This is a genomic window from Acinetobacter proteolyticus, from assembly GCF_000367945.1.
GTDB lineage: Bacteria > Pseudomonadota > Gammaproteobacteria > Pseudomonadales > Moraxellaceae > Acinetobacter > Acinetobacter proteolyticus.
This window is the reverse complement of the sequence record NZ_KB849179.1, coordinates 1,885,380-2,000,722: the sequence shown is the minus strand read 5'-3', so window position 1 is coordinate 2,000,722 and position 115,343 is coordinate 1,885,380. Positions and strand designations below refer to the sequence as shown.

At 38.8% G+C, this 115,343-nt stretch carries 58 protein-coding genes, 1 other RNA gene and 2 pseudogenes; 41 read left to right on the top strand and 20 right to left on the bottom strand.

What is annotated here, in order from left to right; all coding sequences use genetic code 11:
- Positions 1-114 precede the first annotated feature (114 nt).
- The 5 genes from F993_RS07770 to F993_RS07790 all read left to right on the top strand — a co-directional run bounded on the left by F993_RS07770 (position 115) and on the right by F993_RS07790 (position 5,357).
- Positions 115-612 (top strand): thioesterase family protein, encoded by a 498-nt coding sequence (locus tag F993_RS07770; RefSeq protein ID WP_004655119.1) that lies wholly within the window; start codon positions 115-117, stop codon positions 610-612.
- Positions 613-874: 262 nt separating this feature from the next.
- On the top strand, positions 875-2,290 hold the full coding sequence (antA, locus tag F993_RS07775) for an anthranilate 1,2-dioxygenase large subunit (protein WP_004655117.1): 1,416 nt from the start codon (positions 875-877) through the stop codon (positions 2,288-2,290).
- 3 nt (positions 2,291-2,293) lie between these two features.
- A complete protein-coding gene (antB, locus tag F993_RS07780; RefSeq protein WP_004655115.1) occupies positions 2,294-2,785 on the top strand; it encodes an anthranilate 1,2-dioxygenase small subunit in 492 nt (163 codons plus the stop codon).
- Positions 2,786-2,791: 6 nt separating this feature from the next.
- A complete protein-coding gene (gene antC, locus F993_RS07785; RefSeq protein ID WP_085942730.1) occupies positions 2,792-3,841 on the top strand; it encodes an anthranilate 1,2-dioxygenase electron transfer component AntC in 1,050 nt (349 codons plus the stop codon).
- 181 nt (positions 3,842-4,022) lie between these two features.
- Positions 4,023-5,357, top strand: coding sequence for an MFS transporter (locus F993_RS07790; RefSeq protein ID WP_004655111.1), 1,335 nt, complete (start codon positions 4,023-4,025; stop codon positions 5,355-5,357).
- Between the two features lie 51 nt (positions 5,358-5,408).
- Here F993_RS07790 and F993_RS07795 read toward each other — a convergent pair whose 3' ends face one another.
- Positions 5,409-6,395 carry an AraC family transcriptional regulator gene (locus F993_RS07795; protein ID WP_004655109.1) on the bottom strand — a complete coding sequence of 329 codons (987 nt, stop codon included), beginning with the start codon at positions 6,393-6,395 and terminating at the stop codon, positions 5,409-5,411.
- A 474-nt stretch (positions 6,396-6,869) separates the two neighbouring features.
- Here F993_RS07795 and F993_RS07800 point away from each other — a divergent pair, with 474 nt between their 5' ends.
- The 12 genes and pseudogenes from F993_RS07800 (at position 6,870) to F993_RS07840 (ending at position 21,709) form a co-directional block, all read left to right on the top strand.
- A complete protein-coding gene (locus tag F993_RS07800) occupies positions 6,870-8,018 on the top strand; it encodes an HlyD family efflux transporter periplasmic adaptor subunit (protein WP_004655107.1) in 1,149 nt (382 codons plus the stop codon).
- Positions 8,019-8,024: 6 nt separating this feature from the next.
- Positions 8,025-9,551 carry a DHA2 family efflux MFS transporter permease subunit gene (locus F993_RS07805; RefSeq protein WP_004655105.1) on the top strand — a complete coding sequence of 509 codons (1,527 nt, stop codon included), beginning with the start codon at positions 8,025-8,027 and terminating at the stop codon, positions 9,549-9,551.
- Between the two features lie 124 nt (positions 9,552-9,675).
- Positions 9,676-10,034, top strand: a transfer-messenger RNA (tmRNA) gene (gene ssrA / locus F993_RS20190).
- A gap of 493 nt (positions 10,035-10,527) precedes the next feature.
- On the top strand, positions 10,528-11,397 hold the full coding sequence (locus tag F993_RS07810) for a hypothetical protein (RefSeq protein WP_004655103.1): 870 nt from the start codon (positions 10,528-10,530) through the stop codon (positions 11,395-11,397).
- 32 nt (positions 11,398-11,429) lie between these two features.
- Complete coding sequence (locus F993_RS07815; protein WP_004655102.1) at positions 11,430-12,314, top strand: SDR family oxidoreductase; 885 nt, start codon at positions 11,430-11,432, stop codon at positions 12,312-12,314.
- A gap of 221 nt (positions 12,315-12,535) precedes the next feature.
- Positions 12,536-13,573: a fatty acid desaturase family protein gene (locus F993_RS07820; protein WP_004655100.1), complete on the top strand. Its 1,038-nt coding sequence runs from the start codon at positions 12,536-12,538 to the stop codon at positions 13,571-13,573.
- A gap of 35 nt (positions 13,574-13,608) precedes the next feature.
- Entirely contained in the window at positions 13,609-14,613 is a 1,005-nt protein-coding gene (locus F993_RS07825; protein ID WP_004655098.1) for a fatty acid desaturase family protein, read from the top strand.
- A 26-nt stretch (positions 14,614-14,639) separates the two neighbouring features.
- A complete protein-coding gene (locus F993_RS07830; protein WP_004655097.1) occupies positions 14,640-15,512 on the top strand; it encodes a metal-dependent hydrolase in 873 nt (290 codons plus the stop codon).
- A 29-nt stretch (positions 15,513-15,541) separates the two neighbouring features.
- Positions 15,542-15,946, top strand: coding sequence for a hotdog family protein (locus F993_RS07835; protein ID WP_004655095.1), 405 nt, complete (start codon positions 15,542-15,544; stop codon positions 15,944-15,946).
- A 201-nt stretch (positions 15,947-16,147) separates the two neighbouring features.
- Positions 16,148-19,669: a hypothetical protein gene (locus F993_RS20865; protein WP_004655094.1), complete on the top strand. Its 3,522-nt coding sequence runs from the start codon at positions 16,148-16,150 to the stop codon at positions 19,667-19,669.
- Between the two features lie 175 nt (positions 19,670-19,844).
- Positions 19,845-20,152, top strand: a pseudogene (locus F993_RS20775) (glycosyltransferase); the annotation flags it as partial.
- Positions 20,153-20,518: 366 nt separating this feature from the next.
- Positions 20,519-21,709 carry an MFS transporter gene (locus F993_RS07840; RefSeq protein ID WP_004655090.1) on the top strand — a complete coding sequence of 397 codons (1,191 nt, stop codon included), beginning with the start codon at positions 20,519-20,521 and terminating at the stop codon, positions 21,707-21,709.
- A 60-nt stretch (positions 21,710-21,769) separates the two neighbouring features.
- On the opposite strand, the gene F993_RS07845 is transcribed toward F993_RS07840, so the two are convergent.
- Positions 21,770-23,206 carry a trehalose-6-phosphate synthase gene (locus F993_RS07845; RefSeq protein WP_004655088.1) on the bottom strand — a complete coding sequence of 479 codons (1,437 nt, stop codon included), beginning with the start codon at positions 23,204-23,206 and terminating at the stop codon, positions 21,770-21,772.
- Positions 23,194-24,045, bottom strand: coding sequence for a trehalose-phosphatase (gene otsB, locus F993_RS07850; RefSeq protein ID WP_004655086.1), 852 nt, complete (start codon positions 24,043-24,045; stop codon positions 23,194-23,196). The genes F993_RS07845 and otsB overlap by 13 nt, the downstream gene beginning before the upstream one ends.
- Before the next feature lie 574 nt (positions 24,046-24,619).
- Between otsB and F993_RS07855 the strand changes: the two genes are divergently transcribed.
- Complete coding sequence (locus F993_RS07855) at positions 24,620-24,853, top strand: hypothetical protein (RefSeq protein WP_004655084.1); 234 nt, start codon at positions 24,620-24,622, stop codon at positions 24,851-24,853.
- Between the two features lie 217 nt (positions 24,854-25,070).
- Here F993_RS07855 and F993_RS07860 read toward each other — a convergent pair whose 3' ends face one another.
- Both F993_RS07860 and F993_RS20770 read right to left on the bottom strand, forming a co-directional pair.
- Entirely contained in the window at positions 25,071-25,538 is a 468-nt protein-coding gene (locus tag F993_RS07860; protein WP_004655082.1) for a hypothetical protein, read from the bottom strand.
- A gap of 418 nt (positions 25,539-25,956) precedes the next feature.
- Positions 25,957-26,205: pseudogene (locus F993_RS20770) on the bottom strand (tyrosine-type recombinase/integrase); the annotation flags it as partial.
- Between the two features lie 685 nt (positions 26,206-26,890).
- On the opposite strand from F993_RS20770, the gene F993_RS20410 reads away from it, so the two are divergent.
- The gene (locus F993_RS20410; RefSeq protein ID WP_004655081.1) at positions 26,891-65,446 is read left to right on the top strand and encodes a tandem-95 repeat protein; all 38,556 of its coding nucleotides are present in this window, start codon (positions 26,891-26,893) and stop codon (positions 65,444-65,446) included.
- An 81-nt stretch (positions 65,447-65,527) separates the two neighbouring features.
- The gene (locus F993_RS07870) at positions 65,528-66,784 is read left to right on the top strand and encodes a hypothetical protein (RefSeq protein WP_004655080.1); all 1,257 of its coding nucleotides are present in this window, start codon (positions 65,528-65,530) and stop codon (positions 66,782-66,784) included.
- 40 nt (positions 66,785-66,824) lie between these two features.
- Here the strand turns inward: F993_RS07870 and F993_RS07875 are convergent, their stop codons facing one another.
- Genes F993_RS07875 through F993_RS07895 form a run of 5 tightly spaced genes read right to left on the bottom strand, consistent with a single transcriptional unit; the run spans position 66,825 to position 74,884 of the window.
- Positions 66,825-67,631, bottom strand: a complete 807-nt coding sequence (locus tag F993_RS07875) for an efflux RND transporter periplasmic adaptor subunit (RefSeq protein WP_004655078.1) — start codon at positions 67,629-67,631, stop codon at positions 66,825-66,827.
- Positions 67,632-69,632 carry a preprotein translocase subunit SecA gene (locus F993_RS07880; RefSeq protein WP_004655076.1) on the bottom strand — a complete coding sequence of 667 codons (2,001 nt, stop codon included), beginning with the start codon at positions 69,630-69,632 and terminating at the stop codon, positions 67,632-67,634.
- On the bottom strand, positions 69,625-71,793 hold the full coding sequence (locus tag F993_RS07885; RefSeq protein ID WP_004655074.1) for a site-2 protease family protein: 2,169 nt from the start codon (positions 71,791-71,793) through the stop codon (positions 69,625-69,627). Before F993_RS07885 ends, F993_RS07880 begins: the two co-directional genes overlap by 8 nt.
- Before the next feature lie 4 nt (positions 71,794-71,797).
- Positions 71,798-73,492 carry an efflux RND transporter periplasmic adaptor subunit gene (locus F993_RS07890; protein ID WP_004655073.1) on the bottom strand — a complete coding sequence of 565 codons (1,695 nt, stop codon included), beginning with the start codon at positions 73,490-73,492 and terminating at the stop codon, positions 71,798-71,800.
- Between the two features lie 9 nt (positions 73,493-73,501).
- Positions 73,502-74,884, bottom strand: a complete 1,383-nt coding sequence (locus F993_RS07895; protein WP_004655070.1) for a TolC family protein — start codon at positions 74,882-74,884, stop codon at positions 73,502-73,504.
- Positions 74,885-75,865: 981 nt separating this feature from the next.
- On the opposite strand from F993_RS07895, the gene F993_RS07900 reads away from it, so the two are divergent.
- Genes F993_RS07900 through F993_RS07935 form a run of 8 tightly spaced genes read left to right on the top strand, consistent with a single transcriptional unit; the run spans position 75,866 to position 85,580 of the window.
- Entirely contained in the window at positions 75,866-76,927 is a 1,062-nt protein-coding gene (locus tag F993_RS07900; protein ID WP_004655068.1) for an ABC transporter substrate-binding protein, read from the top strand.
- Between the two features lie 13 nt (positions 76,928-76,940).
- Entirely contained in the window at positions 76,941-77,651 is a 711-nt protein-coding gene (locus tag F993_RS07905; RefSeq protein WP_004655066.1) for a class II aldolase/adducin family protein, read from the top strand.
- A 33-nt stretch (positions 77,652-77,684) separates the two neighbouring features.
- On the top strand, positions 77,685-78,878 hold the full coding sequence (locus tag F993_RS07910) for an LLM class flavin-dependent oxidoreductase (RefSeq protein ID WP_004655064.1): 1,194 nt from the start codon (positions 77,685-77,687) through the stop codon (positions 78,876-78,878).
- Positions 78,879-78,888: 10 nt separating this feature from the next.
- Positions 78,889-80,463, top strand: a complete 1,575-nt coding sequence (locus F993_RS07915) for an ABC transporter substrate-binding protein (RefSeq protein ID WP_004655062.1) — start codon at positions 78,889-78,891, stop codon at positions 80,461-80,463.
- Between the two features lie 5 nt (positions 80,464-80,468).
- Positions 80,469-81,620: an ABC transporter permease gene (locus tag F993_RS07920; protein ID WP_004655060.1), complete on the top strand. Its 1,152-nt coding sequence runs from the start codon at positions 80,469-80,471 to the stop codon at positions 81,618-81,620.
- On the top strand, positions 81,617-82,465 hold the full coding sequence (locus F993_RS07925; RefSeq protein WP_004655057.1) for an ABC transporter permease: 849 nt from the start codon (positions 81,617-81,619) through the stop codon (positions 82,463-82,465). The genes F993_RS07920 and F993_RS07925 overlap by 4 nt, the downstream gene beginning before the upstream one ends.
- 2 nt (positions 82,466-82,467) lie before the next feature.
- Positions 82,468-84,285, top strand: a complete 1,818-nt coding sequence (locus F993_RS07930; RefSeq protein ID WP_004655055.1) for an ABC transporter ATP-binding protein — start codon at positions 82,468-82,470, stop codon at positions 84,283-84,285.
- Between the two features lie 26 nt (positions 84,286-84,311).
- Positions 84,312-85,580, top strand: coding sequence for an acyl-CoA dehydrogenase family protein (locus F993_RS07935; protein ID WP_004655054.1), 1,269 nt, complete (start codon positions 84,312-84,314; stop codon positions 85,578-85,580).
- A 54-nt stretch (positions 85,581-85,634) separates the two neighbouring features.
- Here the strand turns inward: F993_RS07935 and F993_RS07940 are convergent, their stop codons facing one another.
- The gene (locus tag F993_RS07940; RefSeq protein ID WP_004655052.1) at positions 85,635-86,687 is read right to left on the bottom strand and encodes an ABC transporter substrate-binding protein; all 1,053 of its coding nucleotides are present in this window, start codon (positions 86,685-86,687) and stop codon (positions 85,635-85,637) included.
- 283 nt (positions 86,688-86,970) lie between these two features.
- On the opposite strand from F993_RS07940, the gene F993_RS07945 reads away from it, so the two are divergent.
- The 4 genes from F993_RS07945 (at position 86,971) to F993_RS07960 (ending at position 94,568) form a co-directional block, all read left to right on the top strand.
- Positions 86,971-88,782 (top strand): ABC transporter ATP-binding protein, encoded by a 1,812-nt coding sequence (locus tag F993_RS07945; RefSeq protein ID WP_085942740.1) that lies wholly within the window; start codon positions 86,971-86,973, stop codon positions 88,780-88,782.
- The gene (locus F993_RS07950) at positions 88,779-90,611 is read left to right on the top strand and encodes an ABC transporter ATP-binding protein (protein ID WP_004655049.1); all 1,833 of its coding nucleotides are present in this window, start codon (positions 88,779-88,781) and stop codon (positions 90,609-90,611) included. Before F993_RS07945 ends, F993_RS07950 begins: the two co-directional genes overlap by 4 nt.
- Before the next feature lie 164 nt (positions 90,612-90,775).
- Positions 90,776-93,268 carry a TonB-dependent receptor plug domain-containing protein gene (locus tag F993_RS07955; protein WP_004655047.1) on the top strand — a complete coding sequence of 831 codons (2,493 nt, stop codon included), beginning with the start codon at positions 90,776-90,778 and terminating at the stop codon, positions 93,266-93,268.
- 37 nt (positions 93,269-93,305) lie between these two features.
- The gene (locus tag F993_RS07960) at positions 93,306-94,568 is read left to right on the top strand and encodes a lipase family protein (RefSeq protein WP_004655046.1); all 1,263 of its coding nucleotides are present in this window, start codon (positions 93,306-93,308) and stop codon (positions 94,566-94,568) included.
- A gap of 93 nt (positions 94,569-94,661) precedes the next feature.
- Here the strand turns inward: F993_RS07960 and F993_RS07965 are convergent, their stop codons facing one another.
- Positions 94,662-95,750 (bottom strand): LLM class flavin-dependent oxidoreductase, encoded by a 1,089-nt coding sequence (locus F993_RS07965; RefSeq protein ID WP_004655045.1) that lies wholly within the window; start codon positions 95,748-95,750, stop codon positions 94,662-94,664.
- A 310-nt stretch (positions 95,751-96,060) separates the two neighbouring features.
- Between F993_RS07965 and F993_RS07970 the strand changes: the two genes are divergently transcribed.
- Entirely contained in the window at positions 96,061-97,137 is a 1,077-nt protein-coding gene (locus tag F993_RS07970; RefSeq protein ID WP_004655042.1) for a sigma-54 interaction domain-containing protein, read from the top strand.
- A 36-nt stretch (positions 97,138-97,173) separates the two neighbouring features.
- On the opposite strand, the gene tatC is transcribed toward F993_RS07970, so the two are convergent.
- The 7 genes from tatC to F993_RS08005 form a co-directional block, all read right to left on the bottom strand.
- On the bottom strand, positions 97,174-97,923 hold the full coding sequence (gene tatC, locus F993_RS07975) for a twin-arginine translocase subunit TatC (RefSeq protein WP_004655041.1): 750 nt from the start codon (positions 97,921-97,923) through the stop codon (positions 97,174-97,176).
- The gene (gene tatB, locus F993_RS07980; protein WP_004655038.1) at positions 97,920-98,336 is read right to left on the bottom strand and encodes a Sec-independent protein translocase protein TatB; all 417 of its coding nucleotides are present in this window, start codon (positions 98,334-98,336) and stop codon (positions 97,920-97,922) included. The genes tatC and tatB overlap by 4 nt, the downstream gene beginning before the upstream one ends.
- 13 nt (positions 98,337-98,349) lie before the next feature.
- On the bottom strand, positions 98,350-98,565 hold the full coding sequence (locus F993_RS07985) for a Sec-independent protein translocase subunit TatA (protein ID WP_004655037.1): 216 nt from the start codon (positions 98,563-98,565) through the stop codon (positions 98,350-98,352).
- A 95-nt stretch (positions 98,566-98,660) separates the two neighbouring features.
- Complete coding sequence (locus tag F993_RS07990) at positions 98,661-99,416, bottom strand: ABC transporter ATP-binding protein (protein ID WP_004655034.1); 756 nt, start codon at positions 99,414-99,416, stop codon at positions 98,661-98,663.
- 36 nt (positions 99,417-99,452) lie between these two features.
- On the bottom strand, positions 99,453-100,241 hold the full coding sequence (locus tag F993_RS07995) for an ABC transporter permease (protein ID WP_004655033.1): 789 nt from the start codon (positions 100,239-100,241) through the stop codon (positions 99,453-99,455).
- Positions 100,241-101,080 (bottom strand): ABC transporter permease, encoded by an 840-nt coding sequence (locus tag F993_RS08000; RefSeq protein ID WP_004655031.1) that lies wholly within the window; start codon positions 101,078-101,080, stop codon positions 100,241-100,243. Before F993_RS08000 ends, F993_RS07995 begins: the two co-directional genes overlap by 1 nt.
- A 3-nt stretch (positions 101,081-101,083) precedes the next feature.
- Positions 101,084-102,163 carry an ABC transporter substrate-binding protein gene (locus F993_RS08005; RefSeq protein ID WP_004655030.1) on the bottom strand — a complete coding sequence of 360 codons (1,080 nt, stop codon included), beginning with the start codon at positions 102,161-102,163 and terminating at the stop codon, positions 101,084-101,086.
- 313 nt (positions 102,164-102,476) lie between these two features.
- Here F993_RS08005 and F993_RS08010 point away from each other — a divergent pair, with 313 nt between their 5' ends.
- From F993_RS08010 to F993_RS08025, 4 genes are all read left to right on the top strand, one after another.
- Entirely contained in the window at positions 102,477-103,610 is a 1,134-nt protein-coding gene (locus F993_RS08010; protein ID WP_004655027.1) for an LLM class flavin-dependent oxidoreductase, read from the top strand.
- A 191-nt stretch (positions 103,611-103,801) separates the two neighbouring features.
- Entirely contained in the window at positions 103,802-104,617 is an 816-nt protein-coding gene (locus F993_RS08015; protein WP_004655025.1) for an energy transducer TonB, read from the top strand.
- 31 nt (positions 104,618-104,648) lie between these two features.
- On the top strand, positions 104,649-105,386 hold the full coding sequence (locus tag F993_RS08020; protein ID WP_004655023.1) for a MotA/TolQ/ExbB proton channel family protein: 738 nt from the start codon (positions 104,649-104,651) through the stop codon (positions 105,384-105,386).
- A complete protein-coding gene (locus F993_RS08025; protein ID WP_004655022.1) occupies positions 105,386-105,790 on the top strand; it encodes an ExbD/TolR family protein in 405 nt (134 codons plus the stop codon). The genes F993_RS08020 and F993_RS08025 overlap by 1 nt, the downstream gene beginning before the upstream one ends.
- A 106-nt stretch (positions 105,791-105,896) precedes the next feature.
- On the opposite strand, the gene F993_RS08030 is transcribed toward F993_RS08025, so the two are convergent.
- Positions 105,897-107,480 carry an ABC transporter substrate-binding protein gene (locus F993_RS08030; protein WP_004655020.1) on the bottom strand — a complete coding sequence of 528 codons (1,584 nt, stop codon included), beginning with the start codon at positions 107,478-107,480 and terminating at the stop codon, positions 105,897-105,899.
- A gap of 275 nt (positions 107,481-107,755) precedes the next feature.
- Between F993_RS08030 and F993_RS08035 the strand changes: the two genes are divergently transcribed.
- The 4 genes from F993_RS08035 to msuE all read left to right on the top strand — a co-directional run bounded on the left by F993_RS08035 (position 107,756) and on the right by msuE (position 114,983).
- Positions 107,756-110,368, top strand: coding sequence for a TonB-dependent receptor (locus F993_RS08035; protein WP_004655017.1), 2,613 nt, complete (start codon positions 107,756-107,758; stop codon positions 110,366-110,368).
- 252 nt (positions 110,369-110,620) lie between these two features.
- The gene (locus tag F993_RS08040; protein ID WP_004655016.1) at positions 110,621-112,954 is read left to right on the top strand and encodes a TonB-dependent receptor; all 2,334 of its coding nucleotides are present in this window, start codon (positions 110,621-110,623) and stop codon (positions 112,952-112,954) included.
- A gap of 19 nt (positions 112,955-112,973) precedes the next feature.
- Positions 112,974-114,167: an LLM class flavin-dependent oxidoreductase gene (locus F993_RS08045; RefSeq protein ID WP_004655015.1), complete on the top strand. Its 1,194-nt coding sequence runs from the start codon at positions 112,974-112,976 to the stop codon at positions 114,165-114,167.
- A gap of 93 nt (positions 114,168-114,260) precedes the next feature.
- Positions 114,261-114,983 carry an FMN reductase gene (gene msuE / locus F993_RS08050; protein WP_004655013.1) on the top strand — a complete coding sequence of 241 codons (723 nt, stop codon included), beginning with the start codon at positions 114,261-114,263 and terminating at the stop codon, positions 114,981-114,983.
- The last annotated feature ends 360 nt before the right edge of the window (positions 114,984-115,343 follow it).

Sequence of the window (115,343 nt, the reverse complement as noted above, 5' to 3'; positions counted from 1 at the left end):
TAGGGAGAGCTTAGCGTTGTTACCCAATTACAGAACCCCGCTATTGTAGCCCCATATTTTTAGATTTGTGCAAAATAATGGAAAGTTATTCTTTCCATTGAGTGTAGGCCGCGTATGAATGATGTAAAGAGAAACTGGACTGGGAATATTCAGCTAGGTGCCAAGGCAGACCACCAAGTGGTGTTAAAACAGCTGTGCAAGGCTTTCAATGCCTGTCCATTTTTTAAATACAGTGGCATGGTCATGCGAGTGGTCGATGATCAAATTGAAGCCTATGTTGAGATGCAGCCAGAACTGGTGGGGAATGTGGCATTTCAGATTTTACATGGAGGCGTCGCTGCCACGATTCTGGACAGTATTGGTGGTGTCGTTGCGATGGAACAGCTTTATCGCCGTGCCACACCCGAAGATTTACCCGATACCATCAAAAAAGTATCCCGTTTAGCCACCGTAGATATGCGGGTGGATTATCTGGCTCCAGGCCGTGGTAAATATTTTATTGCCCGTGCGGAAACCTTACGCCTAGGTCGTAAAGGTTGCACCATGCGTATGACCATGGTTAATGATGAAGAGAAAGCGATTGCAACCGCAATCGCATCTTATGCTTATTAACTGTTGCTGCTTAAAATAGAAAAATGTGAAAGCCTCTTCTGCCTAGCTTGAGAGGCTGATTTTATTTCGGAACCATTTATTCTCCATTCCCATTGTTTCATAGCAGGCCTAAATCCTGCTTTTTTTGTGCCTGAATATTCGCAGCGCGAGCTTATTTAAAATAATTCATACACTGGATAGAGATCTGGAAAAAGTGGATAGAGTCCAGCCATAAATCAGGCTTCAATCATGAAAAGGTTTTTATGGATTGGAGGAGATAAAAATGGCTCCACGTAATATTGCAGAATGGCAAGATTTCATTACAGGATGTTTGGATTTTCGCCCGAACGATGGCGTATTCCGTATCGCACGCGAGATGTTCACAGAGGCTGAACTTTTCGACTTGGAAATGGAATTGATCTTTGAAAAAGTATGGATTTATGCCTGTCACGAAAGTGAAATTCCCAACAATCATGACTTTTTAACGGTTCAGATTGGACGTCAACCGTTAATCATTAGCCGTGATGGTCAAGGCCAACTGCATGCCATGGTCAACGCCTGTGAACATCGTGGTGCGACCTTAACCCGTGTGGCCAAAGGTAATCAATCCACCTTTACCTGTCCGTTCCATGCGTGGTGTTATAAATCAGATGGCCGTCTGGTCAAGGTCAAAGCACCTGCTGAATATTGTGAAGATTTTGACAAGTCGAGCCGTGGACTAAAACAGGGGCGCATTGCCAGTTATCGTGGCTTTGTCTTTGTCAGTCTAGACACACAAGCCACCGATTGCCTTGAAGACTTTTTGGGCGATGCCAAAGTCTTTCTGGATTTAATGGTAGAGCAGTCACCTACAGGCGAGTTAGAAGTCCTGCAAGGCAAGTCGGCCTATACTTTTGCAGGAAACTGGAAGCTGCAAAATGAAAATGGTCTAGATGGCTATCACGTCAGTACCGTGCACTATAACTATGTTTCAACCGTACAACATCGCCAACAGGTCAATGCGGTCAAAGGTGATGATCTGGATACCTTGGATTACAGCAAATTAGGTGCCGGCGATAACCAAACCGATGATGGCTGGTTCAGTTTTAAAAACGGTCACAGTGTCCTATTCAGTGACATGCCAAATCCAGCCGTGCGTCCTGGCTATGACACGGTGATGCCTTACCTAGTGGAAAAATATGGTGCTAAGCGTGCGGAATGGGCGATGCATCGTTTAAGAAACCTAAACCTCTATCCAAGCTTATTTTTTATGGATCAGATCAGTTCTCAACTGCGGATTGTCCGTCCTGTGGCATGGAATAAAACCGAAGTGATTAGCCAATGTCTGGCAGTAAAAGGCGAGTCGACTGAGGCACGTCGTAACCGTATTCGCCAGTTTGAAGACTTTTTCAATGTCTCTGGCTTAGGTACGCCTGATGATCTGGTGGAGTTCCGTGAACAGCAAAAAGGCTTCCAAGCACGTCTAGAGCGTTGGAGTGATATTTCCCGTGGACAGCATAAATGGTGTTATGAGCTGACGCAGAATGCACAGGATCTGGGGATTCAACCTGTGATCACGGGCCGTGAACTGACGCATGAAGGCCTATATGTCAATCAACATGGTCAATGGCAGCGCTTAATGCTAGATGGCTTAAATCGCAAGGCCTTAAAAATGCAGGATATCACCTACCAGTTAGATACTGTGACAGAGGAGGTCTAAGCCATGACTGCTGAATTACATTTTGCTGTTTCACAATTTTTATATCAGAAGTCTGAACTCTGTGATCGTTATGATTGGGATGCCTATCTGGAATTGTATGATGAAGATAGTGAATACCATATCCCGCAATGGATTGATGATCATCGTTATGTCGAAGATCCGAATCAGGGCTTGTCATATATTTATTATGCAGATCGCTCAGGTCTTGAGGATCGCGTATTTCGTATCCGTACAGGCAAAGCGGCATCAGCCACGCCATTACCCCGCACGCAGCACAGTATTCAAAATGTACAGGTCAAAACCCTGCAAGATGGCTTGGTTGAAGCTAAAGTCGGATGGAGCACTTTATATAACCGTCAAGGTCTGGAAGGTTGTTTCTATGGACATGCGACTTATCTGTTAAGACCCACAGCGGAAGGATTCCGTATTCGCCGTCAGCACACGATTTTGCTGAATGACAAAATTGATTCGGTCTTAGATTTTTATCATGTTTAAGGGAGCATCATGATGGGACATTCAGTTGCGCTTAATTTTGCCGATGGAAAAACCTTTTTTATTTCAGTCCAAGAGGATGAGTTACTGTTGAATGCCGCCATTCGTCAGGGCATCAGTTTACCCTTGGATTGTCGTGAAGGTGTGTGCGGGACCTGTCAGGGCCAATGCGAAACTGGTATCTATGAACAGGAATATGTCGATGAAGATGCCTTGAGCGAGCGTGATTTGGCTGAGCGTAAAATGCTGGCTTGCCAAACACGGGTCAAATCCAATGCTGCCTTTTATTTTGACCATAGCTCCGAGATGTGCCATGCAGGTGAAACCTTAAAAATTGCCAGTAAAGTGACTAAGCTTGAACTGGTGTCCGAGACCACCGCCATCCTGTATGTCGATGCCAGTGCCCATACCAAGCAACTTGAGTTTTTGCCAGGTCAATACGCCCGTTTGCAGATTCCTGAGACAGAGGATTGGCGTTCTTATTCTTTTGCCAATCGTCCCAATCCTGACAATCAACTGCAATTTTTAATTCGGTTATTGCCCGATGGAGGGATGAGCAATTATTTGCGCGAACGTTGCCAAGTGGGGCAAACCATTATGATGGAAGCACCTTTGGGCAGTTTTTATTTACGTGAAGTGCAACGACCGTTGGTCTTTATTGCAGGCGGCACAGGTTTATCCGCGTTTTTAGGCATGCTGGACAATATTGCCGAGCAAGCCGATGCGCCTGCGATTCAGTTGTATTACGGTGTCAATCAGGAAACCGACTTATGTGAGCAGTCACGTTTACAGGCTTATGCCGAACGGATGCCGCATTTTAACTATCAACCCATCGTCACCCAGTCTTCAGAGACTTGGACAGGCAAAACAGGTTATATCCATCAGCACCTGAATCGGGATCAATTGGCGGAACAGGCTTTTGATATGTATTTATGCGGGCCACCGCCGATGATCGAAGCGGTCAAAAATTGGCTGGATGAGCAAGCATTAAGTAATTACCGTCTCTATAGCGAGAAGTTTTTACAAAGCAACAGTGCACGTATTGCACTCGATGCTTAATAGAGAAAGGGATGGAACATCGTGATGACCATCCCTTTTTTATTCATCAAAAATATCATCTGCAAAATTAAAAATATCGGATGTATGCAATCAGACGACTCTGAAGGAGAGATTGACGACACATATTGAATTGACCCAACCAACAGAAGTTTTAACAGAATTTGCTTTTAAAGGAATAAAGATGAAGACAGTTGATGTTAATACAGTAATCAATCGTGACAGTTTATCGCCGCTGCAATGGCTGGTATTTACACTGGGTTTCTTGGTGTTTTTTTGTGATGGTTTAGATACTGGAATTATTGGTTTTATTGCGCCCGCCTTATTGGATGATTGGGGCATTAGTAAACCTGAATTGGCACCCGTACTCAGTGCAGCACTGGTGGGGATGTCAATCGGTGCAATTATTTCAGGGCCATTGGCAGATCGGTTTGGGCGCAAAGGGGTGATTGTATTCACGACCTTATTATTTTCCGTATTCACTATCTTATGTGGTTTTGCTTCATCCACACAGGACTTGATGATTTACCGCTTTATTACTGGTGTGGGTTTGGGGGCGGCGATGCCAAACATCAGTACCATTGTTTCTGAATATATGCCTGCGAAACGCAAAGCTTTCCTGACTGGTTTGGCGGGTTGTGGATTTATGTTGGGGATTTCCTGTGGTGGTCTGTTGTCTGCCTATTTACTGGAAAATCTCGGTTGGGCCAAAGTGGTGATTTTAGGTGGCGTTATTCCACTATTTTTGGTGGTGGTATTATTACTGAAATTGCCAGAATCAGTGCCTTATCTGATCAAACGAGAGCAGCAGGCCAAAGCGCAACAGATTCTGGCAAAGATTCAAGGCCATGTATTTACCGACACCGTTAAAATCGAGTTGCCACACCTTGATGTAGATCGCAGTGAAAGCCCTGTTAAAACAGTTCTGGGCAAATATCTGTGGGGTTCAGTGATGTTATGGCTGTGCTGTTTTATGAGCCTATTGGTGTTTTATTTGCTAACTAGCTGGATGCCAACCATTTTAAAAACTGCAGGCTTTAGCACACAACAGTTTAGTTTAATTGCCGCGATTTTCCCTTTTGGTGGGGTGATTGGTGCCATCATCATGGGCTGGTATATGGATAAACTGAATCCAACTCAGGTGATTAAATATGCGTATTTGACTGCATTTATCATGTTTATCGTTGCAGGCTTCGTCAGTTCAAGCATCCTATTGCTTGGCATCAGTATTTTCCTGATAGGGGCATTGCTGACAGGGGCGCAATCGTCTCTATTACCTTTGGCGGCATTATTTTATCCATCGCAATGTCGTGCGGTTGGGGTGTCTTGGATGCATGGTATTGGTCGCGTCGGCGCCATCTTCGGGGCATTCTTCGGTTCTTATATCTTTACTTATGAGATTAGCCTTGGCGGAATTTTCTATTTGCTGGCTTTGCCGACCTTTATTGCTTTCATTGCCCTAAGCTTAAAAGCCATGCGTCAGAACAATAAAGCCAATCCAGTGTTAAGCACCAGTTAAGTGATAAAAAAGCCCAGTCTGTTGACTGGGCTTTTTTATATTTAAGAGTGTTCACTCATGTTTATTTCGGGTTTCGCTCGGTTTTTCTCCAAATTCATCTTTATATTCCTGCGCAAAGCGGCTGAGATGATTAAAGCCCCAGTCATAGGCCAGTTTGGAGATTGAAATTTTTTGATGCTTGGCGGCATTGCTTAATATTTTATAAATTTGTTGTAGGCGATATTTACGCAGATAGGCCATCGGACTCAGACCATAATGCTGCTGAAACTCGGCATAGAGTTTGGATTTAGATACACCTGCCAACGTGTGTAAGTTTTCGGCATTGAGAGCTTCATGGGCATGCTGAATGATAAAGTTTTTTACTTTGCGCAGATAGGCTGGCTCAGCTCGGTTGCAGCGTTCATGCAGCGCCGCAGAATAATTATTTTCCTGTGACAGCAGCAGGGCTTTAATCACAAAATTTTCGTAGTCCTCAGAAAACATGGATAGACCTGAAAAGTCGGCATAATGCGATTTCAACTGCAAGAAATTTTCGATATTGTGCCACCATGCCTGCATCAAGCCAGTCATCGACAGGGAAATTTCAGGGTTAAAGACGATGGCTTCTTCAATCGGTTGATTCAGGAGTTCAGACAGCACCAATTGCAGGCTGTTTTCAGGAATCACCACCTGAAATTTTTGACAGTCCTGATTGATGACTAAATCCTGTAAGTCCTGATTGGAGACAATCAAACCCGTTTGTGCATCGGATTGGTATTTTGCGCCACGGATACTCAGTGTTTGTTTGCCGTGAAAGGGCAGGCTAATGCTATAGGCTTTCAGGTTGGCAATATTGATGGCGACATTGGCGCCATAACTGATGGTTCCGATCGCCATTTTTTTATGCGGTAAACGAATCCCGTCATAATGAAAATCGAGTGTTTCTCGACACAGGGTATCCAAGCGGTGTTCACCACAGATCATTGACATCAGATCTTGAGCAAAGTCGGCCTGATGCGAATGATGGATAAGATCCATATTTTGGCTGAGTGATGTCATCGTCCTTTCACCTAGCGAAGTGTTTGTTGTTTTAGTAGCAAGAAAAATGCCATTCTGATCCATAAATGACCGTGCTTTTCTCGCGTGGAAGAATGGGTTGCTGCGTAAAAATCATTGTTCCACCTGAGCTCATTAGAACAAATTCAGCCAAATACACAAGCCTATTCCACATATATCTTCATGCTTTATAGGTATGTTAAGCATTGTTGTGTCTGAGGAGATTACGAAAATCTCTCGCTTCGAACCTAAACTTTAAGTTTCTTATCATCATTAAAATATCAATTTATAAGAATTGAACGCATCAGTTATTTTTTTTAATCTCGTCATATGATTTTTTATCGTTAAAATGCGAAATGGTTTTTGTTCTTATTTTTCATTTTTGGTTTTTTTAACATTCAGTTAAGTTTTCAAAATTAAACTGATCGGCTGATTAAACCAAAAGTTAAAAATCTCTTTAATTTTCAGGAATAACTTATGACTGACGCTCAAGCCAACCAACAGGATGCTGCTTCAGATTCGGCATCAGATGATGCAATGAAAGCAAAACGTAAAAAATTCCTTGGATTTTTCGCACTCATTCTCATTCTCGCTGCAATTCTGTATGGCATTTGGGCGTTATTCTTTAATCATTCGGTCAGTACCGACAATGCTTATGTCGGTGCAGAAACTGCACAAATCACCTCAATGGTCAGTGGGCAAGTGGCCGAGGTCTTGGTCAAAGAGACCCAGCAGGTCAAACAAGGTGATGTATTGGTACGTATTGATGAACGTGATGCCAAGATTCAATTGGCACAGGCGCAGGCAGAACTTGCTAAAGCGCAACGTCAATACAAACAAAGCCAAGCCAATAGCAGTTCTTTAAATTCTCAAGTGGTGGTTCGTAATGATGAAATCACCAGTGCACAGGCACAAGTGACCAAAGCACAAGCCGATTATGATCGTGCTGCATTGGAATTGAATCGTCGTAATGAACTGGCTGCATCGGGTGCAATCTCTAAAGAAGAATTAAGCAAGGCACAAAGTGCGGTTTCGACGGCAAAAGCCAGTCTGGATTTGGCGCAAGCAGGTTTGGCACAAGCGACGTCAAGCCGTAAAGCGGCTGAAAGTACCTATGCTGCCAATGAAGCCTTGATTCAAGGCGTCAATGAGGCATCGACTCCTGATGTTTTAGTTGCAAAAGCGCATGTGGAACAAGCGGCATTGGATTTAGAACGTACGGTGATTCGTGCGCCTGTTGATGGTGTCATTGCACGCCGTAATATTCAGATTGGACAACGTGTCGCACCCGGCACCGTGATGATGTCGGTGGTGCCTGTTTCTGCACTGTATGTCGATGCTAACTACAAAGAAAGTCAATTGGCGAAAGTCAAAGCAGGGCAGAAAGTGACTTTACGTTCTGACCTATATGGTGATGACGTGGTTTATCACGGCGTGGTACAAGGCTTCTCAGGCGGTACAGGCGCAGCATTTGCCTTGATTCCTGCACAAAATGCCACAGGCAACTGGATTAAAGTGGTCCAGCGTTTACCTGTGCGTATCAGTCTCGACCCGAAAGAACTTGCACAACATCCATTGCGCGTCGGTTTGTCGATGCAAGCAGATATTGATCTTGCATCGAAGTAATCAGCCATGAAAACGCAAAATCCATTTGCAGAACTCAGTGGCGGGCGCTTACTGCTAGCAGCATTTGTCATCGCCCTTTCAAATTTTATGGTGGTCCTAGATACCACCATTGCCAACGTGTCTGTCCCTCATATCACGGGGAATCTTGCGGTTTCCAGTTCTCAAGGCACATGGGTTATTACCTCTTATGCCGTTGCGGAAGCGATTTGTGTGCCTTTAACAGGGTGGCTGGCAGGACGCTTTGGTACGGTTCGCGTGTTTGTCTTTGGTCTGATTGGATTCACTATCTTTTCATTCCTGTGTGGTTTGGCAACATCTTTAGAAATGCTGGTATTTTTCCGTATCGGACAAGGTCTCTGTGGCGGGCCATTGATGCCACTCAGCCAAACACTATTGATGCGGATTTTCCCACCTGAAAAACATGCGCAGGCAATGGGGTTGTGGGCAATGACCACGGTGATTGGCCCGATTCTCGGCCCGATCCTTGGCGGCCTCATCAGTGACAATCTGTCTTGGCATTGGATTTTCTTTATCAATATTCCTGTAGGGATTTTCTGTGCTTTAGCCGCAATACGTTTATTGTCTGTGGCTGAAACCAAAACTGAAAAACTGCGGATTGATGCGATTGGTTTGGGGTTATTGGTACTGTGGATTGGCGCATTGCAATTGATGCTCGATCTGGGACACGAACGCGACTGGTTTAATAGTAGCAGTATTATCATGCTGGCCTTGATTGCCGTGGTTGGTTTTATCGTGTTTATGATTTGGGAATTGACCGAAAAGCATCCTGTAGTCAATTTGTATGTGTTCCGACATCGGGGCTTCGCCGTGTCGGTACTGGCGCTAGCCTTTGGTTTCGGTTCCTTCTTTGGCAGTATTGTGCTGATACCGCAGTGGCTACAGATTAACTTGGGTTATACCGCCACATGGGCCGGTTATCTCACAGCGACGATGGGCTTTGGTAGTCTGACCATGTCGCCGATTGTGGCCAAGCTGTCGACCAAATATGATCCGCGTGCCTTGGCTAGTTTTGGTTTGGCGTTGTTGGGTGTTGTGACCTTAATGCGAGCTTTTTGGGTGACTGATGCTGACTTTATGTCTTTGGCTTGGCCACAAATCTTGCAGGGCTTTGCGGTGCCATTCTTCTTTATTCCACTGTCTAATATTGCCATGGGTTCAGTTTTACCGCAGGAAATGGCATCGGCTGCAGGCTTGATGAACTTCTTGAGAACCATGGCTGGGGCGATTGGTGCTTCAATTGCCGTGACGATCTGGGATGATCATGCCAAAGTGGCACGTAGTGAAATGGTGAATAACTTAAATCCACAAGAAGTACAAAATACCTTATTGCAGAATGGATTCTCCTCTGATGCGACACTCGCCACGATTGCCAATCTGGTGGATAAAGAGGCGATAACGATGTCTGCCAATCATGTATTTATGTTGTTGGCGATTGTGTTTGTGTTTGCCAGTGCTCTGATCTGGATGAGTCCAAAACCGAAACCCGTCACTGGGGGGCCTGCCCCACATTAACCTGAATGGGGACTTGAAAACGCAAGTTTCGCAACAATATAGGTTTATAAGCGCATATTTTGCTCGATGCTTAGAAATTAACATTTAAATTCTAGCCATCTATGCTATGATTGCGCTGTACTTTGGGGATGTTTCTGGCTTCGACGCTGGTAATGAAACTCATAGATGCATGCCGAGAGCGCATTTCCTCTCGTAAATCAAATTTGCATTTTTTAGTCGCAAACGACGAATCATACGCTCTAGCTGCCTAAGGGCAGCTTGTCCGCTTCACTGAATACTTGTGGTTAGTGAACCCGACTGAAGCGCACGCACACAAGTCCGTATAAAGCCAAGCCTCGGGGCTTTGTACTAAACTTAGAGGATCGCGATTTGTACCCTGTTCGTCGGGTCACAAAGAGTTAAAATAGTAGACGATATCTAAGCATGTAGTATTCTCGGGCGTAGTGCTGGCGGACGCGGGTTCAACTCCCGCCATCTCCACCAAAATTTGTTATATAAATCAGCCACTTTTTTAAGTGGCTTTTTTATTGGACAGGTTTTTGACAGGATCAGTCAGTCAGTCTGTAATTTTCCCATCTCTATTTTATTTTTATCGCCATACATCCAATTTGTATAGCTTCTCATCATCTACATCTACCAAAGAATGGGCATAGCAAGGTTACTAGGTTTTATAAGAAGCTTTAGATCATGCAGTTCGACTACTACCAGCCTTGAGGTGAATGGTGATCAATATGAGAGATTTTTGCACTAATGAATCCAGACAAAAATCCACAGTAAAAACATAACCAGACTAATATTCAGGAAATAAAAAGATAACAGAAGTAGGTTTAAGCCTTGTGTTGGGGGATAGGGGGAATTTCTATCCCATTTATTCAAAATTATATTTTTATTTCTTAGTTTTATTAAAATTTAAAATTTGTAATATTTATGCTAACCTCTGTTGAATGTTAAAAGTTCTTTTATTCATTGGATAAGTATGACAACACAAAAAATTAACGCGCGTACTCTAATTACTGATCTTCTACTTGCTTCAGAAGGTAAAGTCATTTCAATCAAAGAATTGATTCTAGCAGCCAAATTATTTGGCCTAAGTGAAAATGGTATTCGGGTTGCTGTAACAAGATTAGCGAGCGAAGGTGTAATTGTCGCAGCTGAGAGAGGGGTTTATCAATTAAGTGATCAATCCCATGAATGGGCAAATGTGATGTTAAATCGAAGTGCCAAGGGGTTAAAGGAAACAAAGGAATGGAATCAGCATTATCTCTGTGTTTTTACGGGAATGTTAGGACGTGTAGATCGTACAGCATTAAAAAGAAGAGAACGTGCGCTTAAACATTTTGGATTTCGCGAATTAGAGCAGGGCGTTTTTATTCGTCCCGATAATTTGGTTCTAACACTTGAAGAAATTCTCACACAGATGAAATCCGTGGGATTAGAACCAGAAGCCAAAATGTGTTACATCAGCTCATTTGATCAAGTCACAGAAACAAAGATCAAAGCTCTATGGTCAACTGAAACACTCAATAAAAATTACGAGAAATATAGTCACATCATTCAACATTGGTTGACGAGACTACCCGCACTTGGACTTGAAGATGCCGCACGCGAATCTTTGTTATTGGGGCGTCAAACGATTTCTCTATTGATGAATGACCCGTTATTACCAGAAACGTTTGTCAATGTAGAAGCAAGAAACCAGTTTGCCCATGATGTAAAAAAACTGGATGAAGTCGGGCAATTATTATGGCAGCAACTTCATGAATTAACCTTTGGTACTACTGCATCGAATTTATCAAGTATAGATTTCCCAACTGTAAAGAACATCACTTCAACTATTCATAGTTAATAGATTCATCTAAATAAGATGGGAGCTTGGATATGCCACTCTATAAATCTGTTTTATCAAATGACATTTTTAAAAATCAGACTGTAATTATTACCGGAGGTGGCTCAGGAATAGGGCGATGTACAGCGCATGAGCTGGCATCTCTAGGAGCTCAAGTTATTATTACAGGACGTACTGAAGAAAAACTTCAAAGAGTGCAACAAGAGATTATTGAAGATGGAGGAAAAGCTGCCTATCGCGTGTGTGATAATCGTGATGAGCAGGTCGTTAAAGATACTGTAGCATCGATTGTAAAGGAGTTCGGTAAAATTGATGGTTTAGTCAATAACGCTGGTGGGCAATTTCCCGCTTTTTTAGAAACCATGTCTGCGAATGCATTTGATAGTGTTGTTCGGAATAATCTTTTAGGCACCTTTCTGATGATGAAAGAGGTTTTTAATCAAAGCATGTCAAAAACAGGCGGTAGTATTGTCAATATGACAATTGATATGTGGAGTGGTTTACCTACTATGGGGCACTCGGGAGCTGCTCGAGCAGGTATCGATAATTTGACCAAAACTTCAGCCTTAGAGTGGGCTAGAGCAGGTGTCCGAGTCAATGCTGTTGCACCTGGTTGGGTAATTGCTTCAGGATTAGATTCATATAAAGATGGAATGAAAGCCATGATCCCCATGGTGGCTTCAAAAATTCCGTTAAAGCGGATGGCTTCAGAGTCAGAAGTATCTGCCTTAATGTGCTTTTTACTCTCACCTGCTGCTTCATTCATTACAGGAGTGAATGTAAGAATCGATGGAGGTGCTTCTTTGGTCTCACCATTTTTCCCACTGATCGATCATGACAATTCAAAACCTTTTGAAGCATTCCATCGTGATGGTGTACCCAATGTGATTAAAGAAATGAATCAAGAAAAATTATAATTCCTGCTTATTGTCACTTTTACAATTCACATTCATTTTTCAAAATCTATAGTTCAGTTCAAACGCCTTTTAGCATCTGCATACCAGATGCTAAAAGGCGTCTTTTTTTTATTCAATGTTACATAAAAAAATTTTTATAAAAATAATAGAAATATTTCATAAAATATAATAAAGTTAAAATTATGTAATTAATTCTTCAAAATCTCGCTAGGAGAACAAAGATGAATACACGTGTGAGCGTGACTGAGCTATTTAGTCGGGATGAGATAAGAGAACTGACTCAACCATCAGATATACATGGGATCTGGGCGGTGGGTTCTACTTGGGCAGTGATAGGAGCCACCTTTGCTGGGTTAGCGCTATCTTGGAGCTACTTACCATGGTGGGGAAAATTACTAATTTGCATAGTCGCGATTGCGATACTCGCAGGCCGTCAACTGGCATTAGCGATTCTGATGCATGATGCATCACATAACAGCTTGTTTAAAACTAAATGGTTGAATGACAATCTGGTGGATTGGTTATGCGCACGGCCAATTTGGAACGATGTACATAAATATCGCGCTCATCACATGCGCCATCACGCCAAAACATCTACTCCCGAAGATCCTGATATGTCATTGGTTGCAGGTTTTCCAACGACTAAAAAATCTATAGCTCGTAAGTTTATTCGTGATTTGACAGGGATTACAGGTTTGAAATTCACGATTGGCCGAATTTTGATGGATGCTGAGGTGATGAAATGGACAGTAGCAAATGATGTGACTTGGTTACCGAGAGAAGATCGTAAATGGTATGACTATCCTGCTAAGTTCTTTAAAAACTCTAGTAAGGCAATAGCTGTTAATGTTGCGATGTTTGGTGTGCTATCGGCGGCTGGTCATCCCAAGTTATATTTACTTTGGCCGTTAGCCTACATGACCGCATTTCCTCTTTTTATTCGTATCCGTTCTATGGCCGAGCACGCGGGTATGCAAACCAGTAACTCAGCACTCACGAATACGCGAACCACCAAGGCAGGTTGGATTGCACGGACCTTTGTTGCACCGATTCGTGTGAACTATCACATGGAACATCATTTAATGGCAGCAGTCCCATATTTCAGGTTGCCCCAAATGCATCAAATGTTGCGGGAACGAGGGTTTGTGCCTGAACCACCTACTTATTTTCAAGTCATTGATCTTTTATCACAAGGTCAGATTCCAAATGAGAATGTTGAATATCTTGACGATCGCAAAGTAACTACTCAAGAGCAATAATTTTTGAATGACGTCTGAAAAAAAAGGATTAAAAAATGACTCGTATTCAGCAGAAAAACACACGCATCAGTGACTTTTTAAACCGTGAAGAAATAGCATTTTTTGCTCAACGTTCCAACTGGTGGGGGCTGTGGTGTATCTTTTCAGTATGGTTGGTTATTGCTTTAGCTTTTATGGCTATGGCTCTCGCCGTGGAGTATTTACCTTGGTATTGGACTATACCTGTGGTGCTAGCTGGCATGGTAGTGCTGGGTGGACGTCATTTAGCTTTGGCGATCGTTATGCATGAGGCAGCGCATAATACCTTGTTCAAAGATCGTTGGATGAATGATGTATTTGCCAATTGGACATCGGCGAAATTTATCTGGAATGATGTCCATAAATTTCGTGCTCATCACATGGTCCATCATGCCAATACAACGGCTAGTTTTGACCCTGACCGTCCTATATATGAAGCTTTACCTATCACGAGAAAATCACTCATTCGAAAATTTACTCGAGATTTGATTGGTTTAACAGGACTAAAATTCTTCATTGGGCGAATCTTGATGAGCGCTGGCTTCTTGAAATGGTCGGATGCAATTGGTGAACGAGCTGATACTCAAGATTGGCCTGGGCATCGTTATCTTACTCATTTTGCCAAAGACTTCTGGCCGACATTTTTAGTAAATCTAATGCTGTATTTGGTATTGGCGACTACGGGGCACGGTTGGTTATTCCTGATTTGGGTTCTTGCATACGCTATTCCTTTTACAATTTTTGTAAGAATTCGCGCTATGGCAGAACATGCCTGTCTAGAGCTGGTTCCTGACACCTTACGTAATACTCGTACGACATCGGCGGGGTGGTTGGCGCGTATGACCGTAGCACCAGTGCGAGTCAATTATCATATGGAACATCATTTGATGGCTTCTGCTCCATATTACCGATTACCTAAATTACATCATTTACTGTTGCAGCGTGGGCATGTACCTCAACCACCTACTTACCTCGATGTTGTACGCACCTGTAGTTCATTATCGTCACAAAATAAATTTTAATTTAATGAAACAGTTAAGGAGTAAAAATGGGAATTCTAGCTAAAGTATTTGATCGGGGCGCCAACTTTCCAGTGCGCCACATGAATTTTAATTTCAAACAAGCACAACAGCCTTTATTTAGAGACAATCCTTGGGGAGAATATTGGTTGGCAACGCTGTCTGCCATGTTTCCCGCAGGTGAACGTTTTTTTGTACATAGCGTTAGAGGTTTACAACATCAAACAAAAAATGAAGATTTGCAAAAAGATATTGCTGCGTTTATTGGTCAGGAAGCCATGCATGCTAAAGAGCATGAATTACTAAATCAGCTCATCCAGTCTTCAGGCTTAGATACACAGACTGTTTCGGCCAATGTTGAGTGGTTGATGGCTGTTCTCAAAAAGTACTTCACTCCCATACAGCAACTGGCAATTACTTCTGCTGCTGAACACTTCACCGCAATTATTGCCCGTCAGATTATGCAAAGGACGGATTTGCAAGAACGTTTATCTGTGAACGAATCACTCAAAAATATCTGGCTATGGCATGCGGTTGAAGAAAGTGAACACAAAAATGTGGCCTTTGACTTATATCAGGAAGTATCAGGCAATCCACTGGTACGACTGCTTGTAATGCCATTTGTCACCCTTTATATGGCGTCAGTTATGACCATGGGTACTTTTTATTTAGGGGCTAAACATATGCCTGACTGGAGATTATTTCAACTAAAGGAGTTTGTTCATTTGATTTTAGGTAAAAATGGTTTCTTAAGCAGCTTATGGAAAGACTATCTGGATTATTACAAACTGGACTTCCATCCTGTACAACATGATTCTAAAGCTCTAGAAGAGCAGACCAAGTTGCAGTTAGGTTTCCTAGGGCAAACAGATGAGATTAAGTTAAAAGATCCAGAAAATTAATTTTTAAATTGGAACCTACCTGAAGTTTTATGAGTGCCTCAAAAAATACGATCTCTAGATTCTTAACCAAAGAATTTAATTTGTCATATCAGAAATATCTCGTTGGGGAGATTTCCAAGCACGGCGCTACGATTACTTGTGAATATGAAGAGGATGTTCACTTTTCTCAACAACAATTATTCATTGCGGCAGATTTTGCTATGCAAGCTGCGATATTGGGAAAATTAGGGAAAACAAAATCCCTGACTGCGATGAGTATGAATCTACATTTCTTCTATCAACTCAGTAAAACCTCTGAAATTATTGGAGAAGGCAGATTGATTGAAAGTAATCAAACTTATTTTTTGGCAGAAGTCTTAATGTATACATCTGGGGTAAAAAAACCTGTAGCCCAAATAATGGGGACATATACAGCTGCTGCCAAGTATGAATAGCGTTATCAATTGATTCGCTTTGGAATTTGTCACTTTGTTGTATAAGCAGAGATATTGATAAATTGCTCACAAAATTAAAATTAAATTTTTATCTTTGGCGTAAAAAGGTAATTTTTGGCGTGTTCAGAAGTTTTCCTGATGAAAGATTCAAATTATGATTTTTTGCATTTAATAAAAATACCATACAAGGAAATAATGAAAATGGTGACTTACGGGAATAATCAAAATGGCCTCTGGATCAAATTTGATGATATTTCATCTACTTCAGTCGGCTTAATTGAATATAAAGATAATACTTTATATTTTTGGAATACCTCTGGCTATTACTACCGTTTGAACTTGCCTTCACTTACGAAGGCCCAAGTTACATTTAGTGATCAGGTTGAGCAACAGTTACTATTCGTCAATAACAACAATGGGGCCAATGTGGGCACAGCGAACAGTGAGTGGATTGTTGGCACGACGAGCGGTGAACAGATAAATGGTTCAACTGGAAATGATCGCTTATTTGGGGGCGCAGGCGATGACATTTATCTTCTGAGTCGTGGAGACGGAATCGATACGATAACGGACTCAAGCGGTAATAATACAATTTCTTTTAATAATAGCAATCAGTCCGATCTGACTTTATCAGGAAATGGCAATAGGTTGGAAATCAAATATTCGAATAATGATTCAGTATTAATTGATGGCAATATCAGTACGTTTAAATTTGCTGACGGTAGTTTACTTACACAAGAACAACTGTTAACAGGTAAAGCGATTACCCTCACTGGTACGGCTGCGAACGAAAACATAAATGGTTTTGCATCTAACGATACCATTGATGCAGGCGATGGTAATGATACATTGAATGGAAATGCAGGTAACGATAGCTTAAATGGTGGTAATGGTGATGACCGCTTAAATGGAGGTGACGGAAATGACCAATTAGATGGTGGTCAGGGTAATGATGTACTGAATGGCAATGCAGGCAGTGATAGCTTAAATGGTGGTGGTGGGAATGACACGCTATATGGCGGAGACGGTGATGACCTAAACAATGGCGGCCAAGGTAATGATTGGCTCCAAAGTGGCAGTGGTAATGATACTTATCGGTTTAGCAAAGGCGATGGTTTAGATACAATTAATGATTATAGTGGTGCAAATACAATTCATATAACGGATGCTTCCGCTAGCGATATTACCTTAACTATAAATAGCAATATAAGTAGCGATCTTGTGATCGGCTACTCGGAAACAGACAATATAACATTAAAGGCTTATATCAATAATTATGTTTTATCTGATGGTATTAACCAAACTGCTAATGAATTCTTGACAGGTAAAACAGTCACATGGGTGGGTACAGATTTAGACAATACTTTCTCAGGTTATGTAGCCAATGATTTGATGAATGGTGGTAATGGTAATGATACCCTGAATGGAAATAATGGACAGGATACCTTAAATGGTGACGGTGGCAACGATACGCTCAACGGCGGTAATGGGAATGACATCCTTACTGGAGGGATAGGCAATGACTTACTCAATGGTAACGCAGGGGACGATATTTATCGCTTTGCCAAAGGTGATGGTATAGATACCATTAACAATGATTTTTCAGGAAATAACACCATCGTATTTACGGATGCCAAATCTACTGATGTACGCTATAGCATAGAAAAAGGCACGCTTAATATTCAATATACTGATGTAGATAGTGTTAAGTTGACCGGTTTTTTAGCTGGTAATAATAAAAATTTCAATCTCCAGTTCGCTGATGGCGTAACTATTGATCGTGCGACGTTGGATACTACCGTAGGGATAAATTACTGGGTTAAAGCTTTAGTTGCTTCCACCAATAGTAATCCTGATTTTAAATATATTTTTCCTTCTGAGTCACCTGCCTACCTACTGGATGCGAATGGGCAAGCACCGACATGGTTTAGTCCATTTAGTCAGGCGCAGCAAGATTTTATGACCCAAGTGTTCCAGAAAGCTTCACAATTTTCAGCATTGAGTTTTACGCTAACAGATAATGCATCGCAAGTGAATACCGTAGCCTCTTATCGAAATAGTACAGCTGATACGGCTTATGCCCAATTCCCTAGTGGTGCTTTTGTAGGTTCAGATGTAGCTTTTGGCCCTGGATTTTGGTTTGACCCGGCAGGTTCTTGGGTTACTGCTAGCTATCCACATGAATTGGGGCATGCATTGGGATTAAGGCATACTTTTGAAGGAAGTACGATTGACAGTTTTGGCACAGGAGAAGATAACCGAAAATGGTCGGTTATGTCCTATGATCGGACTGGAATGTCTTTTGATGGCTCTTTTGCACCTTTTGATGTGGCAGCATTGCAAGCCATGTATGGCATAAATACTACAGCACGTTCTGGCAATGATACTTATATATTTAATAGCACGGAAGGAACTTTTGTTTGGGATGGAGCGGGGATAGATACAATAGACGCTACAACGGCTGCTCAAGCGACGACGATTAATTTGACTGAAGGTGGTTGGAGCTATATTGGAGATAAATCTGCTTGGATATCTAAGGCAAATCAGCTCACCATTAATATTGGCACACAGATTGAAAATGCGTTAGGAAGTGCATTCAATGATACTTTAATTGGTAATGATCTGATCAATCGGTTAGAAGGTGGTGCTGGCAATGATACGCTCATGGGTGCTTGGGGGAATGATACCTTAATCGGTGGTCTGGGCAATGATATCTTGGACGGAGGAAAGGGCAGTGACAGTATGGCTGGCGGTGCTGGTGATGATCTCTATTATGTGAACGAGAGTGACGATATCGTTGTAGAGAATCAGTCAGAAGGTAATGATAAGGTAATCTCAGTTATGAGTTATACCTTAGGAGAAAATCTTGAAGCCTTGACTTTAGCAGGCAATGAAAATCTAAACGGAATTGGTAATATCCTTAATAACATTTTAACTGGGAATGATGGGAATAATACCTTAACTGGACTGGCTGGTAATGACAGCATAAATGGTGGGGCGGGCAATGACATACTCGATGGTGGAATCGGTACAGATACTCTAGATGGTGGAACTGGTGCCGATACCTTAATTGGTGGATTGGGCGATGATGTTTACTATATTGATAATGTGAATGACATCATTGTTGAGAAAATTAATGAAGGTTTTGAAACTGTTAACTCGACTATCAGTTATACATTAGACAGTGGAAATGCACTAAATAACTTAAATTTGTTAGGTGTTAATAATATCAACGGTACAGGGAATGTAAACGATAACTTGATAACAGGTAATAGCGGTAACAATACCCTGGAAGGTCGTAATGGGTATGATACATTACGAGGAGGTGCTGGTGATGACCTACTCAATGGCGGTGCGGGTAATGACACGTTGACTGGTGGTTCAGGTGCAGACACCGCTGTTTACAACCTGTTAATGATGAATGACAAGACTGGCGGTAATGGTGTAGACAACTGGACAGACTTCAAAATAGGTAACACTGTGACTGATGTCAACGCAGATAAAATTGATGTTAGTGACTTACTGATTGATTATACGGCGGGTGAAACAGTAACCTCAATTTTAGATTATTTGTCATTAACTGTGAGTGGTAATAATAGTATTCTCAGTATTGACCGTGATGGTAGTCAAAACGTATATAGCAGTTCGACACTACTAACTCTCAATAATATTAATACTAATTTGAATACTTTATGGGATAACCATCAGCTAATTGTTACCTAAATATTATTTCAGGCGATGTGATAAAAGAGAGGAAGCAGTTCAATAATTTCCTCTCTTTTCAATTCTCATGCTTGCATCTCTAACTGTAACTAAAAATTAAAAAATCATCTTAAGTTATCGTGTAATTTTGCTACATTGATTTATCCTAATGCGATGGTATTAATTCTCAAGACACGTTTTACTGGATGATCTTAGTGATTTATTAATACAACAACCGCAAAAATATCTGGCGCATTATCAGGACAGTATGGATCATCAACATATACATGGGGTACATGGGGCGAATTTAAGCTTTAGTGCCGAAGCCTATATTCAGGCAGAAGGCTTTGAACCTATTCCTTGTCATGAGGCTGTCTCATTAATTGAAAAATTTATTAAGCAAAGCTGCACAAGCATCTGAAGTAATCTGGTTTGGGTCACCACTAGTAGTTGATTAAATGGATGTGCACCGAAGACTTATTGAACTTTTTAAGAAATCTATAACACAAGTTTGTTTCGATTTAGAAAGCTGAGTTAATTCTATAATGGATTTAAATACATTATTCATCTTTAAAATTCAGTAATAAAAATCAAATATTAAGTGAGTTATTATCTTTGCCAATAAACTTTAAAAACTAGAAAAGTGTTAAAAATAAATGGTTTAATTTTATTTGAATAATTTATTTTAAGTTATTGATATATATGGTTTTTATTTTTGTAAAAAATACTGTTTTTAGTTTGGTTTTGTGTATAATTTCGCCATAAAAGCCTCTGTGAATTTATAGAAATGCTCTATAGATCCACAGGGGTTTTTCTATGGAGATTTATCTGAGATGGAAGATCTGAGTTAATTTGTGTGGATGGTATTAAATGATCCTTTTTTCCAGAACGGCCCTTATTGATCCTGAAATTCAATTAAGTGCTCAACGTCTTTCAACTCGTTTCAGCTTTTTCGGCTTGGGTTTTGCCACAGCTGCCTGGGCACCGTTGATCCCTTTTGCACAGCAGCGTCTGCATTTTAATCATGCCGATTTCGGCTTATTGCTATTATGTGGTGGTTTGGGGGCGATGCTGGCAATGCCGGCGACGGGAAAAATTGTCCAGCGTATTGGCTGCCGTGTACCGATAGGCTTCGCTTTATTACTGCTTGCCATTTTGTTGCCAAGTTTGAGTCTATGCAGTACCCCTTTAATGATGGCCATTTCCTTATTCTTATTTGGTACGGCATCAGGGAGCTTGGGCGTTGCGCTTAATATCCAGGCTGTGGTGGTTGAGAAGAATAGCCTGAAATCGTTGATGTCTGGCTTTCATGGTATGGCCAGTCTGGGCGGTTTGGCTGGTGTACTGACCATTACCGCACTGCTTGCCTTAAGTGTTTCGCCACTCGTGAGTGCACTGGCGGTGAGCCTGCTTTTGGTGCTTATTGCTGTTCTTTTAGCACCGCTGAGCATAAAAGCCGTGGAAAATACGGCTCCAGAAGCTTCATCCAGTGTTAAAAAGTCTCTGCGTCAGCGTTTACCGCAACCTTTGATTGTGTTGATCGGGTTAGCTTGCTTTATCATTTTTATTATGGAAGGCGCGGCGATGGACTGGAGCGGGATCTATTTAACCCATGAATATGGAGTTAATGCCGCTTTTGCCGGATTGGCCTATACCTTCTTTGCGATTGCCATGACCACAGGACGTTTTACAGGGCATTACCTGATCCGTTATTTTGGTGAAAAAAAGCTTTTAACTTATAGCGCGATTTGTGCAACTTTAGGTTTGGCTTTGGTCAGTATCGCACCGCATTGGTGGCTGGTCTTAGCAGGGTATACACTGGTTGGTGCAGGTTGTTCCAATATCGTTCCGATCATGTTTTCACGTGCCGGACGTCAGACGGTGATGGCAAGCGCAGTCGCTTTGTCTTGTGTGTCGACATTGGCCTATACAGGCATTCTGGTGGGGCCTGCTATGATTGGAATGATTGCTGAGCTGATTGGTCTAAGTACAGTGTTTATGGCGTTATCAGTTCTATTATTATTGATTGTTGCTTTAAATCGTTTTACTTACGTGAAATAAGATACGGGTGGAGTTGAACTGGCAATATCTGGATATTGCCAGTTATTTGCAAATTGGCTGTTATAAATTCTGATAAATGGAATTAACGTTACGCATTCCCATAAACCTGAAATCCTGTAAAGCGGTTTTGTACTGTAAGTCGTTGAGAAATGCATTGCGCCAGTCATTAATATCAAAATCTTTTAAACCTTTCATCAGTTGTTTGTAGCGGGAAATACGTTCTTGTTTTGGCATTTCCAGTGCTGTTTTTAAGGCATTGATCATTGCCGTTTTGTTATTAGGATCAACCAGCAACGCTTCTGACATGTACTCCGCTGCACCTGCATATTTGGATAGGATCAGTACGCCAGGGTTAGAGGGGTTTTGGGCAGCAATATATTCTTTTGCAACCAGATTCATGCCATCACGTATTGAACTGACCCAGCAGACATCAGCCTGACGATAGATTTGCATCAAGTGATGATGCTTCATTGCTTCATAGATACATTCCACAGGTTGCCAACCTTCCTGTGCAAATTCCTGATTAATCATCTCGATCTTGATTTTAAAACGCTCAAATAAACGTTGATAAGCAGGGACTTCCAGACGGCACGGGCAAGCAATCTGTAAATGTTGAATATGCTGTTGATATTCAGGATATTGCTCTAAAAACTCTGCATAGGACAAGAAACGTTCCAGCAAACCTTTTGAATAGTCAATTCTGTCGACGCCAATAATAGTTTTTGCTGCATTCAGTTCCACAGGACGGGTGATGAAATCCTGAACATCGATAAACTGTTGGGCTGCTTTTTGAATTGCTGTGGGATTGACCCCGATCGGATAGCACTTGATCAGAGTAGTACGCTGGTGGTAACTCAATAAAGTCTGCTGAATCTTTTGTGCTTTTAATAAGGATGCGCAGACTTGCATACACACTTTTTGGTCTTTATCTGTTTGTAGACCCACCACATCGTATTGGCATAAATCCTCAATCAATTGTTGAGCACACGGGATTCTTTGCCAGATAAATAAAGGTGCAAAGGGAATATGCAAGAAAAATCCAATCTTGTTTTGCATACCTAATTCACGACAATATTTTGCCACACTCAGAAAATGATAGTCATGTACCCAAATGGTATCGTCTGGTTCCGAAATTTCAGCAAGTTTTTGAGCGAATAAATAATTAACTTGCTGATATCCTTCATATTCAGATGATTTGTATTCAATCAGGTCAGAACGATAATGCATGGCAGGCCAAAGTGTATTATTGGCAAATCCGGCATAATAATCTGAATATTGAGACTCGGTTAAAGGGCAGGTGATATATTCAACGTCATCTTTACGAAGTAAATTAAATTGCACTTCATCTTGTGTATCGACTCGTTCTCCGTTCCATCCGAGCCATACACCGCCAATATCATCTAATGCATCTTGAATTGCCACGGCAAGCCCACCTGCGGAAGGTTGTTTTCCGTTTGGAATACTGACACGATTGGATAAAATAATTAATTTAGACATATTTTCTCTCCACCAAAGTTGTTGTTACCCTTAATGTTGTTGTCATGGTTCTGAATGTGTTTTAAAAATAATTCTAAAAATTCATACACTTGTTTTGTGTCTTGAAGCAGATATCTGGCATGCGTTAGTCCTTGACCGACCTTGATTGAGATGCCGTGTGTCATCTGATTCACAAAATAGAAACCATCTTCATCGGTGACGTCGTCACCAATAAAAACTGGAATATAAAGATCATGCTGGTTGTAATGTGCTAACACCCGCTTGATTGCCAAACCCTTATTCGCTTGAGTTGGCACTAATTCATAGACGAATTTCCCTTGGATAAGTTTGAGGTCAGGGAATATCAGCTGACTTTCCAATATTATTTTTTTTGCGATACATTCCAACTCTGGTGCTTTTCTATAATGTAGGGCAATTGAAGATTTCTTATTTTCAATCAGTAAATCAGGATATGTCCTACACGCCTTCGTTAACATATTGTAAATATGAGATATTTCTAAAAAATTCTTGGCAGTATGTAATTCTGTTTCTTTTCCCAAATATATTTCTAATCCATGTAATGCAGCAATTGGAAGATCAATTGATTCAAATAATTTACGCGCAGAATCAATATCCCGTCCCGTGACTGCAACGACAGGAATTTTTTCTGATATTATTTTATTTATAATATTTAATGTTTTAGAGGGAATATAGCAGTCGTTAGGATCCAGTTGAAAATCAGATAAAGTCCCATCTATATCCAGAAACAAACATGGCTTATTATCATTTGAGCTAAGCTTTTCTCTCAAATTCTGTAAATAATCTAACTTCGAACTTGTTTTATCTATTCTATTGTTCAATTTTAATATCTCTTATTACCATTTTATTTTATTGTAGAGAAATAAAATTTTTATAATAGTTGATTTGTCAATAATTAAACACAAGCAGAACATAATTTACATTAGTAATGCTTGTTATACATCGTAAATTTTTCTTACATATCTCCTATGAAATCTTATAGGGTTTAATATTTATATAGTGAAACACATCTGTGGTGATGCGCTATTTAATATAATATATTTTTATAATATATATTGGGTGTTGGAAATTATGGTGTAGAATGTATCTGGCTATTTTGTTGATTTACATTAATTTAATCCTGCTAATTATGATCACGAATGTGATTGTAAACCTAAACTTAGAATTAAAAGAAAAAATGTATCCACTTGGAAGAAGTACCAATAAAAATATTTATGCAGATGTAAAGCAATTTTTAAATCCTTAGGCTTAATATGCTGGTATACATTTGATAAAATAGATAATGGTTTTTATCATAATTTACAAGAAACATTAATTGGATATAATTAGAATCAAAGGTTTACTTGATTTAATAAATTTTCATGGTTAGATAAGAACTTAATGAAGGAGATAATAATGACAATTATTACTTTAAAAAACATAGTGACTGGAACAAAGACGCGTGTTCAATCTATTATGGATCCAGAGATACATATAGACTCAGATTGGAACTCAACTGTTACTTCTAAAACTAAGTGGATTTATGAAACAACTGGAGATGAAGTTCCTGCTACAATTCAAGAGCTACTAAAAAGACCTAAACTTTATCAAATAGTAAGTAAGGATGAACTTATTTATAAAATTGAATAAAATTTTAATTAAAAAGAATTCCGTAAAGTTTTTTGATGGCTTAGCAGGTGATTTGTGTTTATTAACAATGAGTTAATTTTTATAAAAATACTTTTCTATCTTTTATTACAAATTTTATTGTGCGAACAAAAGAATACCGCCTCATACAGGCGGCTGCTGGATCGTTCAAAAATAATAGAAGTGTGAACAGTCATGAGCCCACTTCTATTTTCTTGAACTAATGGCTTTTATTTGAATTTTTTATAAATTCATCCGACTTAAAATATGAGTTGATTAATTCAGCGCATTTAGAATAATCTGATCGTTCAGGAATTATGTTTTTAGTCTCTTTGGCAGGATTGAATGTGAATTCTAGCGGAATGTTTTTATGGATTGGAGGAAGCTTTTTCTTTCCATCAGTGGTAACTTTTTGAATAAAACTAGCTAACCATAAGATGAATTCACCTTCATTCTTAAAAGGAGGTATGATACTAATATCGATTGGTACAGTACACTCTGCATTAGGTTTATTTTGACATTCTTCAAAATCTATAAAATTATAAAGTAATTTTAATTTTGTTCCTTTTATTTCCTTACGGATCAAAAGCATTAAATTATTAAGATTTTCTAAATTATCAGTAGTGAGCATTTTATTGTCTTTTAATGTTTTATAGACTCTCTCAGCTATTTGTAAAAATAGTGCCATAGCATGCTCTCCCTAAGCTAATGTCTTTAAGGGATTATGATGAGTTTTTGGTAATTTAATGTATTTGTTGTTGGTGACATTGTGAGTATTGAGATGTTTTTGAAACAATTAAAAATTTACAGAATTAAATGAAGTGTATCTAAATACTTTTCTAAAAATTAATTAAGTTATTGCTTTTCTTTAATTGAAAATAATATATTGGTTAGAATTATTTTTTATTGATTACAATACTGCTTCTATATTGGTGCCTTTACCTATGGCGAATTCATTTGCTTTTCAAAATTTTCTTAAGGAATGTAAAAATTTTAGATTTAAATTAATAAAAAAAAGAGATTCAAAAGCTCTCTTTTTTGATTAATTTATTTTTTAGTATGTATTCATACTAAATGTCATGTTGCACGCCAGAGTGGATATGAGGAAGAGTTGCTTGCTTCCTATAGCATAGCATCTCACCACTACGTGGAGCTGGGAATATAAAACCTTGTAGCTGAGTATGATCTTGAATAGATTCAAGTAAACTAATTGCTTGTTGAGATAATGGAATACAATGTTACTTTACTGTTTTCATGCGTTCTTTAGGAATGATCCAAACGTTATTCTTAAAACAATTTATTGACATGTTGTGCTCTAGCTTTTCTCCAGAATGACAAGTTGTAAAAATTTGAAACGAATCCTTTTTCTCTTAAATTTTATGGGACAAAAATTTTTAACCCATTTAAAAAGATGAAGGGTCAAGATTGGGTAAATTAAAGTTGTATGAAAATAAAAATAAAATAAAACAGTTGGTTATCCATTTAGTTCAACTGACGCCATCTCCACCAAAATTCGTTATATAAATCAGCCTCTTTTTTAAGTGGCTTTTTTATTGGACAGGCTTTTGACAGGTCCAGCCTGTCTGTAATTTTCTCATCTCAATCTTGTTCTTGTCGCCATGCATCCACTTCGCATAGCGTTTTATCATCATCTGCAAGCTAGCTATGTTAAGTAGAGATTCTCTGGCCAGACCTGGTCTAAAATAAGAAGTATCGTTTTAGTTATTGGGAGAGATAAGTTGAATTTACGAAAATTAAAAAACTAAATTGAAATTTTGGATTAAATAAAATTCTATACAGGCTTTGAAAAGGAATTAAGTGAATATATTTATAAAGAGTTAATTCTATTAAAGAATACATCTAAAAAGTTAAGTTGATCTAAATAAAATAAATATCTTTTAATTCAACGAATTAATAATCGAAATTATGAATAATAAATAGAAAAAATAAATTGCTACGACACTCGACAAGCACTAATATCGAAGAAATTTTATCTATTTAACAAAAACACACAAATTAACAACAATCTGGGGTAGTGTCATGAGCAATAAAGAGTTCAATGCAAATATGCAAGAGCAAATGTGGACAGTTGAGCAACTTGAACCAAAGCTTTTACTGTCAGCGGATTTAATGCCTGGCGTGCATGAAATATCTGGAAATATTGAAAAACCTGGTGAACAAAAGCAATATGAATTTGTCGTCACAGAGAAAACTAAATTTTTCTTTGACGGCGTTAATGGGGAAAAATTTAATTGGTCGTTAAAAGGTAAAGAGAAAGGGTTAAATTTCTCACCAATTTCTTTAGAAGCTGATGCACATAAATTTCTTGAGCTTTTACCAGATACATATCAATTAACAGTCGATGGTGAAGATGACAAGACTGGTAATTATTCATTTAGGATTTTGGGTGAGAGCGCTGCAGTTAACTTGAACTTAAATGAAACAACTGAGCTCAAACTTACACCATCGACTCAAGCGCAATTGTATAAGGTACAACTTGATCAGGGGGATCGACTTTATTTTGATAGTCAAACTACTGCAGTAACTTGGAGTATGTTTGATTCAAATGCCAATTTAATTATTGATAAATCTAATCAATCCAAAGGGTTTCAGGCAACCAAGACTGGTACTTACTGGTTATCGATAGAAGGAAGCAGTCATCAAAATAGTGTAAATAGTTCTTTTATCTTGTATTCAACGAAAGACTCAATAGATGTTTTAAAGCTAAATGAAAAGCAAAAGGTTATATTTAATAAACCATACGAGTCTAAAAAATATACATTTGATTTAAATCAAGATCAATGGATTGCTTATGATCAGCTTACACAAGGAGTTTCAGATACAGAATGGTTGATTGAAGATAATACTGGAAAGCTGATTTTTTTGAATAAACAAACTGAAAATGCAGAAGCAGCCCCTAAATTTTTGAAAGCAGGAAGCTATAATTTAGTATTTAATAGTCTAGCTAATATTCAGGGTGAGATTACTTTTGAGCTGAAAGGTAGCTCAGTTTTAGAAGGGAATATAGATGAAAATAATCCTAATCTAACCGTAGATGTAGACAGTTCGAAATTTATCAAGATAGAAAATAAGGACAATGATAGCTTAGCCTTAATATTTGATAATTTAGTTGAAAGCGTTGAACTAAAAAGAGAAGGAGTAATATCAAAGGAGGTGTTTTTTTCAAACACTGGGGTAGAGTATTATAAAGTATATCTAACGAAAGATGATTTTGTTAATATTGAGAAAAAAAGTAATTTATCCTTGTTAAGGATGTTTGATGAAAATGGTATTGAAGTAGCCAAATCAAATGAAAATAGTCTTCAGTATTATTCAGAAAAATCTGGATATTACTATTTAGGTGTAAGCTATTCTGAAAATAATAATTATTTATATTTTGAAGAGGCTAAAAATTTAAAAGATAAAAAAGACAATATTATTTTTTCATATGTACCATATTTAAATAAGATTAAAGAAGTTGGGGATGCGGGCGGATCGATAGCAACTGCAAAAGAAATAAAACTTCAAGCCTATAATAGTTTAAAAGTAGAAGTTGGAAATAACAATACAAGTTATGCAGATGTTGATTTCTTTAAAATAGAAGTAAATGTAGGTGATCAAATTAGTATTTCGACACCAAATGGATCTGGTATAGATGGTTATTTAAAGATATTTGATAAAAATGGAAATTTATTAACTTTAACAGATGACTCCCCATTAACATATGCTTTTAACACGAAAGGAAATTATTACTTAGCTTTTGGTTCATATAGTAATCGTAATTATAATCCATTGGTGGAAAATAGTGCTGGGACAGGGGGGGGTAAAGGAATAATAGATGTATATATTGATTTTAAAAAAGCAACGCCTTTACCAAAAGTATATTTAGTTGATAATCAAGGTAATTTAATATTAGAAGAAAATTTCACTCAGTCAGGAGTTCTAAAACAGAGAATAAATAAGGAGCAAGAATATTTTCTCTGGATAAGCACACCAGAAACTAAAAAAAATATGCTTTCATATAGTGTTGGACTTACTAAAATAGTGAAACAAGAAGTTGATGTTTTAGGAACAGTTGAGCAAGAATACAATTTTAACAGTATCTTACAAACATATGATATCAATTTGAATGTCAAAAAAGCTGGTACATATTTTATAAAAGCAGGTGTGAATTCTGGAGATTTTTCTTGGACGCTTAAGGGTCTCGGAATTGAAGCGATAGAATCTAATATTAATGGTGCTGAAAATATAGGAGCTTTAAAACCAATCTATTTGGCAGAAGGTTTATATCAACTTACGGTTGAAAATTATGATGCTATTGGTAAATTTAATTTAGATTTTATTTCAACAGATACAATCTTAAATCTAGATTCGGGCTCGGAAATATTAATAAATGAACTAGAACCAAATGAAGCGGTTCTCTATAAGATCGAATCAAAATATTTAGATGAGTATCTATTTAATGTAGATAAAAATAATTCGAATCTAAAAATTTCTATTTGGGATCAATATGGGGGAGTTGTTGTCAGTGATGTAAGTAATGATCTAAGTGCATATCAGGATTACAAGCAAAGTAGTCTTTATATATCAATAGTAAATAATGGTATAAGCAATACAATTCATGATATAAAATTTAAATATGTAAGAACAGAACATAATCAACCAACTGTTGTTGTTAAACCAATTTATTTAAATCAAGGGATCTTAGAGGCTGCTGAGCAACTTCCACGAGATATCAAATATAGCTTTAATGCTGAACATGATGGTCTAGTTACTTTTGAATTTATTAACAATATCTATGAAACAGTAAGAATAGTTGGACCAGAAGGCGAAATTTTCTCTGGATTTTCTGGTGATGCTGACAAAATACAAGCTAAATGGCTTGTTTCAGGTCAATACTTTATAGAATTTAATAATAAGCTTGAAAATACACCATTTAATTTTAAAATTAATGATATAAGTCAATATCCAATTTTAGATCAAAATGTATTAAAAAATCTAAGTTTAAATATGGATAATTTTTTTCAAGTTTATCATTTTAATATGAGTGATGTTTATGATTATTCATTGAAGTTTGATGGTGGTGCTCAGGATTTTAATTTTAAAATATTAAGTTTAGATGGGATTGAAATTGTTCGTGGTGGTGGGGAGATAAATAAAGTTAATCTTTTTGGAAAAGAGTTGATTGATGATTATCTTTTAATAATTGAATCTAAAAATGAAGTGGATTTTAATTTAAATTTTATTTTAAATTCAAGTAAGAAAACATTGAATCTAAGTGAGGATAATAGTTTTAATTACAACTTTGATCATTCTTATCAATACAAAGAAGTTGAAGTGGTTGTCGATGAGGCCGGTTTATATTTCTTTAATGCCTCGATTTTTAATGGTGGACATTGGACGCTTGTTGATAGTAATGGTGGAAACGAGTTTGTGCCTAATCCTTCTATGCCAAGCCGTTTGTCTGAATTGGAAGGGAGAGCATTTAATGAAACTAGATCATTTTATTTGGCGAAAGGGATTTATAGATTAATTCTTAACGGATCATCTAATAGTGATGCAAGAATTAAAATTGAAATAAAACAGAAAAAAGAAATTTTAGAAATTGGTGGGTCTAATGGTGAGCTAATTATACCTAGTATCAAAGCCAATGGGAGTGAATGGTTTAAAGTTTCAGGAAATCTTTATAAAGACTTTCTTTTTAAGTTAAAAGAAGAAACACCTGATTTGAATTTGACACTCTTTGGTGAAGATGGAGATTTGATAAATAGTGGGTTAAATCCGAATGAAATATTTAGTTTAGATTCGGATTTTAATTATGTTTATGTGGTTGTTAATAATGGTGCTACAGAAGAGAAGTCAAATTTAGTTTTTCAAACAAAAAATAAAAATAGAACTGTAAATTTGAATGAGGACTTGCAGTTTGAATATGATCATGTTTTAGAGAAATCTAATTTTGTATTTCAAGTGGTTGAATCTGGTTGGGTTACTTTTAAATTTGATTCGAGTGATTTTGAGGGTTTTAGTCTAAGTAAAGGATCTAGCTCTATATTTGATGGTAATGCTGAATACTTTAATCATAATGATGGATTTGGTTTAAAAACATTATGGTTGGAGCAAGGAGCTTATGTTCTTAACTTCAAGAAACCTGAATCTAGATTTTTAAATAATATTGAATTTGAAGGTGACGTAAATTGGTTTAAATTTTCTATTGTTACCAATGATAATATTGAAAAAATAGAATTAAACAGTAATGTTGAGCTTGATTTTTTAAATGCAGATGCATATAAAATTTATACTTTTAGTGTTGATAGTTTTAAGGATTATAACTTAAGTCTGATAGCGGGAAGGAATATTCAATATACATTGTATACAAGCAATGGAATTCAAGTGTTTGGTGGTCAGCTCGGTCTTGGTGAAAAAATAGAGAATATTGCTGAATTCAATCGGTATTATGATTATAAAAATTATGTTTTAGTCCTTTGGGGAGAACAACAAAAAAACTCTATTCTCCTTGAGGAGGTTGATAGTACTTTACCAGAAATCCCAGTGGTTTCTTCGACTTCAGTTGGAGAATCAGAACTGGTTATTTCAGGTGTGAGTAGTACTACTGAGAATTTTGAAAAAATATCCTTAAATGTTGAACAGGATGGAATGTATTTTATTACCAATCTTAAGGATGACGGAAGATTATATTGGGGGATAGTCGGTGCATCTTTTATTACAAATAATGATTTAGTGAACCAAGTTTACCTTAAGAAAGGTATATATAATCTTATTATTGTAAATCCGGAATTGGTTGAAATTGGCTATGAATTTAAGATATTACCAGTTTTAAAAATTGAAAGTGAAATTAATAAACAAGAAGAAACAGTTGTTGATTCATTGGCTGCGGGTGGAACAATATTCTATAAACTTACACTAGATCAAACAGATGAATTGTTTTTTAGAAATTTGAGTCAATATAATGACTTAAAAGTAAGTTTGTGGATGGAAGATGGTTCATTTATTGATTACTTTGGTGATTCTGTAAAGCTTTTTGAAATTTATGGAGATGCTAAAAAACAAAAAACGATTATATATTTAACAATTACAAATATTTCAACTGAAAGTATCACAAATTTTAACTTTATTGTTGAAGATAATATCAAGAAAATCAGTCTAAATGTTGATAATGTTTTTAATATGCATGATAGTCAACAATTTTTTACTTTTAAGTTTAATGTCGAAAATGATGGTTGGTACAGCCTGAATTACAATGGTTTAAATAATTATGCTGCTAATATTTATCAAGTTGTAAATGGAAGTTGGTTGCCTGTAAGCCGCTCTTTATATACTGATATGGATTTTTATAAATTAGAAAGTGGTAATTATGTTATTCAGTTTTATTACAATTATGTGCCAAATTTTGCTATGGAAAGTAGTCCGACTGATTTAGGAGGTGGTCGTAATTTAACAGTTAATATTTCGGATGTTGAAGCGCCGAAAAAAATATCTATAGAAAACCAAAATATAGCAGTAAGCGAACATACACAAGTTTATGAGTTTCTTGTTGATCCAGATTTTAATTATTTTATTGATATTCCAGAGCTAAATGGTAGCGAAGTTAGTAATTTTACTTTTAAATTATTCGATGAATATGGTAGAGAGCTTGTCTATGAAAATTACTATGCTATGTGGAGGCTTCCATTAAATGAATTTGGTAAAAATTATTGGCTAGTTATTGAAAATAATAATCAGACAGAAATTTTATTCAATATTTTAAAGCAACCAAAGCAGATTCATTTGTCAGTCAATGCAAATGAAAATACTGCTTATGAACTTGATTTGTTAAATGATTATCAAGGGCAAAATATTATTTTAAATATAGAAAAGTCAGGCACGTATTTCTTTGAATTGCCAATCGATGAAAATTTGCAATGGGATTTAATCGGTCTTGGCCAACAAAATGGTTTCCCTAATAGAGAGTCTGTACTTTCACGTAGTGAGGAGTTTAACAGTAATAATGCTGTGCTAGCTTTCCATTTATCAGCGGGAACCTATAAACTCGTATTACGACCATCACAAGCGATGCATGTTGCATTTAATATTATTCCGGCAGCACAAGCTGTGAATGTATTAACCAATACGCATACTGTCATTGACCAATTAGCTGCTGGTGAGGTTAGGTTATTCCGTGTATATCAGGACTACTTTGCAGTTTATACTGAAAGCTATAATCAATTCTGGTTAAGCTTAATTTCTGAGAATCTTGGTCTTGAGTTTAATTTCTGGACGCAAAATGGTGAACGACTTTTCCTAGATTATGTTAATGAAAACGAAATTATTAAATTATTAAATACGCAACCTTACTTTTATATTTCAGTAAAAAATATTGGTTCTGAAGTTCAAGAGAATATTGAATTTGTAGTTACCAAAGAAGAGCATATAGAACAAGTTGCTGAAGTCGAAACGATTCATTTAGACCAATTTGTTTCAATTGCTGGGAATGCGCTAAGTGACCAGTTAACATATGAATTTTCAACTACAGAAGATGGTTTTATCCGTTTTGATTTCAAACAGTTGGCGTATCAATATATAAAAATAACAGGTTCGGATGGTTTTATTTTTGAGGGAAGTCCTAGAACACTAAATAGTTTAACAGGGCAGTCTTTAGAAGCATTCTGGTTGAGAGCAGGCCAGTATAAGCTTGAGTTCAAAAATAAAATATTTGGAAAAAATTTAGAGTTTGTCGTTCAAAATCAGTCAAAGCTTGCCAGTATTATCGCTGATGAAACTGCCCTTGTAACTTTAGCGGCTAAAGGGGGGTATCAATTCTTTAACTTAACGTTAAACAATCAGAATGATACTGAATATTGGTTACATCATGTCATTACTAGTGGACAAAATTTATCTGCTTTACGATACACACTCTATAGTCAGGACGGAAAGAAACTTTCAAATGGTACTCTTTCGACGCTGTATCAAGCTTTAACTACACAGGGTCCCAATAGCCAATATATTTTATTGATTGAAAATTCTAGTAACTCTCAAATTGAATATCAACTTAATTTACTCAAGAAGCAAAACCCGCAACCACTAGTAATTGAGCTTAATAAAACTGTAAATGATCAGTTTTTGGGACTTGAGCAGCAGAAAAGCTATACTTTTACAATCAATGAGATGACTACACTGAAGTTGGAGCAGCTCTCATTAAATAGTTCAATTAATAATTATAAGCTAGTAAATAGTAAGGGCTTAGAAGTCATTCTTAATAATAATAATTACCTTCTCATTGCAGATACATACTATTTAACTGTAGTCAATGATAGTCAACCAAATGATCGTGCCAACCCATTTAGCTTTAAGACGGTTGCCGTGAACAAATCGATTGACTTGAATTTAAATATATTGACACAGATTTCATATAATCAAGGAATACCAGACAAGTTTTTGAAAATTTATTTGAGTGAAGATCGACTTTATGATTTGAGTAGAAATAATTATCAGCATGGTGGATTTGTTATATATGATTTACAAGGTAATTATATAAAAACAATTGAGCCAAGTTATTATAATTATGGTGTTGGTTTTGAAGTTAACCAAACAGGTAATTATTTGATTCGACCTACTTCTTATTCAGATTATGGTGGAAGTATAAGTTTTACTTTGACAGATAAAGCTAAATATCTAAATCTTGCTGAAAGTGATTTTGTTAGTGGGATTTTAAATACTTATAATAGTCAGCAAAAGTATAAGATAAAAATTGAAAATCAATCTTTGTACAAAGTTAATGGGAATAATTCGAATATTTTTTTTTCAATTAAGAAAAAAGATGGGGCTGGGAATGTTTATGAAACTCCATTAAATGGAGGAGGCTATTTTTCTTTAGAGTCTGGTGAATATGAAATTACACTCACTAATACTTCATCAAGTAGCAGTGGATACTATTTACAGATTCTTGATTTACTAAAACCAAATAACAATGAACTTCAACTGAATCAAAAAATAACGTTGAATTCTGAGTATGGCCAAAAAGCAAATCTACAAAATTTGAATGGACAGGCAGGCGAAACTTGGCTCATTGATATAAGAAATACTGGCGCTAATTACCATGAGGTTCTTTGGGAGCTATATGATCCATCTGGAAAAAGAGTAATTTCCTCTTCTCAATCTGGAAGTCAGGATAACGCTTTTAAATATACTTTAACACAATCAGGTCAATACACCTTGTTGATTTGGAGTTATTCATCCAATTTAGCTAGAACAACTTCTGTCTTAGTCACTCAACCTGTTGACGTTAAACAAACCCTTAATATTGGTGATCAGGTTTCTAGTCAAATTGTCAAAGCTGGAGATGTGCATACATACACACTGAGATTGGATAAACCAACTGCTTTTATTCTAGATGCTGTATTAGGAAATACTAATTTTAGTATTATCCGTGAAGATGGGACAATAATTGATACAAATAGCTATTCAGTACAATATTTAACAGCAGGAAATTATCGTTTTATATTTAGTGGTAATAGATCTGATACACCTACTTATTCATTTAAGTTAGTTGACTATATTGCAAAGTCATCAGTCGTGAATCATGTTGAAAATATTAGCTCTGAATTAAAAGTTGGTGAGAATTTGGCCTTTATTGAATTGAATACAGAGCCAAACCAAAAATATAGTTTAGATTTTACAACCAGTACAGGGCTTTGGTATCAGATTGTAGATGCGTATGGGCGGATTTTAATTTCAGGCAATGATTATAATAACAGTAATACATTTATAGCACCTAACGATCAAGCTTATTTGATCATTAGAAGAGCAAGTGGAAGTGCGGTTAATGCTTTCAACGTACAAGTTGTACCTGTGTTAAATACTGTATCTGTATTACCATTGGGTCAAACGGCAAATGTATCTATGTCAAAACTTGCTGATCGGGCTGAATATACTTTCAGTATGGCAAGCGAGGGGTGGTTGGTTCTAGAGAACATTGCTTCTAGCGACATGGGTATTACACTGGCTTTACGGAATCAAAATAATAGTCAGATTTTTAGTCATAACAACTTAACATTTGCGAATGGGCTTGCCAGAATTTATCTTGCAGCTGGACATTACACACTCAGTGTAAACTCCAACAGTGATCAGGCAGCGACATTACAATTTGATGCTCGTATTGATCACATAGGTGCATATAGCAATGTAGGCCAAACCCTCAATACTGCTCAAGAATTGTTCCTGAAAAATGGTCAAACTGAAATAAACCTGCTCCAACCAGTGACCAATCAGCCTTATCTCTACAGATTTATACTAAATCAGGGAGATAGCTTTAATGCCATACTTTCTGAGGCTCAAGCAGGACAAATCCGTCTGCTAGATTCATCAGGAAACGAAGTCGTTAAAGGAGCAGCAGGTTCCATACAGCATAATGCAACTTTAACAGGTATTTATTATCTTGAACTTAAAAATAGCACCGCTGGTACTCAGCATATTACACTGAACCGCAGCAAAGGAAATCTGACTGAAAGCACGGATGTTGGCAATACGTTTGCTACAGCTAAAGAGTTGAGTTTTAAAACGGATACGCAGTTTAAAATTACGACTACTATTGGCGATGGTCCTAATGCCACTAAAGACGTTGACTTATATCAAATTATGTTGGTTGCTGGAGAATATTTGAATATCTCCTCATACACCAATAGTAACTTCCTAACACGAATTTTCGACTCTGCTGGTAATGCAGTTTATTCTACTTCGTATGGCGGAGATGGTTATTATTATAAAGCGATTACAACAGGTGTTTATTATATTGGATTAAGTGGTAATCTAAATAATAGCTATAACCCGTTAACGGGTGAGAATGTTAAGGATGCCTATACAGGAAATAATACTGTTGTTTTAAGTCGTCAGTCCGGATTGATTCGTCCAATCACACAATTCTCTGAAGAAATTAATATACCAGAAAGTATGACTTCTACAGAAAATTGGTCTGGAATTATCAATACAGGTTCATCTCAGGAATTTTATTTTGAAGTAAAGTCTGATGGTTTATATTATTTAGATCGTATCCAGTCGACTTATAATTCTTCTTATAATTACAACGTTTCTGTTTTGGATACGCAATCAAGAGTTGTTGGGACTGGTTTTAACGTTGCTTATTATTTAAAAGCTGGTGTATATAAATACATCGTCAATAATGCATCGTATGCAGAAAATTTCCAATTTAAATGGATGAACTTGTTTGCTCAGGCGACAGTAATTCAGCAAGGTCAATCTGTAACTTTAAACTATTCAAAAAATGCAACAGCCAATCGTGTATACAAGTTCTATGCAGAAACTGGCCAAACCATACAGTTCAATAGTTTAGGACAAGTATCAGGTACTGTTCCTCCTTATAGGATTGTGAATGAATTTGGTCAAGCTGTTACTGAAAATAATTTGAGTTCATCACAAGATGGTTTATTGATTAGTCTGAAACATAGTGGATATTATTATATTGTTTTTGATGATACATCGAATGGATATAATTCAGAATATTATCAATACTCTGGTTCGGTTTCGTTCCAAGTTGATAGTATTGATTTAAGAAATATTCCTCAGCTTCATTTAAATGACAAAAAATCTGGAATTTTAAATGCAGCCAGCCAAGAAGTTACCTATGATCTAAAAATAGATAAAAAATCGACAATACTCTTTGACCTCTTAACTGCGACAGATTCAAACCTTTTATTTACGATTATTGATCGTTCGGGGAATACAGTTTTTTCTGATTATTCAAATAATCTGATCAATAGCAGATTGTTATCATTAAATGCAGGTACTTATAGAGTTAAGGTTCAAACAGCTTCTTTTAGTCAGCAGGTCTATGGCTTTAAACTTCTAGATTTAACTCAGGCACAGCAACTCAGCAGTGGGCAAATTGTTGAAGATCGTCTTAAACCCGAAGGGGAGCTATCTGCATATCAGATTACAGCAAATGCTGGAGATCGTATATTTATCGATTTTGATGAGTTAATTGCACAAAGTTATAACTATTACAATGGACAATGGAAACAAAACTATACCACTCAATTGATCGTGATAGATCCATATGGTCGTCAGCAAGTCATTTCAAGAAATGATATCAATAATCTGGGCTCAGAGTTTGTTGTCACCGTTTCAGGTGTGTATACGATTCTATTTGATGAACTCAATCGTGATGATATTGAACTACCATTCCGTATGGCGGTATATGTTCATGCAGCCTCTAATCCAGTCGTCATTGATTTAGAAAACAATGCTTCACGAGTTGATCTATCGATAAACGAGCTAAAAGTACGTAGCACGGATGGTGATATGATCAAATCAGGCAGTCAGTTGGAGATAAGCTGGACTGCAACAAATATCGGAAACAGTAATTCTTTTGGAGATTTTACGGATCGAGTTTTGATAAAAAATAAAAGTACAGGGGAAATTATCGCTGAGAGCTTAGTTTTATATTCTGAACAGAGTTCTGGTGCCCTTTTAGTTAATCAATCTATTAACCGTACTGTACTTATTAAGTTACCAGAGGGCCGCCTTGGTGTTGGTGATTTTGAAATCATTGTTGAAGCTGACTTCTATAATCAGCAAAAGGAAACATCTGAATCGCGGAAAAACAATCAAGCTGTCATATCGTTTAGTAGTGAGTTTAGAAATTATCCTAACTTATCGGTAGATCACATCACATTGACACCTGCACATAATTGGCAGTCTGGTGATTCCGTTACTTTAAATTGGGATGTTAAAAACTCTGGCCAAGCGCCTGCATCTGGTTCATGGATAGAAAGAGTTGAAATAATTAATATTACGACAGGGTCGATTGTTGTTGCTCAAGATATTTTAATGTCTGCGCAAAGTTTAGCTCAGAATAGTGAAATCAAACGTCAATTCAATTTTGTTTGGCCATCGGATATTTATGCGATTGGACAGTTTTTGATAAAAGTTAAAGTCGACGCTTTAAATTCGATTCCTGAATTCAGTCAAGACGGTTCATTAGAGAATGATAACGAAGCTCGGATTGAGGTGATTGCTGGACCAGATTTAGTGGTTAAAAATTTACAATTTTTGCAATCAAAAATTCAGGCTGGAGATCTTGTCACCGCTGTATGGCAAGATGTTAACCAAGGAAGTGTGGCAACGCCTACAAATTATCAAGATCGACTGACTGTCCGTACAAAAAATCCAGATGGTAGCGCTGGTAAAGTGATATTAAATTTTGCCGTTGCATTTAATGGGCAGGATGCTTTGCCGATTTTGGCAGGTGAGATACGTAATCGTAGTTTCAGCTTCACGATGCCTGAAGGTGTAGATGGTATTGGCCAATTTATTATTGAAGTTACTGCAGATAGTAATATTGCTGGGCAGGGTATTGTCTACGAAGTCAATTCTGTAGGTAATGCTGAAGCAAATAATAGCTTAGCCGCAACATTTAGTTCTACAGCGCAAACTTATGCAGATCTTAGTGTCTCTCAAGTTATTGTTCCAACAAATGTGGGTGCAGGAAATACAGCCAAAATTCAATGGACTGTAACAAACAGCGGTGATGAAGCAGCAGAAGGTCAATGGGTTGATCGTATTATTTTAAGTCGGGATGCGATTATTGGGAATGCCGATGATATTATTTTAGCAAACTATAATCGCGTCAAAAATCTAGCGGTTGGCGAAAGCTATCAACAAGATATCTCGCTCACAATCCCACCACGTCTACAAGGCAGTTACTATATTGCTGTAGTGACTGATGTTAATCAAAACATCAAAGAACCAGATACTAGAGCAAATAATCAGGTCATTTCTGCCCAGTTTAATATTATAAAAACATATGCTGATCTGAGTCCTGAAATTGTTCAACTCCCGACTGTATTAGGTCGTAATGAATTAGGGCGTGTGAGTTGGAAAGTCTCCAATAACGGTAATTTGACAACAGATATTAATCGTTGGGTCGATACGGTTTATATTTCAACCAAGTCAACATTTGATTCAAGTGCAACGGTATTAGGTTCTGTGACGCGTACGGGTGCTTTGACAGTTGGAGAGTCTTATCAAGCCTATCTTGACTTTTCATTAAATGGAAACCTCGGACAGTATTATTTATTTGTTAAAACAGATAGTTATGGTGCTGCTTATGAGCCGGAGCACACGCAAAATAATATTGTTGTTTCTCAGCCGATTGTTTTAGAGGGGGAAAAATTACCCGATCTTCAAATTTCTGATGTTCAGGTTCAAACGCAATGGCAATCAGGTAACCAAGTAAAGCTCACATATACCTTAAATAATACGGGAACAGCAGATTTTACCGGTTTGGTCTATGACCGTGTTCGATTGATTAATAGCAATAACCCTAGCCAGATATATAATTTATCAATCTCTCCTACCTCTTTTAATCGTGCTATTGCAAAAGGGGAAAAATTTGTTCAGGAAGTGTGGGTTAACGTACCAAATATTGCATTAGGACAATGGAAGTTAGAGGTGACTTCTGATGTTCATAATTACGTGCGTGAGTTAGATGTGGTTAGCCATACAGCAAATACTGTAATTGAAATGGTGAGCCCTGATCTTGTTGTTGGTAATTTAAAAACGACGGGAGTTCTACAAGGTGGTCAGAATATTGATATCTCATGGACAACCTACAATCAAGGGAGTGCAAAAGCTGCTCAGGTTAAGGATATTGTTTACCTATCACTTGATGATGCAATTGATGGTAGTGACATTAAAATTGGTGAAGTACTCCATACCGAAATCGGCAGTTCATCATCTATTTCATCTGTACTGAATTATAAAATTCCACAGCATTTATCTGGGCATTGGCGTCTTATTATTGTTACTGATGCAAGTAATAAAAATGCTGAATATAATGCGGAAGATAATAATCAATATTCACAAAGCCTTGAAATTGCGAAGGCAGAATATGCTGATTTAGTTGTTAAAAATATCAGTGTACCAACTCAAACAATTGCTGATCCTGCAACATTAAAAGTGGAATGGACCGTATCAAATATCGGCACTGGCGTTGGGCTCAATACAACGTGGACAGATACGGTGATTTATTCTAGTGATGATATCCTAGGTAATTCAGATGATATTGTTTTAGCTAAAGTTATCCATGATGGAGCACTTGAAAAAGACGCAAGTTATACTTCATCTGTTCAATATCGATTTGGTCCAAACTTTACTAAACATGGTTATATCTTTGTTCAAACAGATAGTTTAAAACAAGTTTGGGAAAATGATTTAGAGGCGAACAACACCGCAAAATCCGATCATATCGTTGACGTAATGCCAAAGGCTTACGCAGATTTACAGGTCAATAGTTTATCAATTGACAATACTCAGCAATTAATCAGTGGTTCAACAACCACGGTAAAATGGTCTGTTTCCAACCAAGGGATTGGTATTACAGATAAAGATACTTGGGTTGACCGTATTTGGTTAAGTAGTCAGGCTGATGGCAAAGGGCAAATCTGGGAATTGGGATCCATTCAACATTTGGGCTATTTAGCTGCAAACCAAGGTTATGAACATTCTTTGGCAATTACCCTACCAAATGGATTGTCTGGTACTTACTATATAAATATGAGTACAAATACAGGGAATAGTGTATTTGAGTTTATATATGGGGACAATAATCAGAAGTTAGGCTTAACGACCCAAGTCCAACTGGCAGAATATCCTGATCTTATTGTAGAAAATATTACACTTCCAGAAACTGCATATGAGGGGACGGAAGTTGAGTTTAGTTGGAGTGTCCGTAACCAATCGGGTAAAAATGCGACAGGCAGCTGGATTGATAGTGTTCGGTTAATTTCTTTAGATGGTAGTAAATCTCCAATCTATTTAGGAAATTATAGTTATACACAAGGCTTGGAAATCGGTAAAACCTATACTCGAACAGAAAAAGTAGGACTACCTTCGCGTTTAGAGGGGGCATGGCGTTTAGAGGTTGTGACCAATGCTGATTTAGGTAAAAACACGAACAGTCAAATTTATGAACATGCTGCTGCACGTTTAAATAATCGTTTAATTTCTGATGATATCTTACGGGTGGATTTAAATCCTCGTCCAGATCTACGAGTTACGAAGATAGAGGCACCAGAAAAAATCATTGCTGGTGGCAAAGGCAGTGTCAAATTTACAGTCAGCAATATGGGACCATTGGTCACCAGTAGTCAATGGAAGGACTCTGTTTACTTATCTCTTGATGGTAAGTTGAGTTCTGATGATATGTTGATTGGGCGTTATGATAGCGGATCAGCATTAGCCCCAACTCAAAGCTATACCACCATTACAGATGAATTTACCGTACCATTACGTTATCGCGGAGATGTTTATATTATCGTCGTATCTGATGCTGGCAACAGCATCGATGAATATCCGAATGAAAATAATAATATTCGGGTAGAAAAGCTTTATGTTGAGCCGACACCTTTTGCCGATATTGTGACCAGTGATGTGATTGCACCTGATCAAGCGAGTCATGGTAGTAAAATTACGGTTGATTATAAGGTAAGCAATAAAGGTTCTGCCAAGACGCAGGGTGATCAAAGTAGTATAAATAGCTGGATCGATAGCGTTTGGTTGACGGTTGATAAGCGCCAACCAGATCCTTCTAAAGGGGATAAAAAATTAGGTGATATCCGTCATACCGGGTTGCTTGAGGTTGGAGAGGACTATTTAGGGCAAATAACGGTCACAATACCTGAAGGGACATATTCTGGTCGGTATTATATTACGGTCTGGAGTGATACCTATGATGCTATTTTAGAAGATACCCTTGCAACCAATATTAATTTGGATGATCCAACACAGGTCGATAATAATAACTATAAAGCAAGAGCGATTGATATTTTAGGTTTCTCACCACCAGACTTTACTGTAGTTGATATTCAAGCGCCAGTTCAGGCTGTTGCTGGGGGAAGTTATCAATTTAGCTATACGGTGAAGAACCGTGCCGATGAGTTTGAAGGCACTTGGACCGATGAAGTTTGGTTAGCTGATAATACAGATCTCTCTAAAGCCACTATTCGTTGGAAACTCGGTGAATTTATTCAAACTAGAAAGTTGGGTTACAACGAAACTTACACTGTAGAGCAGGTTATTCCTTTATTGGCTCCATCAGTGACAGGTTTACAGTTAGTTGTTCAGACCAATAGTAAGCAACTGAAAGACACAAACGATAAGGTTAAGCAAGAGAAAGTTAAAGAAAACAATACTGCTGCGGTGGCTTCTAGCGTGACTGCATCGGCATCAGATTTAGTTGCGACAAAAGTTATTGTTGATCCACAAGTATTTTCTGGTGAGACGGTCAATGTTTCTTGGACTATCGAAAATAAAGGGGCAGATGTTTGGACTGGTACACGCTCATGGATGGATTATATTGTTATTAGTGCATATCCAGAATATCGTCCAGAGTATTCGACACTGATTGGTTCGGTGGAGCATTCCAATGCACAAGGATTAAAATCAGGGGCAAGCTACACCACGACAGGCCAATTCAGCATTCCTGCTGGCTATGATGGACAATACTATATTTATGTGTTCAGTGATGCAGCTTTAAGTCTTGGTGGTAAGCCATTTATTCCTTTGGATGCCCTCAATGGTACAGATAATAAATTTATTTTGGAATCTTATCAAAAAGCAGTATTTGAAAATAACCTCATACAAAATAATGTTATTTCGACCTCATTTAATGTGGTGTATCGAGAGCCTGATTTAGTCATTCAAGATGTCCAAATTTCCAACTCCAATCCGAATTCAGGTGAAACAGTTACGGTGACGTGGACTGTTAAAAATACAGGGACTCGCGATACACGAGTGAAGAGTTGGTATGATGGGGTTTATTTATCGATCGACAATACTCTGGATGCTTCTGACTATCCGGTCATAGATCGTGGTGAATATACCGAAATAGCAGGTAAAGTGAAGTTAGTGGTTTTAGAAGATGTTCTGAAGGTTGGGGAAACCTATACACGATCAGCAACATTTACCGTACCCGCTGCAATTGGTGGTCATTTTAATCTGATTATTAAAGCAGATACCAATTATTTCAATGCCGGTAAAACTTCAAATGATCGTCCATCTAGTATCCGTAAAAATCTAGATACCATCAAAAAACCAAATGGGTTAGATCAAGGAACGGTTTTAGAATTTAAAGATGAAGGTAATAACGAAAAATCAATTGCTCTAACAATCAACTTTGTTAGCCCACCAGATTTACAAGTAAGCGCTGTAACTAGCCCAACTAGTGTGATTTCAGGTCAAAAAATCGATATCTCATATATCGTAAAAAATCTTGGTGGAAAAACGCCATCAGATCAAGGTTCGTGGACAGACTTGATTTATTTGTCTACTGACCGAGTACTTGATTTAAATAAAGATAAACTTTTAGGCTTTGTGAATCATAGTGGCGGCTTAGCGGCAAATGCTGAGTACTCTGCCTCAATTCAAGCCCAGATTTCAACCGAGATGAGCGGGACATATTATGTCTTTGTAGTGACAGATCCTGCTTATTATCGTGATGGAGCAACAGGTAGTGTTTTAGAGTTTGAAAATGATCTGAATAACACCCTTGCTGCTGAACAGCCATTACTTATTATTCAACCTGACCCTGTTGATTTACAAGTCAGCGATATTGTATTGCCAGCGCAAACGAAAACGGGTGAGAAGATTCGCGTTGAGTACATCGTTAAAAATGTCGCGGACTATCAAGCGCATGGTCAGTGGTCTGATGCCGTTTATCTATCTCGAAATAATACTTGGGATAATCAGGATATTTTATTGGGGCGTTTCACTCATCAAGGTGGATTAGCAGCGCAGCAACAGTATACAGGTTTCATTGAAGCGCTCTTACCGACGGTTCAAGATGGTCAATGGTATATTGTTGTCCGTCCAGATATTTATAATGAAGTGTATGAGGGGAGCATTGTTTATACTGAAACAGGTTTAAATATTGCACCAGCAGAAGCAAATAATGAAGCTGCTTCAGCCTCAACATTTACGGTGACAGTACCTAAACTATTACTCAATACCAATACAGATTTGACACTCAGCAGTGGTGATCAGTATCTCTATAAACTTGAGGTTGGTTTAGGTGAAACTTTACGTGTACGTTTAGATTCGAGTGCGCTTAGTGGCTCGAATGAAATATACATTCGTTATGAAGGCGTACCGAGTACGGGGCAATATGATTATGCCTATACTTTAGCAAATTCACCTGACCAAGAATTATTGGTACCAACGACGAAAGCGGGTACTTATTATATTCTAGTGAAATCAAGCAATTCTGCTAAAAATACACTAGCAAAAATTATTGCAGAAACCCTACCTTTATCGATTACGAAAGTCACACCCGATCAAGGTGGAACAGGGACGAATGATTATCGCTGGGTCACTATGGATATTTATGGGGCGCAGTTCTCGGCTGGTGCTTTAGTTAAACTGAGCCGTCCTGGTGTATTTGAAATAGAACCAGAGCGTTGGCAAGTACTTGATGCTACACATATCCGAGCTGTATTTGATCTTCGTCAAGTTCCACATGGCTTGTATGATATTGTAGTGACGAATCCGAATGGTGATCGAATTGTAGAGCCATATCGTTACTTGGTCGAGCGTGCCATCGAGCCTGATGTGACCATTGGCTTAGGTGGCGCGAGTCAAATTGCTCCAGGTGAGACGGGTAATTATAGTGTTTCTCTGCAAAGTCTCACCAACGTCGATACACCATATGTTCGTTTGGATATTGGTGCGGTGGAGATGGGCTATAATGAATCATTAATTGAGGGTTTAAATCTGCCTTTCATTATTTTTGGTTCAAATGTTGGTGGTCAACCTTCGGGTGTGATCCTTGGTGATCAGGCGAATACCCAACAATATGGCACCACACCAACCGATAAAAATAAACTGAATCAAATTGCTTGGGCGAATTTAGATGGCACATTAAATACCTCAGGTATTAACCTAGCACCAGGCTATGCCTTTGATGTCAATGCCTCTGGGTTTACTGGTTTTACTTTTAATATCAAAACCTACCCAGGTTTAAAAGAATGGATCAATATGGATTTTGAAGGGTTGCGTGAACAACTCTATATGATCCATCCTGATTGGAAAGCACAAGGTTTGCTGAACAATGGGGTCTATGATCTCAATAAAATTGCAGCTGGTTTAGCGACTCGCTTCTTGGATCCAGAAGAGCGTTTAACCAAAAACGAGCTTTTAGCCCTAGATTTCCGCTTTAATATTGCCGCTGCCGCCACACCAATTACACGTGCTGAATTTATTCAGGATCAAATCAAACATGCATTAAAAATGCGTGATGCGATTTTAAAAGACACGTCTGCCAATGTGAGTTTGAAAGCCTTGGCTGCGGATGAAACACAATGGGTGCAAGGTTGGCTTGCCGCCTTAGAAGAAGGCGGATTATTACGTCCTGAAAATCAGGCACCCGCAATTCGAGAGAGCGTTCAGGTTCTGAGCCTCACCGCAAACTTAGCAACAGGGATTCTGTTGGCCAAAGCGGGCGAAAATTATCAAACTAAAGCAAGTGTCTTGTCATTCTTTGAGCAAATGCAAAAATGGTATGGTGATACCTCGAAATGGGCGGGTAATCCGGAGGCGCTTAAAGCACAAATTGAGTATTATGAAGTACGCACAGGTGAAGATGGTGGTTTTGCATTAAGTCCAGTGCCTAAGAATATTAAGCCAGAAGATCTGATTTTAAATAGTGAAAACAATAAACACTTCATTAATTTTAATATTTTTGCAGGTGGTAAATCACAACTCGAATATTTACGTCATTTGGGCTTATTGGATGAAGACTTTAATCCTATTGGGGCACAGGCACTTGCCTTAACGCAATATCTAGAGCAAATTGCGGCTGTAAATACGGATGCTGTACATGTACAAGGTCCAACCGTGATGCCGCATACCGATGGTAAAAGCTATGTTCCGAGTGAAACTGCATTACCATTTAAGATCAGCTTCCAAAATACTGCTGAACAATCATTGCATCAAATTCGTCTAGTGACGGCAATTGATGAACAACTGGACCCATATACACTCCGTTTAACGGATATGAAGATTGGGGATATCAATATTCATGTTCCAGAAAATCGAAGCAGTTTTAGCAGTGATTTTGATTTCACTGGCAGTCTTGGTTTTATCTTGCGTGTAAGTGCAGGTATTGATGCAGAAAATCGCGTTGTTACTTGGTTGATTCAAGCCATTGATCCAAATACGGGCGAGCTTTCAACTCAAAACTTACACCGTTTATTAAAATTGGATGGAAATAGTAAAGGTTTTGTTGGGTATACCATTCAGTCGATTGAAACCGCGAAGTCGAATGAAGATATTGAGACAAAGGCGCGTATTTACCTCAATAATACCCCACCTGTAGATAGCCAAACCTCATTATATGTTTTAGATAATCAACGTCCAGTAACAACGCTACAAGTTGTTTCACAGCAAAGTACAGATGCGAGCCAAGTTCATTACCAAGTACAGTGGTCTGCACAAGACGATAGCAGTGGTATCAAACATGTCACCCTTTATGTTGCTGAAAATGGCGGTGATTTCAAAATCTGGCAAAAGCAACTGGTGCAAGCGAAAGGTGAGTTGCTGTTTATTGGAAAGCCGGGTGTTCAATATGAGTTCTTGGCAGTGGCAACGGATATTGCAGGAAATCAAGAGGTCGCTAAAGTAACCAATTCAGTTTTACCTGACGATGGTTCTAGACAGCAATTATTGACCGAAATAGGTAGCAATGAATCTCTACAGCAAACAACACAAATACCTCAAGCAACACCAGATCGAAGTTATTTAAATAACGCTATTTTTGTCGAAGCGCAAAAAGGTTTAACGGGTCAAATTGATAAAAATCAAAGTACAGACTTAAACTCAATTTTATCGCCGTTTAGTCTCAATGCTTTTGCAAGTGGTTTTAATGCGAGTCAAGGTGAAGTCGGCGCAATGGCCATGGTCGAGTTGCCAGACCAGCGCATTCTGGTGAGTGCTGGTCAGTATCGTAATCAACTGTTTATTTATGCAACAGACGGCGGTACACAACAAAAACCACTTTATACCTTTGATCAGCCGATTATGGATATGGCGATCGATTCAAAAGGACAATTATGGGTGTTGACGGGTCAAGAGCTTTGGTTACTGGATTACTCGACTGGTCAGATTATTGAGCGTATTAAAGGTCCTGCGAATGAGCCATTAACCCATGCTTTAGCTGTTGAGCCAGAAACAGATCGACTCTATGTTTCATCTGGAAATGGGATTGAGATTTTTGATCTTCATGCGCCAGTAGGACAGCAATGGACGCACTTCTCTAATGCCTTGGTCTCTGATTTAAGTTTTGCACCAGATGGCCGCTTATGGGCTGTACGTTGGACAAGTTCGAATATTCTTTCTCATATTGGTAAGACCGATATCATTAGTCTACCGCTGACAGGTAAAACTAAAGGGCGGGCTGAGATTGAATACACGCTCAATGGTTTAATTGATAGTTTGGTGTTTGGACAAAAGGGCACCGCATTTGAAGGCTTATTATTTGCTTCGGCCAATAACAGTCAACAATTCACCAGTAGTAGCAAATCACTGCTCAAGCAAGACAATGCTGCTGTTTGGATGATCAGCTTAGCCAAACGTCAGGCTATTCAACTGGCGCAAGGTGGTTCACGCGGCGAGTCCATTATTATCACTCATGATCAGCGAATTTTGGTGGCACAAACCAATCGTATTGACGAGATTGCACTGATTAAAGCACCAACGGTGATTGCTAGCTCAATTCAGGATGGAGCATATTTACCTCTTCCGTTGAGTCATGCAACTTTAAGCTTTGATCAGGCGATGTGGTTGGGCAACAATGGAAATGATAGTACAGACGTTGCAAGTGTATTGAATCCAGCGAACTATCGTATTGTTGGAATGGGTAAAAATATAAATCAAGTTCTGCTGCCTGAATCTGTGCAATGGGATAAAGCAACCAACAGCGTGACTTTGACTTTACCAAATATTGCAGCAGGTCAATGGCGACTTGAGGTCTCATCGAACCTACAAAGTGCGAAACAGACTCGTCTTGAGGGTGTCTATACCGCAGCATTTACGACAGTCACCGATTACAGCGCATTTGTTCACATTGAATTTGAAAAAACGCGTGCCGATCGTCTCAATGGTACGGTCAGTTATGATGTGAAACTGACCAATATTGGTCAGGATAGTATCCAAGGCCCATTATTATTGTTGCTTGATCCGGGTCACTACTTTAATGGTGGCATTGTTTCGGCAACACAAGGTCAAGGACTACAGAGTGAATTGTGGTTATTGGATATTAGTGGTTATTTACAAGCACATGGCGGCAGTTTAAAAGCTGGTGAAAGTTTAACGGGTATCACGGTCTCTGTGGTGAAAGCAGAAGACTTAACCGTGTCTAAAGATGCTGCACGTTTATTAAAATTTGATTTAGCACATCAGATTTATGCACTTCCTTATGATAATCAACCGCCAGTGATTCACTTTGATGAGACGAAGCTTAAGGCTAAAGTGAATGAAAGCTGGACTTTAGATTTAACTGCGATTGATCAAGATGGTAATCAGTTCTATTGGAGCATTGTTGAGGCACCTCAAGGTGTCAGTATTGATGCAACCACAACGGGACAACCTTCTGATCAAGGTTATCAAGCACATGCGCAACTTCGTTGGACAGCAACAACTCAAGATCGAGTAGATAGTGAGATCTTGTTGAAAGTTGTCGACAGTCGAGGGGGCGTTGCGCTTAAACGTCTCAAGCTTCAGGTTGATGGGGCAAATCATGTCCCTGTTATTGCTGCAATCAGAGATATTGTTTTAACAGAAGGTCAAAGCCTGAGCCAACAATTGTTAGCTACGGATGAAGACAGCGATCGTTTGAGCATGACGGTACGTAATTTACCAGCGGGTGCTGAATTCGACGTTGCAACTGGGAAGTTGACATGGACACCTGCGTTTGACCAAGCGGGTTATTATGAAAATATTGAGTTGGTCGTTTCAGATGCCAAACATGAAAGTCGTTACCAGTTTAATATTACGGTCAAGCAAGGATATGAAAAACCAGTGCTCTTGCCTGTGGCAGCACAGCAATTACGGGAAGGTGAACGTTTTAGTTTACAACTGGCAGGTAATCTACCTCATGGACTGATGCAGTATTCTGGACAGGAAATCAAACTAAGCTATAGTGCAGAGTGGTTACCAAGTGGCGCTATCCTGAATAAAGAAACCGGATGGTTAGAATGGACCCCAGGTTATGCTCAGGCGGGTAACTATGAGATCCCAATTCGTTTAGTGGCAACTTATACCCCAACTAATGGGGGCATTCCTGTACGGACTGTTGCAACTCAAACACTTACATTGGTGGTAAACAATGCCAATGCTGCGCCACAGTTCGAATCTAGCTCGACATGGACGGTATTGGAGGGGGCAAGTCTCCGTTTAAGTGTTTTTGCATTTGACCCGGATAACCCAGGCTTTGAACCCGCGTTTAAATCACACCCTCAAAGCCAGGCTGTTCAGATGTCTGATGTGCCTGCCTCGGTCACATATCAAGTGACAGGTTTACCTGAAGGTGCGACATTTGATCCTGAAACCTTGGAAATTTACTGGAATCCGACCTATCAACAGGCGGGTATTTATAAGGTGAAGGTCATTGCAACAGATGATGGCAATGGAACAGGTCAAGTACTGTCGACAGAGCGTACCTTTAGCATTAATGTGCTCAATGCAAACCGTACTCCAGAGATCGGTGCACTTGAAAGTGTGATTGTGGATAAAGGTGCTGTCATTGAGATTCCTGTCTCTGCAACGGATAAAGACGGTAATCCAATTGAATTACAAATTGAAGGCTTACCAAACTTTGCAACCTATACCCAAGTCCAGTCTGGTAGTCATGTTAAAGGGGTGATTCGTTTTGCACCTCAAGCTGGACATCGTGGTGATTACACCATTACCGTAACCGCAAAAGACAATGGCGATGGTGATATTAATCAAGTTCAGATTGAGCGTAAGAGTTTTGTTGTGACGGTAAGAAGTTATAGCGAAGCACCTAGCCTCAGTGTGCCGACACGAAATGTCGCCGTGGTTGGGCAACAAATTCGTATTCCAGTCGCAGTAATTGATTTAGATCAAGATACCCTGAACTATATCGTGCAGGGTCTACCTGCAGGTGCTCAACTTCTGCAAAGTACCACTTATGGTTATGCTGAAATTGTTTGGACTCCTACTGCGAGCCAAATTGGCCAATATGATTTAAGTGTTCAAGTCTCTGATCTGGGCTTACCACCTAAAGATTTAGGCTATGCCGTGCCTGAAGGCTTTGTTGCTGTACCGAATGTAGTAGCACAAGATATTCGTATTGTCGTGCGTGCAAATAATCTTGCACCAGAATTGCTTGATGTTCAGGTACAACAAGGTGGTAGCGTAGAACAGCAAGCTGATCAAATTATTCTGAAGGCCCAAGAAGGTCAGCAGTTGACATGGACGATGACGGTCAAGGATGCAGACTTAGATCAATTGTATTGGTCCTTTAGTGCCTTACCTCGAGGGGTCAATGTTACAACGCAAGCACTAGGGAATGGTCAAAGCCAGCTTGTATTTAAGTGGTTGCCATCGATGTTTGCTGCACAAAGCAGTTTAGGGACAACACAATTAGGTCAATATAACTTTAGTGTTCGCGTGACGGATGGGAGTGCGCAGCTCAATCGTAATATTCAAATCCAAGTTGCCAATGTGAATCAACAGCCTGTATTTACCAGCGTACCATTACAACTGGTATATGAAGGTGAAACCCTTTCATTTAATTTATTGGCCCAAGATGGCGATAATGATGCGTTACGTTATCAGTTAGTACATGATGCGAATACACCAGCGGGCATCTATGTCGATGCAACCACAGGCTATGTTGAATGGACACCTGCACAAGACACGGTAAATAATGCTTTAAGCGATCAGAAAGCGTTTGATCTTACTTTTATGGTGAGCGATGGTCAGCTTTCAGTACTTAAAACGGTTCAAGTCCGTGTATTGGATATTAATAAAGCACCGACCATTCAGAGCAGTAATCGAACACTATTGGTCGGCCAAGCGTTCCAATTAGATGTGCTGAAAGCTGCTCAAAATAGCCTAAGCGACAAACGTAATATCTATGTTTCAGATGTAGATGGTACAGTACAAACCCAAGCGCTTACGGTCAGTTTTGAACAGTTACCGCAAGGTGCTTACTATGATGCGACTTCAGGGCGTTTGTCATGGACACCAAGTGCGGGTCAAGTTGGAAAATTTGTATTCTATGCACGTATTTCAGATGGTTATGATACGGTCCGCCAAGCAATAACCTTCAACGTTGTTGCAGAGCAAAAAGCATATCAACCTGACCTACATATCGAAACGACACCAGCCATTCCTGTTGTTGCAGGACAAATTGTGACAGCAACGGTACGAGCAGATAGCTTCAGTGCCATTGCGAATACTGTGATTGAAGTACGTGGTAGTGCATTAGGTACGGATCTATGGCAGGCAGTCACTTTAGATTCGACCGGTCGTATGAAACTGACTGGACAGCAACCAGGATTGATTGAAATTCGGGCGACAACTATTGATATTGATGGATTTAGTCAGCAACGAACTGAAACAATCCGAGTCAAAGATCCATCGGATAACGTCGCGCCTGTTTTAACATGGCAAGGCCAGCTGAGTGGTGCTGCAATCACTACAGCACCGATTGTGATTGAAAGCACGACTGAGCTGATGGCGTTTATCAAAGAACAGCAGTTGATGGGCTATAAGCTAGAAATAGCGCGTAACAGCACTGGAACATTACAATGGCAGAGCCTACAAGAGATTGCACTTAAAGCAGTACAAACTAATCAAAACCTCAATATTTTTGCTTTAAATCCAGCATTACTTGCGAATGGTGTTTATCAGTTACGTTTGACAGCGTGGGACCTTGTTGGTCGTGTTGAAGAACTTTATGCCAATATTGAAATTAGCAGCAGTGCAAAACAATTGAATCAAGCCAGTCATGTGGATGCAACGTTACAGATTGGGTCACAAACACTTGATTTAGTTCGTTCAATTACAACAGGCGTACAGGGTGATTTCTCTAACTGGAGCAGTGCATTATTTGATACTCAGTTGACACATAATCAACGGTTGACCAATAGTGTGGGCGGCGTTGCAGCATGGCAAACTGGAGCAAAAGTCTGGCTGCAAATTCCGCAAGTAATGACAGGTGCCCATGCAATACAAACGCAATATCTAAGCTTTAGCTTGAATTTACAGACCCAATATGTAAATGGGGCAAGTACTGGTATTCGTCAACTCACCCCACAATTTAGTAATGACCAAGGCTGGCGTTTAACCGCACATACAGCATTTGACTTACATACAGATACGCTTGTTCAACAAGGGCAAAGCTTATATAACGAAACGACAGGACTCGCATGGGCACCAAGCTATTTCAGCTTAACTGCACCAAATGGTACGCGTTATGTACTGGATCAAACTGGCAAAGTATTGTCTGTTACATTCACTAATGGTGAACAATGGTTGGTAAGCCAAAACAATATCGTATTGGTCGGTGGTCAAAGCTCACAAAGCATTGAGTTTAAACGTGATAGCCAAGGGCGTGTCAGCCAAGTGATTGGTCTAGATGCACAAGCGAAGGCGATCAGCTTAGTCTATAAATATAATCAATCGAATCAGCTCGAGTTGGTTCGTAACCTCATTACAGGTGAAGTGGTTCAACGCTATAGTTACTCATCTACAGGTGAAGTCCGTCTGGAAAAAGCCACAGCTTATTTGGGTGCAAGTGTAGATTGGCTCAACCAAAACCAATCTTTGCCGCAATGGCAGGGTGAGTTGACCAGTCAAACACAGTATTTTGACTTTGCGATTCGTGAGTCAGAATTGGCATCTACCATTAAAGCAATGGGTGCTACTGGTGCTGTGTTAGTGGCAATAGAAACACAAGGTAATGTTCAAGACATTGGTGTTGCAGATACAAACATTGTGTCGCAACAGCGACATGGTGATCGTACCATTACCTTGGTTCGAATCACTTCGGCAGGCTTTAAGCAGTTGGCTGTAAAAGGAACAGGTTCAGTTGCGGTTCGTTTATCTATAGTGGGTGATTTAAATCGTGATGGCTATGTCGATGGCTTAGATAGTGCGTTGTGGCAACAAGCACAAGCAGGACAACAGCAATTTGATTTAAATGGTGATGGCGTTGTCAATAATACCGATTTACAAGTTCTCTATGCCAACTATGGTTGGAAATCAAACCAAGCCCCAGTCAATGTGGTCGAACAGGGCAAACAAGCTTTAAAAACGCATACAGATTTATCGGTGAGCGGTGCATTGGAGCAGATTGCAGTTGATCGTGAGGGTGATACGGTTTATTGGAATATTCTAGGTAATACACATGGTATTGCTCAACTTTCACCAAATGGTAAGAATCTTAGCTTTAAACCAGAAGCAGGCTTCTCAGGTTATGCGACAGTAACACTACAAGCAGATGATGGTTATAGCAAAGGTCAGCCAATTGAACTGAAAATCTATGTGAGTGATGCCAAGTTAGTTTTAATTCATGTCGAACGTTTGGTGGCATTGGCGTTGGGTAATGGTGCAACCTTACAAGTCAAAGGTGACTTTGAAGATGAAAGTGGCGTTATCTTAACGGCTGATTATTTGCAGTTTGTCAGTGATAACCCGAATGTGCTCACTGTAGATGCGCAAGGTAATATCACGACCAAGAAAGCTGGTATTGCAACAATTCATGTATCTGCTCGTGGTATTGAAGGGGTGAATGCAATTTCAGTCAGTTTATATGGTGATGAACCAGAGCTGGATGATAATGGCTTTGAAGTGGATGTTTATCCAAAAGCAGTAACCTTGCCACTCAATGGTGAGCGTCAACTTAAAGTGACCGATGTTGATGGAAATAAGGTTTCAGCGGCTTCTGCTGGTACTAAATACTATATCAGCGACAGCAGTATTGCAGAAATTAGTGTTGATGGTCTGATTCATGCAAAAGCAACAGGTATTGCACAAGTTACTGTGATCAATAAAGGTCATCAATATACCTTTAGCCTGATTATCCAACAGCCTGAAATTGGTTCTGCGGTAGTAGATGCCAAGAAAGGTGCAGTAGTTCAAGATGAGCAGGGCAATATCTTAATGGTTGCGCCAGGTGCTGTAAAAGAAGGTACTGAAGTTTCGATCAAGGCTAGATCATTGGATGATGTGGGTATGCCATTGCCTGCACCTGATGTTTTAACTTCTTTGGCTGCGTTTGATATTAATGTTGGCGATGAGGAGGCAAAATTACCTTTACAACTTGCGATTAAAGTACCTAATCAAGTTAAAAATCCTAAAACAGGCGAATTAGAGCATCTTTCCGCAGGGATGGAAGTAATGTTCTGGCGCAAAGGTACGATTAAGGATATTGATGGTATTGAACATGACACATGGTGGCTTGTTGATAATGGATATATTGGTAACGATGGCGTTGCTAGAACCTCAAGTCCACCATATTCAGGTGTGAACTATCATGGCTCCTATGTTGTAACAAAAAGCGAATTTAATGCTGAAACAGGTGAAGTGAAAGTTTCAGGTGCAGCAATACGTTGGGATGCTTTTTGGGTGCAGCAGGCCATGATAGCCATGGCGCCTAGTCCAATTATGGCCATATCAGCATTAGGCGTGTTTGCTACACAAGCTTATCCATTACAGGCAATTAACTATACAATTCTAGGATCTTATAAAGCAGATATACCAAAAGAATCTTTAGCGCCTGCAAAAATTTCCACAACGTTCCCAATGCCAGAAGATATAGATATTACAAATGGTACACCGATGATTTCTGGTTATGAGTATGATCCTACTACTCGTAAGCTAAAGGTGATGGGGGCATATTTTATTCCATATAATCAGAATCCGAATAATTTTGATGTGAGTGTTTATTTAGTTCCTAGAGGTGAGGTTTTATCTGATATTCAAAATGAAAATGCGCTAGCTGATCGTGGATTGATTTGGCAAGGATTCAAAGCACAGGTTAATGGAATTTTTAATAATCAATCAATGGAAATCACACTACCTGAACATGTTGCGTTATCACAGCATATGATTTATATCCAGCGAGTTGCAAAAGTTTCTGGGCAAAATGGTAATAAAGAACAAGGTATTCCTGTGCAGAGCGTTCCAATTCAGGCTTGGACAGTCGGTACAAATAATATTTTAGTTACAGAATTAGATGCAATTAATATCTTTAAAGGAAAAGATCAAATAAATAGTAATCCAGAAAAACCAAATGAAAAAGCTATCGATAATTCATTAGAGGTAGTCAAAAAAATTACTAAAAATGAAAAAGGAGAAAAAATAGCAATGTGGGGTGGGTATTCTGATCAAATAGCTTTTAGTAAAGATGGAATGCTCGCTTTTGTTGCTACAGATGATGCCCAGATTTATGTGGTCGATATGCTTGTAAATGATATTGTATATACAATTAAAGTTAAGGGTGTTAATGATATAAGTGGTCTGCTTGTTCATGGGGATTGGTTATTTGTTACAGAAAGAGGGACAGATAATGGTCATAGTCGTTTATTCAGAATAGATATCAATCCGTATAGTACTGAGTTTTTGCTTAAACAGCAGGTTATTGATTTCGGTGCAACAACCAACAAAGGTCTTTATGATATGGTTGTTAATAATGGTACATATTTAGCCATTACTGCACCAAATCAAAGTAGAGTTTTCGGCAGAGCTATAAGTGCAGAGGTTGGAAATGTTTATTTCTTAGATTTAACGCGTATAAATGATGATGGAGTCCTAGATAAGAAATATATTGCGATTTTAGATAAAAATAAGCTTGAAAACTATCAAGGTCGTTCACCAAGATATATTACTAGTGGGACCGGAAATGGAGAGTTCTTAATTTCTAATATCGAAGACCATAATGGTGGTCTAATGTTAGTAAAATTAAAAACTAATTCAGATGGTCAACTTACAGGTGAAATTGATGTTAATTCTGTAAAAATGACCCCAAATATAAATAATCAGAATCCAAATTGGTTGAAGCAACGCTTACAGCTAAATCTACAGTCGGCTTCAGGGCATGTACTGGTTCTAGTATATGACAATGAGCTAAAAAAAGATGTTGAATATGCTATTGTCGCGGATGCTTTTGATCAGTCACAAGATCCACATTGGAATTTTGATGATGGTTATGGTGTGGGTAAGCAAATGGGGGCTAAACTTGCAGTTATTCGAGACCCATTTGATAAATTAGGTAAGTTTGAGTATCTGGGAACAACGACACCAATTAATGGTGGCATGATTGAAAGCTTATATATCAATCAGGATGGAAAACTATTTGGACGTGTTTGGATTGATGAATATGTGGGTAATTTTGTTTGGAGAATGTCTCAGCATCTTCTAGTTTGGGATGCGAGTAGTATTGTTACAGCAGCTATAGCCCATAGTCAGATTTTCCCTAAAGGGCAAAATCTAAGATTACCCTTTGATCGTAGGCCTCCAAAAGGCAGTACAGAAATCGATACCAATAAGCTTGAGCAAATTCCCGAAGCAACCCCATTGAAATATAGTGGTTATGGTAAGAATGATGACTTTGGATGGATCTATGGTATAGGAACATATACTTTACCTTCTGGTTTTATTCATTTAACACTAAATCCAAATATTGACTATAGCGTATATTCTGATATGGCGAAGGCTATTGAAGATAAGAAAGCGGAAGAAGAGCGTTTAAAAGGTCAGTTGAATCCTAATAATAGTACTACTCAATGGTTGGGTATAGATGATGAATCTATAGATCAGGATATTGCTAATGGAAAAACAAGTAAATGGAATGCAGCAAAATACGCTTTAAAAACGCTTTATTATGACGGAGTTGATTTACTTACTTTTAACAGTTTTACAAGAATTGGTGAGGCACAAAATAAACTAAATAAAGGTGAAATTAATTGGGAGCAGTATGCAGCAACAAGGAACAATATAATAGGTACAACAGTTGCAAGTTATTTAATTGGTGGTGGTATTGCTGGTGCGGCAGTTAAGAGGCTTGGTACTGGGTTCTTGGGAGGTGCTGCTGGAGGCGCCGGTTTTGATGTTTCTTATCAACTTATGAATATGAATGGTGAAGATAATATATATGAAATTACTGATGGAAAACTGGGGAAGAAGTTTGATTTAAGTGATTTCTCATTGACGTCATTAGCTTTAAACACAGCTATAGGCGGTGGTATAGCTATAGGAGCTATAGGATATCATTGGCTAAATTCGACAGTACTGGGCGGTAAAGTACTTCTGAAGATACCAACAGTGTCTAGTCCTTATCCAATACAAATTGTAATGTCTCAGGCGCAGAAGATTTCTCCAAAATTCGCAAATAATCCAATTGCTGATACTACAGGTGCACAAATCCTTCGTAATAGTGATGGTACGATCTTTACACTATCGAAAAGTAAAATTGAAATAAAAGTTCCAGGTCAAGGAAAACAAGATTCTTTAGAAGCAGCATTATTTGCGGAAAAAAATGGACCTTTGCTTAAAGAAGCAATTGACGAAAGTCTCAATACTTATGGTCAGTTAGCTCAAGCTGTAAAACTTCATAATGATTTTATTACATTATTAAGACAAAGTATTTTAGATACGAGTGTCATTGCAAGGCTTAATAGCGATTATCCTTTGTTAGACATAGATAGGTTATTGGCTAAATATGTGAATGAAAAAATAATACTTAAGAATGGGAAAAGGGCAGACCAGTTAGCTGGTAGTGAGTTACATAAAGCTATTATTGATGACTTATTTGATGCAGCAAAATTACGAGAAAGAATGAGCTATAAAGCATGTTTTGTTGCTGGAACTTTAGTACATACAAATAAAGGTTTAGTGCCAATTGAGCAACTTAAAGTTGGTGATTGGGTTTTATCAAGACATGAAAGTGGTATAGGTTCAACAGAATATAAACAGGTCATACATACTTTCAAGTCTGATATAAAACATCCAGTTATGTCTCCACTTAAGTTTAGTAATATCTTATGTACAGAAGAACATCCATTCTGGGTCAAGAATCGTGGTTGGGTACCTGCAAAGCAAATAGATGAAAGAGATACTATCGAATATCTAATACATTTACCTAATCATGATGTTTCTGACGTTGGGAGATATAATCATGAAAGTGGTTTAAAATCTATTGAAGGTATGGGTTTTAATTTATGGGATTCTGGAATTGAGGGTTTGGCAATCATCCCTAAAACAAATGAATGGAAATATAATAATGAAATTAACTATGGTTATGAGCTGGTTGATTTTTCTAATGGTTATCCAAGAATTGTTTTATTAGATAAAAATGATGATTCGGAATTAAGTCACTTTATCGAAAACTACTTTGATTCAAATGTTGTTAGTGATAAAGAAAAATTAGATTACTTATTGTTAGATAAAGATAAAGATAAAGATCTGATTGCTAAATATAGGGAGTTGTTTGATTATGGAATAGCTGGTGGAGTTGGTAAGCCTTATTTTAATTATGTTTATAATATAGAAGTCGATGACTTTCACACTTATTTTGTTGGTGAAGAAGGAGTTTGGGTACATAATACTAAATTGGGATCGGCAGAAAAAGTTAGTTCTACTATTAAACAAATGATTGATGATGCTAAAGCAGGTAAAAGTTTTGAACTTGAGTATCAAGTTGTTAACGAAGGCGATAGCGTTGCTAAGCATTTAAGTGATATGTATATAAATCCAAATTCAAATTTGAATATAAATAAATTTAAAGATTTGGCAAAAGATATTTATATGGTGCCACAAAAAGATCCTGCTATTTTTAGTGGTCTTTCTTCAAATTCTGAAAATGGATTTAAAGATACAGCTTTACAAAAATCTTTTATAAAATACCTCCAAGACACACCTTTGTATAACCATATTTATGAGAATGGTGGGATAATGGGGGTTCAGGTGAAGTTTAATCCTAATTCTAGTGGTTTAATTGCTGAAATTAAGACGAATAGCTATTCTATTACAAAGACTAATACTCAAATTGAATATGTTGCTGTGTTGGGTAAAAATGCTAAGATATTGCAAAACCAAGCTCCAGTTAGAAAATATGAAGCATTAGTTCCTATTTATGATAATTCTGGGAAATTATTGCAAATCGAGTTTGTAGATGTTAAAGCTGATTATGGTAAGTTTTTTGGAACTAATAATGCTCTTGAACAAGGGTTGAAAGGTAATAATTATCAATATTATCAATATTACAATAAGATATTTGAGTTTTCAAAGGATTGGTATAAAGATCTAGCGGTAGTAGCTCAAAATTATAAACTCAATGGAAGTAATGTGCCTGCAAAAGTAGTTTATAAATTTGAACATGCTGATCAACTAAAATTCTTTAAAGAAAATGTAGTTGATCAAATTGCAAAAGGTAATTATCAACAATTTATAGATGCTTTTAATATTCTTGAGGCAAAAAATATTAAAAATCAAATTATACGATTTGGTGATGATTTAAGTCGTATGGAAGAAATGTTTAGAACTTTAGCTGATGAGTTTTATAAAGGGGCTGATTCGGCTATTCAATTCGTTGGACCTGATCATGTTGAATATCATACTAAATATCAAATGATTGCTAATAGTTCCAATGATATTTTAACGGATAGTTCAGCGGTCATTACTAATTTGGTTGACTTAAAAAATACAATTGATTTAGCAAAAAAATATTGGTTAGATGCAGGAGCTTCACACTCTGATTTAGATAAAATTAGTATTAAGTTAGATACACTGACTGATAATGCTTTAGCAATTACGGAAGGTACTAAAATCACTGTTTCTCCAAATGCTGCAGGCTGGGGATGGTTTGTAGATAAAACACCAAGTCTAAATGAAGAGTTTGATTTAGGTTCAAACAGTTACAGTTTTGATGCAAAATTAGGCAGTGAAGCTGATAACAAGATTGACTTGCTAACAGTATTGATCCATGAGATTGGTAACGTGTTAGGAGTAAGTCATCGTGAAGCCAATGATGTAATGACTTTGGTAATTGGGGAGGGTGAACGCCGTTTACCAAATAGCAATGATGCTAAATACTTGGCATGGTTAGCAGGCCAGACTTATGACCAAGAAAAATATCAAACGCCAAGCTATGCATGGCAAACACCGAACTTGTTAAATGATCAATTTGCGGAAGTGGTCGCTGGTAATCAAGTCAGTGGAAGTTGGTTTACTCAAGGTGAAATTAAAGTTTCAGGGCAAGACTTACAACTTAAAGAAAGCAGTACTCAACACACCAATCTATCCCAAGCCTTTAAACTCGGGGCACAAGATCGAGTCCTTACATTTACGGTAAAAGATCAGCATCTAACAGACTATAACAATGGTCCAGATGATGCATTTGAGGTTGCGCTGCTTGATGCAAAAACAGGTGAAGCACTATTTAAAGTGAAGGATCTGAGTCAATCAGATGCACTCTTTAACCTGCAAGCCAATGGTCAAAACTATTTGGCACAAGGGATTGAGCGAGTTATCAACAGTGATGGCAGTCAAACATTCTTTATCAACCTAGACCAAGCTTTAGCTGGCAGAGAAGTTCTATTATCTTTTGATTTACTTGGCTTTGGTACAGCAGATAGTTCAGTCACGCTTAGCAATATCCGTTTAGTTGCTGAAGCATTGGCAATGAATGATCACTACCAGTTTGATGAAGATACAATCCTCACGGGCAATGTGTTGGATAATGACTTACTGATTGGTAAATCAATTGAAAACTTGGTGCTCGTGGCTGCACCGCAACATGGTGAGCTGGTCTTGCTTGCCAATGGTGAATTTAGCTATGTACCGCATGCCAACTATTTTGGTGCGGATCAATTTAGCTACTACTTTGTCACTGTCGATGGGCAGCAGTCTAAAGTTGCGACTGTACAATTTGATATCAACCCAGTAAATGATGCACCGATTTTTAGCCAACAACCAAATTGGGAAATTATTGCAGGTGAACCACTGGTCTTAGATTTTGATAGCTACGTTAAAGATGTCGAAAGCAATCCAGTTACAGTGCAAATCACCCAACAGCCACAATACGGCACAATTAGTTATGATGCTGCGACAGGTCATTATGTCTATTTGGTTGATAAGGATTTTGTTGGTGATGACACATTTACGGTTATACTCAGCGATGGTACAGATTCTTCCCAACCTTATACCTTTAGTATTCATGTTTTGGCATCAAATACGGCACCTGTATTAAATACACAAGATATAGAGATCGATGAAGATCAAGCGGTGATCTTTGATCCATTGGCAAGTGCTTATGATGCAGATGGTGATGTGCTTGGCGCGCATATAACGCTACAGCCGCTATATGGACGTTTAGAACAATTGGCGGATGGACGTTATCAATACGTACCAAATGCCAATTACTTTGGTACAGACAGCTTCAGCTACTATGTCACAGATGGAAAACTGGATTCACAAGCGGTCAGCGTGACGATTCATATCAAAGCTGTGAATGATGCTCCGATGCTACAAGCACAAACGCTGATCACAGACGAAGATACTGCGGTCTTCATTGATTTACTGGCGACAGCACAGGATATAGAAGGTGATGTATTAAATGCCGTAATTGTGACTGAGCCTGTTCATGGACAACTGGTGCGATTGGCGGATGGACATTATCAATATATGCCACATGCAAATTATTACGGTACGGATAGCTTTAGCTATTATGTGACTGATCATGCGCTAAACTCGCAGGTTGTAATCGTATCGATTACTGTAAATGCAGTAAATGATGCACCGACATTGTTTGCACAACAGATAGTGACGAATGAAGATAGAGCGGTAACGATAGATCTTCTTTCAACAGCTCAAGATGTGGAGCATGATGTCTTAACGCCTGTACTAGTTTCACAACCTCTCAATGGTCAGTTGAAACCATTAGCAAATGGACAATATCAATATGTACCGAATGCCAACTACTTTGGTGCAGACAGCTTTAGTTACTATGTAACGGATGGTGAGCTTGAATCTCAGACGGTTGTGGTTGCTATTACGGTTAACTCTGTAAATGATGCCCCAACTGCAAACGCTCAAACTGTTCAAGGTTTAGAAGATCAAGTCCTGATTTTAAAATGGTCTGATTTTGCTGTGCTCGATACAGATGGCGATGTCTTAAGCATAGAAATTAGCGCTCTCCCTCAAACTGGTTTATTACAACAGTTTATCCATGACCAGTGGGAGTTAGTGAGTGTAGGCACACGTTTCAATCAAGCCGATTTTAATGCTGGGCATATTCGTTTTGTGCCGAGTTTGAATGAGGCCAGTGATCGTGCAATAGCGGGTATTGGTAATCAAAAAGCAATTTATGCACAAGTTGGTTATAAAGCTTTTGATGGACAGCTTTATAGTGCGATGACCTGGTTGAATATTGAAATTGAGGCTGTTGCAGATCAACCGATTCTAAATATTGGTTCGACTACTAATCAAGAAGTTCTGTTCCAGACCAGTTGGGAAACCGCAGTAAACCCAGACCTGACTTCAACCCTGATCGAACAGAATATGTTTGAGGGTTGGACATTACTTAAGGGGCTGGATTGTAACCTATTTGGTACAGATGGTTTTGAAATCTGGGGCAATGGCGACCGCATGGAGAATGCGTATGGTCAGCTTAAAACAGTTCAAGCAAAAGCTGGTAATGGTAATAGCTGGTTAGAGCTCAATGATGCAGGCTTGTTCCAAGCTCAAACCTTGGGGATTGCGCGTAATGTACAAACTGAATTCGGGCGTAGCTATAATCTCAGTTTCGATTATGCAGGGCGTTTAGGCTTTAGCGAATGCTTTACCCAAATTGGTATTTATGTTGATGGTAAACGTATTGCAACTTATGCCAATACCAGTCCGAATGATCAACTGAATTGGCAAAATATCCAATTTAGTTTTGTGGGTACGGGTAAACTGCAAAATATCCAAATTCGTATTGATGCACCATTGACACATTTAAGTGGACGAGGTGCGATGATTGATAACATTGTACTTTCGACCAATAAGCCACTGAATCGGGGCAAAGAAGATTTGGCAATGCAGTTGTCTAGTATCTCAGCTCAGTTGCAGGACAAAGATGGTTCAGAACAGCTTAAACTTGCGATTGCAGGCATGCCATTAGGCAGTAAGTTAACAGATGGTTCACACCAGTTTGTGGTGACCGATCAACATACGGTTGCTGATATCAGCACTTGGAATCTCAACACGCTACAGTTCACGCCACCTAAAGACTTTAGCGGTGAACTGAAGTTGCAAGTGGTGGCAAGCAGTATTGAAAAATCTAATGCAAGTGTTGCGTCAGCGATTCATGAGTTAACGGTATATATCGAAGCTGTTGCAGATGCGCCAAGTTTAGAAACTCATCAATCGCAAAATGCTTTAACGAGCCGTGAGATTTTCCATACTGAATGGGGAGGTGTTTATAATGCCATTCTCAATAAAAACCCGTCAGTGGTGTATGGCTGGAGTTTAGATGGTTGGACGACTCAAAAAGACCAGTTACTTAAACTCGATGCTTTTGAAGTATGGCACTCTGGCGATCAAATGAAGAATGCTGCGAATCAAAATATAAGCCTACAAGGCACAGGTTCAAATGCATGGATTCGTTTGAATGATGGCAAGGATACGCTGTATCAGCAAACCGCGATTGAACGTCAGGTAAATACGGTCAACGGGACGACTTATACCTTAAGTTTTAATATGGCAGGCTTGTTAAGCCAAACTGCAAATATGGGGCGTGTCGGGGTATATGTCGACGGACAACAGATCGCTGTGTTTGACGCAGCGAGTGGACAAACCGCATTGAACTGGCAGGAGTATCAAATTAGCTTTGCGGGTAATGGATGTGACCGTACCATTCGTTTGCAGCTTGAAGGAAATCTGAGTGGTCGTAGTGCCTTTATCAATGATATTCGTTTAGTTGAAACCTATACTTCAACTGCGAACCAAGTCTATGCTGTTGTCGGCCAGACTACGTATTTACCAATTATTGCCGCACGCAGTAATGATCTCGATGGTTCTGAGCGAATGAAATTAGAACTGACAGGCTTTAGTCAAGGTACGGTCGTGACGGATGGAACAAACTACATCACGATTAGCTCAACTCAGCAGTGGATTGATATTAGTACATGGGATTGGGCGCAGTTACGCTTTGCAAGTAGCCGTAATCAAGATATGGCGATTCAAGTAAAAGCGACGGCAATCGAGCAGAGCAACCAGCATAGTGCGAGTAGTCTCAAGACAATTGCAGTGAAAATGTTGGATGGACAAGCGTGTATCAACCCTTGGCGATTGGTCAACGGTTTTGTATCGACATGGGTCAACCATATCGCATCGATTCCTTTGACGGTGAAAGCACAATGGGCTTGTTCAATTCCATTGCTTTCAACTCAGTTAGAGTTGAGCATCTTACCAAAAGACGAAGAGAAGGATCTGATTCTACTCCGTCAAGAAGAACAGTCAGATGCATGGTTGAAATCTTTGGAACAAACTGCACAACAGAACTGGAAACAGTTATTTTAAGTGGAGCATTTGACCTCATACCTAAAAGATAGGTATGAGGTCTTCTAGAATTTAAAAATCATTTAATTTAAGGGCAGTGGAATGTCATCAGGTGCAATTTATTTATGGGAACCTGAGATTTTTACAGCTCAGATTCCTTCGCTGAATGAATCTGAGCGCGTAGCTTATGAGTTATACCAACAGCATCGAGATACGCCTGCAGCGGGTAAAAAGCTGCAAGATTGGGCGGAATATATGGTTCAAAAAGTCACCAATTCTGACTACAGCGAATATTTTTCAAAGGAAGTTCAGCAGTGGTGCATTAATTTACAGCATGGTCTCACCGCTGAGCCGTGTGCGATATTAGAATTAGAACATTTTGATATAGTTGCACAGGGCGATGCTTTGTACAGGGTATTTTATGAGGCTGTCCAAAATTCAGGGGTTGGTTTTTATGAACCATGCTTTTCAGTGTGGGGAATCGGTCTTGTACAAGTTCCTGATCATGCAGTCACAGCTGTTTTAACGTCTTTTCTGAAACCTCTGAGTGCTGAGCAGCAGTCTTTTGAGCTAGACAAAATTGAAGCACCTCGCAATATAAAGAAAGCGGAAGAATTGTTTAAGTTATGGTGTTTACATCATCCTATTTTAAAAAATCTAGAGTTACATCGGTTCTATAGCAAATATGATTTTATTGAACCACGCTGGAATGAGCCTGATGCCGAAACCTCTATAAATAGTGGGATGCGATATTTTATATTTATTAATAAAAAACAAAATATTTTTTACCAATTAAAATTTTCTCTCAAGAGTTTAAGTAAATTTCCAAACATTGATTTGACTTTGGATCTTACAAATCATTTCTTAACAGAGGAAATGAAACATAAATTTGTGAAGAAACTTAAAATTAGAATAGATATACCAGATATTAGAAATAATAAAATAAAATCAGTTGGAACGAAATATCCATATGGATTAGAATTTGATTTTGTCCGTAGATGGGAAATTAGCTATGATATCAAAATATTTTTTCAGGAGTTTGATCGATTTATAAAATTTTTGCATCAGCATTTCGCAAACGGCAATTTAAGAAGTCTACAAATCTGGGCATATGGAGATGCTATTGATCATATTCTCGTGCAAATGCACTGGTCACAGGAACTCATGATTATTGCACTTGGGTTAGATAAAGATTATCTCGAAAAACGTTATCAATATCATTGTGAAATTCTTCGTAATGAAAAAAAAGACTCTGAGCTTGATTATTTAAACAATAGTTATGCAGAATATAAAATATTAATGAGTCTTGTTGAGGAGGCGGGTACTGCATTACCTCCATATCAGAAAATAGTGGGTTAAAGTTTTTAGAAAAATAATCATCCTTGGGTAAGATGTATTTTTATAAATACATCTTACAACGAATCCCACTCGGGAATTTAACACTGTTACTTTTGATGGTTGCACCCGCACTAAATGTACCAGAGCTTGCATCAATGACCTGATCGACATGGTCAAGCTGAATGATTGCTGCATATTTTTCAAATGGAGCTTCGGGAATCAATTTTAGCTTTTGCCCCTTTTTAACTGTATTAAAATACTTTAATGGAATAATTGCATTAATTTTAAACTGATCCGTTTGAGCAATTTTTAAAATTGGATTTTTCCCTTCGGTTGGATTTACCAGACTTCCAGCATAAATATATTGCTGTATCACGACGCCGTTAAAAGGACTATAAATGGTTCTACGATTTAAATCGGCTTGACTTTGTTTGTATTCATATTCAGCCTGTTTAATATTTTCCTGTGCAGTCTGTAATTCTGAACGGGCTTGCTGTAGCTCACTATATGCATCGTCATAGGCTTGTTTTGAGACAAAATTTTCCGCCAGTAGTTGTTTCATACGATTTACTTTGCTTTCGGCATGTTCGATTTTAGAACGTGCCGTATTGGCTGAACCGCGTAATTGCGTTCGAAAATATGCAGTTTGCGTAGCAGATTTTTCTACACTTGATTCGATTTGTGCCAGAACTTGCCCTTTTTTAATTGGCGTACCAGCTTTAACCGTAATATTTTGCAAAATACCTGTAATCGGGCTGCGAATTTCAACAATTTGTGCAGGCTGTACCATACACGCAAAATTTAATGAATCTGCAAGCACTGAGGTAGAACAGCTGAGAGTGGTGAAGAAAACAAGTGCGTATTTCATTTAATAAATTTTTCCAGCAAAGCCAATTTGAGAATTTAATTTTTTATCTTGTTTAAACATTGAGATACGATTGCGATAAGCTCGTTTCTGACATTTCTTCTGCATATGTTTGACTGCAAGACTTAAAAAATAGTGTCTAAGTACATAAATAGGGATGAGATTGAGTAGATAGATCAACCCTTGGATATTTTGTTGCATGAGTTGATCTTCACCTGAAACATAGGCAACACATGAGCCTTGATCTCCCTGACGTCCAGCTCGACCATAGAGTTGACGGTCAATACGAGCGGATTCATGAAATTCAGTTAAAATGACATGTAGGCCACCGGCTTGTTTGGTTTCTGGGCGCAGCTTAATATCGGTACCACGCCCAGCCATGTTGGTCGCTACTGTAATTTTTCCACTGTGACCCGCTTCAGCAATGATGGCGGCTTCCTGTGCATCTTGGCGCGCATTTAACACAATATGTTCAATGTTGAGTTGCGTCAGGGCCTCGGAAATAGCTTCTGAGGCTTCGATACTGCGCGTACCCACCAAAACAGAACGATTTGTATCTGCCATTGTTTTTGCATGCTGGGCAATCGCGATATACTTCAGTTGATTATTTTTAAAATAATGATGTTTAAATTGCTTACGCTTAGATGGAATATTCGGTGGGATTTGGCAAACTTTTAAGCGATAAATCATCCAGAGTTCTTTTGAAACTTCTAAACCGGTTCCTGTGAGCCCAGATAACAGTAAATATCGTCTAAAAAAACGCTGAAAGGTCATACGCGCTAAAGTATCTCGACCTTTAGTCAGTTCTACCTTTTCTTTTGCTTCAATCAGTTGGTGTAGACCTTGCTCCCAAGAACGATCAGCCATGATTCGTCCTGTGGATTCGTCTACAATCTGAATTTTATTGTCTTGAATAATATAATGTTGGTCTTTATGGTAGAGGTGTAATGCCGTCAAAGCTTGTTTAATCAGCAGCATTTTCCAAGCATGGTTATACCATATTGGACGTACATTCTGAGGAAGTGGAATTTCTTTATTGGCAGGAATTTTTTCAATATCGACATGATGCTCAGCTTCGAGTATTGAAAAATCAACGTCTGCAACAAGCTGCTGTGCTTGTTCAATTGCCCAGTGAATTATGGCTGCTTCAATAAGCCCTTCAGCTTCTTGAGAGATAACCATAGGGGTTTGAGCTTCATCAATAAATACGCTATCCGCTTCATCCACGATACAGAAGTGCAGTGCAGGAACAATCATCCCGTCGTCAGAAGTTTGTCCCGTTGCCAATGCACGTAAGTTTTCAATCTGGCGAGGTTGAGTACCTTTGCCTGAAATATGATCTTTTAGATAATCAAATACAATTTCATTGGCACTCACATAGCAAATTTGCTTGTGATAATTTTCCTTTCTTTCTGGAATTTCCATTTCACCATAAATGGCAGCGCTACTCAGTTGAAAAAACTGAAATAAAGAGCGCAATTCCTCTTCGTCGCGTTGTGCTAAATATGCATTGGTCGTGAGGACATGAACAAAATTTCCTGTTGCCGCCATAATAGTTGCTGCCATACCAGCAACCAGCGTTTTACCTTCTCCAGTGGGCATTTCAGCAAGGCGGCCCGTTAGTAGAATATAGGCACCCATAAACTGAACAGGATGTGGGTAAATATTAAAAACACGGGAAATACCTTCTCCTACGCAAGCAAAAATCAAAGCGATCGCGGTATCATGCGAGGGTTGTGTTGATAACTCGTGAATGGCTTGTTGAAATTTTTGTATGAGCTGTTCTTGATCAAGCTGTTTTAATGCTTCTCGGTGCGGTGAAATTGCTTGAGCAAACTTTTGAATATGTGTTCTGGAAATTTTTTTTGCGGGAATCCAGCCTAAAAGGTTGGCAAAGAAAATTTCTAATTTATGCAATTCCTGATCTTTTTGTTCTACACGGGCAACGTTAGAGAGATGAAAAGGGCGCAATGATAGGCTTTGAATCACCCGCAGATTAGACATAGAACTGCTCCAAAAATAATTGATGCAATTTTCTGATCCACTGCCATGCCAGTGGCGAATAACCTAAATCATAACGAACGTATGCGACATCACCAAATACAGAAGAGTCCAACGGTTGTGATAATTGAATATCGAGATCGAAATAGTTTTGTAAAGCCGTTGTACCTTCCTGATCATTGGGGTCAACGGTGATGTTTCCTCCCGCCTGACTACCTAATGCTGAAGAGAGAAGTTTCTTTTGTGTTTGTGGTGTACTTCGAATAATCTTGCCTGTATAAACCACATCAAAATGGTTTTTAAATCGAATTTCGATTCCTTTTAACCTTGTTTGAATCAAATCATAATCTTGTTGTAAAACGGCACTACGAACAATCTGGGCGGGTTGATTGATGACATAACCAATGATATCTCCACGCTTGTAAAATCTTTGATTGAGTTCAATGCTATCTTTAGCAAACCAGTGACCAGCAAGTGGGCTATAGACTTGAAGTTGTTCAAATTTGGTCTGATATTGTTGGAGTTGCTGCACAGCACCTTGTTTTTGATACTCTAATTTACGTTGTTGCGATATATCATCAAGTGAAGCTTGCCTGAGTTTATAATCTAATTCTTCAACCTGTAGTTTTTGTAGTTCATATTTTTCGGTAAGTTCTGCATTAGACAGTTGAAAAAGCATTTGGTTTTGCTGAATTTGATTGTTTTTCAAATTGATTGTTGCAATATGACCTGATTCATTGGCTCGAATGATTGACTCTTCAGGCATCCATACGATAGCCTGCTGAGTACTAAAATAAGGAAAGGGAAGAATAAAAAAAATCACGATAAGCGTGGCAAGAATTCCCCAGAAACGTCGGACAGCCTGATCACGATATTTTGACAATGTCGCTCCTTGATAGATATGTTTAATGCCTTTATAGAGAGGTAAAACAATGGTCATAAATCCAGAAATAAAAGCCAGAATGACACCAAAGAAAAAATATTTCTGAGCCACAAACCAAATTAAGCTCACCATGATGGTGATGCGGTAGATTGGAGAGATAAAACCATAACTAATTAGCCAAAATTTTTCATTTTCAGCAGCATAGGGAGGTTGAGCTGTTTTAGCGCCCAAAAGATAACGGTCAGATAAATAGACCCAATATTTTGTTGCTCGACCTGCTAAATTGGGAATTTCAAGTAAATCAGACAAAATATAGTAACCATCATAGCGCATCAGTGGATTACCATTGACCAATACGGTGGAAACAGTCGCAATAAAGATGACGTTATAAGCAAAAGCATGAATCAGCCCTGATTCGCTGGAGACCCACAGATAAATTGCAATCGCGCCTAATAATAACTCTGTCAATATGCCTGCAATAGATACAGCAATCCTTTGCCACTTGGAAATAAAGTGATAGGACGAAGTGGCATCAACATATGGGATGGGAATAAATAGAATGAACATCAAGCCCATTTCTCTAACATTGCCATTCCATGCTTTTATGGCTAAGCCATGAGCGAATTCATGAATTAATTTAACAATTGGATAGGTAAACCAAAGAATTAACAGGTTACTCGTAGATAGCACCCGATCTGACAAATTATTGGTTAAGCTTTGCCAATTTTCGGCAAGCAATAATAAGGCAGGGCATACGATCATCAACCAAATGAGTAGGCCCCAGATGCTAAAAACTGATTGAGCGGCTTTTTGTAATTGACTAAAGAACCGATCAGGATAAACCAATGGTATTTTGAGACTCATCGGATTTAAGAACGATTGCTTCAATTTATTGAATTTATGCTTCTTAAACCGTTTAAACATTTCCTCTGCATCAAAAGATACTTCAGTTTGTAGCAGGTCGTTGTTATAGAGCTGAGTCAGAAGCTGGACTAATTCATTTTGGCTAATTGCTCGGTATTGTTTATTTAAATGAATATTTTGTTGTTCGATATATTCTGCTGCTTTATCCCAAATTTGTTCTACATTGGATTGGCCATCTAATAAGGTAATGACATACCATGTTTCAGGGTTAACTCGTACAAACCGCTGTGACATAGGTTCAAACAACAGAAACCATGCACGGCCTCTTAACGTACGTGGTAGAACCTCAATATTCTGGCGTAATTGGGGCCTAAGATGACGAACCAGATGCCAATGTTCAGAGAATAAGCTTTGCATCGCTTTACCAGTTCGCCCAGATTTTTAATTTCATCCAGTTAATGAAATCTCGTGACCAGCGAAGCAGTAGGTTGGTTTTACCAACCGTAATTTTTCCAACACCTTGCATACCTGGGGTCAGAGCAGGAGGAGAATCTAACCAAGCAGCCTCAACTTTAAAGCCATTCACATTACTTTGGACAGAAGCGACTGGTGTAATACGGGTAATACGAATAGGGAAAGTCTGATCTGGCAAACCTGTCAGCTTTAAATTTCCCTTTTGATCTTTTTCAATCAAGTGAATGTCTTTATCTGCCACATGTAAGATCACTTTATAGGCATCTTGTGATGCAATTTGGAAGAGTTCCTTACCATCTTCAATAGGGGTTCCAATTTGTTGAATCCAGTCTCCATCAATAACTGTTCCTGTTATTGGGGCGGATACTCGGGTTTGATTGATCTTTCTTTGTAGTGTTTGGATTTTGGTTTCTTGCTGTTTAATTTGATTTGCGGCTAAACCACTATCTGTTAAATTTTGATCTGCCATTGCGACGCGAAATTGATGCTGCGCTTGATCCAATAGGCTTTGTTGTTCAGCCAGTTGAATTTTTAAATCGGTATTATCGAGTTGAATTAAGGCTTGGTCTTTTTGGACTTTATCTCCAGGACGAACAAATACCTTTTGTATAAAACCTTGCGTTGGTGCAGGAATAATCCAGCGAGTTTTACCTTCAACATTTAGGTTGGCAGTGACGAGTTTGTCGACAGGAATTAAGGTGATGCAGAGTAAAAATAAGATGAGAAGACTGCTGAGAATTTTCCAAGTATAGTGGCCATCTGAACTGTATTTTTTGAATAAATTACGACTAGATTGTAGGCTATGGCCAATTAAACTCTGTTCTGATTGATACCAATGTTGAAGCAGGGGCTGAATTAAATCACTGTTACTTTTTAAATATAAACTTAACTCTGCTTGAGTATTTTGGTGTTCAAACGCGCGGTCCTTTGCCACGAGTATTGCTTGGATCTTTCCTTGGTTAAAAATGGGATAACCAAACCAACTATGCTCATGTAATTCATGTTGTAAAAATAAGGTTTGCAGCGCAATTTCATTTAATCTTTGCATATCAGCAGCGCCTTTTTCTGTCCAAGACAGCTCAGACGAGACGATCCATTTGACTTTATGCGTACCTTCAACCATTAAATAATTTAATTGAATGTTCGTATGCTGGGGAAACCGATGCCGAATATAACTTGTTGTTTGGTTAATCCATTCTTGTGCGGCAACCCGGAATTGATCTTGATTCACGACATGAGCAAAAATCTCAAGTAACTGTTCTGCTTGAAAAGCGTGCTGTAGTTTTTGGCTTTGCTGTTCGTAGAATAACCAGCCCATACTGGTACGTATTAGTTCCAGAGTGACTTCATTAATAGGAGGAGCTATTGATAAGCCAATAATAGACGATGTATTGGAATATGTTAATAAATAGCCAATGATGTAAGTTGACTCATTTTTTTGAATAACAACTGGTTGTTCTGCTGTTAATTGCAGTTTGAGCGATGCCCATAACTCCTGTAGCTTCTGATCCTGAAACGCTTGCGTACCTAGATCGATTAAATTTTCAAAGCATATATCTAATACATTGACGTTTAAGCGCTTTAAGTTAAGTATCCAAATCTGAATAGAATTAGGTAAGTCATTCATTTTATTATTGAGCATGGTTATAACTTAATTCTGTAGGGTAAGGGGGGAATGAAAAATTTGATCAAGATCAAAAATTTCTTGTTCTATCAATGTGCCTGTCGTTATTTTTAACTTGAGATAGTTTTGCCATGCTTCATACCATGCAGATACGCGTTCTTGTCTTGCTTCAAAATATTTGGCTTGTGCTTCTAAAACCTCAGCATTAACACGCATGCCAACCTCATATGCCCGTTTGTTGGCTATCCACGCTTTTTGAGATGAAGATTCAGCATCTTGCATGCCTTTGGTTTTTGCAATAGCAGCTAGCGAGCTGTAAAAGTTATCCAGCATTTGGGCTTTCTGCTTTTGAGTCGTTAACAATAGTTCATTCTTATTTTTTTCTAATGACGCTTTTTGCTCTTTAATTTTGAAGTAGTTTTCGGAATTATACATCGGAATGTTTAATTCAAGACCATATAAATAATCTAAGCCATTCTGTTTATTGGTAAATGCGGAATCTTGAGAGTCAAAATTTCGACTCATTTTTGCGGAAAAATTAATTACAGGATATTTTTCAGCTTTGGATTGTTTTATTTCATTTTGAGATACTTTTAAGTTTAGCTCAGAGATTCGAATTTGATGATTGTTTGTCAGCAAAAATTGGTTATATAAGGATTGATCCCCATAGGATAACGGTGGCAGTGTTTCAACGGGTATCTTATTTTTGGTAAAAGTAACGTCATCTGTACCTATAAATTCAGCCAGAATACTTAATTCTTTATAGATCTCGAAATTGATACTTTGCTCTTGACTTTGTAAGGTTGAAAACTTGGCTTCTGCTTCCTTTAGATCGGTAATGGACACCATACCTTGATTAAAGTTTGCAATTGCCATTTGCTTTTGTTCTAGAACCAAAACTTTTTGTTGCTGTATCAGTTCAAGTTTGGATTTTAGGCTGAGTATTTTAAAATACTGATCTACAATATTTTGCAGTAACTCGTTATAGCTCACTTGGAATTGTTCTAAAGAAATTTCTTCCCCAATTTTGGCTGTTGAAATCGTTTCATCTTGAATTTTATTGTAAACAGGAATTGAAAACTGTATTGCATAATTACGTACACGGTAATCTATTTCATTTTGCCCTGGGCGTTTATTTTGGCCCATTTTTTCTTGAGCGCTGAAATTAATCTTAGCTTCTTTACTTGCTCGCGCCTGATTTAATTTTTGCTTGGCTATTTCCTTTTGCGCTTCTGCTAGAGGTAAATGAGGAGAATAGAGTTTTGCTTTCTGGAAGAGTGTAAATAAATTATCAGCACAGGCTCGTTGTGTTACCAAAATAGTTGCAATTGCGAAGAGAACTTTTTGTGTATAAAGATGTCGGTTTTTATTCATGATGTAATGAATTGTATGTTTTTGTAATTTTTGCATAAAAACAAAGAATTGAACAGAGGGCTTTATAAAAGATTTACTTGATTTTGATAGCGGATAAATTTATATGGTAGCTTCTTATCATTGAATTATTTTAAAAATTAAATGGTTGCAATAGGAAAGCCTATTGTAGTTTATTTAGTAAGAGTTTTCGTTATTTTATATTTTATCAATTTGGTTTTCGATTCGGGGGCAACATCGAATTTCTGTAAGGAGTTATTCAGCTGTATAATTCCCAGATAAACAAGCTAACATCTAAAACTTATTTGTACAACTAATTATCATTCCTTTAATGGTTTGTTTGAATTTCAATCAGTTGTGATATTGTCAATATAACCATCTAATGTATTTTTTAGTAACTTAAGTTAAGACCTATGCCAATAATTCTTTAGTTTTGTGGATCAAAATGAGGGAATTGCAACTCTTATAAGAATAAAAATAAAATAAAACAGTAGGTTATTGGTTAAGTTCAACTGACGCCATCTCCACCAAAATATTATTCGGGATTGTTTGATCCGATAGAAAAAAGCCTTTAAGTTCAATACTTAAAGGCTTTTTTATTTGCCTGTTTGTCCGATATGATCGGATATGATTTGATCTAAAAAATTCGAAAAAGGCGGGGGAGAAAAAATGGCAATAACTGATGTGGAATGCAAAAGGCATCTCCAAAAGAGAGGGCTATTCATCAATTTATTAGTTAAGTATCTTGAACCACTGTTGGACTAATCTTTGTCATTTTTTCTAAAATAAGAACCTCCCGTGAGTTATGTATTATCCACCTCAAGATGTGACTTTATAATTAAATAGCTTTTATCCATAAGATGTTGTTAAAACAACACTGATTTAAAAAAATGATGAAATATAAACAATAACTTGACTACAATTTTTTGCTAAAATATTGAAAATTATAAATAATTAATGTTGGCACAAAAGCTGCTCAATACAAGTGATATGAAATTGGAAATATCCTAAGGAATACCTATGTCACTTGTTATCGATAAAAAAGAAAATTCTAAAGAATTTGTAAAAAGCACATTATCTGAAATCTGGGTCACCCGATGTCCAGTCCCAACAGCAACAGGTATCTCACTAAAACGTGGGACACTGATTGAAAAATTTGAACAGCATGGTATCGATGTTGCGGTTCTACAAGATGCCCGTAAAGGTCTATCTGTTCATCATTTTGATCATCAACTACCCGCATTATTTCGAGAAGGTGGAAATGTTCCAGCATTAGCTGCTCGTTCTGAAGGTGCTCCAAGTCGACTCATTGGTTTGACATGGATTGATGAATGGCAGGTAATTATTGTTCGCCCTGATTCTGAAATCAGCAAGCCAGAGCATTTAAAGAATGTAAAAGTTGCTTTACCTGAATATGCAGACAAACGGGCGGGCAGTATTTTTAGAGCGATGTCTTTACAAGGGATTCGCGGTGCTTTGCAACTTGCAAATTTAACCTTCCGTGATGTCGATTTTATTGAAGTCCCTGAACGAGCGGAATCGAATACACAACAACGGGATGCTAGTACCTACTGGTCTGGATTAGATGCGTTAATCACTGGTGAAGTTGATGCTGTTTATGTAAAAGGAGCGTCCGCTGTTGAAGCTGCGACAAAACGTGGTTTAAAAGTTGGGATTGATTTGGATCAATTTGAAGATGTGACCTCCCGTGTAAACAATGGTACGCCTCGTCCAATTACCGTACATGAAGATTTGTTAAAAGATCACTTTGATGTCGTCGTTGATTTTCTGGAAGAGCTGTTTGATACCGCAGATTGGGCTCAAGATCATTTAGATGAAGTGCTGGTTATTCTTGAAGATGAAACGATTGCAGGGGCAGAGAGTGTCGCGACAGCCTACCGTAATAATTTTCATAAGTCTTTACATCCATCATTAAGTGAAGAGCGTTTAGAGCTGTTAAGACAACAAAAAGATTTCCTTTGGTTACATGGTTTTCTGGAGCGTGATGTCGATATTAACACTTGGGTCGACCACCGTCCTTTGCTCGAAGTTTTAAAGCGCCGCCAAAATAAGCAATTTTAATAGGATATTGATCATGACAACACTTATTCAAACGCCACTTTCTCCTGAACTCAATGACTTTATCGAATTGAATCGTGAAAAAGCTGAATTTGCTTTTGAAGTATTCCGTGAAACAAGAACAATCACGGCAAATGGAACGGTTAATTTTGTTGAACGTGGACCTGATAATACCTTAGTCACTTTTAACTATGCAGGACCTTGGTCTAAAGATAAAAAAAGCAAAGTACTTGTGGAGACCATTGATGGTGAAGTTTTATTGGGAAGAAAAAATGCAGGTGGGCGTTATAACAAACTTTTTCGCGAGCATGCAGATGTCACCACAATATCTCATGTACACGCGCCGAATTTAGGGGCTTGGGCGCAAACCCATCGTACCTTACCGATTCGTTATGTGCCTGTTCAGCGCTTTCATTTATTTAAAGAACTCCCAATTTATATTGATCGCCGTCAGGCAGAAGTCGATTTCATTTTAGATCAACTCAAAGTTGATATCGAACATCGAGCAATTTTAGAAGCCAACGGTGGTGCAACCGTATGGGGACGTCAGGGATTACAAGAAACAGCTGAATTTATCTTGTTACTTGAGGAAGGTGCACAGATTCAGCTACTAGCTGAATTAGCTGGGGGAAGCCGTGAATACGGACAGGGTGTTTTACAGCAGCAGTGGCGAATGAGTGGTTTAACCGATAAAGCCAAGTCGCTTGGATTACTTCCACTTCATTAGAAATCTGATTCAAATATAAATATAGAGAATACTATGGCTGTAAAACTTTTATGGTATCTCACTTCTCCTGATGGGCCATATCCTTGGTTGGAATCTGGGCGGTGGGATACCGATTATGAACACTTGCAACAGATTGCGATTACTGCGGATCGACTTGGTTTTTACGGTTCACTTATGGGCACCAGCGAGTATGAAACACTTGCTGTTGCTGCAAGTTTAATTCCATTTACTGAACGTTTAAAGTTTCTGGTTGCCCAACATCCTGGAGAAGTCCAGCCAGCAGTATTGGCCAAATATGCGCAAACGTTTGATGCATTTTCTAAAGGGCGTTTGTTATTTAATGTCGTTAATGGAAATGATCAGGGTTTGGCAGCTTTAGGTATTCACTATACGCATGATGAGCGTTATGACTTTAGCAAAGAATACTGGACAGCATTTCAGCAAAACTATTTAGGTGATCGATCTGGATTTGAGGGGGAGTTTATTCAAATTGCTCCACGTCTAGAAAGTGGATCTCCTATGTCCAAATGGCGTGGTCCAACTCAAAAGCAGGGTGTTCCTTTATGGGGAGCTGGAACTTCTGCCAAAGGCGTTCAGCATTCTGTTGAATTACTCGATGTGTATTTAAGTTTTACGAATACGCCACCGTTGCTGGGAGAAAAGTTTAGCAAAGTTGCCGCTGAAGCGGCAAAAATTGGGCGTACTTTAGAGTTTGGTACTCGATTGCAAATTATTGTTCGAGAAACAGAAGAAGAGGCTTGGCAGTATGCTCAGTCATTACTCGACAAGATTGATTTAAATTATGCAATCGAAGCTGTTAAACGGCAGCTTCCTCCCGATGAAACTTTTGAGCGTTATCAAAGCCCAAATCCGATCGTTCAAAGGAATCTCACTTTGTTACGACATGGGGTATTACCTCGTGCAAAAGACTTTGAAATTTATCCTAATGTTTGGACTGGGCCATCTTTATTTGGTTTTGATATTTTAAACCCAGCAGCAGGTACTGCCTTGGTCGGCAGTGCTGAAAATATTGCTGAACGGATTAAAGAATATGAAAGCTATGGTGTATCTGCCTTTATCTTATCTGGTTTCCCTTTAATTGCAGAAGCCTATCGTGTAGCTGATTTATTGTTCCCGTTATTAGAGCTCGATCATGGTTTTGAATTGCCTAAGCTCAATAAAAACTCATCCATTGATTCTCTCTTGAATCAAGAAGTTATCGTTTAAGGGAGAAAACATGAACAAAATTACACGTCGAGAACTCATTAAACAAACTGGATTGGGGGTTGGCGCTGTTGCTGCAATTAGCCTGATAGGATGTTCTAAAACTGACTCTGCATCTTCCGAGAATACTCATGCGAGTACAGCTGAAAATGATACGCCCAAAAAAGGTGGTGTGATCAAAATTGGGGTGATCAATGGCAATCAAGCTGGTAATTTAGACGCGCATAAACCCATCGGTATGTCCAGTGCATTTAGAGGCTGGCCTTTATATGCAAAATTATGGGAATGGGGTAGAGATATCCAGCCCAAACTCGCACTTGCTGAATTTGCGGAGCCGAATAATGATGGGACGAAATGGACCATTCGCTTAAAAAAGGGACTCGAATTCCATCATGGTAAAACGATTACTGCTGATGATGTTATTTTCTCCTTACGCCGTTTGACTGACCCTAAACTTGCTTCCCCATTTGCAGCCTATCTTTATTCATTGCAAAGAGATGCAATTAAAAAGCGCGATGAATACACCGTTGAGATCCCTTTTGCTCAAGGAAAAGGGTTGGTTGCTTTACCTGAGGCATGGATGAGTTGGGGTGGCATTGTTCCTACAGATTATGACCCAGTTAAAAATGTCGTAGGTGCAGGTCCCTTTAAGCTTGACAGTTTTACACCGGGCCAGCGTTCACGCTTTGTCCGTTTTGAAAATTACTGGAAAGAAAATAGGCCTTATGCTGATGCAATCGAAATCATTGATTTTAAAGATCAGACAGGGCGTCTTGCTGCTTTGCAATCTGGTCAAATTGACATTGCTTCAGGTGTAAGTGCTGAGCATATTGCTTTAATTCAAGCCAATAAACGACTGAATCTCGTTTCATCAGAAACCGATGCTTGGCAATCATTTGATATGAACACGTCTAAAGCGCCGTTCAATGATCCTCGAGTACGACAAGCTTTTAGATTGATTGCCAATAGAGACGATTTGGTCAAACGTGCTTTAGCTGGGCAAGGACGAGTTGCAAATGACCTTTATTCGTTTAGCGATCCTGTATATGACCACAGTATTGCTCAGCGCAAGCAAGATTTAAATAAAGCGAAGGCATTGTTGAAAGAAGCTGGTTTTAGCAATAGCTTGGCAGTTGATTTATATACAGGTCCAGATAGCAATGCTGCATTGGTTTTTGCTCAGCATGCGGCTCAGGCTGGTGTTATCGTTAATGTTAAACAGGTTGAAGCTGCCACCTTTGCGGATGCTGTAAAACAGGATTGGGCATTTAGTACAGGTTCAAACGTTTCACGACCTTTTCTATTAACCGTCTTGCAAATTGATGGGCCGGGTGCGGCAAATAATAAAACTCGATTTAACAATGAACGTTTTACTGAATTGGTTCATACCGCATTACAACAGCCTGATTTGGAAAAACGCAAAGTTCTCATTCATGAAGCACAGCACATTCAACATGAGCAAGGTGGTTTGCTCATTTGGGGTTTTAATCATGTACTCGATGCACATTCTGGCCAAATTGGTGGTGTAACACCTGATCGCACAGGCTTTGCTGCGTGGCGTACAGATGAATTTTGGCGTAGGGGATGACCGCTATGACAACGCAATCCAGCAATATAGAGACAGCCATTTCACATCAAACCATGACGAGATCATTTGAAATACCAGCATGGTTACCTTGGTTTTTCACACGGTTGTTGTCCGGTGTATTGGTTGTATTTGTGATTAGTCTCATTGTATTTATTGCCACACAAGCACTCCCATCTGATCCGGCTCGCGTCATTTTGGGCCCAGAAGCACCGGAAGCGACGGTTCAAATACTTCGTGAACAATTGGGCCTGAACGATCCAATATTGATGCAATACTGGCATTGGTTGAGTCAATTATTGCAAGGTAATTTTGGCCGTTCGATTGATTCAAATGTACCTGTGGTGCAGATTGTTCAGAATTATTTTGCTAACACCGTTGCATTAACGATCTTGGTGATTGTCATTACTGTCCCACTTTCAGTGGTACTGGGTGTGTGGCTGTCACTCCGTCGAGATAGCAAACTCGATCGTATTATTGTTTCTAGCTCTATTCTATTCAAGGCTGTTCCAGGATTTGTGATTGCGATTTGGTTAATGATGTTTTTCTCAACTTCAATCCTGCACATATTGCCAGCTGCATCCTTGTTGATTCCAGAGCAGTCAGCTTTTAGCCAAATCGAGTTTTTAGTTTTACCGATTTTAACTTTGGCCTTATCGCTTATTCCATATCTGATGCGTTTGGTTCGTGGTTCCATGATTGATGCACTTGAGTCAGACTATGTGACCTCTGCACGATTACGTGGTATTCCTGAGCGACGGATCATATGGAAACATGTTTTACCCAATGCATTGGTGCCAGTAGTGCAGGGAACAGCATTAACGATACGGGTTCTGCTGAGTGGAGCTCTCATTATTGAAGTGGTTTTCAGTTATCCCGGTATTGGTAATGCACTCAATGCCGCAATTGAATTAAGAGATATCCCGACCATTCAAGCAATTGTTTTATTGCTGACCATTTGTGTGGTAGCCGTTAATTTAATTGCAGATTTAATCACGACTTTACTCACACCAAAAATACGAACAGCCAAAAGACATAAAGCTCGTTCGCCAGGCCGTCGTCAGGCATTACGTTTATGGAAGTCGGGTCGACCAATTACGGTAAAACCTGTTGACCGCCGTAATGCGTTAAAGAACATTCAGCAAGGAGGTGGGAAATGAGCTCACTTCATTGGTACCAAAGAAATTTTTTTCAAACCTTAATTCGTGAAAGACAAGTACGTTTTGGATTTGTAGTCACTACGTTAGTGTTGATTTTTGCACTGGTTGGACCGCTCTTGGTTCCCTTTGAGCCCACTGCTTTGATCGGCATGACATATGGTCCGCCTGAAGGAAAATCGTTTCTTGGATATGATTATATTGGTCATGATGTGTGGTCACGTGTTCTTGCTGGTGGGGCTTCTATTATCTGGATGACACTGGCTGCCAGTTTGGTTGCATTAATTATTGGTTCTAGTTTAGGCATATTCGCTGCTTTTGCCCGAAATAAGATTGATCAGTTCGTGACTTGGCTTACAGATGTTTTTATGGCCTTTCCGGATCTTATATTGGTCTTGCTTATCGTTTCAATGTTAGGTCGGGAGCCTTGGCTCATTGTTTTAACGGTTTCAATTGCTTTTATTCCTGGGGTCGTGCGTCTTGCGCGAAGTGTTGCACTTAATCTGGTGGAACAAGAATATATCGAAGCAGCCAGAATGCTTGGGTACTCAAAAACCTATATTTTATTTCGTGAAATTTTACCCAACATGTTGACGCCTTTACTCATCCATTTGGGTGTGATGTTGACATGGGCTGTGGGTATGTTATCTGGTTTGGCTTTTCTTGGTTATGGTGTGGCACCTCCAGCAGCAGATTGGGGACTCATGATTAATGAAAATCGCGCTGGTTTATTGGTGCAGCCGTGGGCGGTATTTGCTCCTGTCATCTTAATTGCTTTGTTTGCGCTCGGAACCAATGTATTGGCTGAGGGTGTTGGACGTGCAGCTGCTCGGATTGAGGAAAAATAAGCATGGCAGATCAATTTAAAAATACCGTATTAACGGTAAAAGACTTAACCGTGGCATTGGTCAACACTGGCAATCACATCGTTTCTAATATTTCATTTAGCTTGAGAGAAGGTGAGGTTCTAGGGCTGGTCGGAGAAAGTGGTTCTGGTAAAACCACATTATCGAGTGCCTTATTGGGCTATGCACGACATGGTGCCAAGATTATTCAAGGCACAATTGAACTGGATGATGAAGATATTCTCAGTTTAGATGATCATGCTTTGCGTCAGGTTCGTGGTTATAAAATGAGTCATGTCGCCCAAGATCCTGGAACGGCACTCAACCCAGCATTAAGTATTGGACAACATTTATTTGAATTATTAGATGTCCATCAGGCACAGTTATCGAGCATTGAAAAATACCAAAAGGTTGCCAAAATTTTAAATGAAGTGGGATTGCCGCATGATCAGCTATTTCTAAAGCGTTATCCTCATCAGCTTTCGGGTGGGCAACAACAACGAATTTTATTGGCCTTGGCATTCTTGCTACAGCCACGTTTGATCGTTTTGGATGAGCCAACCACCGCGTTAGATGTGACGACACAGACATTGGTGTTGAATATCATTCGTAAATTATGTCGGGAATATAACGTTGCTGCTATCTATGTATCGCATGACTTAACGGTGGTAAAAGATATTGCAGATCGGGTGATTGTTCTGTATTCAGGTCGAATTGCTGAAGATGCGGTATTAACCCAACTATTTGAAACGCCTAAGCACCCTTATACGCAAGGTTTACTGAACGCCATTCCCGATGTGGCCATTCGTAAATATTTATCTCCAATTGAAGGACATGCTCCTTCGCCCAATGAGCGTCCAGAGGGATGTGCTTTTGCGGCACGTTGTACTTTCGCTACAGATATATGTCGTCAAAAACAACCTGAATTAACGCAATTAAAAGATGAGTTTGACCCGCATTTTGTTGCTTGTCACCATTCGGATCATGTTGGTGTGATTAATTTTAAAGAGATTGATCATCAGGTTATTGAACGAGAAACCGATCGAGAAGCACTGCTAAAAGTTGAACATATTCATGCATGGTATGGGCAGCAACCGGCTCTTTTCGATATCTCATTTCAACTCAAAAAAGGCGAATGTTTAGCATTAGTTGGTGAATCAGGTTCGGGTAAGACGACTTTATCACGTGTGATTGCTGGCCTCAATGAAAATGCAGATGGACAAATTACATTAGCGGATGAAGTCTTGTCGTTACGTGGGCAACAGCGCCATTTGCAGCAGCGACATAAACTGCAATATATCTTTCAAAACCCTTATAAAGCCTTGAATCCAGCGCATACGATTGGTCAAACATTAATTAAAGTTGTACAGCATTTCTTTGGAGCATCTCGACAAGAAGCCATAGAAAAAGTCACGCAGGTACTTAAACAAGTCTCTCTGCCTATTCAAGTTCAGGAACTCTATCCAAGAGATTTATCGGGTGGGGAGCGACAACGAGTGGCGATCGCGCGAGCTTTGCTGTGCCAACCTGATGTTTTGATTTGTGATGAGATTACCTCTGCTTTGGATGTTTCAGTTCAGGCTTCCATCTTAAAACTGCTACAAGACCTCCAACAGCAAGGTGTGACCTTACTATTTGTGACCCATAACCTAGGGGTTGTTCGTGCAATCGCAGATCGAGTCGCCGTATTAAAAAATGGACATATTGTTGAATATGGTGAAACAGATCAAGTGCTGAGTCATCCTCAACATACCTATACCAAAACTTTGCTTATCCATGCGCCAAGCTTGTTTAAAAACAAGGTACTTGAAGTTTGCGCATAAAAAAGAACAAATTTCCGGAGTTAACAATGAACGACATTAACCAACGTAATTTTTTAGAATTAGGTAGTATCAGGCATATTCAAAGTGAGCAAGAAGCACTTGATATTGCAAAAGAGGTGGCGGATCAACTGAATCAATTTGCTCGAGACCCAAGTTATAACAAGACCGTACCTTATGATCAGGCGCGTTTAATTTCAGAAGCTGGTTTAACTGCAATTATTGTACCCAAGCAATTTGGGGGCTTAGGCGCCAGTATTTCAACCTTGGTCAATGTGGTGAAAATTATTTCATCCGCAGATGGTGGTGTCGGGCAGTTATTACAGATTCACTTCACCATGTTCCGAGGTGTTTTAACGGGCTATGATGATGAAATTCGTGATCAGTTACTGGGTGATATCTTAAGCGGAAAGCGTTTGGGTAATGCACTTGCAGAAGTGGGTGGTAAAGATAAATTTCAGCATAAGACGCGTGTAGAGCGAAATTCAAAAGGGCAATTAATTTTAAATGGCAGTAAATTCTATTCTACCGGCTCTTTACTCGCAGAATGGATTTCCTTATTCGCTGGTAGTGATGATGGACCTGTGTCGATTTTAATTCATCGTGATACGCAGGGAGTGGAGTTGCTTGATGACTGGGATGCGATGGGACAAAATAATAGTGTCAGTGGCACTGTTAATTTTAAAGATGTGATTGTTGATGAACGTTATGTTGCTAAGCGAAATACGGGGGGGTTAGGCACTGTTTTACGTACGGGACTCACTTGGCCTCAGATTTTACACGCTGCAATGGACACAGGAATTGCCAAAGGAGCCCTACAAGGCGGGATTGATTATTTACAACATCATGCTCGACCTTGGGTAGAAAGTGGCGTCGACTCGCCTACGCATGAACCTCATATCATCAAACAGATTGGTGAATTTGCTGTTTTAGTGCGTTCAGCTGAGGCATTATTGGATCGTTCAGCACAGATTTTTGAACAGCATTTGGCAAATGTAGAGGATGAAGATTTACAAACTGAACTGATTTTATCGGTTGCTGCTACCCGTAGTCAGTCTGATCATGCATCTTTAAAAATTTCGAGTGAAATTTTTGGATTACTTGGGGCAAGTTCAACTTTATCGAAATGGAACCTAGACCGCTTCTGGCGAAATGCACGAACTCACACCACGCATGATCCAATTCGCTGGAGGCTCTATCATGTTGGAAATTATTATTTAAATAATATTCCACCAGGAGAATACAACTCAGTACTTCTAAAGAAGCAAGCGGAAAATGTGACTAAATTTTCTAAGTAAAATGAAGTCAATAAAAAAGGTTGTCATCATGACAACCTTTTTAATTTTAAAGTATTAAGCCACTTGAGTTTGAATAGAAATATCCTGTGCAAGCCATTCACGAACATTAATTTGTGCAGGAATAAAGTTCCAGCGATAGAGAAAATCACTCAAGTCTTGTAAAGCAATAATAGAGATTTCATCAAAGTTAGTGTTCAGTTTCAAATGTGCATCTGCACCGTATGCCGCATGAACCCATTGTTCACTACTGTTACATTCTTTTGCTAGATAACGATGGGTTTCATCGGCGTGTGCATGTGCCCATTGTTCTGCTTGTAATACAGCATCAACAATCGATTGGGCTTGCTCTGGATATTGCTTTAGAAAATCTTCATCAACAGTGAGTGTTCTTGGTGTTCCATTATTGGAGCGTAGAATAGGGTCTGGATGTGAGCCAATATCAATAATGGTATGCAGGGCGAAATCATGAGCAATCTGCGCAGCATGTGCACCTTTTAGAAAAATGGCATCTACATCACCTTTAATTAATGCCACGATCTCTGCACTTGCGTTGATTTTGTTGCGATTACCATAAAAGCTAGAATCATTTTCTTCTGGCTGTTGTTGCTGTGCTGTTAAAATATCTGCTCGTAAACAGTCAACTAATTCAAGATCGCTTACCTTTAAATCTACGGTCTTTAAGGCATTCTCTAAACCACGAATCGCCTGTGCACGCGAGAAATCAATAATTGCATCTTGATTTAATGGAATTCCAAAACGTTTGCCTTTTAGGTCTGCAACAGTTTTGATGTTTGAATCGTAGCGTGTTAACAATAATTGAACTTCATCAGCCCAAGATAACCCAATCACTTTAGTTTTTTGACCAGATGCATATGCCCAGATTGCAGGAATACTGCCACCGTGTCGAACTGAATTGGCAAGTGTATGGTTAAAATGAGAGTTGCGAATATCTTTGGAATTTGATTCTCGAATTGATTTTATTTCAATCTGCTGCTCATTAAACTTTTCTTTGAGCCAACCTTTTTGAATTGAAATGCCTAGGCCTGTTGGTACAGGGCAGCGCGTGTACCAAAGTGTGTTTAATGATTGAGTTTGAACTGTTGTCATCATGACATCCTTTTGTGATTTTTATGCTTTAAAGCAAAATTGATGCCATTTATTAAGTTGTTGATATTTATTATTTATTTGTAATATCGTTTTTTATGATGTTGATATATCAAATTTTGTTGCGATTACAACAGAACCATTGCGCCAGTGTTTTAAAATCAACACCACTATAAATAGTTATCTATAAAAATAATATAAAACAAAGGTTTAAAATATTTTTTCAGGTCGCTAATTTGGCATGAATCTCGCACTAATACAAAATCTCAAATTTTTTCTATCTTTTATGTTTAAAAATTATCCATTATTGCGAAGTTTGGCTTTGTATCGATTTATGCCATTTCGCTTCTTATTGACGGCGACCTTATTTGTTATTGCAAATTTAGGGTTAGCAATCCAACAATATTCAATCGGTCATGCGATTGATACCTTAAAACATAGTGAAAGGGAAACTTTATTTCAGCATGCATTTTCTGATCCTTTAAACCCTTGGTTTTGGTTTATTCTACTTGTGAGTATTGCTGGCATTAGGGCAGTTGTTCAGTATCTGGCAGGGTTAAGTGCTTTAAGCATTGGTCAGCAATTACTGAGTATTTTAAGAGAAAGAATCTTTTCCCAAGTACAGCATTTAGATGTTTCATGGCACTGGAAGCATGGGCTGGGAGAAGTGTTATCTCGAACAACACGTGATTCAGATAAATTAAAAGAAGCATTGATCAATTTTTGGCGGCAAGTGTTTGAATCAAGCTTGGTGGTTACTGTAACCGTCGGACTCTTGTGTTGGTACCATCCTTGGCTGGGAGTAGTTCCTTTACTATTTATTTTTTTAGGGCTTTTGGTTCTATTTAAACTGACCAATCAATTGGTTGTATTGGATCATCAAGTTGCATCTACCTACGAAAAAGTCAGTGATAGCTTAGCGGAAAGCGTGAATGGAATTCGGGTAGTCAAAGCTTTTCAACTTGAAGAGAGACTTTTACAGCGCTTTAATCATGCCGTAGATCTATTTATTCATCATTCCATTCAGACCATCAGCACAAGTGCAAAACGGTTACCTATCCCCCAAGTGATTATTGCATGCTCTTATTTATGGGTCATCGCTTTTGGTGCTTATTTAATTGGACAAAATCAGTTGCAAGTGGGGCAATTCGTCGCTGCCATTCTTATGGCAAATTTATTGGTGTTTCGTATTGAAAGCATTGGTCAGGTCTTACATATTTTTGCTGATGCACGTTCATCTGCAACAAGAATCTGGCAAATGTTAGATCAGAAGTCCGCAATTGAAGATCAACTATGTCCTTTGCCTTTGCAATGGCGTGATGAGTTAAATATTAGACTAGAAAATGTAAGTTTTCAGGATGAAACAACGCAAAAGTGTATTTTAAAACACTGCCATGTTGAATTTCGAGCAGGTGAAATCGTCACTGTTGTAGGTAAGACTGGCTCAGGTAAAACGACATTGATGAATTTACTCAATCGGTTTATTGATCCAACAGAAGGGCAAGTTTTGATTGGCTCTGAGCAAACGGGCTGGACAAATATTAAGGATTTAAGCCTATTTGAATTACGTCATTTGGTTCAGATCATTCCTCAGGAAAATTTCTTTTTTAGCGGCACATTGGCAGACAACTTAAGAATTGCTAAGCAAGATGCAACTGAGCAAGAGATGAGGGATGCTTTACATTTAGCGTCTGCATCAGAACTATTACAACGACTTGATGATGGACTAGACACGCTGATTGGGGACAAGGGCGTTACCTTGTCGGGAGGACAAAAACAACGTCTTGCTTTGGCCCGTTCCATTCTAAAGAATTCACCCATTTTAGCTTTAGATGACTCAACCAGTGCCTTAGATGCGACCACTGAAAAACAGGTTTTACAGCGGCTATCAGCACTTTCTGGTAGTGGCAACCCTTCGAATAAAACAATCATTATTAACTCTAATAAACAAACCACGATTGCTTTATCTGATCGCGTTATTGTGCTTGATCAGGGTCATATTATTGCCCAAGGCACACATGCTGAATTGGTTCAAGATTGTTTGTTTTATCGAGAGTTGATGGGTTTTCAGTTAGAGCAGCAGGAGATTGATGCATGAATACCAGTGTTAAAAATTTCCGCCCATTCGCACAATCAGCTGATCTACAAATCGAAGAAAATTTAGCAAATACCTCAATTCATAGAGGAATGTTAACAAAACTTATTCCTTTAGTTTATCCCATCCGCTACTTGCTGCTTGCTTTAATTACAGTAGAAATTTTACAAGTAATGAGTATTTTTGTCCGACCTTGGGTAGTGAAATATATTCTGGATTCGGGCTTTCAACAAATTGCTGGAAAAGTAGTATTGCATCAGCCAGTTTTATTGATTGTGATGAGCATTTTGACATTGAGTTGGATTTGTCGTTTTGCTTTAGCAAGCGTATCAAAATATCTTTCAGGCCGAGCAGCTTTAAAAGTGATTAATGGTTTAAGACGTTCTTTATTTCAGCATATCCAAAGTTTAAATATTGGATATTTTGATCGTACCAAGGCTGGCAGGATTATTTCGCGGGCCGATCGTGATGTCGAAACATTAGAGCCTGTTTTAATACAAGGGCCACCAGAGCTACTTTCCGCAATTTTGCGTTGTGGATTAGCTTCAGTACTGCTTTGGCATATCTATCCACCATTTTTTTGGTGCTTATTTGCGACGCTACCCATTTTATTTGGTATGACTGCAATTTTTAAGAAATCATCGCAAAAACATTGGGGACGAGTTGCAGAAGAACGCAGTCGATTTACTGCTCATTTGGTTGAAACAGTAAATGGAACAAAAATCATTCAGCAGTTAAATTACACCGCAACCAATCAATCTCGTTATCAAGAATTATTGAAAGACTTTAATAATTCTATTATTTATGGCAGTAAGCGGACCAGTTGGTTTGCCCCTTTTACAGGCTTACTTTCAACGCTAGCCACTGCTGGATTTATTGTGATTGGTAGTTATGCTTATAGTGACGGCATCATTAGTATTGGCCAGTTTGCAGAAAGTATTTTCTATGTGTTTTTATTCTTAGCACCCTTACAGGAACTTACCGATCTATTTGAACGTTATGCAAATGGGGCAGCATGTGCACAACGTATATTTCTACTTTTAGACACCCAATCTACGATTCAAGAACAACCGAATGCGGTAAAGCTTGTACAGTTGAATGGTCATATTCGATTTCAGTCTGTAGATTTTGCTTATACCCATAAACCTGTTTTACAAAATTTTAATTTGGAGATTGAAGCTGGAAAAATAATTGCGATTGTAGGGCCAACAGGACATGGCAAAAGTACCATGGCTCAATTGCTAACACGGTTTTATGAACCTCAGCAGGGCGGAATTTTTCTAGATCGTTATCCAATACAAAGTATTCAGCTTGCAAGTTTAAGACAGCATGTGAGTATTGTTTTACAAGATAATGTTTTATTTAGTGGAACAATTTTAGATAACTTACGTCTAGTTCAACCTGATGCTACAGATCAGAAACTTATCCAAGTTATTGAAGACTTGGGAGCAGATGAGATATTGCAACAACTGCCACAAGGCTATTTCACCGAAGTTGGGGCGCTTGGTAAAAATCTTAGTCATGGACAAAGGCAACTTGTTTGTTTAGTTCGTGCTTATTTGGCAAACCCTAAAATATTAATTCTAGATGAAGCCACCTCTGCAATTGATATTTATACTGAGCAAAAAATACAATATGCGCTTAGACGCTTATGCCAAAATAGAACCTGTATTGTGATTGCACATCGGCTGAGTACCATTCGTGAGGCTGATAAAATTGTTCTAATTGAAAATGGTCATGTCGTAGAGCAAGGTTCGCATGAGCAGTTAATGCAGCAACAGGCAGCTTATTTTCAATTGTATCAGTCCTATCTACAAAATCAGCTTGTCTAGCGGTCGGCAAATTTAAAAACTGTAGTTTTATAAACATTTTTTTGAATCATTGTTTAAATTTAAACAATGATTCTTTTGTTTTTTTACTCAATACTTTGATAATAATAAATAAAATATTTGGCATTGGCTTTGCTATATCGGTTTAGATCGTTAAGGAAGCTTATATGCGTACATATTTTTCTCAATTCATTCTTCACTCCTCACTTTTTGCACTGAGTACACTCACTGCCTCAATTGCTTTGGCAAATGATCAAAAGAATTTGTCAGGGAAAGAGGATGCCATCACATTACAATCTGTGGTTGTTACAGGCTCTAGACGGGCAATTAGTAGCTCACTTGATGCACCTGCCCCCGTTGATATTTTAACTGCCAAAGCGTTACAAGAGACTGGTGCGACTGATCTTGCAGCAGCGTTAACACGGCTGTCTCCCTCGGTGACTTTACCGAGTTCTCCTGCAGGTGGTTTTGGAGCATCGGTTCCGCCAAGTATTGCGCTCAGAGGATTATCTGCTGATCAAACTCTAATTTTAATTAATGGAAAACGTCGTCATACATCAGCTTATTTCACTCGCCAAGCCTATGCAGGTGGAAGAGGCGCAGCGGTAACTGACCTAAGTTTAATTCCAGTGAGCGCGATTGAACGCATAGAAATCTTGCGGGATGGTGCTGCGGCACAATATGGGTCAGATGCAATTGCCGGTGTGGTTAATATTATTTTGAAATCACGAGATCATGGAGGTGGCGTAAGCTATCAAATGGGTGGTTACACTCAAGGAGATGGTGAACAACATAAAGTTAATCTTTGGAAAGGTTTTGCGCTCCCTAATGATGGTGCATTGACGGTTGCGTTAGATTTAGGCAAACGTGAAGCTGCAAGTAACACAGCACCGGATACGCGAACTTTTTATGATGGTTCAACCAAGGCTCAATATACAGAACAAAATACACCTTATAGAACGTGGAAATTTGGTTCGCCCGAACAAAAAGATCAAGTCAATGTGACTGCCAATCTAGATTTACCTTTGACAGATGACGTTGCACTTTATGGTTTTAGTAGCTATGGACACCGTAAAACAATAGGTGAAAACTTTTATGAACCACCAACAACCAAAACAGTACTGAATCAATCCAGCTATTTTAAAGAACGTTATCCAGATGGACGCTCGCCATTAAGCTTAGTCACTGTAGATGATTTTGCAACCACCGTTGGAGTGAAAAAAGGGGAGTTGAAGTCAGGTAAATATGATCTTTATGCAACTTATGGGCAAAATAAAGTCAGCACAAAACAAGGCAACGGCATTAACCCAAGTTACGGGCCAAATTCTTCTTCAAACTATGACTTAGGCGAAAATATCTTTGCGCAATTAAATACAGGGCTCGATTATAGCCGTGATATTGCAATTGACGGGTTAGCAAGTCCACTGACGTTGTCTACAGGGGTTTTATATCGTTGGGAGCAATATAAGCAAAATGCGGGTGATCCGATTGCCTATACCCGTGGCCCATATTTCAATCCGAGTACGACTTTAGGTGTTGGTGTTCCGGGAATATATGCCGGAATTACAGACCAAGATCAACGAAAAATTAGTCGTGATGTTTATGGTATTTACCTAGATTTAGAAGCAGATATTTTTAAAAATTTGAATGTGGGCGCAGCTGTTCGAAGTGAAAAATATTCAGACTTTGGGTCGACCACAAACGGAAAATTATTTGCTAAATATGATGTATCACCTCAGTTGGCAGTACGTGGTTCAATCAATACAGGCTATAGAGCACCGTCATTGGCACAACAAGGATATTCTGCTTATAGCGTACAAACGGTGCAAACCCCTTCAGGGTGGCAAGATGTGCAACAACGAACTTTAGTTGCAGGCAGTGAGGCCGCTTTACTGATTGGCGGAAGCTCACTTAAACCAGAGAAATCCACAAATTACTCTTTAGGTTTTGTTTGGAAGCCACTTGCGAATACCTCAGCAACTTTAGACCTTTATCAAATCGATATTAAAAATCGTATTTTGCTTTCAGACAATATTACTGGAAGTGTAATCACCAATGCATTTGCCAATTCACCGTATTCAAATATTGCCAATGTGGCGTTCTTTAATAATTTACTCGACACACGTACCCAAGGTTTAGAGCTCGCGTTTAAGCATGATTTAAATCTTGAACAATATGGCAAGTTAAATCTGAATCTAGGTCTGGCCTATAACAAAAATGAAATCACTGAAACCAGAGATTCTATCACCGCAAAAGGTGAGCGAATTCCCGTTTCAAGCATTGCAGGACGAAATACACAAAGCCTGATTGAGTCTACTGCACCGAAAACAAAGCTGACCCTTGGCGCACTTTGGTCAAACCAAGCGTGGAGCGTCAATACCGCAATCCGTCGCTATGATAAATGGACGACCTTAAATAATACCAACACTACATTAGACCAGACTTTTGATCCGCAGTGGATTGCAGATTTAGATATTGGCTACAAAGCGGATGCATTTGTGAAAGGTCTGAAGTTCAATTTAGGGGCAATCAATTTATTGAATAGCCATCCGGATAAAGCCAAAGATTCTTCGGTCGGCAACATTGTCAAATATAGTTTTAATGCCCCTGAAGGCGCATTTGGAACGTATTTATATGGCCGTGTAAGTTACGAATTTTAAATCAAAAATGATGAAACAAATTTTAAGGTAAATGACAATGCAACCTACTTTTTTATCAACCTTATGCAAGTTTTCTTTAATCACCACGATGTTAACTTCGAGCTGTTTGGCGACTGCTCAACAAGCGCCAGCACCTGAAGATAAATATGGAGATGGCCGAGTTTCTGAGTTTTATACATGGAAATCGGCTATTCCAGCGCAGGCTGGAAAATTATTAAAAACAGAGGCTATTCATAATCCTTATATTCGTTTGGCAAATGACAGTCAGGCGATTCGAATTCTCTATAGTTCGACCAGTGGCAAAGATAGTAAAACACCTATTGTGGTTTCAGGAAGTATTCATTTACCAAAAGGGACTCCTCCTAAAGGTGGTTGGCCAGTGGTGTTATGGGCACATGGTACGGTCGGTTTGGCCGACGCTTGTGCGCCGTCTTGGAGTGGACGATCATACCGTGATGTACAATATTTAAATCGTTGGCTTAAAGAAGGATTCGCAGTCGTTGCCACAGATTACGAAGGGTTAGGTGTTGCAGGACCGCATTTGTTAATTAATAACCCGATGCTGGCCTATAGTATTTTAGATAGTGGTAGAGCTGCTTTAAAAACCAAGTTACCACTTGCGAATAAGTTTGTGATTGTTGGCCAATCACAAGGAGGCGCAGGAGCGGTTGCGGCTTCTTCCTATTCGGCAACGTACGCACCTGACTTAAATATTAAAGGTTCAATTGGTACAGGCGTGATTTATCAAGATCCTGAAGCGACGCCTGAAAAAAATCAGTTAAAGTTAAATCCTTACGAAGTCAGCCCATCACTGGCTTATGGCATCTATAGTTTTTTAGTGACGCAAAGTTTATATCCAGAGATAAAAACAGAAGATATTTTCACACCTGAAGCAGTGCCTTTAGTTGAACAAGCAAGAAATGCCTGCTTAACAAGCTTTATGGGGGATATTCAAACTGCGGGTCTTTCGCCAGCACAAGCGTATAAACCTAATCCACCTGCAAACTATAAAAAGCTGCAACAGAAACAATCGAATGATTATGGTTATTATCCGACATTAAAAATCAGTCACCCACTCTTTATCGGAACAGGGGCAAACGACCGAACACCTGATGCCCGATCTCAAATGAAGCTGGTGGCTGATGCGTGTAAAGCGGGTACCGTGGTCGAAGGCCATTTGTATCATGGCTTAGGGCATAGCGAGACCGTTAATGCGTCATTACAAGATTCGATTCCATTTGCTAAAAAGGTGATTGCAGGAGAGAAAATTCAGGCTATTTGTAAGCCTGACTTACAATAAAAGATGACATAAAGATTTTCTCACTGAAGAAAATCTTTATTTTAAAAAGCCGCTCTTCAAAGATATTGCAGAGCGGCTTTATGCTTTAAATATTTAAGCGATGTGCTTTAATCTTTTTGCAGCCTCTTCACGTACAGCAGGGATGATATAGCGGCCATAATCGACCGTGTCATAGATCGGATCGTAGCCACGATTTAAAAAGGTGGTAACGCCTAAATCTACATAATCGAGTAATGCCGCAATAATGGTATCTGGTGTACCCACCAAGGCAGTGGTATCACCATAAGCGCCTACAGCAGTTGCTGTGGGCATCCATAAGGCACGATCATGTCGATCACCTTGTTGCGCTGCTGCCAATAAGCGTTGTGAACCGATGCCTTTGATTTTATGTCCTGATAATGTGCCGTTATTTTGAAATGTTGGATTATTTTGAATGTCAGCAAGTATCTGTTCTGCTCGTTGCCAAGCAAGTTCTTCGGTTGGGCCAATAATAAGGCGTACGGATAAGCTAACAGGTGGCTGTGGTTTATTGGCGTGTTCTGCTGCGAGCTTTAATTTAGTAATTTGATCTTTTACACCAGCCAGTGGTTCCCCCCAAAGTGAATACAGGTCTGCATGGCGGACTGCAATATCATAAGCAATATCGGATGAGCCACCGAATGAAATCGGAATTGTCCCGTTGACTGGCTTTAACGGGCAAAAAGCGTTTTCTAGCTTAAAGTACTTACCTTCATAACTAATAGGTTGATCGCTTTTCCAGAGTTTCTGGATGATATCTAGATATTCCCCGGTCCGTTCATAACGTTGAATTTTATCAACAATATAATCACCTTCTTGAGGCTCAGCTGTAATTCCAGTAATTGCATGTAAACGGATTCTTCCACCACCGGTCGTATGGTCAAGTGTCGCAAAAGAACGTGCAGCCAGATTTGGTGTTACAAGCGCGGGACGATGGGCAATCATAAACCCGAGTTGCTCAGTATGCTGTGCGAGATAAGCTGCGATTTGTGTACTGTCTGGGCTGCTTGGTCCGCTAGCAATTAAGACTTTATCAAAACCCGCATATTCATGTGCCCGTGCATGATAACGTAGATAGTCGAGGTCTATTTTATGACCAATACGTGTCCCTTTGGTTTCTGACCATTGATTAGGAAAAACCATACCAACGAATTCGATGCTCATTATTAAACCTATTTTATGGATTTTTAACCAATGAGCAAAATAAATGCCAAGTTTAAACTGATATAAAATAAGCGATTAGGGAATAGTATTTTAATTAGGTGTCTAAATTCGATCAGAAGCATTCTTATTCTGCTTAAAAAACAACATTTCATAAATTGAGAATTATATTCTTAATAAAGTTATAAGTTGATTTTAGAGTAATGAATATTTAAATCATGGATTGAATATCTGTAATTATTATTTATCAGTTTTGTAATTGAATTGTACTATTCTATTTTAATATCATCCTCATCTATTTAAAGGATTAATTATGAAATCCTATTTGGATAATGATTATAAAGTAATTACTTTGCCAGATAACGGGGTACCTGTAAAACCAATTCGAGCAAAAGCAATTATTTTCTCAGATCAAAACTCCCGTAAATTGTTAAATCAAGTTGAAACTATTGCACCAAGCTCTGCTAGCGTTATCATTCAAGGTGAGTCGGGCACAGGTAAAGAGTTGATTGCACGCGAAATTCATTTGAAAAGTGATCGTAAAAACAAACCTTTTCTTGCTGTGAACTGTGGTGCTCTGGTTGAAACATTAGCTGAGTCTGAGTTATTCGGCTATGAGGCAGGTGCCTTTACTGGAGCAAATAAGACACGTGCTGGTATTTTCGAAACAGCAGATGGTGGCACTTTGTTTTTGGACGAAGTGGGTGAGTTGCCACTATCTCTACAAGTCAAGCTATTACGGGTACTGCAAGAAAAAGAAGTGATGCGCGTAGGTGGCCGTAAACCAATTCCAATCGACGTACGTATTCTGTCTGGTACGCATGTAGATTTGCGTAAGGCTGTGGCAGAAAACAAGTTTAGGCTCGATTTATACTATCGTTTGAATGTCGTGGTACTGAATATTTTGCCATTACGGGAACGTAAAGGCGATATTTTACCTTTAGTCGATTTTTTCTTAAATTCGTATTCTCAGAAGCTGATTACCACCAAGCCAAATATTAGTGATCGGGCAAGAAATGCACTCCTCAATTATAGTTGGCCAGGGAACATCCGTGAGTTGGAAAACAATATCCATTATGCTTTACTGATGAGCAGTGGTAAAACGATTGATATTGAACATCTGCGTTTTTCAGAAGAAGGTGGATCAGCAGCCTTACCTGATAGTGATTTAATTCAGGAGTTTGAAGATATCCTGAAGCGTTTATTTCAGGAATATGATGGGGAAGCTTGGCATATTATTGAAGATAAGATAGTGAATACCGCATTTTCAAGTTGCTGGAATAATCAGGTCAAGACGGCAAAAATGTTAGGTCTTTCGCGCAATGTTTTGCGCAACCTTTTGTCTCGGTATAATTTATTACCCAATAAGAATGAAAATGAAATTGCATAGAAAAAATATTCTATTTTCAGAACATCCATCTTTGACCTATGGATGTTCTTTTTTTATGGCTGTTAATTTAGTGATCCATAAGCCTAATTCAAATAATAGCCACATAGGGACAGCAAGAGCCAGCATACTGAACACATCTGGCGGGGTAATGAACATTGCAATAAAAAAGAAGAACACAATGATGTGTTTGCGATGTTGTTCTAATTGTTGAATAGATAGAATTCCAATAAAAATAAGAATATAAGTTAATACCGGAATTTGAAATGCCAGACCAAAAGCAAGAAAAAGCTTTAAGCAGAAATCCAGATAGCTATTGATATCCGTCATCGGTAATACATTTTCAGGAGAAGCCAATACAAAGAACTTTAAGGCCAGGGGCAAGATCAGGCCATAAGCAAACAAGAGGCCGAGATAAAATAAAAAAATACTGGAAAGTGCTAGAGCGACACCAAATCTTTTCTCGTTTTGGTAGAGTGCAGGTGCAACAAATTGCCAAAACTGATACAGGATAAAGGGAATACTAACTAGAATTGCCAGATAAATGTTGAGTTTGAATGGAGCTAAAAATGTACTCATCACATCCGTTGCAATCATGGTTGAGTTAACAGGTAACAATGAGATTAAAGGTCGAGCAAGAACATGGTAGTTTTGTTGGGCAAGCGGGAGAAGCACTAAAAAAATGGTAACAACCGCACCAAGGCTATAGATCAAACGCTTTCTTAACTCTTTCAGGTGTTCGCTATATTTCATTTCAGTGAGGTTTTCACTGACGAGATGTTCAGTCATGCGGCTTGATCCTCATTGAATTTATTGACTGTTTTAAAATGAGTTAAAAATGGCATCCTTAACTTGTCATCTGATTGGATATAGACATAATCCGTGGTGTACGTTGCTGTAGTTCTTTGTTCCAAAGCAACAGTGGATTGTACATTTTCAATTTCTTGTTGCATGAGCGCGAGTTGTTGTTTGAGCTGTTCTTCATTTTGTTTTATTCTTTGCAGCTCTTCTTGCATGATTCTTTTGAGTTCAATCAATTCCAGTTCATTTTCTAGATCATTCTGGATTTTATTGAGGTGGTTTTTAATTGCTCTATATTTGAATAGTACCGTTCTTAATGTTTGAGGAAGCTTTTCAGGCCCTAAAATGATGAGGGCAATAATACCAAAAGCAAATAGTTCCCCAAAACTGATATTAAACATGGCAATATATCACTTATAACTTGGTCTGCTTCTCGCTATTTGATTCTAACGAATTAATATCTTTGTATTGTTGATTCTGTATTAATTTTGGATCATCAGGGTTAACAGAGTCTTTAAAGTCTTTAATTGCTCCACCCAAATCTTTTCCTAGGTTTTTTAGCTTTGAAGTGCCAAATAATAAAATAACGATAACGGCAAATAATAGAATATGCCAAATTGATAAACCCATGCTAAAACTCCTGAATAATATATAATAAAGACTATTAATATCACGACATTGTCTATTTTCTAAATCATATTAATATCAATCAATATTCGATTTAATTATGCGGTATGATCCAGTAGATGAAGTGCTTGATTACGAAAATTGAATAAGCTTTCACTGTCTTTATGTCTTGGATGGGCTAAAGGAATAGGTATAATTTCCTTGATTTTCCCTGGTCGAGCTGACATCACAATCACACGATCTCCAAGATATACTGCTTCTTCAATATCGTGCGTCACAAGAATCATGGTGATTTTTTCATGTTGCCAGATACGTTGCAGTTCAGCCTGTAAATGACTCCGGGTCATGGCATCCAATGCACCAAACGGTTCATCTAAAAGTAAAATATCAGGTTTATTGACCAACCCACGTGCAATGGCAACCCGCTGTGCCATACCACCAGACAATTCGTGAGGGTAGGCATTCTCGAATCCAGTAAGTCCAACAATTTCGATATGCGCTTTCACACGTGCATTTTTTTCTGAATGGCTTAACCCAGTTTCTTCCAGCGCCAAATGGATGTTTTCGGAAACGGTGAGCCAAGGCAGTAAGCGATGCTCCTGAAAAATTAAGCCTCGTTTTAAATCTGTCCCTTGGATAGGAATTTTATTGAGTAAAATTTCACCTTGATAGTCTGAGTCTAGTCCTGCAATTAGACGGAGTAGCGTCGATTTTCCACAACCACTGCTGCCGACAATGGAGATAAATTCACCTTGCTCAATGTCGAGATGAATACCATCTAAAACAGTTAAGTTGTTCTGATCACGTTGAAATGATTTATTGAGTTTTTTAATCGAGAGTAGAGGAAAAGACATTTTGAAATCCTGATTGTATTTTTAAATTAGAGGCTACTAAGCTCGCCATTGCAGCAGACGTTTTGAAATGAAGTGGATACATGTGGTCATAAAAATACCGCTGATTGTGACGGTCATTGCGCACACCAATAGGATGTCCATTTCAGCATTAATTTCAGCTTTCATCATGAGATTGCCCAAGCCTGCACCTGCATTGAATAGCAATTCACTTGCTGTGGTGGTGATCCAGGTAAAAGGGACCGCTAAATTTAACCCCGTTAAAATATGTGGCAAGGCTTGTGGCAAGCGGATTCTTTTAAATTCACGCCAAAATGAAAACTGATACATGCGTGCGACTTCACTGTATTTTTCATCATAGTGGCTGAGCCCTTGAAAGGTATTAATGACCAAGGGGAAAAAAGAAGCCAGTGCAATAATAAAGATCTTGGCTTCTTCACCATTGCCAAACCATAAAGCAATTAATGGCGTTAAACCGAGGAGTGGAACTTGTCGGATACTGTTAAACAGTGGCGAAACCAACGCATTAAATACTTTTGAATAGGCGAGTAAGGCGCCTAAAATGAGTCCAACTGTTGAACCAAATAAAAAGCCTAATCCCGCTTTCTTCAGACTACCCCATGTATTCACCCACAATTCACCTGTTTCTAGTAGTTGAAGAGCAGCAGAATAAATATTCTGTAAAGGGACAAAGGCATAGGCATGACTAGAGCCCAGTCCTGAGTTGTATTGCCATAACGCTAGTAATATTGCTGGAAGTACGAGACCTTGTAAGAGGACCACAGGCTGTTGTAATGCACCTTTCAAAGTCAGTGATAGTGACGACATTATTTCCCCCTTGAACTGAGAGCAGGTGATATAAAGCGTTGTTCGACCAAACGTAAAAGTTTATCGAGGCTAAAACCAATCATGCCTGTGATAAATACCCCGACCATCACTACATCCAAGCGAAGCATTTGCCGTCCAAGCTCCATCATCTGACCAATGCCAGTACCCGCTGCAAGTAATTCAACGGCAACTAAAATCAACCATGCTCGGCCTAATGCAATTCGTAGCCCACTGATCAAGGGGGGTAATGTTGAGGGGATGACGATGTACCTAAGCCACGCTCGCGTTTTAAGTTTGTAGATTTGACCGAGTTCAATATATTGTTTAGGAATATTTTTCACTGCATCTGCTGTTGCCAAAGCAATTGGGAAAAAACAGGCTTTGATAATAAGTAAAATTTTAAACAGTTCACCAATCCCAAAAACGAGAATAAAAATAGGAATAAGAACAAAGATCGGAATCTGGTAAAGCAGATTAAATAAGATATAAGTGTAATTACGGAATGTGGTGATTGAACCATAGGCAATTCCAAAAGCAATGGCACTGAGTGCTGCAATAGAAAATCCAAAAAATAATCGAGCAAGACTATCCTTTAAGTGCAGTTGTAGCTCACCACTTTGCAATAAACCAATAAATGTATTCCAGACCGTTGCGGGTGGCACCAAAATTTGAGTTGGAAAAATTTGTAAAGAGCAAATAAATTGCCAAGTAAGTAAAGCCAATATGGGGGAAATCAGCGAGAGCAACCTATACAATTGCTCAGCAGAAATCCTCCTCCATAACGGCGATCTATCTACAACGATATTCTTTTCAAGTGGGGGATTCACGAGCGTTTTCATCGCTTAGTCTCCCTTTTTCTTCGGCTGATCGTTTGCATGTAAATTTTGAATTGCTTGCTCGGAAAATTTTGGATTTAACAGCTCATCTGCTTTTAAAGGCGTTTGAATCAACTGGTTTTTCACAGCATGATCAATGACTTTGGCATAGTGTTGTTTAAGGAAATCAACTTTGTATTCAGGTGACCAATCCTGTTGCCATGTACTTGCACTATTTTGGCTTTCACGTTGAATCACAGACAAAGGTTGTCCAAACTTGGTTTGACTCTGCTGAAATTCATTTTGGTGTTGGGATATCCAGTTCATTGCCCTCACTGTTGCATCAGCAAGTAATTGAGTGGTCTCTGGATATTGTTCAATATAGTTTTTACGTCCCCATAATTCCGCACGCATTTTCCAGTCAGCAGGTAAGGATTGAGATGACCATATAATTTTACCGAGATGGCGGTCTTGTAAAGTTAGCGCATCACTTAAAGTAAAAAATGCATCTACACTTTTGGCAGATAAAGCTGCTGCACCTGCTTGAGGGTTTAGGTTAATAATTTGAAAGTCTTTGAGGTTTAAACCTTTGCTTTGTATCAGTTGACCAAAATTGATTTCCCAAGGACGGCCACGATGTAAAGCAATTTTTTTACCTTTTAAGTCCTGAATACTTTTTACCTGTGAATCAGGTGGCACAATCAGATAGACATTATTACCAATCCCCCCAGGCACTACAATTTGTGTTTTTACCCCAGTTGCATTTAGTACGACAGCTGGTAGGTTGCCATAAAAAGCGAAATCAATTTTATTGTTCAGGAAACTTTCATTGACTAAAGTCGCTACAGCAGCAGTTGTTACTGGCTCCCATTTCAACTCAATATGTTGTTGCTTTAAGGCCTTGAGAAAAATAGGGTCTTGAGAGATGAGTTGTGGTACGCCAATAAAGTCCAGACTACCTGATGTTCCATTTGCTACGACAGCAATACGCAACTGTTGCTGAGATGGTTTACTCTCAGATGCTTGTTCGTTTTGTTTTTGTTTTGCATCGCAAGCGACGAGTCCTAAAAGACTAAAACTTAAAAATAAGCTAGGAAGAATACGCATATCATCATAAGAATTAAAAAATATAGAGGAATAGAGCAAGAACTAAGCCAAAATAATTAATATATAAAAATCAATTATTTATTATTTTTTATGCGGATTATTGTTTTTGAGTCAGTCATGTATGCTGTGAAACAGACATTTAAATGTATAGAAGTGTTGAAATTTCAACACTATGTTTTGGTATGTTTTTATAAAGTTTAAATAAAACAATAGTATATGTTAAAAAAATATCGAATAAAAAGCGGCATGATTTCTGCTCATGACATAGCTAACGAACACGATGTCGTGAAATGTTTAATTATTGAGAACTATTATGCCAGTTGAGTTTTTATGGAGAATTCCTGTTCATGGGGATGGTCGTCGAGCACATCAGTTACATACCCGTGGTGAATGGAATCAGTTAAATCCAGCAATTAAATCTCCACAACGCGTAGCACCGCAACATGAAGATCAGTTGTTTGCCTACTATGATTATGTACAACAAGTGGCAAAAGCGGCTGATATTGTTGGTTTTCATGGCGCATTGATTCCCGCTTTTCCTCATACTGAAGAGCCTTGGGTATTGGCTTCAGCATTAGCAAGGGAAACCAAACGACTTCGACTGTTGATTGCGATTCAGCCGTGGTTTATTCATCCAGCCTATGCCAGTCAAATGGCTGCCAGTTTACAGCGTTTAAGTCAGGGGCGAGTAGAATGGAATGTCATCTCAGGTGGAGGCGGTGCGCAGCAACGTGCTTACGGTGATTTTATTGAACATGACCAGCGATATGCACGGACCAACGAGTTTCTGGAGTTTGTAAAAGGTTATTCACATCATGCTCCATTTGACTATGATGGCAAGTTTTTTCATGTTGAGCAGGGTGGGTTGAGATACCCAATGAATCAATATGATGTACCTCGGTTATGGTTGGCTGGTGCGAGTGATGCCGCCTTACAAGTCGCAGGACGTCATGCTGATATTCACTTAACTTGGGGTGAACCTGTTGAGCAACAGAAAAAAGTCATTGAACAGTCGCGAGCATTTTTTGAACAAAACTCGCCTGATCGTAACGTTAAATTTGGCATGCGTATTGATATTTTAGCGCGACCAACCCAAGAACAAGCCTTCCAAGAGCTTAAACAAATGTATGAAACTATTGCTGTCGATAGCAATGCTTTTGAACGCAAAGACACTGAATCTGTAGGTGCGAAGCGTCAGCAGGCTCTGGCACAGGGCAATCGTTTCGAAGACTTATTTGTAAGTCCGAACGTTTGGGCGGGGATGTCTAATGTACGTGGCGGACCAAACTGTATTTTAGTGGGGAGCTATGAACAGGTTGCAGAGCGTTTGCAAGAATATATTGATATTGGTGTGGGACATTTCATTTTAGCCAGTAACCCTCATTTGGAAGAAGCCTATCGGGTAGCAGAAGAGGTCATACCACTGGTTGGATATAAATTAAAATAATAAATTTAGATCCCTTTGAGATATCAAAGGGATCTTGTTGTTTGAACAGCATAACACTGTCTGAAAACCAACATATTGAATATCGACTAATTGAAAAAATACTGATTAAAAATATAAAAATCAAATACTTGTTCTTTTGGCATGACTTGTGCAATTTTTTATTCAATATTTAATTTTTCGTTTAAAACCCTATGAGTGAACTACTATTTAACTCGCATAAACGGGCGTTGCTATTTGAACAATATGCACCTGAAGCTAGTTCAAACAACATAGCAGATCCGTTTACACGGCATTCCTTGGCGCTTACCCAACCATCTCCACCACGCTTGAATAAATTGTTGATTGCGATTATTGCAGTTGCTTCTGCGCATTTAGGAATTTGGTATATCGCAAAACACTTGCCTACACCGACTTTGGACATTCATAAGCCAGAACCCGTGGTGATTGAAATTGTAAAACCTGAACAACCACCCAAAGTGATTGAACCTAAAATTCCTCCTGTAACAGAGAAACCTAAAATTCCACCGGTTGTGGAAAAGCCAAAACCAATCGTTAAACAGGTTGAACAACCCAAACCTGTACAGAAAGCGGTAGAGCAACCTAAAGCAGTCACTCAGCCTACGCCACAAAAAGTTGAAGAGGCTGTCGTGGCCAAAGAGGTGGCTCCTCCACCTGTTCAGAAAGTGGTTGAACCTGTGAAGTCGGTCGATGACAACTTACCTGTGACGGAAGCGAAAGGATATGCCGGCTATCTGAGTAATCCTGCACCCGAATATCCAGAACAGGCACTCGAACGTGGTTGGGAAGGTTCTGTGATTTTAAGGGTCAAAGTATTAGCAAATGGTAGCCCTGATACGGTCAGTGTCAAGCAAAGTAGTGGCAAAAAACTTTTAGATAGCGCTGCTGTAAGAACAGTAAAGCAATGGAAATTTTCACCCGCTTTAAAAGGTAAAACCCCTGTAGAAGGTTGGGTCGATGTTCCAATTCATTATCAATTACCGAAATAAATTTAATTTTATAGATTAAGAGGATATTTACATGACTGACATTAATTCATTGATCCATGACGGCACTATCTGGTTATTGGTTGCTTTCTCTATTGTGACTTGGGCACTGGTTGTAATCAAAATCGTTCAGACCCAAAGAGCATCAAAACAAGATAAACGTTTCGTAGAGGCGTTTTGGAAAGCAAAAAATTTATCTGACGCCGTAACTCAATCTGAATCGGGTCAAGGACCAGCAGCACGTGTTGCAAATGCTGGGTTTAAAACACTGATAGAAGCAGATGAAAAAACACACCATGACTTGCAAAACAGTTGGAGCCGTCAGGACCTATTGGAACGTCACTTACGCAAACAAATTCTAACTGAACGTCGTCAATTGGATAAAGGTTCAGCGCTATTGGCATCTATTGGTAACAATGCACCCTTTATTGGTTTGTTTGGCACCGTATTCGGAATCATTCATGCATTACAGGCGATTGCCCATTCTGGTAATGCAAGTATGGATGTGGTTGCTGGACCGATTGGTGAGGCATTGATTGCAACTGGAATTGGTATCGCTGTTGCTGTACCTGCAGTGCTTGCCTATAACTACTTTGTACGTAAAGTTAAAGCGATTGGCGCAGACTTAGATGATTTTGCAACAGATTTTGTCAGTTTAAATCAAAAGGCTGGTTTTCAATTACCGACTGCCAAAACCAAAAATACAGCAGAGAGTACGATTCTGAATGATGCTTCAACAAAAGAAGTGAAAGAGAAAGGAGTATTCGCATAATGGCAATTTCTACTTCTCAAGATGATGACGTGGTGAGTGAAATCAACATTACACCGTTGGTGGATGTGATGTTGGTTTTGCTGATTGTCTTTATCGTCACAGCACCTTTGCTGACCAATACGGTGAAAGTCAATTTACCTAAGGCCGCACCGACTCAATCCACTGATCAGAATAAAGCTGTCGTGATTAGTGTTAATCCGCAGGGTGAGATATTTTTGGATAAGGACAAAGTGTCACTTGCAAGTTTTGAACAAGAAATTCAGTCACGCAAGAATAGCAACCCGAAGCTGGCTTTGAACCTGAATGCGGATGAAACTGTTCCTTATGGGACAGTGGCAAAATTATTGGCAAGTATTGAACGAGTTGGTGTAGATAAATTATCGGTGATCACTGTTCCTCAATAATCCCAGTCACATCTTAAATAGCTGCTTCGGCAGCTTTTTTAATTTATTTTGCCAGCAGAATAAAAATCCCCTCATAAAGAGGGGAAGCAAAGTTAAACGGATGTGCTTAAGCCTTCCATAATTTCTCAAAACGCCACGTTGGAAAAATAGTATGTTCTGGGGCTAATCCTCCAATATTTTTTGTGGCTGCATCAATAGTATGGCTAAATCCCCAGATCAGCATGCCACCACGTTCATGTTGAATTTTCTGTGCTTGAGTCAAATACACTTTTCGCTTTGCTAAATCTGGTTCGGCAAGCGCCTTATAAAACAACTCACTATATTCAGGATCTTTAAAATTGATTTTATTGGTTGTTGAAATCGGTGCATCATTGACAACAGCAGTAGATAAATAGGGCGTACCGACATTGGTTGCGTTACTCGACAATTGCCATTTATTGCGGTCTGCTCCATTAAATGTAGCGGCATCGACTTGTTTGACTCGTATATTCACATTGGCATGTTTTGCTTGTTCTGCAAAGATCAGTGCAGGTTGGGCGCTGCCAGCAGGCGCAACAAGTTCAACATTTAAACCCTCTTTAAAACCAGCTTGTGCCAATAATTTTTTTGCTTCCTCGATATTTTGCTGACGTTGGGGTAGGTTAAGAAAAGCAGGGTCCTGTGGTGAGTAGAGATCATTGGCAATACGTCCCTGACCATTTAACCCACGTTGTACAAGCTCCTCACGATTGGCAATTAAACGAAATGCCTGACGGACTTTAGGATCATTAAAAGGGGCTTGTTGCGTATTAAAGTCAAAACCATTATGGGTATTGGTTTCAGAACGAATGGTTTGAATATGTTTTGCCTGCTCCAGAATTTTAATGTATTCAGGTGAAATGGCATTGGCGACATCAATTTGTCCTGCTAATAAGGCATTTAAACGCGAGACTTGATCTTTAAAATCAATCACCTCAAAACTGTCTGCATAAGGTTGATCCGCTTTAAAATAGTTTTCAAAACGGGTGAAGACAGAACGTTGACCAGGGATAAACTGTTTGACTTTATAAGGCCCAGCACCGACTGGATTGTGGATTGGATCAAAGTCGGTAGGGACGATTCCACCAAAATTCACCCAAGTTTCAGGGAGTGCAACGAAACCAGCAATTGAATTGATAAAAGGAATACGAACAGTATATTCATCTAATTTTTGAATGCGATCCCGATCAATCCATTGCACCAGACTTCGAAACGGTGAAGCAAGCTTTGGATCAGTTAAACGCTTGACTGAGAAAATCACATCATCAGCAGTCACCGTTTTACCGTGATGGAATTCTAGACCTTTACGTAGACGAATGGTCCATTCACTCGCATTATGATTGGGTTCAGCAAATTCAGCCAAGGCAAGACGTGGCAGCATATTTTCATCCCATTCCCATAGCTTGTTATAAATGGCAAAACCTCGGGTAATTCCTGCGCTGGAAGTAGACAGATGTGGATCTAAACTGCCTGACTGTTGTCCACCAATTAGACCCAATCGAATCGTTCCACCATGTTTGGGAGTGAGTGAAGATGGGCTCTGTACTTCAGACCCCGTTTGGGGTGATTGATCGCAGCCAGACAAGCTCCCTATTAAAGAAACGCCACCTATTGCGCTAAGACTTTGTGCTAAAAACTTTCGACGTGACAATAGAATTGATCGACTTGTCATTATAAATACTCATCTTGGATAGTTATCTTTATGGACTTGCAGAATAAATGCCAATAATTTATTTATATTTATCAGTATTTTATTTAATTATGGTTTTTATTTACTGTCTTTATTTCAACAAATCTGTTGGAAAAATAAACATGTATAAAGCTGATATCTAAATATATAAAAATTAAAAACTATGAAATCAATATTTTGGGTGTTGTTTGGAGGCTGTTTAATGATTGGCATAGGCCTTGCGTAACGTACTGTAAATTTACTTTACTGAGTATGATATGAAGCAGCCTTTTCAATTAAAACCTTTAGTGATTGCCTTAGCCTTTTCGGGGGCATCTTTACCCATACATGTGTTTGCCGAAGAAACCCAAAAAACATCAGCAGATACCGAAAGTGATGTGATTACTTTGGCAGATGTCGTGGTGACTGGTGCAAATAAAAAACAAACTGTTGTTCCTAAACGTAAAGTGACTTCAATCTATGGAACGGATAGCTCTGTATTAGACACACCTCGTGTGGTGTCCCAAGTATCGGAACAACAATTTCGTGAAGATGTGATTCGTAGTGCAGATGATCTTGTTAAATATGCGCCGAGTATTACCCGAGGCGGTGGACAAAATGCCAATTTTGCACCACAGATACGGGGGCAAAATTCAGAAGTCTTTCAAGATAGCCAACGAATTTATAGTACCCGTCATCCGACCAATTTAAATGCCTATGAAGCGGCAGATATTGTGGCAGGGCCGACAGGAGTGATTTTTGCGCCTACTTCGGGTTCAGGTGGATATATTAATTATCTCACTAAAAAACCTAATTTTAATAAAGCAGAAACAACGATTTCTGGTTCAGTTGGTTCAATTTATGCAGGAAAAGGTACAGAACCTAATTTTTCTGTCAGTATTGATCATACCGCCCCGATCTCTAAAGAACTTGCATTTCGTGTTAGTGCAACAGCCCAAAAAACTGATGATTATTATGACAATGTGAAAAATAATTTTAATGCATTCTATGGTGCATTGGCTTGGCGTCCAGATGATAGTCTACGTGTCGACTGGAATATAAGTTATGATGATTATTATGATTTTAACGTGACACATGGTTGGAATAGGGCAACACAACAATCTGTTGATAACCGTCAGTATTACAAAGGTAGGGCTACGCCAATTATTCAAAATGGTTCAGCTTTCTGGTCACCTGTATTTGAATCTGGAGCTGCGAATTCCAAAGTAATTGGTTGGCAGAATCGACAAAAGAATGATAAAAACCAATATATTGCTGTAGGCCCAATTCAAACAACACCTTTACCTAATGCAACGGCAAATCAGGCTGGAACGATTCGAGGTTGGGTCTATGATCCATCTATACCTGGCAATGGATTGGTCAAACTAGACGATAATATTTCTGGTCGAAGTGAAGATAAAAATAGTGCCAAACGATTCAGCACTCAATTAAAACTAGTTAAAGATCTAAATACGCATTGGTCTGTTTCTAACAGTACGCTTTATCAAAATAGCAAGGATTTAGGTGATTCGGTTGGAAGTTTCTTTACTGATTTGGAACATGAGTTATTTGATAATCGCCTAGAATTCCTCGCAGATTATGATTTCGAGTTGTTTGGCCTGAAAGTGAATAATAAAAGCAGTACAGGAGGCGCTTATCGCCGTGAGGAGTTTACGTCTTTAGCGGCAAATAATAGTTTTAATATTAATCCTTATGATCTGACCAATGATCCTTCTCAAAAAAATCCAGGGGATTTACTTGGGTTGGTCAATAATAGCAGTTCAACAGGAGGCTGGATTGGACAAGCCGGCGTTCCTCAATATTCTCAGTACTTTGGTTATTTAAATCTACCAAGAATGTATCCAGTCGGCCATGGCTTATATGCTGAAAAAGGTGGTTTCCCTCCCAATGGTGGTGGTGCTGTTTATACAGGAACGGGGTCTTGGGATACGTGGAGTGTGTTTACTCAGCAGAATTTTACTTTTAATGATGTGTTTGGCATTAATCTTGGGATTAATCACAGTTCAATCAAAGCCAAACTTGAAAACCCGTTGGTCTTAGTGCCGACAGATGTCCGTTCAGATCGCAATACATATAGTTTGCTCAGTTATCAAGCCAGTACATTTATCAAGCCAACAGAAAAAACTACACTGTATTTTACCTATGATAAGAGCACTGCACTCAACACAGGTGTTTTTGGCCCATTTCTAATTTGGGGAGCAGGCAATCAACTGAATCCTTTAGCGTTTGACAGTCAAAGTGAATTAAAAGAATTAGGATTTAAATATGAGCCGATCATTGATCAACTATTTCTCACATTAAGCGGATTTGAGCAGAAGCGAGATTTATCACCTGATACAAATGGCAATATGGCACGCTTTGAAGTGAAAGGGATTGAATCTTCACTACGCTGGCAGCTACAAAAAAATATTGCAATAGGTGGTAACTTAACCTATTTGAATGCTGAATATAGCTCAATTATTCCAGCAGGATTTTCTCCCTTTGGCTTCCATGCAGACAATGCGACTGTCTGGGGGGACAGTAATGGGTTAAACCAGCGTAAAGCAGGTCGTTATGATGCGGCGGGCATTCCGAAATACTCTGCCAGTGCTTATGTGGATTATCAACATCAGTCAGGTTTTGGTGTAAATCTCTCAGGCTGGTGGACCAGTAACTGGTATACCAATTTAAGTCAGACGGTTAAAGTTCCAAATAACTATAATTTAGATTTGGGATTATATTATCGACAGCCACAATGGACTGTGGGCTTAAATATTCTGAATTTAACCAATGAACGTAATTTTGTGAATGGTTTAGCCGGCGCCAATAGTGAATTCTTACAACCAATGCGTCCACTCACGGTGCAGGGACAATTTAGTTATAAATTTTAAAAGCAATCAATCATTTCTAAGACACTGAAAAAGCCATACATTTGTATGGCTTTATTATGAATATTGGATATAAAACACATTAAATCCTGAATGTTGAAATAACAACAATAATACCTTTCAGACTGTCTATCTATCAGCAGAACTGAATGATCTTTATTTTTAAATTTTATTTAAACTGTTGAAATTATTTGAATAAATGAAATGGCATGGAAGTTGCCAATAGAAGAATAGATTTATTTAAATGGAGTCACCATGTTTAAGGTCACAAAAATTAGGCAGAGTATTTTAACTGCTATGTGGGGAGTAACAGCGAGTGTTTCGACATTGGCTTTGGCAAATGAAGAGATTGATACAGGTATCACAGCTGAGCAACAGGCGCAGGTGGTCAATGCAAAAGATGTCAAAAAGTTAAGTGATGTGATTGTAACAGCACAATATCGAGCACAAAATATTCAAAAAGTTCCAACCGCGATTACGGCTGTTTCTGGTAAAGATTTGGCTGCTAAGGGCTCAACCTTTATTGGTGATGTTTTAACGTATACACCGAATGCAGCAGCGGAAAATCCAGATGGTGATAGCCGACCACGTTGGTATATTCGTGGTTTGGGTACTGGGGATGTTGCAGCCTCTACAGTTTTTCCAGTCGGTATTTATGCTGATGGTGTGTATTTGAATGCACCCGTTGCAGGTGCAGGAGATTTATTTGATCTGGAGCGGATCGAGGTTCTACGTGGTCCACAGGGAACGCTTTATGGTAAAAATACCACAGCAGGTGCAGTCAATTATATTTCCAAAAGACCAACTTTCTCAGAAAAACCAAATGGCTATGCAACGATAGGTGTCGGTGATCATAACCTACGTACCTTTGAAGGCGCAGCGAATGGCAAAGTCTCAGACAATATTGCGGTACGGGGCGCTTTTTATTCTGAAGATCGTGATGGTTATGCAAAGAATTTGGCTAACGGTGAAGATTATGGTGATGTCGATAAGAAATCTTTCCGTTTCCAGATTTTAGGTAAAGTGAATGATCAATGGAATGCATTAGTTAATTTACATAGCCAGACCTACAATGGCTTAGGAAATAATGGTTCCTTAAGTATAGGCAAATATTGGGGCGTCTATGAAAGACCAGAAGGGCGTAATACCAATTTAGATTTAGATGAAAAGAATAAAATTCAGCATGATGGTGCTTCACTGACTTTAAATGGAGATTTAGGAGGAGGCCACAGCTTTACTTCAATCACGGCTTTTGACAAGACCACACAAAAGTCAATTTCAGATGGTGATTACACCCCTTATGACGTTGCGCGGAGTTATAGCGATAATGAATGGCGTCAATATAGCCAAGAGTTTCGAGTTTCATCCGATGCGAACAAACGTTTAAGCTGGATTGCAGGATTACATTATTTTAACGAAGATCTAGATTCTACGGGTGTGAGTGCACGGGTCAAGAAAACTTTGCCAAATGGTGCGCCTGCACAGACGGCATCCACTCCTGCATTTAGAGACATTACTTATAATCAAGCCACACAAAGCTTTGCCGTATTTGGAAATAGTACCTATAAATTTACAGATAAATTTAAGGTGACTGGTGGATTACGTTGGACCAGTGAAGAAAAAGATATTGATCTCAACCTGACTCAGATTACAACAGGCGACTATACCAAAGGGAGTTGGTGGAAAAAAGATGGGTATAGCAATGCTGTCTATAACCCAACTGCAAATGCGAACGGTTCAACCAGCCGTAAGAAAACATGGAATGAGTTGACCTATGACATTACACCAGAATATGAAATTACCCCTGATCTAAATACTTATTTTAGATTTGCACGTGGATTCCGTTCTGGTGGTTTTAATACAGGTTTATCCAGTAGCCTAACCCAACTTGCGGACGTTAACCCTGAATATTTAAACAGTTACGAGCTCGGTTTGAAATCTAGTTTACTGGGCGGGGATTTAGTCGCAAATGCCAATATTTTCTATTATGACTATAAAGATATCCAGACCAATTTATTAGTTGCAACAGAGGGGCAAGGAGGCGGTGTTACTTCAGTTTTAGCCAATGGGCCAAAAGCAGAAGTTAAAGGTGCAGAGTTAGAGCTTGATTATTTAGCCACTGAAAATCTACGGTTACGTTTTGCAGGGGCTTATTTAGATAGTGAATATACTGACTTCGTTGACAAGAACCCGGTAACCAATGTGGTCAATGCCGACAATACCGGGAACAGTTTAGTCCGCTCACCAAAATATACCATCGGTGTTGGTGGTGAATATACCTTCAATTTAAATGATGGCGCTCGTATCGTTGTGGGTACTGACGCAAGCTATCGTGATCGTGAATATTTCTTGGTGAATCGTCAAGACTATTCGGTTGATCCAATCCTTAGCCAAAAATCGTATACCTTGTGGAATGCCAATATTGGTTATCACAGCGCAAATAATAAATATCAGGTCAATACCTATGTTAAGAATTTGCTGAATGAAGAATATCAGGTACATGGTCGTCCAAATGGCCCAGCAGGACAATATGTTTTAACCTACGGAAACCCACGCCAAGTTGGTGTTTCTCTTACAGCCAAATTCTAACTGTTATACGGAGAACATCATGGGAATTGAATTTTTTACTCGTCTACCTTTGCATGGTGAAGCTGAATTTTTAGCAGGCGATCCTCGTAATCGTGGTGATTGGGCGCGTGTATCTGGTGTGGAAAATACTGGTGCAACATCCAACTATCAAGTGGGTGATGACTTTACTTATATTGACTATTTAGCGCAGGTGGCGCGCGCTGCAGAAATCAATGGTTTCGCAGGTGCGTTGATGGTCAATGCACCAACAGGAGAGGAACCTTGGACTGTGTGTTCGCTATTGGCCAGAGAAACCAAGCGACTGAATTTTGTGACGGCGTTCCAGCCTTATCACTTTAGTCCGTACAATGCGGTACAAAGTGCTGCAACCTACCAACGTGCTACAGGCAATCGCTTGGTGTGGAATATTATTAATGGTGGATCCGAGGTGATTCAACGTCAGGTTGGCGATGCCACGCCTCATGATGACCGTTATATCCGCGCAACTGAGTTTCTCGATGTTGTAAAAGGTTATTGGTATAACGAATCATTCCATTACCAAGGCAAATATTATTCTGCTGAGGGCGGTGGATTAAAGTATCCACTCAATAAAGCTGAATTACCCATCATTTGTACAGCTGGCTCTTCTGAAGCCGCACGTGAGTTTGGTGCAAAGCACGCAGATTATTATTTAATGCGGGCTGAAAAACCAAGTGAGATTGCCGCATTGATTGCGGATGTACGTCAACGTGCTGCGAAGTATGGTCGTGACAATATTAAATTTGGTTTATCCATTGATACGATTGCGCGCCGTAGCGAACAGGAAGCTTTGGCAGAGGCGCAACGTTATTTAGATGAAGCAGCAGAGAAGCAGCGTTTGCATGCTTCAGCTGCTCATGCAGGACTCAGATCAGCGCGAGTACTCAGTTTTGAAAAAGAATATGCGGATAAAGATGGCAGCAAAAATGTGAATGATTTCTTCATTCATCCCAATGTTTGGTCTGGCTTTGGCTACATTGGTATCCCTCCAGGTGTTGCTTTGGTGGGTAGCTACCAACAAATTGTTGAACGCATTAAGGAATATAACAGTATTGGAATCGACTTGTTCTTCCTTGCTGGTTATCCGCATTTAGAAGAAGCTTATCGCTTAGGTGAACATGTTCTGCCACATTTTAAAAACCAACGTCAGGCATTACAGCGTATACCAGAAGAATCAAAGTATCGTATTGCCTAGAATCATTCTCAATCCTATTCAACCAAGACTTTAACTAGAAGTCTTGGTTTGTTCTATATAAGTCAAAATATTAATTTTTCTAAAGGCCAAGTCATGTCATATTCAAATGATAAACCACTTAACATTGTCGCGGTTTCAGGTGGGCTTAACAGCCCCTCAAAAACTGAAAGTTTGATTCAAGCAATTTTGGATGAATTAGCGCAAGCAATAGAAATAAATGTGAGATTTGTGAAACTCAGTGAGATTGGTCCTTTATTGGGTGGTGCAATTTATCGGAGTCAGTTACCCAAACAAGTACAAGATGATTTGGCTGCTATTGAAGCGGCTGATGCCTTGATTGTGGGGACGCCAGTTTATCGTGCTTCTTTTACGGGGCTGTTTAAACATTTATTTGATTTTGTCGAGCAGACCGCTTTAGTGGATGTTCCAGTATTACTTGCTGCATCGGGTGGGAGCGATCGCCACGCTTTGGTACTTGAGCATCAACTTCGTCCTTTGTTCAGCTTTTTCCAAGCACAGACTTTGCCTATAGGTGTTTATGCAACAGATCGAGATTTTACGCCTGAATATACAGTCAAAAGTGAAGCATTGCATGACCGTATCTTACTTGCTGTTGCTCGAGCTTTACCTATTTTGCAATGGGCACCAGCGAAAGGATTGCGTGAGCAAAAGGTTAAGGCTAAATCAGAAAAGGCCAATCAGGACTTGAGTATCAATAAACAAGTTGAACAAGACTCCATACTACCATCGGTTGAAGTACCGGATTTAGATGTTGCTGAGGCAAGACTACATCATAAAAAGACCATCGCTGTGTAGAGTGTTAAACTCAGTTTCATATATCCAAGGTAATAAAATTAGAGGGTTCATGTGTTCCCTCTAATTTTATTGGGATCAGAATTTTAACCCATCAAAAAATGTACAAAAAGCTACTGGGACAAGATCGGGTAAATTTGAGTGGTATGAAAATAAAATTTAAATAAAACAGTTGGTTATTGATTTTATTCAACAGACGCCATCTTCATCAAAATTCTCTATATAAAAAAGCCACTTTTTAAAGTGGCTTTTTTTATTGGACTGACTATTAACAAGTTCAGTCTGTCTATAATTTCTCTATCTCTATCTCTATCTCTATCTCTATCTCTATCTCTATCTCTATCTCTATCTCTATCTCTATCT

Excerpts from the sequence above, each read along its gene's own strand:
- F993_RS07970 (WP_004655042.1), top strand. The coding sequence starts at position 96,061 with ATGAAATCCTATTTGGATAATGATTATAAAGTAATTACTTTGCCAGAT.
- F993_RS07965 (WP_004655045.1), bottom strand. The coding sequence starts at position 95,750 with ATGAGCATCGAATTCGTTGGTATGGTTTTTCCTAATCAATGGTCAGAA.
- F993_RS07920 (WP_004655060.1), top strand. The coding sequence starts at position 80,469 with ATGACAACGCAATCCAGCAATATAGAGACAGCCATTTCACATCAAACC.
- F993_RS08030 (WP_004655020.1), bottom strand. The coding sequence starts at position 107,480 with ATGACAAGTCGATCAATTCTATTGTCACGTCGAAAGTTTTTAGCACAA.
- F993_RS07770 (WP_004655119.1), top strand. The coding sequence starts at position 115 with ATGAATGATGTAAAGAGAAACTGGACTGGGAATATTCAGCTAGGTGCC.
- F993_RS08020 (WP_004655023.1), top strand. The coding sequence starts at position 104,649 with ATGACTGACATTAATTCATTGATCCATGACGGCACTATCTGGTTATTG.
- F993_RS07930 (WP_004655055.1), top strand. The coding sequence starts at position 82,468 with ATGGCAGATCAATTTAAAAATACCGTATTAACGGTAAAAGACTTAACC.
- F993_RS08025 (WP_004655022.1), top strand. The coding sequence starts at position 105,386 with ATGGCAATTTCTACTTCTCAAGATGATGACGTGGTGAGTGAAATCAAC.
- tatC (WP_004655041.1), bottom strand. The coding sequence starts at position 97,923 with ATGACTGAACATCTCGTCAGTGAAAACCTCACTGAAATGAAATATAGC.
- F993_RS07990 (WP_004655034.1), bottom strand. The coding sequence starts at position 99,416 with ATGTCTTTTCCTCTACTCTCGATTAAAAAACTCAATAAATCATTTCAA.
- F993_RS07915 (WP_004655062.1), top strand. The coding sequence starts at position 78,889 with ATGAACAAAATTACACGTCGAGAACTCATTAAACAAACTGGATTGGGG.
- F993_RS07985 (WP_004655037.1), bottom strand. The coding sequence starts at position 98,565 with ATGGGTTTATCAATTTGGCATATTCTATTATTTGCCGTTATCGTTATT.
- F993_RS07830 (WP_004655097.1), top strand. The coding sequence starts at position 14,640 with ATGGGAATTCTAGCTAAAGTATTTGATCGGGGCGCCAACTTTCCAGTG.
- F993_RS07800 (WP_004655107.1), top strand. The coding sequence starts at position 6,870 with ATGACTGACGCTCAAGCCAACCAACAGGATGCTGCTTCAGATTCGGCA.
- F993_RS07885 (WP_004655074.1), bottom strand. The coding sequence starts at position 71,793 with ATGCAAAGCTTATTCTCTGAACATTGGCATCTGGTTCGTCATCTTAGG.
- F993_RS07910 (WP_004655064.1), top strand. The coding sequence starts at position 77,685 with ATGGCTGTAAAACTTTTATGGTATCTCACTTCTCCTGATGGGCCATAT.
- F993_RS07820 (WP_004655100.1), top strand. The coding sequence starts at position 12,536 with ATGAATACACGTGTGAGCGTGACTGAGCTATTTAGTCGGGATGAGATA.
- F993_RS08015 (WP_004655025.1), top strand. The coding sequence starts at position 103,802 with ATGAGTGAACTACTATTTAACTCGCATAAACGGGCGTTGCTATTTGAA.
- F993_RS07805 (WP_004655105.1), top strand. The coding sequence starts at position 8,025 with ATGAAAACGCAAAATCCATTTGCAGAACTCAGTGGCGGGCGCTTACTG.
- F993_RS07960 (WP_004655046.1), top strand. The coding sequence starts at position 93,306 with ATGCAACCTACTTTTTTATCAACCTTATGCAAGTTTTCTTTAATCACC.
- F993_RS08000 (WP_004655031.1), bottom strand. The coding sequence starts at position 101,080 with ATGAAAACGCTCGTGAATCCCCCACTTGAAAAGAATATCGTTGTAGAT.
- F993_RS07895 (WP_004655070.1), bottom strand. The coding sequence starts at position 74,884 with ATGCAAAAATTACAAAAACATACAATTCATTACATCATGAATAAAAAC.
- F993_RS07810 (WP_004655103.1), top strand. The coding sequence starts at position 10,528 with ATGACAACACAAAAAATTAACGCGCGTACTCTAATTACTGATCTTCTA.
- F993_RS08045 (WP_004655015.1), top strand. The coding sequence starts at position 112,974 with ATGGGAATTGAATTTTTTACTCGTCTACCTTTGCATGGTGAAGCTGAA.
- F993_RS07795 (WP_004655109.1), bottom strand. The coding sequence starts at position 6,395 with ATGACATCACTCAGCCAAAATATGGATCTTATCCATCATTCGCATCAG.
- F993_RS07840 (WP_004655090.1), top strand. The coding sequence starts at position 20,519 with ATGATCCTTTTTTCCAGAACGGCCCTTATTGATCCTGAAATTCAATTA.
- F993_RS07945 (WP_085942740.1), top strand. The coding sequence starts at position 86,971 with ATGTTTAAAAATTATCCATTATTGCGAAGTTTGGCTTTGTATCGATTT.
- F993_RS07925 (WP_004655057.1), top strand. The coding sequence starts at position 81,617 with ATGAGCTCACTTCATTGGTACCAAAGAAATTTTTTTCAAACCTTAATT.
- F993_RS08010 (WP_004655027.1), top strand. The coding sequence starts at position 102,477 with ATGCCAGTTGAGTTTTTATGGAGAATTCCTGTTCATGGGGATGGTCGT.
- F993_RS07845 (WP_004655088.1), bottom strand. The coding sequence starts at position 23,206 with ATGTCTAAATTAATTATTTTATCCAATCGTGTCAGTATTCCAAACGGA.
- F993_RS07995 (WP_004655033.1), bottom strand. The coding sequence starts at position 100,241 with ATGTCGTCACTATCACTGACTTTGAAAGGTGCATTACAACAGCCTGTG.
- F993_RS07825 (WP_004655098.1), top strand. The coding sequence starts at position 13,609 with ATGACTCGTATTCAGCAGAAAAACACACGCATCAGTGACTTTTTAAAC.
- F993_RS07875 (WP_004655078.1), bottom strand. The coding sequence starts at position 67,631 with ATGAAATACGCACTTGTTTTCTTCACCACTCTCAGCTGTTCTACCTCA.
- F993_RS07940 (WP_004655052.1), bottom strand. The coding sequence starts at position 86,687 with ATGACAACAGTTCAAACTCAATCATTAAACACACTTTGGTACACGCGC.
- antB (WP_004655115.1), top strand. The coding sequence starts at position 2,294 with ATGACTGCTGAATTACATTTTGCTGTTTCACAATTTTTATATCAGAAG.
- F993_RS07905 (WP_004655066.1), top strand. The coding sequence starts at position 76,941 with ATGACAACACTTATTCAAACGCCACTTTCTCCTGAACTCAATGACTTT.
- F993_RS07815 (WP_004655102.1), top strand. The coding sequence starts at position 11,430 with ATGCCACTCTATAAATCTGTTTTATCAAATGACATTTTTAAAAATCAG.
- F993_RS08035 (WP_004655017.1), top strand. The coding sequence starts at position 107,756 with ATGAAGCAGCCTTTTCAATTAAAACCTTTAGTGATTGCCTTAGCCTTT.
- F993_RS08040 (WP_004655016.1), top strand. The coding sequence starts at position 110,621 with ATGTTTAAGGTCACAAAAATTAGGCAGAGTATTTTAACTGCTATGTGG.
- msuE (WP_004655013.1), top strand. The coding sequence starts at position 114,261 with ATGTCATATTCAAATGATAAACCACTTAACATTGTCGCGGTTTCAGGT.
- F993_RS07935 (WP_004655054.1), top strand. The coding sequence starts at position 84,312 with ATGAACGACATTAACCAACGTAATTTTTTAGAATTAGGTAGTATCAGG.
- F993_RS07870 (WP_004655080.1), top strand. The coding sequence starts at position 65,528 with ATGTCATCAGGTGCAATTTATTTATGGGAACCTGAGATTTTTACAGCT.
- F993_RS07790 (WP_004655111.1), top strand. The coding sequence starts at position 4,023 with ATGAAGACAGTTGATGTTAATACAGTAATCAATCGTGACAGTTTATCG.
- F993_RS07860 (WP_004655082.1), bottom strand. The coding sequence starts at position 25,538 with ATGGCACTATTTTTACAAATAGCTGAGAGAGTCTATAAAACATTAAAA.
- F993_RS20410 (WP_004655081.1), top strand. The coding sequence starts at position 26,891 with ATGAGCAATAAAGAGTTCAATGCAAATATGCAAGAGCAAATGTGGACA.
- tatB (WP_004655038.1), bottom strand. The coding sequence starts at position 98,336 with ATGTTTAATATCAGTTTTGGGGAACTATTTGCTTTTGGTATTATTGCC.
- F993_RS08005 (WP_004655030.1), bottom strand. The coding sequence starts at position 102,163 with ATGCGTATTCTTCCTAGCTTATTTTTAAGTTTTAGTCTTTTAGGACTC.
- F993_RS07890 (WP_004655073.1), bottom strand. The coding sequence starts at position 73,492 with ATGCTCAATAATAAAATGAATGACTTACCTAATTCTATTCAGATTTGG.
- F993_RS07955 (WP_004655047.1), top strand. The coding sequence starts at position 90,776 with ATGCGTACATATTTTTCTCAATTCATTCTTCACTCCTCACTTTTTGCA.
- antA (WP_004655117.1), top strand. The coding sequence starts at position 875 with ATGGCTCCACGTAATATTGCAGAATGGCAAGATTTCATTACAGGATGT.
- F993_RS07950 (WP_004655049.1), top strand. The coding sequence starts at position 88,779 with ATGAATACCAGTGTTAAAAATTTCCGCCCATTCGCACAATCAGCTGAT.
- F993_RS07855 (WP_004655084.1), top strand. The coding sequence starts at position 24,620 with ATGACAATTATTACTTTAAAAAACATAGTGACTGGAACAAAGACGCGT.
- F993_RS20865 (WP_004655094.1), top strand. The coding sequence starts at position 16,148 with ATGGTGACTTACGGGAATAATCAAAATGGCCTCTGGATCAAATTTGAT.
- F993_RS07835 (WP_004655095.1), top strand. The coding sequence starts at position 15,542 with ATGAGTGCCTCAAAAAATACGATCTCTAGATTCTTAACCAAAGAATTT.
- F993_RS07880 (WP_004655076.1), bottom strand. The coding sequence starts at position 69,632 with ATGTCTAATCTGCGGGTGATTCAAAGCCTATCATTGCGCCCTTTTCAT.
- F993_RS07900 (WP_004655068.1), top strand. The coding sequence starts at position 75,866 with ATGTCACTTGTTATCGATAAAAAAGAAAATTCTAAAGAATTTGTAAAA.